At 51.2% G+C, this 113,086-nt stretch carries 119 protein-coding genes and 1 other annotated feature (2 of these 120 only partly in view); of the genes, 80 read left to right on the top strand and 39 right to left on the bottom strand.

The window, feature by feature from the left end; genetic code table 11:
• The 8 genes from HCN83_RS04010 to HCN83_RS04045 form a co-directional block, all read left to right on the top strand.
• Window positions 1–1,500, top strand: the 3' portion of a protein-coding gene (locus HCN83_RS04010; protein ID WP_168005034.1) for a valine--tRNA ligase. Its footprint begins 1,140 nt before the window's first position; 1,500 of the gene's 2,640 nt are visible here — the last part of the coding sequence; the start codon falls outside the window, past its left edge; the stop codon is at window positions 1,498–1,500.
• Window positions 1,501–1,513: 13 nt separating this feature from the next.
• Window positions 1,514–2,365, top strand: a complete 852-nt coding sequence (gene dat / locus HCN83_RS04015; protein ID WP_168005035.1) for a D-amino-acid transaminase — start codon at window positions 1,514–1,516, stop codon at window positions 2,363–2,365.
• A 954-nt stretch (window positions 2,366–3,319) separates the two neighbouring features.
• Window positions 3,320–3,877, top strand: coding sequence for a M15 family metallopeptidase (locus tag HCN83_RS04020; protein WP_281351677.1), 558 nt, complete (start codon window positions 3,320–3,322; stop codon window positions 3,875–3,877).
• Window positions 3,878–4,118: 241 nt separating this feature from the next.
• Window positions 4,119–4,412, top strand: a complete 294-nt coding sequence (locus HCN83_RS04025) for a flagellar basal body rod protein (protein ID WP_168005036.1) — start codon at window positions 4,119–4,121, stop codon at window positions 4,410–4,412.
• Window positions 4,405–4,995 (top strand): hypothetical protein, encoded by a 591-nt coding sequence (locus HCN83_RS04030; RefSeq protein WP_168005037.1) that lies wholly within the window; start codon window positions 4,405–4,407, stop codon window positions 4,993–4,995. The genes HCN83_RS04025 and HCN83_RS04030 overlap by 8 nt, the downstream gene beginning before the upstream one ends.
• Before the next feature lie 32 nt (window positions 4,996–5,027).
• A complete protein-coding gene (gene liaF, locus HCN83_RS04035) occupies window positions 5,028–5,750 on the top strand; it encodes a cell wall-active antibiotics response protein LiaF (protein ID WP_168005038.1) in 723 nt (240 codons plus the stop codon).
• The gene (locus HCN83_RS04040) at window positions 5,747–6,760 is read left to right on the top strand and encodes a sensor histidine kinase (RefSeq protein ID WP_168005039.1); all 1,014 of its coding nucleotides are present in this window, start codon (window positions 5,747–5,749) and stop codon (window positions 6,758–6,760) included. Before liaF ends, HCN83_RS04040 begins: the two co-directional genes overlap by 4 nt.
• Window positions 6,757–7,383 carry a response regulator transcription factor gene (locus HCN83_RS04045; protein WP_168005040.1) on the top strand — a complete coding sequence of 209 codons (627 nt, stop codon included), beginning with the start codon at window positions 6,757–6,759 and terminating at the stop codon, window positions 7,381–7,383. The genes HCN83_RS04040 and HCN83_RS04045 overlap by 4 nt, the downstream gene beginning before the upstream one ends.
• Here the strand turns inward: HCN83_RS04045 and HCN83_RS18710 are convergent.
• Both HCN83_RS18710 and HCN83_RS04055 read right to left on the bottom strand, forming a co-directional pair.
• Window positions 7,380–8,207 (bottom strand): hypothetical protein, encoded by an 828-nt coding sequence (locus HCN83_RS18710; protein ID WP_168005041.1) that lies wholly within the window; start codon window positions 8,205–8,207, stop codon window positions 7,380–7,382. The genes HCN83_RS04045 and HCN83_RS18710 overlap by 4 nt on opposite strands.
• Window positions 8,204–9,088 carry an ATP-grasp domain-containing protein gene (locus HCN83_RS04055; protein ID WP_168005042.1) on the bottom strand — a complete coding sequence of 295 codons (885 nt, stop codon included), beginning with the start codon at window positions 9,086–9,088 and terminating at the stop codon, window positions 8,204–8,206. The genes HCN83_RS18710 and HCN83_RS04055 overlap by 4 nt, the downstream gene beginning before the upstream one ends.
• A 107-nt stretch (window positions 9,089–9,195) precedes the next feature.
• Between HCN83_RS04055 and HCN83_RS04060 the strand changes: the two genes are divergently transcribed.
• From HCN83_RS04060 to HCN83_RS04150, 19 genes are all read left to right on the top strand, one after another.
• Window positions 9,196–10,365, top strand: a complete 1,170-nt coding sequence (locus tag HCN83_RS04060; RefSeq protein ID WP_168005043.1) for a bifunctional folylpolyglutamate synthase/dihydrofolate synthase — start codon at window positions 9,196–9,198, stop codon at window positions 10,363–10,365.
• A 102-nt stretch (window positions 10,366–10,467) separates the two neighbouring features.
• Window positions 10,468–12,150 (top strand): sensor domain-containing diguanylate cyclase, encoded by a 1,683-nt coding sequence (locus HCN83_RS04065; protein WP_168005044.1) that lies wholly within the window; start codon window positions 10,468–10,470, stop codon window positions 12,148–12,150.
• Between the two features lie 235 nt (window positions 12,151–12,385).
• Window positions 12,386–12,643: a hypothetical protein gene (locus HCN83_RS04070; RefSeq protein WP_168005045.1), complete on the top strand. Its 258-nt coding sequence runs from the start codon at window positions 12,386–12,388 to the stop codon at window positions 12,641–12,643.
• Entirely contained in the window at window positions 12,640–14,562 is a 1,923-nt protein-coding gene (locus tag HCN83_RS04075; protein WP_168005046.1) for a VanW family protein, read from the top strand. Before HCN83_RS04070 ends, HCN83_RS04075 begins: the two co-directional genes overlap by 4 nt.
• A gap of 33 nt (window positions 14,563–14,595) precedes the next feature.
• Window positions 14,596–15,312: a prepilin peptidase gene (locus tag HCN83_RS04080; RefSeq protein ID WP_168005047.1), complete on the top strand. Its 717-nt coding sequence runs from the start codon at window positions 14,596–14,598 to the stop codon at window positions 15,310–15,312.
• A gap of 64 nt (window positions 15,313–15,376) precedes the next feature.
• Window positions 15,377–15,994 (top strand): hypothetical protein, encoded by a 618-nt coding sequence (locus tag HCN83_RS04085; protein ID WP_168005048.1) that lies wholly within the window; start codon window positions 15,377–15,379, stop codon window positions 15,992–15,994.
• Window positions 15,991–16,848 (top strand): hypothetical protein, encoded by an 858-nt coding sequence (locus HCN83_RS04090; protein ID WP_168005049.1) that lies wholly within the window; start codon window positions 15,991–15,993, stop codon window positions 16,846–16,848. The genes HCN83_RS04085 and HCN83_RS04090 overlap by 4 nt, the downstream gene beginning before the upstream one ends.
• A gap of 153 nt (window positions 16,849–17,001) precedes the next feature.
• On the top strand, window positions 17,002–17,565 hold the full coding sequence (locus tag HCN83_RS04095; protein ID WP_168005050.1) for a Maf family protein: 564 nt from the start codon (window positions 17,002–17,004) through the stop codon (window positions 17,563–17,565).
• A 29-nt stretch (window positions 17,566–17,594) separates the two neighbouring features.
• The gene (gene radC / locus HCN83_RS04100; RefSeq protein ID WP_246238087.1) at window positions 17,595–18,281 is read left to right on the top strand and encodes a RadC family protein; all 687 of its coding nucleotides are present in this window, start codon (window positions 17,595–17,597) and stop codon (window positions 18,279–18,281) included.
• Window positions 18,282–19,849: 1,568 nt separating this feature from the next.
• Window positions 19,850–20,890 carry a rod shape-determining protein gene (locus tag HCN83_RS04105; RefSeq protein WP_168005051.1) on the top strand — a complete coding sequence of 347 codons (1,041 nt, stop codon included), beginning with the start codon at window positions 19,850–19,852 and terminating at the stop codon, window positions 20,888–20,890.
• 13 nt (window positions 20,891–20,903) lie between these two features.
• Complete coding sequence (gene mreC, locus HCN83_RS04110) at window positions 20,904–21,869, top strand: rod shape-determining protein MreC (protein WP_168005052.1); 966 nt, start codon at window positions 20,904–20,906, stop codon at window positions 21,867–21,869.
• On the top strand, window positions 21,866–22,381 hold the full coding sequence (gene mreD, locus HCN83_RS04115; RefSeq protein WP_168005053.1) for a rod shape-determining protein MreD: 516 nt from the start codon (window positions 21,866–21,868) through the stop codon (window positions 22,379–22,381). The genes mreC and mreD overlap by 4 nt, the downstream gene beginning before the upstream one ends.
• A 26-nt stretch (window positions 22,382–22,407) precedes the next feature.
• Window positions 22,408–23,082: a septum site-determining protein MinC gene (locus HCN83_RS18715; protein ID WP_168005054.1), complete on the top strand. Its 675-nt coding sequence runs from the start codon at window positions 22,408–22,410 to the stop codon at window positions 23,080–23,082.
• Window positions 23,083–23,146: 64 nt separating this feature from the next.
• The gene (gene minD / locus HCN83_RS04125; protein WP_168005055.1) at window positions 23,147–23,947 is read left to right on the top strand and encodes a septum site-determining protein MinD; all 801 of its coding nucleotides are present in this window, start codon (window positions 23,147–23,149) and stop codon (window positions 23,945–23,947) included.
• A 508-nt stretch (window positions 23,948–24,455) separates the two neighbouring features.
• Complete coding sequence (locus HCN83_RS04130) at window positions 24,456–25,877, top strand: ABC transporter substrate-binding protein (protein ID WP_168005056.1); 1,422 nt, start codon at window positions 24,456–24,458, stop codon at window positions 25,875–25,877.
• Window positions 25,878–25,962: 85 nt separating this feature from the next.
• Window positions 25,963–26,952 carry a LacI family DNA-binding transcriptional regulator gene (locus HCN83_RS04135; RefSeq protein WP_168005057.1) on the top strand — a complete coding sequence of 330 codons (990 nt, stop codon included), beginning with the start codon at window positions 25,963–25,965 and terminating at the stop codon, window positions 26,950–26,952.
• Window positions 26,953–27,035: 83 nt separating this feature from the next.
• On the top strand, window positions 27,036–28,361 hold the full coding sequence (locus HCN83_RS04140; protein ID WP_168005058.1) for a carbohydrate ABC transporter permease: 1,326 nt from the start codon (window positions 27,036–27,038) through the stop codon (window positions 28,359–28,361).
• 21 nt (window positions 28,362–28,382) lie between these two features.
• Entirely contained in the window at window positions 28,383–29,204 is an 822-nt protein-coding gene (locus tag HCN83_RS04145; protein ID WP_168005059.1) for a carbohydrate ABC transporter permease, read from the top strand.
• Between the two features lie 127 nt (window positions 29,205–29,331).
• Window positions 29,332–30,774: a ribonuclease E/G gene (locus tag HCN83_RS04150; protein ID WP_168005060.1), complete on the top strand. Its 1,443-nt coding sequence runs from the start codon at window positions 29,332–29,334 to the stop codon at window positions 30,772–30,774.
• Between the two features lie 89 nt (window positions 30,775–30,863).
• On the opposite strand, the gene HCN83_RS04155 is transcribed toward HCN83_RS04150, so the two are convergent.
• Window positions 30,864–31,250, bottom strand: a complete 387-nt coding sequence (locus HCN83_RS04155; protein WP_168005061.1) for a hypothetical protein — start codon at window positions 31,248–31,250, stop codon at window positions 30,864–30,866.
• A 160-nt stretch (window positions 31,251–31,410) separates the two neighbouring features.
• Window positions 31,411–31,482, top strand: a sequence feature (ribosomal protein L21 leader region).
• Between the two features lie 13 nt (window positions 31,483–31,495).
• On the opposite strand from HCN83_RS04155, the gene rplU reads away from it, so the two are divergent.
• From rplU to HCN83_RS04175, 4 genes are all read left to right on the top strand, one after another.
• Window positions 31,496–31,804, top strand: a complete 309-nt coding sequence (rplU, locus tag HCN83_RS04160; RefSeq protein ID WP_168005062.1) for a 50S ribosomal protein L21 — start codon at window positions 31,496–31,498, stop codon at window positions 31,802–31,804.
• A gap of 13 nt (window positions 31,805–31,817) precedes the next feature.
• Window positions 31,818–32,147: a ribosomal-processing cysteine protease Prp gene (locus tag HCN83_RS04165; RefSeq protein ID WP_168005063.1), complete on the top strand. Its 330-nt coding sequence runs from the start codon at window positions 31,818–31,820 to the stop codon at window positions 32,145–32,147.
• 19 nt (window positions 32,148–32,166) lie between these two features.
• Window positions 32,167–32,466 (top strand): 50S ribosomal protein L27, encoded by a 300-nt coding sequence (gene rpmA / locus HCN83_RS04170; protein ID WP_168005064.1) that lies wholly within the window; start codon window positions 32,167–32,169, stop codon window positions 32,464–32,466.
• A 608-nt stretch (window positions 32,467–33,074) separates the two neighbouring features.
• Window positions 33,075–33,812 carry an MBL fold metallo-hydrolase gene (locus tag HCN83_RS04175; RefSeq protein WP_168005065.1) on the top strand — a complete coding sequence of 246 codons (738 nt, stop codon included), beginning with the start codon at window positions 33,075–33,077 and terminating at the stop codon, window positions 33,810–33,812.
• Window positions 33,813–33,879: 67 nt separating this feature from the next.
• Here the strand turns inward: HCN83_RS04175 and HCN83_RS04180 are convergent, their stop codons facing one another.
• On the bottom strand, window positions 33,880–35,031 hold the full coding sequence (locus HCN83_RS04180) for a YecA family protein (protein WP_168005066.1): 1,152 nt from the start codon (window positions 35,029–35,031) through the stop codon (window positions 33,880–33,882).
• Between the two features lie 203 nt (window positions 35,032–35,234).
• Here HCN83_RS04180 and HCN83_RS04185 point away from each other — a divergent pair, with 203 nt between their 5' ends.
• The 8 genes from HCN83_RS04185 to HCN83_RS04220 all read left to right on the top strand — a co-directional run bounded on the left by HCN83_RS04185 (window position 35,235) and on the right by HCN83_RS04220 (window position 41,960).
• Window positions 35,235–36,278: a substrate-binding domain-containing protein gene (locus tag HCN83_RS04185; protein WP_168005067.1), complete on the top strand. Its 1,044-nt coding sequence runs from the start codon at window positions 35,235–35,237 to the stop codon at window positions 36,276–36,278.
• A 99-nt stretch (window positions 36,279–36,377) separates the two neighbouring features.
• Window positions 36,378–37,310, top strand: coding sequence for a phosphate ABC transporter permease subunit PstC (gene pstC, locus HCN83_RS04190; protein WP_168005068.1), 933 nt, complete (start codon window positions 36,378–36,380; stop codon window positions 37,308–37,310).
• A gap of 7 nt (window positions 37,311–37,317) precedes the next feature.
• Window positions 37,318–38,202: a phosphate ABC transporter permease PstA gene (pstA, locus tag HCN83_RS04195; protein ID WP_168005161.1), complete on the top strand. Its 885-nt coding sequence runs from the start codon at window positions 37,318–37,320 to the stop codon at window positions 38,200–38,202.
• A gap of 25 nt (window positions 38,203–38,227) precedes the next feature.
• Window positions 38,228–39,055: a phosphate ABC transporter ATP-binding protein PstB gene (pstB, locus tag HCN83_RS04200; protein WP_168005069.1), complete on the top strand. Its 828-nt coding sequence runs from the start codon at window positions 38,228–38,230 to the stop codon at window positions 39,053–39,055.
• A gap of 12 nt (window positions 39,056–39,067) precedes the next feature.
• Window positions 39,068–39,712 (top strand): phosphate signaling complex protein PhoU, encoded by a 645-nt coding sequence (phoU, locus tag HCN83_RS04205; RefSeq protein ID WP_168005070.1) that lies wholly within the window; start codon window positions 39,068–39,070, stop codon window positions 39,710–39,712.
• A gap of 11 nt (window positions 39,713–39,723) precedes the next feature.
• On the top strand, window positions 39,724–40,464 hold the full coding sequence (locus HCN83_RS04210) for a response regulator transcription factor (protein ID WP_168005071.1): 741 nt from the start codon (window positions 39,724–39,726) through the stop codon (window positions 40,462–40,464).
• A gap of 558 nt (window positions 40,465–41,022) precedes the next feature.
• Window positions 41,023–41,382: a DUF1516 family protein gene (locus HCN83_RS04215; protein ID WP_246238088.1), complete on the top strand. Its 360-nt coding sequence runs from the start codon at window positions 41,023–41,025 to the stop codon at window positions 41,380–41,382.
• 428 nt (window positions 41,383–41,810) lie between these two features.
• Window positions 41,811–41,960 (top strand): YrzI family small protein, encoded by a 150-nt coding sequence (locus HCN83_RS04220; RefSeq protein ID WP_168005072.1) that lies wholly within the window; start codon window positions 41,811–41,813, stop codon window positions 41,958–41,960.
• Between the two features lie 248 nt (window positions 41,961–42,208).
• On the opposite strand, the gene HCN83_RS04225 is transcribed toward HCN83_RS04220, so the two are convergent.
• Entirely contained in the window at window positions 42,209–43,309 is a 1,101-nt protein-coding gene (locus tag HCN83_RS04225) for a M14 family metallopeptidase (protein WP_168005073.1), read from the bottom strand.
• 74 nt (window positions 43,310–43,383) lie between these two features.
• The gene (locus HCN83_RS04230) at window positions 43,384–43,887 is read right to left on the bottom strand and encodes a GNAT family N-acetyltransferase (protein ID WP_168005074.1); all 504 of its coding nucleotides are present in this window, start codon (window positions 43,885–43,887) and stop codon (window positions 43,384–43,386) included.
• Between the two features lie 171 nt (window positions 43,888–44,058).
• On the opposite strand from HCN83_RS04230, the gene HCN83_RS04235 reads away from it, so the two are divergent.
• Window positions 44,059–44,775 carry a lytic transglycosylase domain-containing protein gene (locus HCN83_RS04235; RefSeq protein WP_246238089.1) on the top strand — a complete coding sequence of 239 codons (717 nt, stop codon included), beginning with the start codon at window positions 44,059–44,061 and terminating at the stop codon, window positions 44,773–44,775.
• A gap of 86 nt (window positions 44,776–44,861) precedes the next feature.
• Here the strand turns inward: HCN83_RS04235 and phnE are convergent, their stop codons facing one another.
• The 4 genes from phnE to HCN83_RS04255 form a co-directional block, all read right to left on the bottom strand.
• Complete coding sequence (gene phnE / locus HCN83_RS04240; RefSeq protein WP_168005075.1) at window positions 44,862–45,668, bottom strand: phosphonate ABC transporter, permease protein PhnE; 807 nt, start codon at window positions 45,666–45,668, stop codon at window positions 44,862–44,864.
• Entirely contained in the window at window positions 45,668–46,156 is a 489-nt protein-coding gene (locus HCN83_RS18720; protein ID WP_343033648.1) for a phosphate/phosphonate ABC transporter permease, read from the bottom strand. The genes phnE and HCN83_RS18720 overlap by 1 nt, the downstream gene beginning before the upstream one ends.
• Window positions 46,157–46,476: 320 nt before the next feature.
• Window positions 46,477–47,256: a phosphonate ABC transporter ATP-binding protein gene (phnC, locus tag HCN83_RS04250; RefSeq protein WP_168005076.1), complete on the bottom strand. Its 780-nt coding sequence runs from the start codon at window positions 47,254–47,256 to the stop codon at window positions 46,477–46,479.
• Between the two features lie 60 nt (window positions 47,257–47,316).
• Window positions 47,317–48,198, bottom strand: a complete 882-nt coding sequence (locus HCN83_RS04255; protein WP_343033649.1) for a phosphate/phosphite/phosphonate ABC transporter substrate-binding protein — start codon at window positions 48,196–48,198, stop codon at window positions 47,317–47,319.
• Window positions 48,199–48,582: 384 nt separating this feature from the next.
• Here HCN83_RS04255 and HCN83_RS04260 point away from each other — a divergent pair, with 384 nt between their 5' ends.
• Complete coding sequence (locus HCN83_RS04260; protein WP_168005077.1) at window positions 48,583–49,425, top strand: HAD family hydrolase; 843 nt, start codon at window positions 48,583–48,585, stop codon at window positions 49,423–49,425.
• Here HCN83_RS04260 and HCN83_RS04265 read toward each other — a convergent pair.
• The 3 genes from HCN83_RS04265 to HCN83_RS04275 form a co-directional block, all read right to left on the bottom strand.
• Window positions 49,406–49,900, bottom strand: a complete 495-nt coding sequence (locus tag HCN83_RS04265) for an AAA family ATPase (protein WP_168005078.1) — start codon at window positions 49,898–49,900, stop codon at window positions 49,406–49,408. The two genes, HCN83_RS04260 and HCN83_RS04265, sit on opposite strands and share 20 nt — an antisense overlap.
• Window positions 49,901–49,975: 75 nt before the next feature.
• Window positions 49,976–51,094: an alanine dehydrogenase gene (ald, locus tag HCN83_RS04270; protein WP_168005079.1), complete on the bottom strand. Its 1,119-nt coding sequence runs from the start codon at window positions 51,092–51,094 to the stop codon at window positions 49,976–49,978.
• A gap of 78 nt (window positions 51,095–51,172) precedes the next feature.
• Complete coding sequence (locus HCN83_RS04275) at window positions 51,173–51,388, bottom strand: KTSC domain-containing protein (RefSeq protein WP_168005080.1); 216 nt, start codon at window positions 51,386–51,388, stop codon at window positions 51,173–51,175.
• 174 nt (window positions 51,389–51,562) lie between these two features.
• Here HCN83_RS04275 and HCN83_RS04280 point away from each other — a divergent pair, with 174 nt between their 5' ends.
• Window positions 51,563–53,221, top strand: a complete 1,659-nt coding sequence (locus tag HCN83_RS04280) for a putative bifunctional diguanylate cyclase/phosphodiesterase (RefSeq protein WP_168005081.1) — start codon at window positions 51,563–51,565, stop codon at window positions 53,219–53,221.
• A 449-nt stretch (window positions 53,222–53,670) separates the two neighbouring features.
• On the opposite strand, the gene HCN83_RS04285 is transcribed toward HCN83_RS04280, so the two are convergent.
• A complete protein-coding gene (locus HCN83_RS04285) occupies window positions 53,671–53,811 on the bottom strand; it encodes a hypothetical protein (RefSeq protein WP_168005082.1) in 141 nt (46 codons plus the stop codon).
• 485 nt (window positions 53,812–54,296) lie between these two features.
• Between HCN83_RS04285 and HCN83_RS04290 the strand changes: the two genes are divergently transcribed.
• From HCN83_RS04290 to HCN83_RS04315, 6 genes are all read left to right on the top strand, one after another.
• Window positions 54,297–54,719: a disulfide oxidoreductase gene (locus HCN83_RS04290; RefSeq protein WP_168005083.1), complete on the top strand. Its 423-nt coding sequence runs from the start codon at window positions 54,297–54,299 to the stop codon at window positions 54,717–54,719.
• A gap of 4 nt (window positions 54,720–54,723) precedes the next feature.
• Window positions 54,724–55,191 (top strand): thioredoxin family protein, encoded by a 468-nt coding sequence (locus tag HCN83_RS04295; protein WP_168005084.1) that lies wholly within the window; start codon window positions 54,724–54,726, stop codon window positions 55,189–55,191.
• A 15-nt stretch (window positions 55,192–55,206) separates the two neighbouring features.
• The gene (locus HCN83_RS04300) at window positions 55,207–55,467 is read left to right on the top strand and encodes a hypothetical protein (protein ID WP_168005085.1); all 261 of its coding nucleotides are present in this window, start codon (window positions 55,207–55,209) and stop codon (window positions 55,465–55,467) included.
• 205 nt (window positions 55,468–55,672) lie between these two features.
• Window positions 55,673–56,125 (top strand): MarR family winged helix-turn-helix transcriptional regulator, encoded by a 453-nt coding sequence (locus HCN83_RS04305; protein WP_168005086.1) that lies wholly within the window; start codon window positions 55,673–55,675, stop codon window positions 56,123–56,125.
• Window positions 56,122–59,526, top strand: coding sequence for an efflux RND transporter permease subunit (locus tag HCN83_RS04310; RefSeq protein WP_168005087.1), 3,405 nt, complete (start codon window positions 56,122–56,124; stop codon window positions 59,524–59,526). Before HCN83_RS04305 ends, HCN83_RS04310 begins: the two co-directional genes overlap by 4 nt.
• Before the next feature lie 299 nt (window positions 59,527–59,825).
• A complete protein-coding gene (locus tag HCN83_RS04315) occupies window positions 59,826–60,461 on the top strand; it encodes a hypothetical protein (RefSeq protein ID WP_168005088.1) in 636 nt (211 codons plus the stop codon).
• Between the two features lie 81 nt (window positions 60,462–60,542).
• Here the strand turns inward: HCN83_RS04315 and HCN83_RS04320 are convergent, their stop codons facing one another.
• The 3 genes from HCN83_RS04320 to HCN83_RS04330 all read right to left on the bottom strand — a co-directional run bounded on the left by HCN83_RS04320 (window position 60,543) and on the right by HCN83_RS04330 (window position 61,239).
• Complete coding sequence (locus tag HCN83_RS04320; protein WP_168005089.1) at window positions 60,543–60,707, bottom strand: YvrJ family protein; 165 nt, start codon at window positions 60,705–60,707, stop codon at window positions 60,543–60,545.
• 67 nt (window positions 60,708–60,774) lie between these two features.
• On the bottom strand, window positions 60,775–60,999 hold the full coding sequence (locus HCN83_RS04325; RefSeq protein WP_168005090.1) for a DUF2922 domain-containing protein: 225 nt from the start codon (window positions 60,997–60,999) through the stop codon (window positions 60,775–60,777).
• A 33-nt stretch (window positions 61,000–61,032) separates the two neighbouring features.
• A complete protein-coding gene (locus HCN83_RS04330) occupies window positions 61,033–61,239 on the bottom strand; it encodes a DUF1659 domain-containing protein (RefSeq protein ID WP_168005091.1) in 207 nt (68 codons plus the stop codon).
• Window positions 61,240–61,357: 118 nt separating this feature from the next.
• Here HCN83_RS04330 and HCN83_RS04335 point away from each other — a divergent pair, with 118 nt between their 5' ends.
• The 3 genes from HCN83_RS04335 (at window position 61,358) to arsC (ending at window position 62,831) form a co-directional block, all read left to right on the top strand.
• A complete protein-coding gene (locus HCN83_RS04335; protein WP_168005092.1) occupies window positions 61,358–61,978 on the top strand; it encodes a pyroglutamyl-peptidase I in 621 nt (206 codons plus the stop codon).
• Window positions 61,975–62,325, top strand: coding sequence for an ArsR/SmtB family transcription factor (locus tag HCN83_RS04340; RefSeq protein ID WP_168005093.1), 351 nt, complete (start codon window positions 61,975–61,977; stop codon window positions 62,323–62,325). Before HCN83_RS04335 ends, HCN83_RS04340 begins: the two co-directional genes overlap by 4 nt.
• Window positions 62,326–62,411: 86 nt before the next feature.
• Window positions 62,412–62,831 (top strand): arsenate reductase (thioredoxin), encoded by a 420-nt coding sequence (arsC, locus tag HCN83_RS04345; protein ID WP_168005094.1) that lies wholly within the window; start codon window positions 62,412–62,414, stop codon window positions 62,829–62,831.
• Window positions 62,832–62,898: 67 nt separating this feature from the next.
• Here the strand turns inward: arsC and HCN83_RS04350 are convergent, their stop codons facing one another.
• A complete protein-coding gene (locus tag HCN83_RS04350; RefSeq protein WP_168005095.1) occupies window positions 62,899–63,444 on the bottom strand; it encodes a hypothetical protein in 546 nt (181 codons plus the stop codon).
• Window positions 63,445–63,516: 72 nt separating this feature from the next.
• Window positions 63,517–63,807, bottom strand: a complete 291-nt coding sequence (locus HCN83_RS04355; RefSeq protein WP_168005096.1) for a 4a-hydroxytetrahydrobiopterin dehydratase — start codon at window positions 63,805–63,807, stop codon at window positions 63,517–63,519.
• Window positions 63,808–63,946: 139 nt separating this feature from the next.
• Between HCN83_RS04355 and HCN83_RS04360 the strand changes: the two genes are divergently transcribed.
• From HCN83_RS04360 to HCN83_RS04375, 4 genes are all read left to right on the top strand, one after another.
• Window positions 63,947–64,417, top strand: coding sequence for a glycine/sarcosine/betaine reductase selenoprotein B family protein (locus HCN83_RS04360; RefSeq protein ID WP_168005097.1), 471 nt, complete (start codon window positions 63,947–63,949; stop codon window positions 64,415–64,417).
• Between the two features lie 69 nt (window positions 64,418–64,486).
• Window positions 64,487–64,684 (top strand): hypothetical protein, encoded by a 198-nt coding sequence (locus tag HCN83_RS04365; RefSeq protein ID WP_168005098.1) that lies wholly within the window; start codon window positions 64,487–64,489, stop codon window positions 64,682–64,684.
• Between the two features lie 70 nt (window positions 64,685–64,754).
• Window positions 64,755–65,816 (top strand): EAL domain-containing protein, encoded by a 1,062-nt coding sequence (locus tag HCN83_RS04370; RefSeq protein WP_246238090.1) that lies wholly within the window; start codon window positions 64,755–64,757, stop codon window positions 65,814–65,816.
• Between the two features lie 150 nt (window positions 65,817–65,966).
• Entirely contained in the window at window positions 65,967–66,560 is a 594-nt protein-coding gene (locus tag HCN83_RS04375) for an NAD(P)H-dependent oxidoreductase (RefSeq protein WP_168005099.1), read from the top strand.
• On the opposite strand, the gene HCN83_RS04380 is transcribed toward HCN83_RS04375, so the two are convergent.
• Window positions 66,553–67,272 (bottom strand): hypothetical protein, encoded by a 720-nt coding sequence (locus HCN83_RS04380; RefSeq protein WP_168005100.1) that lies wholly within the window; start codon window positions 67,270–67,272, stop codon window positions 66,553–66,555. The two genes, HCN83_RS04375 and HCN83_RS04380, sit on opposite strands and share 8 nt — an antisense overlap.
• A gap of 98 nt (window positions 67,273–67,370) precedes the next feature.
• On the opposite strand from HCN83_RS04380, the gene HCN83_RS04385 reads away from it, so the two are divergent.
• Entirely contained in the window at window positions 67,371–67,892 is a 522-nt protein-coding gene (locus HCN83_RS04385; RefSeq protein ID WP_168005101.1) for a GNAT family N-acetyltransferase, read from the top strand.
• A gap of 19 nt (window positions 67,893–67,911) precedes the next feature.
• On the opposite strand, the gene HCN83_RS04390 is transcribed toward HCN83_RS04385, so the two are convergent.
• A complete protein-coding gene (locus HCN83_RS04390; RefSeq protein WP_168005102.1) occupies window positions 67,912–69,081 on the bottom strand; it encodes a KamA family radical SAM protein in 1,170 nt (389 codons plus the stop codon).
• Window positions 69,082–69,278: 197 nt separating this feature from the next.
• On the opposite strand from HCN83_RS04390, the gene HCN83_RS04395 reads away from it, so the two are divergent.
• Entirely contained in the window at window positions 69,279–70,142 is an 864-nt protein-coding gene (locus tag HCN83_RS04395; protein WP_168005103.1) for a MurR/RpiR family transcriptional regulator, read from the top strand.
• A 162-nt stretch (window positions 70,143–70,304) separates the two neighbouring features.
• Here HCN83_RS04395 and HCN83_RS04400 read toward each other — a convergent pair whose 3' ends face one another.
• The 3 genes from HCN83_RS04400 to HCN83_RS04410 form a co-directional block, all read right to left on the bottom strand.
• A complete protein-coding gene (locus HCN83_RS04400; protein ID WP_168005104.1) occupies window positions 70,305–72,281 on the bottom strand; it encodes a TRAP transporter permease in 1,977 nt (658 codons plus the stop codon).
• Window positions 72,282–72,454: 173 nt separating this feature from the next.
• Window positions 72,455–73,558, bottom strand: a complete 1,104-nt coding sequence (locus HCN83_RS04405; RefSeq protein ID WP_168005105.1) for a TAXI family TRAP transporter solute-binding subunit — start codon at window positions 73,556–73,558, stop codon at window positions 72,455–72,457.
• 226 nt (window positions 73,559–73,784) lie between these two features.
• Window positions 73,785–75,152 carry an MATE family efflux transporter gene (locus HCN83_RS04410; protein WP_168005166.1) on the bottom strand — a complete coding sequence of 456 codons (1,368 nt, stop codon included), beginning with the start codon at window positions 75,150–75,152 and terminating at the stop codon, window positions 73,785–73,787.
• A gap of 252 nt (window positions 75,153–75,404) precedes the next feature.
• Here HCN83_RS04410 and HCN83_RS04415 point away from each other — a divergent pair, with 252 nt between their 5' ends.
• The 6 genes from HCN83_RS04415 to HCN83_RS04440 all read left to right on the top strand — a co-directional run bounded on the left by HCN83_RS04415 (window position 75,405) and on the right by HCN83_RS04440 (window position 83,217).
• Entirely contained in the window at window positions 75,405–76,214 is an 810-nt protein-coding gene (locus HCN83_RS04415) for a helix-turn-helix transcriptional regulator (RefSeq protein WP_168005106.1), read from the top strand.
• Between the two features lie 118 nt (window positions 76,215–76,332).
• Window positions 76,333–78,021 carry a methyl-accepting chemotaxis protein gene (locus HCN83_RS18725; RefSeq protein ID WP_168005107.1) on the top strand — a complete coding sequence of 563 codons (1,689 nt, stop codon included), beginning with the start codon at window positions 76,333–76,335 and terminating at the stop codon, window positions 78,019–78,021.
• Between the two features lie 332 nt (window positions 78,022–78,353).
• Complete coding sequence (locus HCN83_RS04425; protein ID WP_168005108.1) at window positions 78,354–79,733, top strand: sugar ABC transporter substrate-binding protein; 1,380 nt, start codon at window positions 78,354–78,356, stop codon at window positions 79,731–79,733.
• Window positions 79,734–79,799: 66 nt separating this feature from the next.
• Entirely contained in the window at window positions 79,800–81,110 is a 1,311-nt protein-coding gene (locus tag HCN83_RS04430) for a sugar ABC transporter permease (RefSeq protein WP_168005109.1), read from the top strand.
• Window positions 81,111–81,977, top strand: coding sequence for a sugar ABC transporter permease (locus HCN83_RS04435; RefSeq protein ID WP_168005110.1), 867 nt, complete (start codon window positions 81,111–81,113; stop codon window positions 81,975–81,977).
• 193 nt (window positions 81,978–82,170) lie between these two features.
• Window positions 82,171–83,217, top strand: a complete 1,047-nt coding sequence (locus HCN83_RS04440; protein WP_168005111.1) for a LacI family DNA-binding transcriptional regulator — start codon at window positions 82,171–82,173, stop codon at window positions 83,215–83,217.
• Between the two features lie 601 nt (window positions 83,218–83,818).
• On the opposite strand, the gene HCN83_RS04445 is transcribed toward HCN83_RS04440, so the two are convergent.
• From HCN83_RS04445 to HCN83_RS04485, 9 genes are all read right to left on the bottom strand, one after another.
• Complete coding sequence (locus tag HCN83_RS04445; RefSeq protein WP_168005112.1) at window positions 83,819–83,962, bottom strand: hypothetical protein; 144 nt, start codon at window positions 83,960–83,962, stop codon at window positions 83,819–83,821.
• Window positions 83,963–83,984: 22 nt separating this feature from the next.
• Window positions 83,985–84,503, bottom strand: a complete 519-nt coding sequence (locus tag HCN83_RS04450) for a hypothetical protein (protein WP_168005113.1) — start codon at window positions 84,501–84,503, stop codon at window positions 83,985–83,987.
• A gap of 14 nt (window positions 84,504–84,517) precedes the next feature.
• Entirely contained in the window at window positions 84,518–85,051 is a 534-nt protein-coding gene (locus tag HCN83_RS04455) for a hypothetical protein (protein WP_168005114.1), read from the bottom strand.
• Window positions 85,052–85,065: 14 nt separating this feature from the next.
• The gene (locus tag HCN83_RS04460) at window positions 85,066–85,596 is read right to left on the bottom strand and encodes a hypothetical protein (protein ID WP_168005115.1); all 531 of its coding nucleotides are present in this window, start codon (window positions 85,594–85,596) and stop codon (window positions 85,066–85,068) included.
• The gene (locus HCN83_RS04465) at window positions 85,596–85,802 is read right to left on the bottom strand and encodes a hypothetical protein (protein ID WP_168005116.1); all 207 of its coding nucleotides are present in this window, start codon (window positions 85,800–85,802) and stop codon (window positions 85,596–85,598) included. Before HCN83_RS04465 ends, HCN83_RS04460 begins: the two co-directional genes overlap by 1 nt.
• A 242-nt stretch (window positions 85,803–86,044) precedes the next feature.
• Window positions 86,045–86,536, bottom strand: coding sequence for a hypothetical protein (locus HCN83_RS04470; protein WP_168005117.1), 492 nt, complete (start codon window positions 86,534–86,536; stop codon window positions 86,045–86,047).
• A gap of 15 nt (window positions 86,537–86,551) precedes the next feature.
• Window positions 86,552–87,142: a hypothetical protein gene (locus tag HCN83_RS04475; protein ID WP_168005118.1), complete on the bottom strand. Its 591-nt coding sequence runs from the start codon at window positions 87,140–87,142 to the stop codon at window positions 86,552–86,554.
• Between the two features lie 112 nt (window positions 87,143–87,254).
• Window positions 87,255–87,800: a hypothetical protein gene (locus tag HCN83_RS04480; protein WP_168005119.1), complete on the bottom strand. Its 546-nt coding sequence runs from the start codon at window positions 87,798–87,800 to the stop codon at window positions 87,255–87,257.
• Window positions 87,801–87,860: 60 nt separating this feature from the next.
• A complete protein-coding gene (locus tag HCN83_RS04485) occupies window positions 87,861–88,373 on the bottom strand; it encodes a hypothetical protein (RefSeq protein WP_168005120.1) in 513 nt (170 codons plus the stop codon).
• 263 nt (window positions 88,374–88,636) lie between these two features.
• Here HCN83_RS04485 and HCN83_RS04490 point away from each other — a divergent pair, with 263 nt between their 5' ends.
• The 3 genes from HCN83_RS04490 to HCN83_RS04500 all read left to right on the top strand — a co-directional run bounded on the left by HCN83_RS04490 (window position 88,637) and on the right by HCN83_RS04500 (window position 92,226).
• Window positions 88,637–90,262 (top strand): glutathione ABC transporter substrate-binding protein, encoded by a 1,626-nt coding sequence (locus tag HCN83_RS04490; RefSeq protein ID WP_168005121.1) that lies wholly within the window; start codon window positions 88,637–88,639, stop codon window positions 90,260–90,262.
• Between the two features lie 998 nt (window positions 90,263–91,260).
• On the top strand, window positions 91,261–91,812 hold the full coding sequence (locus HCN83_RS04495) for a hypothetical protein (protein WP_168005122.1): 552 nt from the start codon (window positions 91,261–91,263) through the stop codon (window positions 91,810–91,812).
• 249 nt (window positions 91,813–92,061) lie between these two features.
• The gene (locus tag HCN83_RS04500) at window positions 92,062–92,226 is read left to right on the top strand and encodes a hypothetical protein (RefSeq protein WP_168005123.1); all 165 of its coding nucleotides are present in this window, start codon (window positions 92,062–92,064) and stop codon (window positions 92,224–92,226) included.
• Window positions 92,227–92,262: 36 nt separating this feature from the next.
• Here HCN83_RS04500 and HCN83_RS04505 read toward each other — a convergent pair whose 3' ends face one another.
• Window positions 92,263–92,790 carry a GNAT family N-acetyltransferase gene (locus tag HCN83_RS04505; protein WP_168005124.1) on the bottom strand — a complete coding sequence of 176 codons (528 nt, stop codon included), beginning with the start codon at window positions 92,788–92,790 and terminating at the stop codon, window positions 92,263–92,265.
• Window positions 92,791–92,929: 139 nt separating this feature from the next.
• Here HCN83_RS04505 and HCN83_RS04510 point away from each other — a divergent pair, with 139 nt between their 5' ends.
• From HCN83_RS04510 to HCN83_RS04520, 3 genes are all read left to right on the top strand, one after another.
• Window positions 92,930–94,546: a glutathione ABC transporter substrate-binding protein gene (locus HCN83_RS04510; protein ID WP_168005125.1), complete on the top strand. Its 1,617-nt coding sequence runs from the start codon at window positions 92,930–92,932 to the stop codon at window positions 94,544–94,546.
• A gap of 65 nt (window positions 94,547–94,611) precedes the next feature.
• Window positions 94,612–94,992 carry a rhodanese-like domain-containing protein gene (locus HCN83_RS04515; RefSeq protein WP_168005126.1) on the top strand — a complete coding sequence of 127 codons (381 nt, stop codon included), beginning with the start codon at window positions 94,612–94,614 and terminating at the stop codon, window positions 94,990–94,992.
• Window positions 94,993–95,178: 186 nt separating this feature from the next.
• Window positions 95,179–95,394 carry a hypothetical protein gene (locus tag HCN83_RS04520; RefSeq protein WP_168005127.1) on the top strand — a complete coding sequence of 72 codons (216 nt, stop codon included), beginning with the start codon at window positions 95,179–95,181 and terminating at the stop codon, window positions 95,392–95,394.
• A 677-nt stretch (window positions 95,395–96,071) separates the two neighbouring features.
• Here HCN83_RS04520 and araA read toward each other — a convergent pair.
• The 4 genes from araA to HCN83_RS04540 form a co-directional block, all read right to left on the bottom strand.
• Entirely contained in the window at window positions 96,072–97,529 is a 1,458-nt protein-coding gene (gene araA, locus HCN83_RS04525; protein WP_281351683.1) for an L-arabinose isomerase, read from the bottom strand.
• Complete coding sequence (locus tag HCN83_RS04530) at window positions 97,519–99,216, bottom strand: ribulokinase (protein WP_168005129.1); 1,698 nt, start codon at window positions 99,214–99,216, stop codon at window positions 97,519–97,521. Before HCN83_RS04530 ends, araA begins: the two co-directional genes overlap by 11 nt.
• On the bottom strand, window positions 99,213–99,926 hold the full coding sequence (locus HCN83_RS04535; RefSeq protein ID WP_168005130.1) for an L-ribulose-5-phosphate 4-epimerase: 714 nt from the start codon (window positions 99,924–99,926) through the stop codon (window positions 99,213–99,215). The genes HCN83_RS04530 and HCN83_RS04535 overlap by 4 nt, the downstream gene beginning before the upstream one ends.
• Before the next feature lie 78 nt (window positions 99,927–100,004).
• Complete coding sequence (locus tag HCN83_RS04540; RefSeq protein WP_168005131.1) at window positions 100,005–101,375, bottom strand: ABC transporter substrate-binding protein; 1,371 nt, start codon at window positions 101,373–101,375, stop codon at window positions 100,005–100,007.
• 499 nt (window positions 101,376–101,874) lie between these two features.
• Between HCN83_RS04540 and HCN83_RS04545 the strand changes: the two genes are divergently transcribed.
• The 6 genes from HCN83_RS04545 (at window position 101,875) to HCN83_RS04570 (ending at window position 108,788) form a co-directional block, all read left to right on the top strand.
• A complete protein-coding gene (locus HCN83_RS04545) occupies window positions 101,875–102,798 on the top strand; it encodes a carbohydrate ABC transporter permease (RefSeq protein WP_168005132.1) in 924 nt (307 codons plus the stop codon).
• The gene (locus HCN83_RS04550) at window positions 102,798–103,649 is read left to right on the top strand and encodes a carbohydrate ABC transporter permease (RefSeq protein WP_168005133.1); all 852 of its coding nucleotides are present in this window, start codon (window positions 102,798–102,800) and stop codon (window positions 103,647–103,649) included. The genes HCN83_RS04545 and HCN83_RS04550 overlap by 1 nt, the downstream gene beginning before the upstream one ends.
• Before the next feature lie 21 nt (window positions 103,650–103,670).
• Complete coding sequence (locus HCN83_RS04555) at window positions 103,671–104,303, top strand: YesL family protein (RefSeq protein WP_168005134.1); 633 nt, start codon at window positions 103,671–103,673, stop codon at window positions 104,301–104,303.
• Window positions 104,300–105,808 carry an alpha-N-arabinofuranosidase gene (locus HCN83_RS04560; RefSeq protein WP_168005135.1) on the top strand — a complete coding sequence of 503 codons (1,509 nt, stop codon included), beginning with the start codon at window positions 104,300–104,302 and terminating at the stop codon, window positions 105,806–105,808. Before HCN83_RS04555 ends, HCN83_RS04560 begins: the two co-directional genes overlap by 4 nt.
• A 22-nt stretch (window positions 105,809–105,830) precedes the next feature.
• Window positions 105,831–107,438: a glycoside hydrolase family 43 protein gene (locus HCN83_RS04565; RefSeq protein ID WP_168005136.1), complete on the top strand. Its 1,608-nt coding sequence runs from the start codon at window positions 105,831–105,833 to the stop codon at window positions 107,436–107,438.
• 228 nt (window positions 107,439–107,666) lie between these two features.
• On the top strand, window positions 107,667–108,788 hold the full coding sequence (locus HCN83_RS04570; RefSeq protein WP_168005137.1) for a GntR family transcriptional regulator: 1,122 nt from the start codon (window positions 107,667–107,669) through the stop codon (window positions 108,786–108,788).
• Between the two features lie 134 nt (window positions 108,789–108,922).
• On the opposite strand, the gene HCN83_RS04575 is transcribed toward HCN83_RS04570, so the two are convergent.
• Entirely contained in the window at window positions 108,923–109,564 is a 642-nt protein-coding gene (locus HCN83_RS04575) for a hypothetical protein (protein WP_168005138.1), read from the bottom strand.
• Between the two features lie 331 nt (window positions 109,565–109,895).
• Here HCN83_RS04575 and HCN83_RS04580 point away from each other — a divergent pair, with 331 nt between their 5' ends.
• From HCN83_RS04580 to HCN83_RS04600, 5 genes are all read left to right on the top strand, one after another.
• Window positions 109,896–110,468 (top strand): DeoR family transcriptional regulator, encoded by a 573-nt coding sequence (locus HCN83_RS04580; protein WP_168005139.1) that lies wholly within the window; start codon window positions 109,896–109,898, stop codon window positions 110,466–110,468.
• A gap of 17 nt (window positions 110,469–110,485) precedes the next feature.
• Window positions 110,486–111,358, top strand: coding sequence for a FixH family protein (locus tag HCN83_RS04585; RefSeq protein WP_168005140.1), 873 nt, complete (start codon window positions 110,486–110,488; stop codon window positions 111,356–111,358).
• Between the two features lie 152 nt (window positions 111,359–111,510).
• Entirely contained in the window at window positions 111,511–111,708 is a 198-nt protein-coding gene (locus tag HCN83_RS04590; RefSeq protein ID WP_168005141.1) for a hypothetical protein, read from the top strand.
• A 54-nt stretch (window positions 111,709–111,762) separates the two neighbouring features.
• On the top strand, window positions 111,763–112,332 hold the full coding sequence (locus HCN83_RS04595; protein WP_168005142.1) for a hypothetical protein: 570 nt from the start codon (window positions 111,763–111,765) through the stop codon (window positions 112,330–112,332).
• 280 nt (window positions 112,333–112,612) lie between these two features.
• Window positions 112,613–113,086, top strand: the beginning of a protein-coding gene (locus HCN83_RS04600; RefSeq protein ID WP_168005143.1) for a DUF2207 domain-containing protein. Its footprint extends 1,212 nt past the window's final position; 474 of the gene's 1,686 nt are visible here — the first part of the coding sequence; the start codon lies at window positions 112,613–112,615; the stop codon falls past the right edge of the window.

Below are 113,086 nucleotides of genomic sequence, written 5' to 3' on the forward strand. Positions count from 1 at the left end.
CAGGACGGCAAGGTTCACTTCGTACCGGACCGCTTCGAGAAGACGTATATGCACTGGATCGAAAATATCCGTGACTGGTGCATTTCCCGCCAGCTCTGGTGGGGTCACCGGATTCCGGCATGGCATCATAAGGAAACCGGAGAAATCTACGTCGGACGCACGGCGCCGGAGGATGCGGAGAACTGGGAACAGGACGAAGACGTACTGGACACGTGGTTCTCTTCTGCCCTCTGGCCGTTTTCGACGATGGGCTGGCCGGATGAGCAGTCGGACGACTTTAAGCGCTACTACCCTACCGATACGCTCGTAACCGGCTATGACATTATTTACTTCTGGGTGGCACGCATGATTTTCCAAGGGAAACACTTTACCGGCGAGCGGCCGTTTAACGATGTGCTCGTTCACGGGCTTGTGCGGGATGCGGAAGGCCGTAAAATGAGTAAATCACTTGGAAACGGTGTCGACCCGATGGATGTAATCGATAAATACGGTGCAGATGCGCTGCGCTTTTTCCTCAGCACGGGCAGCACGCCTGGACAGGACTTGCGTTTTTACTGGGAGAAGGTTGAAGCGAACTGGAACTTCGGCAATAAAATTTGGAACGCCTCCCGGTTTGCGCTCATGAACCTGGACGGACTCGCCTATGAGGACATGGATCTTTCCGGGCCGAAAACGATCGCAGATGAATGGATTTTGACACGTTTAAACGAGACGATTACGCACGTGACGAAGTATATCGATGCGTATGAATTCGGAGAAGTAGGCCGCTCCTTGTACAACTTTATCTGGGACGACTTCTGTGACTGGTACATCGAAATGGCGAAGCTGCCGTTAAACGGCGACGACGAACAGGCGAAGCACACGACTCGCTCCGTTCTAGCCTACGTGCTCGACCAGACGATGCGTCTCCTGCACCCGTTCATGCCGTTTATCACCGAAGAAGTATGGCAGCACCTGCCGCATGAAGGAGAGTCAATTACACGCGCAGCATGGCCGGAAGAAAACCCGTACGGGAACGATCAGGCGGTAAAGGATATGCAGCTGCTGCAGGAAATCATCCGCTCTGTCCGAAATACACGTGCGGAGCTGAATGTGCCGATGTCACGTGAAATTACGCTGCACGTAAAAGCAGCCGATGCACACGTACAAGAGCAGCTTGAGCGCGGCCAGGCGTATCTGGAGCGGTTCTGCAACCCGTCAGAGCTTCTGATCGGCACCGAACTGGAAGCACCGGAAAAATCGATGAGCTCCGTACTTTCAGGCGTTGAGCTGTACATGCCGCTTGCCGGCCTGCTCGATCTTGATGCGGAAGTAAAGCGTCTGGAAAAAGAAGTGAAGCGGCTCGACGGGGAAGTCACGCGAGTCGAGAAAAAGCTTTCGAATAAAGGCTTCACGGACAAAGCGCCGGAGCATGTGGTAGAAGAAGAAAAGCGGAAGCAGAAGGACTATGCGGAGCAGCGGGAAAAAGTGCAGGCGAGGCTCGAGGAACTGAAGCAGTAGGGAGGAACGAGCAATGAAAGAGATTGCCTATTATCACGACCGGTTCGTCGATGTCGATGAACGGGTGATTCCGATTCAGGAACGCGGGCATCAGTTCGGCGACGGTATTTATGAGGTTATCCGCGTCTATGATGGCGAACCGTTTACGATGAAGGAGCACATGGAGCGTCTGGAGAAGAGTGCTGAAGCGATCGGCATGGGGCTTCCATACAGCCGGGAAAAGATCGAAGCTCTTGCGCTGGAGGCGCTTGAGCGTTCCGGCATCCAGGAGGCAGAGATTTACATGCAGATTACCCGTGGGATCCACCTGCGGCAGCATCATTATCCGGATCCGTCAGAGCCGGTGCTCTCGATGGTCGTCAAAGAGGCACGCAAACTGACGCCGGAGAAGCGAGCTGCCGGTGTGCCGGTGATTACAACAGAAGAGATTCGCTGGAAAATGTGCTGGATCAAGTCGCTTAACCTGCTGCCTAACGTCATGGCTAAGCAGAAGGCGATGGAGGCAGGGGCCCATGAAGCGGTCTTTGTCGATCAGGGAACGGTCACGGAAGGATCCAGCTCCAACCTGTTTATCGTTAAAGACGGCACGCTGCTGACGCATCCAGCGACAAACGCCATTTTGCATGGGATAACGCGCCGCGTAATCCTCGACATTGCAGAAGAGCTCGGTATTCCCGTTGAGGAGCGAACGTTTACGCTGGATGAGCTTTTAGAGGCGGATGAAGCCTTTCTCAGCTCAACGACGATGGAAGCTGCGAGTATCTCTGCTGTCGACGGAAGGCCGCTGAAAGGCGGCAGAACATTGCTCGATCGGATTCACGCCCGCTTCGTCGAACGAACCAAAAAAGAAAAAGTGGATTCTTAATAGATGGAATGGCCCGCTGTATACGTGCAGCGGGCCTTCCAGAATGTTGATAAAGCAATATCAAGTGAATAACCTTGCATCTGCCTGCATCTGCGGACACTCGCTTTCCGGAGGGAACGGCCTCAGCTAACCGCTTCTTCCTTTCGTCAGAAGCGCTGGATCTTCGCCTCGTTCTGATCCTCGCGGAGTCGAGTTCCTCCGATTAGACAGTTGGCAGTCCGGTTGAAACGCCTGGTGATGGTTCATACGAGCTTGTTCCATATGGATGGAACCTTTCGTTAGGCAACGCTTCGATGTCGAATCGGGATGCCAGTTCGTCAACGTATCCACCAAAAAAAGCCGCAGCGTCAGCGATCGGGACGTTTTTTCTCCATCAAACAAATCTATTTTCCCTTCTTGTGCGGCGTGCCCGTGTAATCCGCGCAGCCTGAAGATTCCGTGCCGTTCAGATCTGCGAACGGCATCAACGCACGAGCGGAGCCGGACTGCGTCTTGAAGGCTTCTTGTAAGAAGCCTCTGTCCGAGTGAAGCCTCATAGCCGTTCGATCTTGAAAGGCATGAAAAGTGAGAGCGGAGCCGGACCGGGTCTTAAAGGCTTCTCGCAAGAAGCCTGTGTCCGAGTGAAGCCGCGTCATCCTACGTGCCTTTCTTCCCTTCATACAGGGGTTTACCCTGAGAAATAGCTGAAGATAAGCCCACGGAAGGCTCGGTAAACAGAGGGGATATACCATCAATCGAATAATCATGTAAGCTGATTGACTTTGTCAACAGCCTGAAAGGCTCGCTGTATACGTGCAGCGGGCCTTTTGGTAGTTTTCAGCAAAAAACGTGTGTATAAAAGCACACGGGTTCAATCATTCATCCCTTTTCTGGTTCAAACGCTTTTATTTTTGCTGCAAGCTTAATGTGATAAAATGAGCTGCATCGTGCTTGTTTAGAAGAAAGGGGAAATGTATGTATCAACTGCTCATGTTTGTTTTACTAGTAGCCTGCCTGGTTGCTTTTTCACATATAAACTGGAACGAGTCAGAAGTTCCGGGTGAAGCGGAAAGAGATCCGCTCGTTTCTGCAGAAGATGCCGTTGCCGAGGAAGGACTGCACCCCCTTGTCGAGGAAGCGAAAGAAGAGCTATTACAACGAGCCTCCGATCGTGATATAAATGTGGTCATCACAGAAGGATACCGTTCTCCGGAGCGGCAGGATGAACTTTACGCGAGAGGCCGGACGGCAGACGGGGATGTTGTCACGAATGCTTCTGCAGGAGAATCCTATCATAATTACGGACTGGCGATCGACTATGCGCTTGAAACAGAGGATGGACTTGTTTGGGATATCGAAACGGACTTTAACGGCAGCGGTGAGGCTGACTGGCTGGAAGTGGCTGAGATAGCAAAAGATATCGGCTTTGAATGGGGCGGCGACTGGTCAAGTTTCCGCGACTATCCGCACCTGCAAATGACGTTCGGCCTGTCGATTCAGGAGCTGCAGCAGGCAAAGCAGCAGCTGGATTAAAGATGCCGGGCAGGAGCTGCAGCAGCTCTTGTCCGTACAGGCCACACTTTCTTTTATAACTATAACTACTTGGAAAGCCCGCTGTTTACGTGCAGCGGGCTTTCTTGGGCCCGTTCGGGTGAGGCTGCAGCTTTGCGGCGGAGACGTACTACGCCTCCGGTCGTAGACGAAAATACTGCTGCAGCTCATTCCGCGGACGGCAGCTTCCGGAGTATGATACAGACAGAAGGAGGGATTGACGATGAAACTACTAGCGCTATTGCTTGGAATTGCTGCTTTTCTGCTTGCGATTGGCAACCTCGGATCCATTATTCTGTTTGCATTATCCGCCTGGCTGCTGTGGCTTGTCTGGAAACAGTTCGTAAAGGCTCCATCAACCGGAGGGAAAACGAGCTGGGGAATAGTCGGAGCGATTATCATTCTTGTCATGCTCGGCAATTTACAGGCAGTGATTGGTCTCGCCGCTGTTTACGTATTATACGTGTTGATCAGAAGCTGGAAGGAAAACGAACAAGGAGGAATGCATCATGCGTAACATCTGGGAACGAATGGCCGATACGATGAAGCAGGATTTGGCAAAGCTGAAAGGAACAACCGAAGACATCACGAAGCGAGCCGGGGAAAAGCGGCGAAAAGCAGATTCGCTGCAAAAACGAATCGCAGATCAGCGTGAAGAGGCAGACCGTCTGCGCAAGCGCCGCGATCAGGCGCTCGTTCAGGCTGCGGATAGACGCAGACAGCAGAAGCTTGCAGAGGAAGCGGATGAAATGGAACTTGCAGACTTCGCTAAACGAGATGCAGAAGCATATGATCAGGAAGCAGAGACGCTCGCCGCTATGACGAAGGATGCCGATGCTCGCATGCTTGAGCTGGAGCAAATGTTTCAGGAAGTCCGCCATGCACTGACGAGACAGGAGCTGGAGGAACAGGAGCTGAAGCGGAGAGAAGCAACGGCCCAGCTTAGAAGCGAGATGAGTGGATTAAAAGAAGCTGAACCGACTAATGTGGAACAGGAACCGTCTTCTGAAGACATCCGCAGCAGTATGGAGCGGCAGCTGATGCTGCTGGAGAAGCGGCACGGAGAGCGGAAAAACCCATCCGACTTTCTGGAAACATGATACAATAATGGCATCGAAGGGAGGAGAAGGCTATGATCAGGGAAATTCCGGTGAACCGATTGAATCTGCTTCTCCTCCTGTCCTTGTTTTTTCTTGTCACCGAGTTGCTCTCTCGCGGAGCCGGTATGCTAATTGGTGTTGGTATTCTGCTGTTTATGGTCTATCTTGGCTGGAAAGAGTATGAATCCACGTTTGGAAAAGTAATCTGCTGGATCGGTGTCATCGGGCTCATCATTCAAGTGCTGAGTCTCTTTGCCGTTGGCTTTTTTATCATCGGCTTTCTGATCCTGCTCGTGTTAGAGTATCGCAGGCAGCAGAAACATCCCCCTGTCATCCAGCCGCAGACACAGTCAGCGCCTCAGCAAGGAACTGGCGTCGTAGAAACAGGAACCCTTCTGCCGCAGAAGCTGATCGGAAGACAATCGACAGGCTCGGATCCGTATCAGTGGCGTGATATCCATTTGCAGACTGGTATCGGCAGCAAAACGATCGACTTGTCTAACACGGTCGTTCACGGCACAGCAGTCGTCTCGATCCGCCACGTCATCGGTCAGATTACCGTCCTCGTTCCCTACGACATGGAAGTGCAGGTCATACACAGCGCACTTTACGGGAGCGTTGAGATTTTAGGGGAGCGCCGACGCCTGCTGAATGAATCGATCTCACTGGAAACACCAGGATACGCGGAAGCGGATGTCAGGGTAAAAGTTGTGACATCCGTAATGAGCGGCGAGCTGGAGGTGCGGCGAGTATGAACATTCGGCCGTTGCTTTACGTTCAGCTTGCCGTCACGATCTTCGCCGCAGCTGTCGCAGCAGGAGGGGCACTGCTGATGATCCTGCCGGCAGACGCCTGGCCGTTCTTGATGACGCGTCTTTATGGCGTCCCGTTTCCTGTTCTCGCAGCCGGCGCTGCACTTCTGCTTCTGCTCTTTATCGGTGTATTCGTACAAGGCGCCTGGCGCCGGGCTTCGGCGGATGCGATCAGCTACGCGACTGATGCGGTGAAAGGGGAAGCAGGGCCGCCTTCCGGCCAGCAGGAGCTTTTGCACGCCATCTATGATCTGCAGGAGCAGGTAGCCCGTCAGACTCAGCACGCGCGGCAGATCGCAGCCGAAAAAGCGGATGTGCGTGAACAGAGCCTGCAGGAAGTCGTGATTCAGGAAAGAACGCGTCTTGCACGTGAGCTGCACGATTCCGTTAGTCAGCAGCTGTTTGCCGCCTCCATGCTGACAGCCGCAATCAATGAAACGGCCGAACTGGACGAAAAAACGGCAGACCAGTTTCGTTTAGTGGAGAACATGATCAACCAGTCTCAGCTGGAAATGAGGGCCCTGCTGCTGCACCTGCGCCCGGCTGCATTGAAAGGACGATCGCTGATTGACGGCATGGATGAACTGCTGGCTGAACTGCAGCAGAAAGTGCCCCTCGACATTGTCGTCTCATTGGAAGAAGTGGCGCTGGATAAAGGATCAGAAGACCATTTGTTCCGGATATTACAGGAAGCGGTCTCCAACTGCCTGCGGCATGCAGAAGCGACCAGGCTGAAAGTGTTTTTGTTAAATCGGGATGAGAAAGCTATATTGCAGGTAATCGATAACGGAAAAGGGTTTGAGGCCGGCAAGGATGCATTCGGCTCGTACGGGCTGTCGACGATGAAGGAGCGTGCCGAGGAGATCGGAGGCCGCTTCCGCATTATCAGTGTGCCAGGAGAAGGAACGAAAGTAGATGTGCAGCTTCCGCTGTGGAAGGAGGAGAAAGCATGATTCGGATTGTGTTTGCAGATGACCATGAGATGGTACGGATTGGCGTATCGGCCTATTTAACGTCTCAGACGGATATCGAGGTAGTGGCAGAAGCGTCAGACGGTACGGAGGCTGTTCAGCTCGTTCGTACCCATCAGCCGGACGTCGTTTTGATGGATCTTGTCATGGAACCGATGGACGGAATTGAGGCAACCCGGCTGATTACTGAAGAAAATCCGGATGCGAAGGTACTGATTATGACGAGCTTTGTCGATGATGAAAAAGTATATCCTGCGCTCGAAGCGGGAGCATTCAGCTACATGCTCAAAACGTCGAGAGCTGCTGATATTGCAGAGGCCGTACGCCGTACATACAGGGGGGAATCGGTGCTTGAGCCTGCAGTGGCCCGTAAAGTGATGTCAAGGATGCGTTCCCGTCCTGAAGCCCTGCATGATGCCCTGACGGCAAGGGAGCTTGAGGTGCTGAAGCTCATGGCAGACGGCATGTCCAATCAGGAGATTGCTAATAAGCTGTTTATAGCCGTCAAGACCGTCAAAGTCCACGTCAGCAGCATTTTAAGCAAACTCGAGGTGCAGGACCGGACCCAGGCTGTCATCTATGCGCTGAAGCACGACTTGTTTTAGCGGAGCTCCTCTGCGACGTGGCCGATAAAGACGTCGGCAATGTCAATGGCGCTCTGGTCATAAAGGCTGCGGCACCCAACCGCATCCTCCATCTCATTAAACAGCAGCGATCCGTCATCTGCGATGAGAAAGTCGATGCCGGCAAAATCGATCGGCATCGCGAGTGTTACTTTCTGAATAAGGGTTTTGTCCGCTTCAGAAAGCCGGTAGAGCGAGGCGCTTGCTCCGCCTGAAATGTTTGCTTTGAAATTTGTTTCCGATTCGCGGACGACTGCGGCGACGATGTCACCGCCTACGATATAAACGCGGACATCACGGCCGCGCTGTCCGCCTACAGGCTGCATCAGCAGCTCGTCATCCGTGCTCATCGCTCCAAGCTGCTGCGGGCGGGCGACCCAGTCAACTCCGGTGCCGCCGCGTCCAAGCGGATCCTTTAAAATTAGCGGGTACGATGGACTCAACGAGGAGAGCCTGCGCTGATGGACCGCCGTACTTGGCAGCATCGGCACGCTGAGCGATGACAAAAAAGCGTGGGACAGCCGTTTATCATTAGCTGTGCGGCTGAAGCGGGAGCTGTTGAATGCGCGGATGCCGTGCAGCTCAGCGGCTTCATTCAGCCACGGTGTACAAGTCCGGATGATCAGGAAGTCAGGGTTCTCTTCATGACCGAACAACGTTGTGCCTCCCGATACCGAATAGATCATTTCTTCGTACGTGACAACCTCAAGCTCGATCCCGCGTCTTTCACTCGCCTGCTGTAACAGTCTGATAAACGCGTCATTCCGAAGCCGGTCGGCTTCTTTATAAATCAGCCATCCTTTCACGATAAAACCCTCCCCTGCAGCATTTTTTCCACCATCATATGATGAACAGGCACACCGGTGCATTCGATAATGCTGCGAACGTGCGGATTGGAATTGATTTCGCAGACGAGCGGCTGCTCTGTTCCGGTGAACAAATCGACTCCCGCCATGTCAGCGCCGACTGCTCTCGCAGCAGCAATTGCTGCTTTTATTTCTTCATTTGTCGGGTCATAAGGTTCTGTCGTTCCACCGGCGGTCACATTTGCGCGGAAGCCTTCAGCTGTGCGCTTCATCGAGGCAACTGCCTGCGAACCGACGATGTTAATACGAACGTCCGATCCGAAGCTTTCCGTAACCGCCTGCTGATAGAGATGTGGCACACCCGCAAGACGTTCTGCCAGCTCTTCCAGCTCTGCCATTGTCTCCACCCAGTATACCTGCTCTCCGAAGGAACCAAATGCTTCCTTCACGACAAGAGGGAAGCCGAGAACATCGGCAGCCTGCCTGCAGAAGCTGGTATTCCGGTAACCGATTTTAGGATAGGCCATCGGAGCAAGGATCGTCAGCGGCTGCGGTACACCATACCCGGCGAACGCCTGATGCATCAGCCGTTTATCATCACACAGTTCGATCGTTCGTGCCCGGTTATAGAGCCGGTAGCCTTCCCGCTCCAAGGCGTTGGCAAGCAGCAGATCCTTATCCGCAAAATGAATAAAATCAGGCTCTTTTAAGTCTGTCTTCAGCCGGATAACGCCATCCGTCGAAACGAGAAGCTCATCGTTGGCAACAGCTGTGAGCTCTGCACCTCGAAGCCTTGCTGCCCGCTGCATGAGTGCGGCATAGTCGTTAAATTTAGGTGTGGATAAGCCGCCGTTATAGATGAGCCAGCCAGTTAGTTTCATGGAGAAAGCGCTCCTTTGCCATACAGCGTTGCTGCAGAAATGTATAATAGCCAGTAAGGTATATTTTTTCATTGTTCAGCGGATTATGCAACGACGGAGGGAAAACGATGGACATTCAGCAGCTTTTCCAGGAGCGGGAGCAGGCAGGTATTAACTATACGCTTGAGCGGATGAAGGCGCTCTACGAGGGACTCGGTACACCGGAAAAAGGAGTCGACGTCATTCATATTGCGGGTACTAACGGGAAGGGATCGACGGTATCATATTTGGAAGCTTTGTTTAAGGGAAGCGGAAAAAGCGTACTCTCCTTCGTATCGCCGTCGTTCAGCGGGAGAGAAGGGCATCTGCTCTGGAACGGGGAGGCGGTTTCTGCTGCAGCCTTTGCAGAGGCTTGTAAAACTGCAGCAGCACTGCTGCCGAAAATAGAAGCCGTGCATGGACTTGTAACGCCTTTTGAGCTGCTGACGGCAACGGCGTTTGCTGCCTGCAAGCGCTGGAAGCCGGATGTTTTTCTCGTAGAGTGCGGCTTAGGAGGAAGGCTTGACGCGACCAACGTGCTGCTGCAGAAAGCGGTAACGATCCTCACGTCTATCGGCACAGATCATCAAGCATTTCTCGGGTCTGACAGAGAGCAGATCGCCCGGGAAAAAGCGGGGATCATGCGGCGTGGTGTTCCAGTCGTATCAGGGTGCGGCGATGCTGATGTATGGCTGAAACAGGAAGCAGAAAAAGCAGGTGCACCGTGGATAGAGCTGAAGCGGTCATGGTCGTTTACCTCGCCGGACGCATTGGAAACAGCAGAAGGTACAGTCAACCTCCCTGCTCCGGGACCGCATCAGGAACGAAACGCGGCATGTGCCTGGACGGCAGCCGGACTATTGACTGACCAGGTGCTGGAAGTCTGGCTGCAGGAAGCCCGAATGCCGGCACGATTTGAAGCTCTTCATTCCGGTGTGATTGTTGACTCAGCTCACAACATAGAGGCCGTAGAAGCGCTGTTGGAAAGCATTCCGGAAAGATGGAGCGTGACGTTTTTATTCGGGGCAATGCGGGATAAGCCCGTCAATGACATGGTGAGCAGGCTGTCAAAGCGCGGCAGGGTAGTGCCGGCACTCTTTGAAGACGCTCGGGCAGTGACCGAGGAAGAATGGCACGAGCTGCTGCCGGACGAGCGGGTATGCACAGATCCGAAGCAGTTCGTCGAATCGTTTACGGCAGCAGGTGCAACACTGATCGTTACCGGATCGCATGCATTCACGGGCACTGTTCGTAATTAAGTCTATAGAACTAGTTATAAAGATTCAATTTACCGAGCATATATGGTATGATATAGCAGATAGTTCAGAATAGTTCATACAAAAGACAGGGGAGGATGACGGATGGACCGGAAATACCGACGTGTCGTCTGGGTGCTTTGGGTGCTCTTATTTCCTGCAGCTGCAGCCGTCCTGGTGCCGGTGTATGCTGGCTGGCAGGTGTCAGACTGGCTTTCGTTTCTTCCATTTGTTTTGCTGATCGCCCTTGCGGCGATGTTTCCTATCCACATTCGTGAAACGTCGATTGTTCCGCTTCAGGGAGTTGCGCTTGCGGTTTTCCTGCTGCAAGGTTTCTCCGGAGAGCTGCTGATCACCCAGATCGGCATTGTCATCGGAATTGCACGGATGAAACTCGATCCGGAAGACTGGTACCGGCTGCCGCTTAATTCACTGATTTTCCTGATAACGTCATCCGGAGCTGCTGCAGTGTATTACGCAGCCGGCGGTCAGACAGGAAGCGCGCTCCTCGGTGAACTTTCGTTAGGCCTTATTGTACTTTATGTGGTGACCTACTTTTTTATTAACAATGGGCTCATTTATGCAGTACAGCGGCTCACTGTTAAACATGATGGCGTGCGTTTTTTTGACGAAGCGCTGAAATGGGAAGTCTTATCCCTCCTCTTCGTGCTGCCTGTCGGTTTAACGCTTGCACTTTTATACGAGCTTGCCGGCCCGGTCGTACTCATTCTCGCAGCTCTCCCGGTGACCTCGATCGCCATCATCCTCTCCTTTTACGGAGCGAGCAGGGAGACGGCAAATCAGCTGAAAAAGGTGAGTCAGTTCGGGGCCAACATCAACGAACGGCTCGAGACAGCGGAAGTGCTGGAGCTGTTTATGGATACGTGCTGGGATCTGTTTGACCCGCGTGATGTCTGTTTATATGAAGAAGACGGTGACGGCGGTCTGCAGCCGGTTTTCCGTCATACGAAAGCGCCAGGTGCCCAGCTGACTCCTGAAAGCGGTGACGGAGTGAGCCGTCTTGTTTACAAAAGCGGCAGGTCCCGTGTTTACATGCACGACAGCGACATACCGAGGCTTGCTCGTGCCGGCCTGCCTGCCCATACAAAATCAGTGATGAGTGCGCCTGCTGTTCGGGCTCAGAAAATTGTCGGTGTCGTCACACTGCTCTCGCAGGAGAAGCGGGCGTTTGGCAAAGACGAGCTGATGCTGCTGGAGATCATGGCCGGGTATTTGACCGTTGCCATGCAAAATGCTCGGAATTTGTCCCGTGCGAAAAAGCTGGGAGAACGATGCGCGCTTACAGGACTTTATAATTTCCGTTTTTTTGAGGAGAAGCTGGTGGAGTGCCGGGAACCTTTTGCAGTCGTCCTGCTCGATCTCGATCATTTTAAGCAGGTGAATGATACATTCGGCCATGACGGCGGCAACGACGTTCTCAAGGAAGCAGCGGAGATGATCGAAACGTGTGCGCCGGATGATGCCTTGGCTGCGCGCTACGGCGGTGAAGAATTCGTGCTGCTGCTTCCCTCTTATACCGCAGAGGAAGCTGCCGCAACTGCTGAGCATCTGCGGGAACAGCTGGCGGAGCGGGAATTTACGCTGCCTGATCTGCGCGGAGAAAAACGGAAAGCAGAAGTAACGGCGAGCATCGGCGTGGCAGGTTCCGTTCCCGGAGAAGACCCTTTGGACGTGCTGCGCAATGCCGACAGGGCTATGTACACCGGGGCCAAGCAAAAGGGGCGCAACCGTGTGGCACTGCACGGATTTCCCGGAGTTGCCGGATAACCGGATGCTGTATATAATCAGACCAGAACGCCTTCAGCCCCGGCCGAAGGCGTTTTAATATGTCAGTAAAGCAGAACAGCAGTGTAACTTGCTCCCGCAGGTCAAATAAAGAACGCACAAACATATTCGTGAGTAAATGAACTCATGAGAGAAGATGCGCCTTTCATTCAGGGCCCTTGTAAGATAAGATAGGAATAGCAACCTATAATCTGCCAGAAAGGGGCCGGGGCCCTTGATGTACCTGTTTATTTTCATTTGCTACGCTGTCCTGCTAGGTATTATGCTGCTTATTCCTTCCGTGTTTTCCAGGGCGGTGACGGCACTGCTCGTTACGGCTGCGCTGCTCGTATCGCTTGGAGGATACTGGATTTTAAATTTGTTTGGCTGGCTGCCGGGTGTGATGCTTATGCTCGCAGCTGTAACGCTCGTTTCCCTGCTCGTATCATGGTTTCTGGCAGGACGGGAACGGAATGAAGAGGGGGAAAGCGCATGACGTCTAAACAATGGTTCGGTGCTTCTTTTTTAGTGATTGCAGGAAGCGTTGTTTTTATGATGCTGTTCGCCTTCACCGGTAAGTTAATGTACGAATTCAGTTTTCAAGATGAAGAATTGGCAGAAGAAACTTCTGTCGCGGGTGTTGATGTCGGCGGGATGCGCCCTGAAGAAGCGGAAGAAGTGCTTCTGGAGCGGATTGAAACGTTTGAAGAAAATGTTCGTTATGAACTGACTTGGTTCGATGAACAAATTCCGCTTCCGCGTGAGGCAGTTTCGATTCATACAGGTGCGTCTGTCGGTCGTGCGGCAGAAGATGGTTCACAGGAAACGGCTGCAGTATCCGTCGATGAAGAAGCGCTGCGTGAAGCGGTATCGAGCTTCTCGTTCAACAGCAGCATGGAAGACGCTGTCCGTATGGATGAACTTGCCGCCCGGATTGAAGAAGATGCTGGCTCGCTGCAGCAGACGGATTATTCCTGGATGCTTCATCCGTATTTGCACGCGCATGCACAGCCAACGGAAACGGTCCTTACAGGAGCAGACAGAAGTTCTGTTTCCGACGAGATGGCTCAGTTGCTTCAACAGCACGAAACGATTGAAATCCCGGGCGGCAGTGACGTTTCGGTGATGGAAGCACTCGGTCTGCACGATTATCCGGATATGGATGAAGAATCCCTTGCAGCACTGGGGTCCGCCGTGTTCGAAGCAGTCGCACCGACAAACTTTTCCATTGAAGAACGTCATATCCGCCATACGCTATTAGATAGCGTTCCACCCGGGTTTGATGCACATCTTTCTCCCGGAAGAAAAGATTTTGCATTCGGCAATCCGAACGATTATGACTATGAACTGCAGCTGAACGTAACCGGTGGTTCGCTTCAAGTAGAGCTTTACGGCTATGCATACCCCCACGCGATCAACGTGGACGTCATGGAAAACGGAAATATTGCGGCTGAGACAAGAATCCGCTACACGGCGCCTGATGATGAAGCAGGGTTCAATGCCAGCCAGAATAACAGCAGCGATGACTGGGGAATGCAGGACGACGATAACAGTGATTCCGATTCTGCTTTCGACGGTACGGGCTTTGACGATGACGGCATGACCAATGAAAGCAGCCCGTCAGGCGGCTCGGATGGGATGCTGGTTGAAACGGTCCGCACCATTTTTCGCGGTGATTCGTCTGAAGACGAAGAAACGATGGTACTTGCAGAAGATTATTATGCTCCGGTGCACGCCCTGGAAAGCCGGTCCATTTCGGTAAGGGAACCTGAGGAAGAAGAGGAAGAAACGTTCCCAGACCCTGATGAGGAATGGGATTTCCCCTGGGAACATACACCCGAAAATGGATTCGACGCCGGAGATGACTCCTTTAATGGCGGCAACGGGTTTGATGGAGGAGACGACTTCTTCGACGATGGCGGAGGAGATGGTTCCTTCGACGGGAACGATGGATTTGACGAAGGAAATGGTTTCTTTGAAGGAGACGGCGGTTTTGACGATGGAGATGGTTCCTTCGACGAAAACGACGGATTTGATGAAGGAGACGATTCTTTCGACGGAGGCAGCGGTTTTGGAGATGATGGATTCTCAGGAGAAAGCGGGAACGGCTTTGGCGGTGACGGCAGTGGATTAACTCCCGAACAGCGAAGGGCTGAACAGCAGTTCCGAAGCGGAAGCGGCTTTGACAGCTGGCTCGATCAAGGCGGCGGAGACGCATTTGATGCATGGGCAGAAAGCGGTACACCCGGAGATTATAATAACTGGCTCCGGGAGCATGGGGGAGACCCGCAGATGGGGATCGATTACAGTGACAATGAGATAGAGTTCGGCCGTCCCGGAACATTTCCGGAAAGCGGAGACGGCAGCACATTTCCCGGCTTTGAGCGTCCACCTGTAAAAGGGGAGGAACGCTGACCAGTTAGATAACTGGGAAGGGACGATGTAAACATGGAAATGGTGCTGTTCGTACTGATCGGACTGATTATTGGATCGTTTTTAACTGCTGCCGGGCTGAGGATACCGGACGGGCAATCGATTGTGTATCCGCCATCCCGGTGCCCCGCCTGCAGCAGAAGACTGAGACCGTGGAACCTGGTTCCGGTTTTGTCCTACCTGCTGCAGCGCGGCCGGTGCAGCGGCTGTGGGGAACGTATTTCCATCTTATATCCCTCCGGTGAGCTTGCCTTTGCGATACTGGCAGCAGCAAGCTTTTACATATTCGGCTGGTCATGGGAGCTGGCCGCAGCGTTATTATTTTCCGCGATGCTTGTCATGATTTCGGTCAGTGATCTTCGTTTTATGCTGATTCCGGATCGGATTCTGCTTGCTTTCGGCATTCCGCTTGCTTTACTGAGGCTCACCGCAGCGCCGCTGGATCCATGGTGGGATGCGGCTGCAGGCAGCGCCGGAGGCTTTGCGCTGCTGTTCGCGGCAGCTGCGGCCTCCCGTGGAGGACTTGGTGGCGGAGACGTAAAGCTTTATGCAATTGTCGGTCTTATGCTTGGCTTTTCAGGGATGCTGATGTCTCTCGCAGCATCGTCTATACTCGGGCTGAGCGCAGGCTTGGCCGGAGTGCTGATTCGCAAATGGGGAAGAGAAACAGAAATACCATTCGGACCGTTTATTGCAGCAGGAGCACTGCTTGTCTACTTTGCAGGTGCCTGAATGCTAATTTGAAATCTGCCCGGGCGCAAGCTGCCATGCGGGCACGCAGAAAAGGAGAGCAATGATGTCTGGTTCCCAAAACATGTCTACTAAAGAAAGGCGAAACCGCTCGGCGCTGCCGATCGTAGCTGCCCTTCTCGTTGTTCTGGCTCTGATTATTTTTCTCGCGCTTTACTCGATTGGACTGACAATGGATGAGCAGCGAAGCGGAGCAGAAGCAGAGCTGGAAGAGTCCCGACAGCAGACGGAGGAGATGGAAGCGCAGCTGGCTGAAATAGAGAACAGCGATCCGGAGCGTCTGCTCGGAGCAATGGATCAGCTGGAGGACGAAATCGTGCCGGCTTCTGTTATTTTACAGGAAACGATGTCGCTGCTGCCGGAAGACGCTGCGATTACGATGGTTGATTATACATATCCTGATAAACTGGAACTCGAAGCACTCATGACAGCCGCTCCGGAAATTGCGGCGTTTCAGTTTCATGCGGAAGAATCAGCGCTGATTCAAAAGGCAGAAATTGACATCGTGCAGGGAGAAGCGGTTCTCGAAGAGGCGGCAGAAAATCCGCTTTGGTTTGACGAGTTCCTGCCTTCCTATTTTGCAACGATCCATCTCGTTCTTCATCCGGACGCCATCCAGGCCTATGAGCCGGAAGAAGAGGAAGAGGAGGTGGAGCTCCCATGACGAATCGAATGTGGACGATCGCAGGCATTAGCGTGCTGACAGTCGGTCTGGCCCTTTATTTTTTTCTCGCAGTATTTCCTGACATACAGGACAGGGATCAGGCGGAAGAAGAGCTGGCAGAAGAAGAGCGGTATCAGCAGCAGCTTGAGACAGCCATCCGGGAAGAAGCGGAGGCTCGTGCTTCCGAGCCTGAAGATACGACTGAACTTCAGCGGAGGCTTCCAGTCGTTCGGCAGACAGACAGGTTTTTAATGGACTTAAATCAGGCGGAAGAAGTAGCTGGTGCTCGTATCCTGTCGATCAGCATGCGCTACGACCTTCCTGTTCATGGCTTTGAGACGGTAGAACCGCCGCATACAGAAGACGTCGAGGAACGGACATCAACTCCAGCAGACGTCCGGCGAAATGAAGTGGAAGATTTGGAGGAAGAGCCGGAACAGGATCCGGAAGAAGCAGTGGAAGAAGAGGATGTGCCTCCTGAAGAAGCAGAGCCGGATATCACCGACAGGCAGGAGCAAGCAGAGGATACAGCCGGAAACGGAGCTGTTCTGACAGATGAACTCGACGGTTTGCTTAAACAGACTGCCACGGTGGAGGTTCGGGTCAGCAATTATGATTCGCTTGCGGGCTTCATCAATGAGCTTGATCAGCTTGTGCGGTTCGTGAACATCGAATCGATTGTGTTTCTCGGTGCTTCCGAAGACCGCATCTTCGACGGCGCATCAGATATTTTCCTGGAGGTGCAGGTGTCATCGTTCTATTACGAAGAGCTTGAACATCTGGAGCACGAAGCGCCTGTGCTTGACTACCCTGATCCCGGGGAAGAGGCAGATCCATTTCTCGAATCCAACTGAACACACCAAGCAAAAACGCGAAGGTACGTTCGTGTTTTTGCTTTTCTTTTGTAAACAGATGTGGTATGTTAAATCATACCAATTCCTTTCTCAGGCGATGCAGAACAGGATACATAGTGCAAAGACGATACGGAGGCGAAAGGAGCTGGCAGCATGAAACACCTTATACTGGCGTCAAAGTCACCGCGCCGCAAAGAACTGCTTACACAGCTCGGAGTCGCCCATAAGGCAGTGCCGGCAGAAAAAGAAGAACGAATCGAAGCGGGTATGTCCCCTGAAGAGGCGGTTCGTACACTTGCACAGCAAAAAGCAGAAGAAGTGGCTGCGCGATTCCCGGATGCACTCGTACTCGGTGCTGATACGGTCGTTGCGATCAACGGCACGATCCTCGGCAAACCACGCGACCGGGCGGAAGCGGCTTCCATGCTTCGAACTCTTTCCGGACATACACATACTGTTTACACGGGCGTAGCGATTGCAGAAAACGGACAGATGGACGTCTTTGTTTCCGGGGCAGCCGTTACGTTTTACCAGCTTGACGAGGCAGACATCAGCTGGTACACGGCAACCGGGGAGCCGGATGATAAGGCAGGGGCTTACGGCATTCAGGGGCTCGGGGCAGTGCTCGTGGAAAAGATTGAAGGGGATTACAGTGCGGTAGTGGGACTTCCGGCGGCTAAGGTGTTCCGTGCGCTTAAAAAGCGCGGATATGTCTGAGAGGCATCATCCGGGAGAGGACACAGGTGATGGAAAAAGCGATGATGATCCGCGACGTGCCGAAAAGTGAGCGGCCGAGGGAACGGCTCATGCAGCATGGAGCAGAGGCACTGAGCAACCAGGAGCTTCTGGCGCTGCTGCTTGGCAGCGGAACGCGAAGGGAATCAGTGATGGACCTGGCCGGAAGGCTGATTCAGACGTTCGACGGACTGAAGCTGCTGAAAGATGCGACAGTTTCTGAGCTGATGGATGTGAAGGGGATCGGAGAAGCAAAAGCCGTGCAAATGCGTGCGGCGCTTGAGATCGGCAGGAGGATCAAACAGTTTCCGGTCGAGGAGACGCACGTCGTTCGTTCTCCGCAGGACGCAGCCGACTATATGATGGAAGAAATGAGACACTTGAAGCAGGAGCACTTTGTAGCACTCTATCTGAATACGAAAAACGCCGTTCTTCACAAAAAAACGATCTTTATTGGCAGTCTCAATGCCAGTCTGGTGCACCCCCGGGAAGTTTTTAAAGAAGCGCTGCGTTATTCCAGCGCCTCGCTTATCTGCCTGCACAATCACCCGTCCGGCATACCGGAACCGAGTCAGGAGGATATCGATGTGACGAAACGTCTGCAGGAGACAGGGCGGATGCTCGGGGTGGAGCTTCTGGACCATGTTATCATCGGCGACAGGCGGTTTTGTTCGCTTAAGGAAAAAGGCTATTTATAGGACGCTCAGAAAGCCGGCGGGGACATTTTTCCCCGCCGGCTTTCCAGGCGTGTGCCCGGCATGTCTGACAGCTTGGTGGTGAAAGTCCACTACGGGCTTGGCAATGGGAACCGTTAGCGAATGGCAAGGGTGTCCGGGGCGACCCGGAATCTGAAGGCAGCCGGACGCAAACACACGCGGTAACGAACAGAAACAGGATACAAGGCTGAATAGGGAGGGATGAGTCTGCCAGCCAAGACGAAATCCCACATTGCCCGAATCCCGTTCAGTAAATTCTGTGCCGACGAGTGGAAAGCGGTCAGACTTACCCGGGGAGATCTGTATGGAATGCTCTAACGAGTAACGATTGCCGTGAGGCAATCCTGAACATACAGAAGTCAGTTCAAGTCATAGTACCGGGAACGATCCCTGAAAAGGGAAACGAGGGAAGGACTTGACGGTTGGTATCTCCATGTCCGCAGACGTGTGAAGTTGTGATGATCACAGACAACGGAATTGAATTTCCGGCTGCTCCCGGAAGGATAGAGTGGAACTCGAACGTACTGGGAGAGCGTGTAGCAACCTTTGCGGGGAAGCGACAAGGAAGGAAGATGCCATCGAACCGCCGTGTACGAGATCCGTACGCACGGTGGTGTGAGAGGACGGGGGTTAGCCACCCCCTTCTACTCGATTTGATAAAGTCTTTCAATTTACATGTTTATTCGTTTAGTTGTATTTCACCTCTGCTTACCGAGCCTGCCGTGGGCTTGCCTTCAGCTATTTCTCAGCGTGACTCCTGTATGAAGAGAAGAAAGGCACGTAGGATGGCGCGGCTTCACTCGGACACAGGCTTCTCGCGATAAGCCTTCAAGACCCGGTCCAGCGCCGCTCGTGCGTTCATTCCGTTCAAGATCGAACGGAATTGAATCTTCAGACTGCGCGGCTTCCACGGGCACGCCGGACACATTAGAGAAACGACTCTGCTTGTTGCAGAACAACGTCACAACAGGCAGACGCGACTGTTTTTTCCGTTTATCATGAATACGATGAAGGACTGGCAGCCCTATTTAACATCGAAACGTCTCATCGGGAAGGTTCTATTCGTATGGAAGTCGATCGTGCCTTCATAACCAGCACATGAAACGCACTGCCAGCTGCCGGCATCGAAGGATCTCGACTCCGGGAGGATCAGAACGAGGCGAAGATCCAGCGATTCCGACAGCAGGAGGAATCGGTTAGCTGAGCCCGTTCCCTCCGGAAAGCGAGTGTCCGCAGATACAGGCAGATGCCATCTTATTCACCTAAAATGACTTTATCAACACTCTGGAAAGCCGGCCGGGACATTTTTCCCTGCCGGCTTTCATCCGTTCTGCCTGTGAAAGGTAGGGGCGCTGATCCGGTTGTGCAGCCGCGAGGCGTTCTATGCTTCAGCAAAGACGTATGTTAGGATAAATTGAGGAATTTTCGGCTCATACGGAAAAACGCTACTCTTTCCTGTAAAAGTTGCGTATAATGAAACGTATCGGCCAAATTTAACGACATGTATGATGGAAGCCTATGAATAGAGAAGTTGAAGGGAGATTACATAGATGTTTTCTGGATTTTCAAAAGATTTAGGGATTGACTTGGGTACAGCTAATACGCTCGTATATGTAAAAGGAAAAGGTGTTATTCTTCGGGAGCCGTCTGTTGTGGCGATCCGCTCTGACTCTGGATCCATCGAAGCTGTCGGTAACGACGCGAAAAACATGATCGGACGCACGCCCGGCAATATTATCGCGATTCGCCCAATGAAAGATGGTGTTATTGCAGATTTTGATACGACATCCACGATGATGAAGCACTTCATTCAGCAGGCGCTGCGAAAGCGGTCATCGCTCACAAAGAAGCCAAACGTGATGGTGTGTGTTCCGTCCGGCATCACAGCAGTTGAGAAACGCGCGGTGGAGGATGCGACCAAGCAGGCAGGTGCCCGGGAAGCCTACACGATTGAGGAGCCGTTTGCAGCTGCGATCGGTGCCAATCTTCCTGTATGGGAACCGACCGGAAGCATGATTGTCGACATCGGCGGCGGAACGACAGAAGTAGCGATCATTTCCCTCGGCGGCATTGTCACGAGCCAGTCTGTCCGCGTAGCTGGTGATGAGATGGACGATTCGATCGTTCAGTATGTGAAAAAGACATACAGCCTCATGATCGGGGAACGTACGGCTGAAGCGATTAAATTTGAAGTCGGTGCAGCTGGGGATGTCAGCAGCGACGAGTCAATGGAAATTCGCGGGCGCGACCTCGTTACCGGTCTTCCGAAAACGATCACGATCACAGGCAAAGAAATTTCCGGTGCACTCGTTGAGACCGTTTCATCGATTGTTGAAGCCGTGAAAAATACGCTGGAGCAATCTCCGCCGGAACTCGCTGCAGATATTATGGACCGCGGCATCGTGCTGACGGGCGGCGGTGCACTGCTGCGAAACCTTGATAAAGTATTGAGCGATGAGACAAACATGCCGGTGCTCGTTGCAGACGAACCGCTTGACAGCGTCGCTGTCGGAACAGGGAAAGCACTTGAAAACCTTCACCTTTTCCGTTCTAAAGCTGGGATTACAGCCCGTTCCAACCGGAAAGCTTAAGCGGGTGCTGTAAATGTCCCCATTTTTCTCGAACCGGCGCCTGATCGTTCTGCTCGTCTGCTTAATATTCCTGGTCGGGCTGATAGGATATTCGTTAAGCGACCAGCGGGGACTTTCGTGGCCGGAACAGTTCATACAGGATTCTGTCGGCACAGTGCAGTCGGTGTTTTCCAGACCCGCTTATATGATTTCGAATGCGGTCGATTCTGTTAATGAGCTGCGTAACGTATATGAAGAAAATCAGATGCTGAGATCGCACCTGGATGAATATGCTGCTCTCCAGTCTGAGCTGACACAGCTCCAGCGCCGCAATGATGAACTGGAAGAAGCGATGGATGTGCAGGATAACCTGCTTGACTATTCCGTCCGGAATGCAACGGTCATTCACCGCTCGCCGGATCGCTGGAATGAGCTGATCGGCATTAATCTGGGCGCCCAGCACGGCATCGAGCAGGATATGGCCGTCATCACGTCGCAAGGTCTGATCGGAAAGATACGCGATGTGTCGCAGTTTTCTTCATCTGTGCAGCTGCTGAGCGACCAGGATGCCAATAACCGCATTTCCGCGATGGCAGAAAGCGATGATGAGACGATTTACGGCTTCATGGAAGGCATTGACGATGAGACCGGCCATCTCCGCTTTACTAAGATCGACGTTGATATTGAGGTTGAGGAAGGAATGATCGTATCCACATCCGGTCTTGGCGGTGTATTCCCGGACGGCCTGACGATCGGTGAAATTGTCGACGTTACGACCGATGAATACGGCTTAAGCCAGACAGCGCTCGTGGAACCTGCAGCAGACTATTACCACCTTGACTATGTGATGGTGATTGAACGCGGTGCTTCGCAAACCAGCCTGTTTGATGAGCTGGACGAAGAAGAGGAAGACATGGTTCCGCAAATTGATCCGGAGGCAGACCCGGATGAAGATCCGGCTGCCGATCCGGAAGCTGTTCCGGAGGAGGGCGTGGAATGACCCGTTTTATTCTTCCGGCGGTGCTGTTTTTTCTCCTCGTGTTCGAAGGGACGGTTTTCCAGGTGTTTGCTCCGGACAACCGGGGTGCTGACCTTGAGCTCGTCCCGCGCTTTATGTTTATTCTGATCATGCTTACCGGAATTATCCGAGGCAGAAGCTACAGCCTGTTTTACGGTATTATCTTCGGGATCCTGTATGACATCGTGTACTCACCAGTGCTAGGTATTTATACCTTTGGATTCGGTTTTTTCGCGTATTTGTTTTCTGTTTCCAATTCATACGTGAAGCGTCGTCCATCGGTAACAGCACTGCTCGTAACAGCGGCGGTCATTGGGTTGGAATACTATTTATACGGCATGATGCTGCTTCTCGGCATTACGGCGCTGCCGCATGAAGCGATTTTCACGTCAAGGCTGCTTCCTTCGTTTATCATGAACGGACTGCTGGCAGCCCTGCTTGCTGTTCCGGTCCGTGCCTGGTTTATCCGCATGGACGGAGCTGATATGGATTAGCGACTAAGGGGATGGAGGTGACGCAGGTGGCACAGGTTCGCTCTTATGTCACGCTGAAAGGAACGAAACAGGGACTCCAGCTGCTGCTGGACGATGAAAGTCCGTTCCGGACATTGCTCGAACAGATGGAAAAACAATTGAACGACCAGAAAGGTAAGCTGATCTCTGCAAAGGATGAACGGCTTCAGGTAATGGTCGATGCAGGCAGACGCTATCTGAACGAACATGACAGAAAAGAACTGAAGGAGCTGCTGGAAACAACCTTTCCGCTGGACGTCACCGAAATCCGGTCTGACGTCGTCTCCCGTAAAGAAGCCGATGCGCTCGTCCGCAAAAAGCAGATGGTCCGCATGGCTCGCGTGATCCGCTCGGGACAAGTGCTGGAGCTCGAAGGTGATGTGATCCTGATTGGCGACATCAATCCCGGAGCTGTCCTGAAAACAACCGGCAGCATTTACGTGCTAGGCAGTCTGAAAGGAGTCGCTCACGCCGGAACCGACGGCGACGTAAGAGCTGTTATCTCCGCTTCATTTATGGATCCCTCTCAGCTGCGTATTGCGCATGTCGTCCGGCAGCCTCCGGAGAATGAAGAATGGCGCGGCATGTTTGAATGCGCATACGTAAATGATGAAGGCTCCTTAGAGCTTGAGCGGGCGCAGAAACTCGGAGTGCTTCGTCCGGAATTAGCCGGCGAAGAGTAGACGGCCGTAGATTGTATGATAGAATGAGAACAGAAGTCAGCAACGTGCGAAAGGGGAGAGTGCAGTGGGAGAAGCCATCGTCGTGACGTCAGGAAAAGGCGGCGTCGGAAAAACAACGACAACTGCAAATATTGGAACGGCCCTGGCATTGAACGGTTTCAGCGTCTGCCTGGTTGATACAGATATCGGCCTGCGCAACCTGGATGTCGTCATGGGGCTGGAAAACCGGATTATTTACGATCTGGTCGATGTCGCAGAAGGCAACTGCCGTCTGCAGCAGGCCCTGATTAAAGACAAACGTTTTGAATCTCTCTACCTGCTGCCGGCTGCGCAGACAAAAGACAAAGACGCAGTGGCGCCGGAACAAATTAAGGAGCTTGTCGCAGAGCTGAAAGAGCAGTTTGACTACATATTAATCGACTGTCCTGCAGGAATTGAGCAAGGATACAAAAACGCCGTGGCAGGTGCAGATAAAGCGATTGTCGTTACAACGCCTGAAATTTCATCCGTGCGCGACGCAGACCGTATTATCGGACTGCTTGAAAAAGAAACGCACGTCGAGACACCGCGTCTCGTCGTCAACCGGATCCGAAGCCACATGATGAAATCCGGTGAATCGATGGATGTGGATGAGATTGTATCCATTCTGGCTGTTGACCTTCTCGGTATCGTTGCCGACGATGATCACGTCATCAAGTCATCCAATTCAGGGGAGCCCGCTGCTCTGTCACCTAAGAGCCGGGCATCGATTGCCTACCGCAACATTGCCCGCCGTCTGAATGGTGAATCTGTTCCGCTCATGTCGCTGGAAGAAGATACGAGCATGCTCACGCGTGTAAAAAAGTTTCTCGGGATGCGGGGCTGAGTCTCGATTCATACAAGATGAAACCGTCCATTTGGGCGGTTTTTTATGCTTTATAAAGTACAGCGGCGAACAGCACTCTGTCAGTTATGGTAGCGGATGATGTACTGACGCCTCACGATGCCACACCTGTTCCACCTCAGCTTCTTACTCCATATCACTCTCCTCCTTTCCGATCAGATAAAGGAGCACAAACATCGTGGTAAATGCCATATTTTCCAATTTAAACGCCCTCGTCCTCAGGGCATGGACAGATTTTTTTACAGAGCAAACACTTGTGGCCCAAGGGTTTGTCATTGTTTTGTAATAGTAATGTGAAAATTTCTAAAAATAATGCTTGAAATCGTTATCATATCAAAATATACTAAGCTTATGAAAGCGATTCCAGTCACCCCGACAGGCAGTGGATGTTGTTCGTTTGGCGAAATAATCCGGCGGAAATGCATCCATTTTTATGATCGGACTCTGAAATCGTTATCACATATCTTAATTCTTTTAAGGGGGAAACAGCATGCGCATTAGAAACAGAGTGCTGACAAGTGTCATGGCATTGTCGATGGTAGGAGTTCTCGCAGCCTGTGGAGGTAACGACGGCGGAGACAATATGGAGAATAACGGCGGGGCTGACAACGCAAATGCAGACACGAATGATGCTGCAGACAACGATGCGGATGATATGAATGACGACATGGATAACGAGGAAGAGCCGGCTGATGAAGACGCTGAAGAGAACGACGGAGAGGAAGCCGCTGACGGCGATCAGGTCACGATCACTTACGCCCGTGGACAGGACGCAACAGGTGCAACGGACGTTCTGGTAGAAGCATTTGAAGAGGAGAATCCGAACATCAACGTTGAGTTCCGTGAAATGCCGGCGGATACCGGTCAGTCTCATGACCAGTACGTAACTGAATTCTCCGGCGGGGATGCATCCATTGACGTGTTTGATGCAGATGTTATCTGGCCTGCAGAATTTGCCCAGGCAAACTACGTGCTTGAGCTGGACCGCTTTATCGAGCGTGACGGCATTGATCTCGATGACTACTTTGAAGGTACAGTTGATTCCGGTACATTTGATGGCCGGATGTGGGCGATGCCGAAGTTTACAGATGCGGGGCTGCTCTACTACCGCTCAGACATCGTTGACGGCCCTCCGGAAACATGGGATGAGCTGATTGACATGGCCGGCGAGTATGCAGGAGAAGAAGGCACGGATTTCGGATACCTGATGCAGGCGAACCAGTACGAAGGCCTTGTTGTAAACGCGATTGAATTCTTTGGAGCATATGGTGCCGAGGTTATTGATGAGGATCAAAACGTTACGATCAATTCACCTGAAGCGGTCGCTGCTCTTGAAAAAATGATGGAAATTGTTCAGTCCGACTTCGTACCGGGCGATATCCTCAACTTTGATGAGCCGGCTACGCATACCGCCTTCCTCGAAGGACAGTCTGTATTTGCCCGCAACTGGCCTTACATGCAGGCGATGACAGAAGATGAGGACGTTTCCCAGGTTCAGGGCAATGTCGAGTTTGCACTTCTTCCTGCTGGCGATGAAGGCAGCGCCGCAGGTCTCGGCGGCTGGATGACGATGATCAACCGTAACTCAGAAAATCCGGAAGAAGCGTGGGAGTTCGTGAAGTTCATGACCGGTCCGGAAGGGCAGAAGATTACGGCAATTGAGGGCGGATCCGCTCCGACGCTGCGTGATCTTTACGACGATGAAGAAGTGCAGGACGCTGCGCCGCTGTTTGCAGACGAAGAGTTCGTTGCCACGCTTGAAAATGCTGTTCCGCGTCCGGTAACACCGATCTACCCGCAGATTTCCGATATCATGCAGATTGAACTGTCCCGTGCGCTTTCCGGCGATATTTCCGCTGAAGAAGCGATCGAGAACATGGAACAGGAAATCCAGTCCGCACTGGATGAATAAGCACACACAGGGGCGTCTCGGACCAGAGGGATTCACCTCTGGCCGGGACGGTTTTTCTTAGAAAGACCGGGAGGGAGGGCATGGTATGGCAACGATTAAAGAGGTAGCTGCAAAAACAGGACTTTCTCCAACCACTGTCTCGCGAGTGATCAACAACCATCCCTACGTCGACCCGAAAAAGCGCAAGCTCGTGATGACTGCAATGGAAGAACTCGGCTACGTGCCCAATTCCTCAGCAAGACGGCTGAGAGGCCAGCGGACGAATACGATCGCTGTCATTATTTCCCGGATTGTCAATCCGTTTTTCGGACACCTCGTGGACGCTATGGAGAAAATAGCAGCAGAACGCGGCTATCAGCTTATCCTCTGTGATTCCAGACTGGAAAAAGATCGGGAAATGCAGCATTTGGAGCTGTTAAAAACAAAGCAGGTCGACGGAATTATTCTCGCTTCACTGCAAAACCGTTGGAAGGACATTGAGCCTTATACCCGCTACGGTCCGATTATCAGCTGCAACGAATATGACTCAGCAGCAGATATGCCGATGATTGTCTGCGACCAGGAATACGGCGGTTACATTGGTACGAAGCATCTGATTGACCGGGGACATGAAAAAATCGCGTACGCAGGCGGAACCGACCGGATTGAACTGACACGTGACCGTTTTTCAGGCTTTAAACGTGCGATGGCAGAAGCAGGACTCACGGTGAACGAGGATTATCTGTTTCCAAGCTTTTATGGTATCGAAGACGGAAAAAATATCTTTCACCGCATGTATGCGATGGAGAACCGGCCGACTGCTATTTTTGCAGGAGGAGATGAAGTTGCTGCCGGGGTGATCCAGGAAGCGAAACGGTTCCATTGCCGTGTGCCCGATGATCTGGCTGTCGTAGGCTTTGATAATCAGCCGCTCGCGGATTTAATCGATCCGGGAATTACGACGATTGATCAGCCGATGAAGCTCATGGGGACGAGGGCAATGGAAATGATGGTCGACATGATCCGGCACAACCGTGACGTTACGTATAAGAAGGAACTGCTCCCGCTTCAGTTGATCGTCAGAGAGTCAACGTAGTAAAAGGGAGATCGTCTACGAAAGATGCTGAAATCGATTTCAATATCAGGTCTTAATGTGCTGCGGAGAAGGAGGGAGATGACATGGGAGATAAAAAGAAAAAGTTTCAGCTCAGTGAGTCTCAGCTCGGCTACCTGATGGTGCTTCCGGCGCTGATCCTCATTTTTGCCGTCACGCTCTGGCCGGTGGCTCAATCGTTTTATAACAGTATGTTTGACTACCGGCTCAATGATCCGACGAGAAACCAGACAACGCTGAGCTATCAGATTGACCTGGAGCGCTATGCGGATAACTATTTCTTTTATGAGCGTGATATGGAGCAGCTCATTTCAGAGACAGAAGGAACCGAGATGGAGGATACGGTCGTCTCGATTCAAAATGAGATTTCTGACTACCACCAGATGATTGTGGAATCAGACAACATCGGAGACCAGTTCGCGATTGTCGATGAAATGGTCATTAATTTTGAACCGGTCAATGATAACGATCTGAAGTACGGTCAGATTGACAACAGCTTTTCGGAAGACTATATCGATGTGCTGGAGTCAGCAGATGAACAGCTGGGCACCTTCTTTGAACAGGAGGATGATGAAGACCTGGCACAGACGATCGCAGATGCCAACGCACAAATCGGCCAGCTGGACCGGAGCATGATCCGGCCGAACTTTATCGGACTGCAAAACTACGGCAAGTATTTAACCGAAGCAAGAACATGGTCGGCTATGTGGAACACGGTCTTCTTCACCGTTATCTCTGTCTTTTTTGAACTGATTATCGGTCTTGCAGTCGCACTCGTCATCAACCGGGCCTTCATCGGCCGAGGGGCAGTCCGTGCTGCGGTTCTGATTCCGTGGGCGATTCCGACAGCCGTCAGTGCGATGATGTGGAGCTACCTGTATGACGGCCAGTCCGGGATTGTCGCCCACTACTTTGAGCAGTTGGGACTTATTTCCGACTCCTCGGTGTTGTTAAGTACAGGCTCGGGCGCGATGTTCTCAATTATCCTTGCCGACGTCTGGAAAACGATGCCGTATATGGCGCTTCTGCTTCTGGCAGGACTGCAGACTATTTCCGAATCGCTCTACGAAGCGGCGGAAGTAGATGGTGCAGGCAAGGTTCAGCGTTTCTTCTACATTACCCTGCCAATGCTGAAATCGGCTATTCTCGTTGCGCTGTTGTTCCGGACACTCGATGCCTTCCGGGTATTTGACTTAATCTACGTCCTGACAGGCGGCGGCCCGGCAAACTCGACCGAATCGATTTCGGTTTATGCCTACCAGGTGCTTTTCGCCCAGCAGAACTTTGGGGAAGGTTCCGTTCTTTCCGTCATCATGTTCGTTTCCGTGGCCTTGATCAGCATTCTCTTCATTAAACTGATTGGTTCGGATCTGTTTGAGGACAAAAAATAACGCAGAAGGAGGCGATGGACGATGAGGAAAAAAGCAGGGCTGCCGTTTTACATATTTTTAAGTATCTTTATTTTCGTTACGATGTTCCCGTTTATCTGGGTCTTCCTGACGTCGTTAAAGCCGCCGAGTGAAATTTTCTCCAGCTTCGCCTGGTTTACGACAGAACCGTCTCTGAATTCGTATATCAATGCGATTCAGACGCGGCCGCTGTTTCTCTACATGTGGAACAGTATTGCAGTCTCAGGCCTGACGACCATTTTAGCCATTTCTGTAGCATCGCTTGCGGCGTACGCCGTTACGAGGCTGCCGATTAAATTTAAAGGAACGATTCTCGGGATCGTACTCGCTGCAGCGATGTTCCCGCAGATCGCGATCATTTCACCAATCTTTAACCTGATCCAGGGACTCGGACTGCGCAACAGCTACATGGGTCTCGTGATTCCTTACATTACGATCAGCCTGCCGCTGGCCATCTGGATTCTGGCTACCTTCTTTAAAAAGATTCCGTATGAGCTGGAGGAATCGGCAAAGCTGGATGGAGCAACACCGTTTCAGACGTTCCGTAAAATCATCTTTCCGCTGGCCGCTCCAGGGGTTTTCACGACCGCGATTCTCGTATTTATCGCAGCGTGGAACGAGTTCCTGTTTGCGCTCACGATTAACTCGGACGACAGCTGGCGCACGATTCCGGTAGGGCTGTCTCTCTATCAGTCCCAGTTTACGATTCCATGGGGAGATATTACAGCTGCGACGGTTATCGTGACGATTCCGATCGTCATCATCGTCCTGATTTTCCAGCGTCGTATCGTTGCAGGACTCACATCAGGTTCGGTTAAAGAATAGCACAGACGGAGCACGCCCGGGGCAAAGCCCTGCGGCGTGTTTTTCTTTCCGGCATCCGGTTAAACGGGACGGATAGTCTATCATCCACGAGATATGCTACACTTAACGTTCAGAGGGGGCGGATCATATGGATCGCACGGTGATAGTGGAGAAGCTTGATATTGGACATCGCGGGGCGGTACTGGAAGACGGTTCGGTACGGGAATGGCTCATTGATGATGTCCATGGGCCTCTGCAGGAAGGGATGATTGTTGCAGGCCGGGTGGAAAACGTGCTGAACGGCATGGATGCTGCATTTATTGATATCGGGGACACAAAGCACGGGTACTTACATATGAAGGAACACCCCGAGTATCAGGCGTGGAAACTGCGAGAGGACGGGAAACCGGCTCCAAAAGCGGCAGCGCTTCTGCAAAAAGGTGACAGGGTCATCGTTCAGGTGAAAAAAGAGGCTGCAGGTTCAAAGGGCTGCTCGCTGACGATGCTGCTGTCGATTTCGGGCACGTATACGATTTACATGCCGTACGGCGGCTATGCAGCCGTATCGAAGAAAATAAAGGATGAGAGCCGTGCTGCTATCCGCCGAGAGGTTCGCAGCTGGCTGGCCGAGCAGGAAGGTATTATCGTCCGGACAAACGCGGAAGAAACAGAGTCTGAGCTCTTAAAAGAGGAATTTAAGCTGCTCCGGTCGCGGATTGATGGGATGCTCAAGGAAAAACCGAAGGCTCCCGGCACGCTCTACTACGATGAATCACGGACCGATCTGCGAGTTGAAAAGGACTACGTCGGAGCTGCAAACACAGCCGTTATCACAAACGATGCCGACCTTGCGGCACAGTGGAAACGAACCTCTCCGCACGTAACGTGGCGCGCCGGAAGTCTGTTTCCCGCATATAACCTCGACAAAGAGCTCGAAAAAAGCCTGCGTTCATTCGTCTGGCTGAAAAACGGCGGATCGCTCATGATCCAGGAAACAGAGGCGATGACTGTTATTGACGTGAATTCCGGCAAGTATACCGGATCCTCCGGGATGCGCGATACGGCCTATGATGTCAACATGGCCGCAGCTGAGGAAATTTCCAGGCAGCTTCGTCTGCGGAACATCGGCGGCATGGTAATCATCGACTTCATTGAGATGAATCGAAGCGACGCTGCGAAACAGGTCGAGGAAACGCTGCAGGCAGCACTGAGGCGTGACGGTTCGACGACGAATGTCGCCGGCTTTACAAGGCTCGGCAATATGGAAATGACGCGAAAGCAGACGAGACGAAAGCTGAGTCAGCTGCTGACGGAGTCCTGCCCCTGCTGCTCCGGGGCAGGCAGATTGAAAACCCTGTGGCAGCTGACCGAAGAGCTGAAGCAGCAAGCACAGGCCGAGGAGGCGGAAGCCTGTCTGTTTGATGTACCGGAGCGGCTTGCTGCTTATTTAAGGAAAGAATCGTTTGCCCGCGGGCTGCCGGAGCTGTATATCCGCATCCGCCGCGGAAATGACAGGGCAGAGCTTGTCCGGACTGGCACAGTTGAAGAGATAAAGGGAAGCGGCGAACGTCTCGGCGGCGTACTCTCTTGATGGAAAAGCTTTGTTAAAGCCTGGTGTTGAGATGAAATAAGTAAGCCTGGGGCTCATTTTTCTTCGCTTGCCCCAGAGAAATCCTTCAGCTATCCCTTCCTTTCGTCCGGGATGATCGTCACGCTTTCTTTTTCTGCAGGCGTCTTGAAAAATCGCCTTGTCTTCCATTTTTCGGATAGGAATGTTGGAGAAAGAAACCACCGATGTCTTTTGTTTTGCAAAGCAAGAACGAAGCGGAAACCGGCGGACGCCTGTGAGCCGGGAAGATTCCGCAGCGCAGCGGGGAAGCGGAGGCGCTCGTCAGTTGCAGTGACGTGCCCTTCTAACAACAATGAATAGTAACAGAGCCACTCATGCCATGACAAACTGCACCATGAAAGATGAACATCACGAACGCTGTGGAACGAAGGCGAGGACACCCAAAGGATCAGCGCAGTGCGAGAATCCATGTTGGCGACATGCTCTTTCGCCAACATTAGTCGAGAACAAGCCCTTGGGTAAGCCTTCGCCGAGAGTGGAACAGCTTGATGTACGTTGGTTGAACGAGCTATTTTCAAGGTAGCCAATGGAAAAAGCAATTGACGCTGCCTCTGCCGCTGTGGTATGATTTCCTTTGTTAGTTATTTGGCTGCGCCCAAATGACTGTAACCGCACGGAGCAGGTTTTTAAGCGTCTGACGCACCTGCAAAGGCGAGTCTGAGTCCAAGAGGAGGTGCGCAAGATGTACGCAATCATTGAAACTGGTGGTAAGCAGGTAAAAGTGGAAGAAGGCCAGGAGATTTTCGTTGAAAAGCTTGACGTGGAAGCAGGTGACACTGTCACGTTTGACCGTGTTCTGCTCGTAGGCGGAGACGAAACGAAGGTCGGAGCTCCACTTCTCGACGGAGCCACTGTTACAGCGAAGGTTGAGAAAAACGGCCGGGGCAAGAAGATCACTGTCTTTAAGTACAAGGCTAAGAAGAACTACCGCCGCAAGCAAGGTCACCGTCAGCCATACACAAAGCTGACTGTCGACACAATCAGCCTGTAACAGGGTCCTAGTTATGATACAAGTTCACTTCGAACGCGATGAAAATGGGGCGGTGACGTCCTTTACGATGAGCGGGCACGCCGAATCCGGTCCCTATGGATACGATCTCGTCTGTGCCGGAGCTTCTGCGGTTTCATTCGGAGCCGTTAATGCGGTGTACGAACTGACCGGCACGAAGCTCGACGTCGGCATGGAGAGCGGAGGCGGATACTTGTCTGCAGCAGTGCCGGAAGGGCTGCCGGAGCGAGTATTCAGCCAGGTTCAGCTCCTGCTTGAAGGACTTCTCGTTTCTCTCAAAACGATCGAAGACCAGTACGGCGAATTTATTCGTGTCCATTCTTAAATCACGGGAGGTGAAGACCATGCTATTCAATCTGGATCTTCAGTTTTTCGCACAGAAAAAAGGTGTAGGTAGTACTAAGAACGGCCGTGACTCTGAGTCCAAACGTCTTGGTGCTAAGCGTGCAGACGGGCAGGCTGTAACAGGCGGCTCTATTCTCGTACGTCAGCGCGGAACGCGCATCTACCCAGGTGTGAACGTTGGAAAAGGCGGCGACGACACGCTATTTGCGAAAGTCGACGGCGTTGTTAAATTTGAACGTGTTGGACGCGACCGCAAGCGCGTCAGCGTTTACCCAGTACCGGCAGCTGTTGAAGCATAAGCCGGCAGGCTCCTTCCTTTACGGAAGGGGCTTTTTTGTATACTGGAATAAGAGTGGGAGCACGTTCTGCCAGCAGCGAGCCCGGGGAAGCTATTTCTGAAAGTGCTGATTAAAAAAATGGGGCGTAGGGTTGTCTCAGACAAGCTCTTCCGCTTCTTCAGGATCTTCCCCAGCTCGTTCTTATACTTCCGTTTCGTCTCCCCTTTCAGATCAGGAAAAGTGGAGACAAAGCAAGTGCCCGAGGAAAAAAGCGTGACAGTTATCCCGGTCGCAAGGAAGGGACGGCTGAAAGATTTCTCCTGGGCAAGCGAAGAAAGATGAGCCGCAGGCATACTTCTTTCATCTCAACACCAGGCTTTAACAGAGACACTCATGCCATGACAACCTGCACCATGAAAGGGGAAAATCACGAACGCTGTTAAACAAAGGCGAGGACACCTAAAGGATGAGAGCAGTGCGAGAATCCATGTTGGCGACATGCTCTTTCGCCAATAGTAGTTGAGAACAAGCCCTTGGGTAAGCCTTCGCCAAGAGTGGCACAGCTTGATGTACGTTGGTTGAACATGCTATTTTTCAAGGTAGCTTATAAACAAGGAGAGTGACAGCAAATGAAAATAACAGTTGTCGGCAGGTGGGGGGCATTTCCGGAACAGGGGGAAGCGACAGCCTGCTACATCGTCGAGCATGACGGGTATTGCTTTTTACTGGACTGCGGCAGCGGTGCCCTCAGCAGTCTCCAGACATACATAGACCGCAGACAGATCGCGGCGGTTATATCCACGCATCATCATTTCGACCACGTGGCCGATCTTGGCGCACTCGTTTACAGCCGTGTTGTTGACCAGGCACTCAATGATACAGACAAGACGCTTGCGATCCACTGCCCGCATGAAAGCAGGCTGCACTACGAGCAGTATGAAAAAACGCCCGCAGCAGAAGTCATTTCCTATCAGGAAACGGGTGTGATTAAGCTAGGCGGCGTTACTGTTACGTTTCAGCGAACCGGACATCCTGTACCCTGCTTCGCTGTGCGCTTAGAAGCGGAAGGAAAGACGATCGTTTTTACGGCCGATGCTGTCTATGACGAGAAGCTGGGCGTCTTTGCGTACGGGGCTGATCTGCTCATCGCTGAAAGCAGCTTTTATGCCGGTCAGGATGCAAAGGGGTTCGGGCACATGACGAGTGAGGAATGCGGAAAGCTCGCCCGTAACGCAAAAGCAGGGGAGCTGTGGCTGACCCATCTGCCGCATTTCGGGGAGGTGGCAGAACTGAAAAAGCAAGCAGAAAAGGAGTTTAGCGGAGCGGTAAAGCTTGCCGAAGCGGGTCTTACGATGCAGGCAGAGTAAATATGAACAAACAGAGGGGCTGATCGTTATAATGCGATCAGCCTTTCTGTTTTGGTAAGGTGGTTTTTTATGCGCCGCAGCATTTTTTATACTTCTTCCCGCTGCCGCAAGGGCAGGGGGCGTTACGCGGTATTTTGGAAACAGAAGCCTGCTTCGCCTGCTGTGGCAAGGGCACGTTAAGCGGCGCATAGCCTTTGAGAATCCACTGCTTCGTATCATTGTAAAGCGTCTGCAGCGCCGCCATCAGCTGATCAATCTGCTGCTCCTCTTCCAATCCTAATCGCTCAATTACAAAAACAGCTTCTTCATTAAAGGAACGGCCGATTCGAAATGCATGCTCCGTAATCAAAGCAGTAGTCCATGCTTTCTGCTGCTCCACGTTCAGCTTGTTCTCCAGAAGTGAGGCAAATTTTTGCACGGGGCCGTCATCGGCAGGGCCGGCGCTGTCTTTGTATGAAGCCAGCCGTTCTGGATCGACTTCGGCGTATCCGATCGGACGCGAAAATTGTGCTTCAAGCAGCTCTTGCGGACCGAACGTCGAGTACGTCAGCTCGATTTGCACGAGCAGGCCCTCTTCCAATATAACGTCGTACGGATTCCAGCGGGTGTATTCCTCAAAAATCTGGATAATCGTATCTGTATCGGTCTCCGGAAGCAGCCGCTGAACAAGCGCTGCATATGTCGGCAATGTCAAAACCCCGTAATGCACCCCGCAGCCAAGCGCGGTTCCGCAAATGATATCATTTCGCTCCCAGAGAGCCTGGAATTCCGGATTCTCGTTCAAAATTTGCTGCAGCCGCTCCTGAACGTCCGGACTGACTGCCAGGTAAAATCGCTCTCCCTCTCGCACAGCACGAATAAAATAGAGCTGTTGGAAATATTCGATGTGAACGAAGTGAAGATCATCAACGCCGGCTATCTCACAGATGCCGTCTGTCGCAAGCTTCCGGAAGATATCAGCGCGGTGATTGTCCGCCTTCATGAGTATTTCCGGTATTCGCAGCAGCGCGTGCTCACCGAGTGCTTCGGCGAGCTCTGCTTTATTCAGCTTGCTGAGTCCTTTCACAGCTGCCAGCTTTCTCAGCTGATCGAGCTCTCTTCTCGTGTAGCGTTTCAGCGTCTCCGTCAGGGATGCAGGCGCCGACGAATCGGTAAAGACGGCTTCCCAGTCCATCCGCTCCGCCTGCTGAGCGACTTCTGCATTAAGCTTTACCTCCATCTTATATCCTCCTCCACATCTCTCTTTTTTGTATTATCTCAAACATCTCTCACCCTCACCACCTTCCTAAGTCACGATCGTATGTAAAGGCAATCTTAACAATTGCTTTACAAACCTTTACATGTAATTCATGTGAGGTTAATAAACGGAGCATATACTCATTCTTGTGAGGCAAAACAAAACGGTTTCTAACCAAGGAGGAAATGTACGTGAAAAAGTTTGGACTAAGCGTCATTGCAATCAGCTCGATGGCAGTTATGGCTGCATGTGGTGGAAATGAAGAAGCATCCGGTGACAACGCGGCAAATAATGCTGGCGGAAACAATGCAGAGGAAACGAACGAAGCTGCAAATAATAATGAAGCTGCAAACAACAGCGCTGATGAAGACATCTCCGGTTCTGTATCAATCGATGGTTCTGGTACTGTTTATCCGCTTATGTCCAGAATTGCAGAACAGTACATGGTGGAAGAAAATCCAAACGTAAGTGTTGAAGTAAGCCGTGCGGGAACGAGTGCCGGCATGCAGCGCTATGTTGAAGGCGAAACGGATTTTGCGAACGCGTCCCGAAACGTGCGCGATGAGGAAATAGAGGAAATGGAAGCAAACGGAATCGAAAATATGGAGTTTCCGGTTGCGCTTGACGGCATGACGATCGTGCTGCACCCGGATAACGACTGGGCAACGGAAATGACGGTGGAAGAAGTAGAATCGATCTTTATTTCCGGCGCGGTCAGCGATGATGACACGGTAATGTGGTCTGATATCAACTCCGACTGGCCGGAAGAAGAGATTAACACATACGGCCCGAACGAAAACCACGGCACGTACGAGTTCTTTATCGATGAGCTGATTGACGGCCAGGATCTGAAGGACGGTACGAACCTTCAGCAGGAATACCCGACGCTCGTTGAACTGGTAAACGACGACGAAAATGCAATTGGATTCTTCGGCTTTGGCTATTATGAAAACAACCAGGATGCGCTCGGAGTTGTTTCAATCGATTTCGGTGAAGGCAATATCACTCCGTCACTCGATACAATCGATCTTGAAGGTGACTACGCAGAATACACACGTCAAGTATTTACAAACTTAAATGTGGATGCTGCCCGTGAGAACCCGGCTGTTATGGACTACGCACGCTACGTATTTGAAGTAGCAGATGAACTTGCACCAGAAACAGGTTTTGCGCCGCTGCCGGAAGAGCAGCTTCAGGAGCAGATTGAAGAATTAGAAGAGATCAATTAATGGGAAGCGGCAGGTGCAGCACGTGCTGCCCTGCTTTCCTTCTGTTAAACACCCAGGGGGCCTTCAAAACAGGCAGGGGAAAAGAGAGGAGAATCGGGGATGGCACAGTCCACGAGTGTAAGTGCATTAATTAAAGAAAAACGGCAGAAGAGCAAAAGGCAGAAGCTGGAGAATCTTGTACCCGCCTTCCTGTTTGCGGCCGCTTCTGTATCCGTTCTGACGACCGTCGGTATTCTGCTGACGCTGATCGTAGAGACGGCGATGTTCTTTTCAGAAGTTTCCTTCCGGGAGTTCTTTACTTCTACCGAGATGCAGCCGCTGAACCGGAACAATCCAACATTCAGTATTTTACCGCTGCTATCGGCTACACTGTTATCGACTGTGATTGCCATGTTTGTGGCGATTCCGATCGGTTTAACGACGGCTGTTTATTTAAGTGAGTATGCGACAGAATCAGCGCGACGCGTCCTGAAGCCGATCGTTGAAGTTTTAGCAGGAATTCCAACAATTGTTTACGGCTTTTTCGCCTTTACGTTTGTAACGCCGGTGCTGAGAGAAATCATTCCGATTCTGGACCGCACGAACATACTCAGTCCGGGAATCGTCATGGGAATCATGATCATTCCGATGGTAGCCTCCTTATCAGAGGATGCGCTGAGCTCGGTTCCGAACTCCATGAGAGAAGGCGCAATGGCCTTCGGAGCAACCAAATTTGAAGCAACCGTCCGTGTTGTCATTCCTGCTGCAATTTCCGGTATTATCGCTTCATTCGTTCTCGGTATTTCCCGGGCAATAGGGGAAACGATGATCGTTACGATTGCAAGTGGAAGCAACAAAAACCTCACCTTCGATATCACCCAGTCGATGCAGACGATGACGGCCTACATCGTCGAGGTGACAAGCGGGGATGCCGGTGCCGGCACAACCGCCTACTACAGTCTGTATGCAGTTGCCATCACGCTCTTCTTCTTTACACTGGCGATGAACATGCTGGCGAAATATATATCGAAGCGTTTCAGGGAGGCATACTGATATGGCAATGAATTATATCGATCAGGAAGCAGTATCCAGACAGCTGCCAAAGCGGATAGCTATTAACAAAATCATCCGCGGCCTGTTTTTCGGATCGACGCTGTTCGGCCTTGTCGTGCTGGCTGTCCTGCTGTATGACGTGATTACCGACAGCTGGGGCTGGATCAACTGGAATTTTTTGACGAGTGTCACTTCGTTTGATGCTGCAAATGCAGGTATCATCGGAGCGATTACCGGAACCCTCTGGCTCATGATTATCGTTGGTCCGCTCACGATGATTCTTGGAGTGGCGACAGCGATTTATTTGGAGGAATATGTAAAAGAAGGTCGGGTCCGCACCTTTTTTGAAACAAACATCTCCAACCTGGCAGGTGTGCCGTCGATCGTTTTCGGTCTGCTAGGCCTGACTGTATTTGTTCGTATGCTCGGTATGGGATCCGTTGTACTGGCAGGTGCGCTGACGATGTCCCTGCTCGTGCTGCCGATCGTCATCGTAGCCTCACAGGAAGCGCTTCGTGCCGTTCCGTCCTACTTGCGGGAAGCATCGTTCGGTATGGGAGCAACGCGCTGGCAGACGATCAAAAACGTCGTTCTACCGGCTGCGCTTCCGAGTATCTTAACCGGCATGATTTTAGCGATGTCACGTGCGATAGGGGAGACAGCACCGCTGATTGCGATTGGAATCCCGGCGCTTCTCATTCCGCTGCCGTCCGGACTGTTTGACAGCTTCACCGTTTTACCGGTGCAAATCTACTACTGGACGATCGATGCTGCATTGAATGCTGAACTCGCTTCGCTGGCGGCTGCAACAATCGTTGTCCTGCTCGTCGTTATGTTCATTCTGAATGCAACAGCGATTTTAATCCGCAACAAGTTCCAGAAACGATTCTAAAGATGACGAAAGGGGATGTCTGATCATGAGTCAGGTATCAGTAAAGCAAAACGCAAAGGTGGAGCTGCAGCCGCAAGGGGAAAAGGCTGAAGCGAAAAAGGAAATCGTGTATAGCACGGAAAAAGTAAACTTATGGTACGGGAAGACGCACGCACTGCATGACATTGAGCTGGATCAGCGCGAGCAGGAAGTAACCGCGATTATCGGGCCGTCGGGCTGCGGTAAGTCAACGTATATCAAAACATTGAACCGCATGGTGGAAATGAATCCGGATGTTAAAGTAACGGGCAAGATTTACTACCGCGGTCAGAACATTTACGACCGCCGTTTTCCGGTCGAAGAGCTCCGCACACGTGTCGGCATGGTGTTTCAGAAGCCGAATCCGTTTCCGAAGTCTGTGTTTGACAACGTCGCATACGGTCCGAAGATTCACGGCATCCGCGATAAGAAGCTGCTTGAACAAATCGTTGAAGAAAGCTTAAAGGGAGCCGCTATCTGGGACGAAGTAAAGGACCGCCTTCAGGAGAATGCATTCGGCCTTTCCGGGGGGCAGCAGCAGCGTCTTTGTATCGCCCGCTGTCTCGCAGTAGAGCCGGACGTTATTCTCATGGACGAGCCGACATCTGCGCTTGACCCGAAATCAACCCTAAAAGTTGAAGAGCTCGTACAGGAGCTAAAAGCAAAATACTCGATTATGATCGTCACACACAACATGCAGCAGGCGGCTCGGATTTCTGACCGGACGGCATTTTTCCTAAACGGTGAAGTGGTGGAATTTGATAAAACCGATACGATTTTCTCGAATCCAAACGACAGCCGAACAGAAGACTATATCACCGGACGATTCGGTTAAGGAGAGAGAATGATGATTCGAAATACATTTATGACCGAACTTGAGCAGCTGAAGCAGGACATTACAGCACTTGGGAAGGATATTCAGCAGGCGTTTCACAGCGTCTATGATGCAATGGCTGAAAACTGCGTGCCGGCGTTAAAGGATTTAATTGATGCTGATGACGCGATCAATGCGAAAGAGCTGGAAATCAACGAACAGGCGACGCTAGTGATCGCCAAGCAGCAGCCTGTCGCGAGCGACCTGCGCCACATTATCGTCTGCCTGAAGATCAGCAGTGATTTAGAACGAATGGGCGACTTGAGCGTGGACATGGCGAAAGCATACATGCACATGTCCTCCCGCGAAGCGTTTCTCGCATATAAAGAGGATCTCGATAAGATTCAGGCTTCTGTAACCGTCATGATCGATCGTGTGCTGGAAGCCTACGCCTCGCTTGACGTCCTGAAGGCGCAGCAGATTGCCGGAATGGATGACGAGATTGACCGCGCATACGGTGAGCTCGTGAAAGCCCTTTTTAAATCGGACTACAGCGCTGATCAGACGGCGCAGCTGGCGTTTATCGCCCGCTACATGGAGCGCATTGGCGATTACTGCACGAATATCGCAGAGTGGATCATTTACGAAGTGAACGGCAAGAGGTTTGATCTCAACTAGGTGGTGGTTGGATGAAGGAACGATCGGTTCTGATTCTGGAAACGGATCTGGACCTTTTGGAGAAACTTAAGCAAAGCTTCTCCGGCGGCGGTTTTATCGTCTGGGCGGAGACGACAGTACGCGAAGCAGAAAAAACGCTGCTGCACCGGCGGCCGGACGGTATCGTCGTTTCTGCTGTGCTGGATGAAGAAAGCGGGCTGGATTTCTGCCGGCATATCCGGTCAGATCAGAATTGGACGCCGCTGATTATGCTGACAGAAAGCGATGACGAGCTGGACTGTGTGTTGAGCCTCGAGCTCGGGGCGGATGACTATGTGATGAAGCCGGTTCGCTATAAAGAAGCGGTCGCGCGCATGAAGTCCGTGCTTCGCCGGGGTGAGCTTTGCTGCACCTTTACCCAAGTGGAAACAGACGATGGCATGATTATCCGCAACGGCAGGCTGCTGATTGATCTGAATCAGCACAGCGTCTTCGTTGAAGAGGAGTGGGTCGAGATGACGAAACGGGAATTTGAACTGCTGCTGTACCTCATGCAGCATCCGGACCGTTCCTTTTCGCGGGGCGACCTGCTTGAAGCCGTATCTGACGTGGAGCGGGATCTGGATGAACGGATCATCGATGTGTTTATCAGCAGGCTTCGCCAGAAAATCGAACCGAACAAACGAAATCCAACATACATCAAAACCGTTCGCGGCGTCGGATACATGATGCGGAGCCAGGAGCAGGGAAGATCCCGCGCCACGAACTCATAGGTCATATAAGAGTAAGGGAAAAACGGGCAGCCGCCCGTTTTTTCTTTTTGAAATCTGTATGGATGGGCAAGCCGGCATTTATGACAGGTGACTGTATATTATCCAGCTGCATCGTATATTCCGGGCGTCAGTCATCCTCTAAGAGGGAATTGTCGAAAGTACGAATGTGCGCTTAGTCGACTAGGTAAAATGAACTAAAAGTAACTTAACACGGCCCAAAAGCGATACAACCTCGTTTGAACGTAACTTAAGACGGGTGGAAAGAAACACAAGAGAAGGGGAAAGTGATTCAGGCAACTTAACAGACCGTTATAACGAATAAAACGACTCAAAGACCTGTAAATGCTACTTAAGCTGGCCCAAAACGAACAACCGCTGAGGATCGGTGCATCCGGCACCTGATCGACCAGCTTATTCATACTGCGTGTCGGCCTTCACGGAAAGCCAGCATCGATCGAAGCAGAAGGATTCGCTGATTTGTCACCGAACCGTTTTGCACGGCTGATTTTTTTCCGATATAATGAAATGTGCGAAAGAAGAGGGAAGGAGGGGACTGGTTTGAGTTATGATGTATTTCTTCATTCACACTCGCTGTTCTGGCTGGTGGGAGTGATTTTGTTTGCCCTGATTACGATCTTTTATAACAAAGGCAAAGCAAAGCCTGCAAAGATCATGCACATGGTGCTGCGCCTGATGTATATTCTGCTTCTCATCACGGGTGTAACGATGGTGATTATGAATTTCTACTGGGCGACAGCCGTAAAAGGTATTCTTGCCTTCTGGCTGATTTATACGATGGAAATGATCGCAACGCGCACTGGTAAAGGAACGCTGACAGGCGGTTTCAAAACCAATATGTGGATTCAATTTGCCATAGCGCTCGTCGTCGTGCTCGTATTCGGCTTCGTCGTAACATAAGCCTATCAGAAACTGTCCTGCTTTTAAGGGCAGTTTTTTTTGTATAAAATTGTCAACCATAGACCTAATTTTCAAAAAACGCTTTACAGAGCCTGATCGGTTCTGTATGTTTAACGTATAACAAATTCTTACAGAAAGGAGCGGTGTTCCCATGACAGTTACACGTACACAATCCATCCACACATCTACATACAGTCGGAACACCGCTTCGTAAGAGGACTGCCGTCTTAGACAGACCGTCCTCTGATATACCGGAACCGGAGTTCCTTTTCCTGTACATGTCTCTTCGATGAACCGTCAGCTGCCCGGCTGACCGGAGAAGAAACGGCTGTACAGGAAGGGCTCCGGTTTTTTATTTTCTGAAAGGAGGAGAACAAAGGGAGATGCCTTCCGCGCGGCAGATACACCGGGCGCAGGAGGGATGAACGATGCAGCTGAACTTAATCTTTTTCACTGTGCTGATTAAGCGGAGGCACTTCAGTGAACAGGAGCGCAGGCGGGAGGCGGCCGTGGCAAAACGGCGGGAAGCGTTTCGCAGCCAACAGGAGAGACCGATGCAGAACAGACGTCTTTATTAAAGTTTACAACAAATTAAAGGAGTGATGCTGATATGATCAGAGTAACCAACGGAACCCGGATGAAAGGCACAATTTGGACGGGATTTATATAGCCGCTTCCGGCCGGAATAACCGCATAACAATGTAAACGAAACGCCCGGCCAGCTATAGGCCGGGCGTTCTGACTTTTGTGGATGAAAATGGACGGACACGGCGGGAGCTTGTGTTATCAAGCCTGTCATAGTTGATGAGAGTCACCGACCCGAACTTCAGAGCAGGCCTTCCGAGCTGAAAAGCGCCAAATATGCTTTGTACAGCTGCCGCAGGTATTCCCGCCGCCAGGCAGTGTCCTTCGGGTCAAACAGAGCCCGGAAATGTTCGCGTATGTCCTGTGTCGACGTAGAAACATAGTCAGGAGAGATCGACAGCGCATGCTCCTCAATCATCGCCCTGCTGCAAAATAAGAAGCCGTCCGACGTTTCCGGCACCGTGCCAGCTTCCATCAGTGCGGACACGACGCGCTTGCCCGGATACGTTCTCATCAAGTACTGCTGCAGGACCGCCGTCGCATCTCCAAGTTCGACGGAACCGTCTCCTTTTTGAATCCAGGGATGCGCGATTTCCTGCTCCAGCTCCTGAGCGGAACGGACTTCATTTTCATTGAAGATCATCTGCAGTTCACCTTGGGGACCGCCGCCGGTGTGGAGGTCGAGGTGAATGATCTGTTTGTAGCCGGCGGCCCAGTCGGAAAAGCTGAGAGCGAGCTTCTGGGATGCTTCTTCCATTTGAGCACCGCCGAAATAAAGGCCGAACCGCTCGGCATGCTGAGGAGGCGGCGTATTCTTCATTTCCGCAAGCTCAATGTCGGAGTAGGTAGCGGACAGCTCATAGCGGACATCCGGGGGCAGAGGTGATTCAGGCGTAAACAGATCACGCCGCCGCTGGTACAGAAGCGGCATTTGCTTTCGTCTCGCTGCCCAGTCTTTATGAAAATTCCGGTTTAAATCAACGTTTCTCGCTGTGACGCGGCGCCGATGTCTCATTCCCCAAGGGTTTACGCCGTGAACGAGCCGGATGCCGGTTACCTTCGGATCGACATATGGAAACAGCTCATCGATAAAAAGGTGCAGCCCGGCTGCTCCGGCATAGCCTTCAACGCCGTGCAGCCCGCTCGTAATGATAAGCAGCGTTTCGGGTGATTCCGAAGCATCCGCTAATAGTACATCCGCTGTGTTATCATCCTGCGGCACCCCGATAAACCACTTATAAAGAGCGACTCGGTCCCATTTTTCACGCAGGTCGTCAATACGTGTCCGGAAGAGGGCTCTGGATTGTTCATAGGTTTCCTGAAAGTAGCTGTTTTCGTTCATGATCCCGGACCCCCTTTCCTGTCTGTAAAACCGTTCCACGTTTCAAAAGAGGTGAAACATCATCCAGGATGTTTTTAATGCCGTTGAAGAAGACTGTGCCATCCGAAGATCTGTTCATGCATCTGCACGCCGTCGATTAAAAACGTGTCTTCCCCGAGAAGCTTTCCTCCTGTTTTTTCATAAAAGCGCCTGGCCTGGTAGTTTTCCGTTAGCACGCAGCATACTGCTGCATTAAATCCGAGGAGGCCGAGCTCGTGCAAAGCAGCTTTAAACAGCTTCGAGCCGACTCCCTGCCGATGGTGCTGCTCTCGTATGTAAAGGGCATATATCTCTCCATCAAAACCTTTCCAGCTGCCGGAGTGTTCCGGCCCATGATGGACAAAACCGACGATTTTTCCTTTGATTTCTGCGACTATGACGGAGCTCGTTTTTTCTTTCCAGCGTTGTTCCCGCTCTGCTTTTGACATCCTGTCTAAATACGAATCAGGAACGACGCCGCGGTAAGTCTCCCGCCAGCTGTCAACGTGAACAGCGGCGATGCCTCCGGCGTCTTCCGGCTGTGCCTGACGGATGATCATCTCGCATTCCTCCCTTTCCCATTATTATACAAAAAAGCAGGTTTGCGTGCACAGATGTTTAAGAATAGCTTAAGCGGGAAGTACAGGAAACAGGGCAATACACGATACGTATGCTTTAGTCACGTCAGGTATCTTTTTCATTACAGGATGCCGGAAAGCAGAGGAGAATATATGCGTAGAAATACCATTTTAGGAAATGTGCTGCTGCAGACCATGCATATCGGACTTGCCGTTGTGCTGCTCCTTCAGTACGGGGCGCAGAGCGCTGTTTCAGAGCCTGCTGCTTCTAAAGATGCAGTGGCGCTGGACCGCAGTGCAGGCTTTGACAGCGCGCTGCTGGAGCTGTCTGTTGCTTCATCAGAGCTGCCGGATGATTATACGATTCGGGGTGCGGTCAACTGGAAAGACATCAAAGGATTAACGGAGTTTCTTTATATAGACAGCGACGGTCATTTTAAACGGGACTGGGCCGTGCTGCTCGGTCTGGAAGCGGACAAGCATGGAATTGATCCGCTGATTGTCTATGAGCTTTTAAAGATTGAATCTGGAGAAACCTTTGATCCTGATGCAGTCGGACCCAAAACTCGCTATGGTCAGGCATATGGTCTGGCCCAGTTTATGGAGAACACCGGCCCGTGGATTGCGGAAAAAGCCGGCATGGACTATGAGAAGGAAAAGCTGTTTGATCCGCACTATGCGATTCAGCTTTCCGTCACTTATTTGTCGTATCTGTATGAGAAGTATGAGGACTGGGATCATGCATTAACCGCCTATCACCGCGGCATGACCGGTCTGGAGAAGTATATCGATGAGAACGGAGATGCAGCAAGCTGGTACGCTGTTGAAATTCAGGAAAATGCGGAACTGACAGCTTCCGGAAGGCAGTGATTTCAAGCTGAACCGCAAATGGTGCAGGAGGATCCGCTGAGATCCCCCGGCACCATTTTGCCATGTATAAGCGATAAAACAGCTTCCTACACAATGCGTTTACTGATAAATGAGCTGAGATAATCGATCGCCGTGACGACGAGAATGATGACGATCAGCGCCATGCCGACTTCGTCCCAGTTCCGGTTCATCGTTGCGAGCTGAATCATCAGACCGATGCCGCCTGCACCGACGAGACCGAGAATCGTCGAGGAGCGAACGTCGATTTCATAGCGGTAAATCGCATAGGACAGAAACTCCGGCGTGATTTGCGGCACGATGCCGTACCAGAGGATTTGTGCCCGGTTCGCACCGTTTGCTTCCAGCGACTCGACAATCTTCATGTCTGCCGATTCAATTACTTCTGCATACAGCTTTCCAAGCATGCCGATGGAGCCGATCGCGATCGCAAGCACGCCGGCGAAGGGCGATGGACCGACAGCGGAGACGAAAATCAACGCCAGCATGATCTCGGGGAATGCGCGAATGGCATCCAGCGTCCACTTCGACGACAGGTTCAGCGCTTTCGAAGTTATCATATTTTTAGACGCTAAAAAGCCGAAGGGGACCGCGAGTATCGCAGCGATGAGCGTGCCTGCAAAAGCCATTGCGAGCGTCTGCAGCATCAGCACAGCTGCCTCTCCGGCCACGGCTGTATTCGGCTGGAACAGCTGCGGGATCACGCGGGTGAAATTTTGCAGCGTCTGCTCGCTGAACACTCTGGCAAAGTCGATGCCGATACCGGCAAACGTCCATGCATAGATCAGGATGAGCGCAGTGGAGATCCCGGCGATTTTCCACTTACGCTTCGGACTGACGATTTTTTTGGGCGGAAGGTTAAGTGCCTGTTCCATCAGAGAATCGCCTCCCGGATTTTTCCGCTGATATACTCAATCAGGACGACAGCGAGAAAAATAATAAAGATAATCATCATCGTACGATCGTAGTCCATGAAGCTGATCGACCGCTGCAGCAGCTGACCGATTCCGCCTGCGCCGACAAATCCGAGCACGAGTGACGCCCGGACGTTAATCTCAAATACGTACAGGCTGAAAGACGTATACTGCGGCAATATTTGGGGGATCACCCCGTAGCCAATCACCTGAAGCGTATTGCCGCCGCTTGCTCGAATGGCGTCGAGCGGTTCATTATCGATGGCTTCAATTGTTTCCGCCAGCAGCTTGGCAAGGATTCCGAGCGAAAAGATAATCAGCGCGAGATTCCCTGAGAAAACACCGATCCCGAACAGACCGACGAAAATAACGGCAAGGAGCAGATCGGGAATCGTACGTAATATGTTCATCATCTGCTTGGTCGTATGATGGAGAAAGCGGTTTTCCATGATGTTTGAACGATGCCATCAGGCTGACCGGGATACAGATGACGGCTGCCACAGTGGACGCAATGATCGCCATCTGAATTGTCTGGGCCAGCCAGAACCACGCTTCGACCGCATAGCCCCAGTTCGGAGGAAACAGCTGGCCGAACATAGCCAGAATCGTTGGAATTCCGGCGATCAAATCGGCGAGGGATGCGTTCGTGTACAGCAGGGAAAGCGCATAAAGGACAGCAACAGCAGTAAAGATGAAGGTAAGCCGCCATTTCGTTTTTTTCGCTCGAAGGCCAAGAGCTTCCGCAGCGGCAGGCTGCATAACGGCAGTGCTAGGAGGCATGGTCTTCGCCTCCGACTTTGTCCTCTTCACGAATCGTACGGCCATAAATTTCCTCGAACGTTTTTTCTGTGACGTCGGACGCCGGGCCGTCATAAACGACTTCACCGCCGCGCATGCCGATAATGCGGTCGGCGTATTCCATCGCCATATCGATAAAGTGCAGGTTTACGATCGTGGTAATTTGATCCTCCTGATTGACGCGTTTTAAATAGGACATCACCTGATGCGACGTCGGGGGATCCAGGCTTGCGACGGGCTCATCAGCGAGCAGAATGTCCGGTTCCTGCGTCAGCACACGTGCAATCGACACACGCTGCTGCTGGCCTCCGGAGAGCTCGTCCGCGCGGGCATGAACTTTTTCGGCAATGTTCACCCGCTGCAGCGATGTGTAGGCGAGCGAGAGATCCTCTTTGCTGTAAAGCTGCAGGAGCGTGCGGAGGGTTCCGGTATGGCCGAGGCGACCGGCAATCACATTTTTCATTACGCTCGAGCGCTTGACAAGATTATAATGCTGAAAAATCATGCCGACATTCGTGCGCAGGTCGCGCAGCTTCTTTCCTTTATAAGGCAGGATATTGTCGCCGTTCACGCGCAGCTCACCGTCTGTCGTGGTTACCATGCGGTTAATGCTGCGGATAAAGGTCGATTTACCAGCGCCGGAAAGACCGACAATAACGACAAATTCGCCTTTATTGATCGTGACGTTAATATCTTTCAATCCCTTCGTCCCATTTGGATAGGTGAGGGAGACGTTGTTAAATTCAATCATTCTGATTCCTCCTGGTCATTAAAACACCCGCCGGATGCTGCTCCGACGGGCGGACATTCATTAGTCGAGCGGGTCTACTTCGTCAGAGAACTCATTGTACGCATCGCGCACGATGTCATAATCGCTGTCATCTGCTTCTGTAATACCAGTCCACTCGTAAACCTCATCCATAATCTGAATCATATCTTCGTCATCGTTAAACGAAAGGAACGCTTCCTGAATCTCATCGATAAAGTCCTGCGGCATGTCGCCGAGTACGGAAATCGTATCGTTCGGAATCGGCTCTGTATAACCGAGTACGCGCAGACCGTTTTCTTCATCCATTACTTCCGGATAGTCATCTTCAATAATGCCGCGGGCATCTTCAAACGTTGTTGCAACGTCTGCGTTGCCTTCAAGCACGGTGATCAGAGCGTTGTCGTGAGAGCCTGCTTCGACCATACCGCCGAAAAAGTCTTCTTCATTCATGCCAAAGTCGTTGCGGATTTCAGTCGCCGGGAACAGGTAGCCGGACGTGGACGCAACGTCAACAAATGCCCAGTCAGCCCCTTCCAGATCGTCGATGCTTTCAAAATCAGAGTCAGCACGAACAGAATATTGAGCGCGGTAGCTGTCTTCGCCGTCACGGACCGATTTCAAAATTGCATCAATGTCGTAACGCTCGCTAGCGAGCACATAGGCGAATGCAGGGATGAAACCAATTTGAACCTGGCCGCTTCCCATTGCCTCAACGAGTGCGGAGTAGTTCGTCATAACCGTTCCTTCAACCTCTACGCCAAGAATGTCAGACAGTTCGTCTGCGAGCGGCTCAACGGTGCTTGCAATCTGATCCGAATCAGATGATGGTACAAATCCCATGACGATTTCATCCGGCCGGTCTGCATCGTCTTCAGCTGCTTCTGCTTCGTCACCGCCGTTGTTTGTATCATTGTCGACGTTCACTTCTGCGTCGGCATTGTTTTCCGGTGTATTCGTTTCGTTTCCGCCGTTATTGTTTGCGTCCCCCGCAGGCTGCTAGCATTATCGCTGCAGCGGCTGCTGTCAAAAGAGCTGTTGCCTTTTTCATGTTCTCAAAACCCCTTATCATCGATTTGGTTTGTTCGTCCCTGATTATGCAGGAAGGAAATCGATGTGCCTAGCGAATTTACGGTTTCCTAACAAAGGATTTACAGAAACCGGGTTCTATTCATCTGCTGTTCATAATCTTTATAAAAAATGAGCGTGAATGGGGAGGGAACAAGGAACAGCGCGTAGCTTACAATCATAAGCAGATTTACAAAGCTGTAATCGAAAACCGCTTGCTTCAATTGGAACAGGGAGGGTAAAATGCAGCAGGACAGAAAGGAGCGAGCAATGTATATCTTTGATTTAGACGGCACACTTTATGAAGGGACCGCCCATTTTGATTACTATGCAGCTTTAATGAAGCAGGAGCTGCCGGCAGAATGGCAAAAGGCGTTTGAACGTGATTACGAGCAAATGAAGCGTGGTGAGCATGCGGTAAAAATTGGGACGGCTTACGACACAGAACAGGATACCATTCTGGAGGTGGACCCCTTTACCTCACGTATCACGGCTGTGAAATCGTGGAGCGGGGAAAAGCTCGATGCGTCTATGTATACGGACGGTCCGCAGGAGTTTGATTTTGAACAGATCGTTGCGATTGGTGACGGCTGGTGGCTGCCGTTTGCCTGCGCGCGCCATTACGGAATCCGTGACTGTCAGCCGTTTTATCATGAAACGAAGCGCTTTATGGGGACAGAGTCGTTTCAACTGAAAAAAATCGAGGGGCTGCCGGCTTTTTTAAAGCAGCTGAGTGATGTTTTTCCAACGGTGCTTGTGACAAACAGCGATGCTGAAGATACGAACCGGCTCTTAGGAGAGCTTAATATGCGAAGTATCTTTCATAAAGTCGTTCCCTCTGCCGGGAAACCGGCGGCGACAGCGACCTTATTTGAGGAATTAATCAACGAGTTTGGACATATGCCGCAGACGGTTACGTCCGTAGGGGACAACCTCATGAATGATGTAGCACCGGCTCTGAGGCTCGGCATGCGCGGTGTGTTTATCGGCACCTCAGTCAAGTCGGGAGACAGGCTGGAGCAGGCTGAAACGATGAGTGAATGGATGGAACGAGAAAAGCATAGAATCAGCCGTTACGTGCGATAAACCGCTCCAGCTCACGATTGGATGATAGTCGGATTAATTTTTCTTCCGGCACGATGGAAAGGAGTTTCGGCAGTTTCTGGCGGCGAAAACGGATTGTATAGAGCAGAAACTCCAGGTTCAGCCGTTCCGGACATCCGGGAGCCATGTCGGGCCTCGTTGTTTTGCGGTAGCGAAAACGCCGTTTTACAATGCGGTACAGGGATAGGAGCAGCGGGCGTTCGAAGAGCAGGACACAGTCAGCGCGTTCGATCCGATCCTGCAAGGATGCGCGGTAATTGCCATCGATAACCCAGCGGTTTGTTGCGGCAATCGTATGGACGATGCTGCGTTGGTCCTCTGCGTTCAGCAGCTCCCAGCCAGCTGTCCACATATATCTATCGAGATGATGCACAGGAAGTTGAAGCGACGCACCAAGCTTTCGGGCGGCAGTTGATTTTCCGGTTCCCGGTGAGCCAATGATGACGATCCGGTTCATCGATTCAGCCCCCTTTCAGAGATGTCATACGAGCAGGCCCGTTCCGGAATCCGGAGCGGGCCTGCTCGTGAATAATCAGCCGCCGAGTGCGGCAAGCGGATCCTTGCTTGTATAACCGAGGTCACGCGCAACAGCTTCATACGTGACGAAGCCGCCTGCCGTATTAACTCCTTTTAGCAGGCCGGGCTGCCGGCGAACAGCTTCGTGAATGCCGTGAGCTGCAATCAGAGATGCATAGGGCACGGTGACGTTCGTCAGACCGATCGTTGACGTGCGGGGAACGGCTCCCGGCATGTTGGCTACGGCATAGTGGACGACGCCATGTTTTGTATACGTCGGATCATCATGCGTCGTAATATGGTCGATCGTTTCGACTATGCCGCCCTGATCGATAGCGACGTCGACAATCACCGATCCGGGATGCATCGTGCGCACCATCTCTTCGGTTACGAGCTTTGGCGCCTTTGCTCCGGGAATGAGCACAGCTCCGATGAGCAGGTCCGATTCCTTCACGGCCTGCGCAATCGTAAGCGGATTGCTCATAAGCGTGTTGATCTCTGTTCCGAACAAATCATCCAGCTCGCGCAGCCGTTCGGGACTTAAATCGATAATTGTCACATCAGCGCCAAGCCCCATCGCAATTTTTGCTGCATTTGTGCCGACAACGCCTCCGCCGATCACCGTCACGCGGCCCCGTTTCACCCCGGGGATGCCAGAGAGCAGCACACCGCTGCCGCCTTTAGGACGCTCGAGAAACTGGGCTCCGATTTGTGCCGCCATGCGTCCGGCTACTTCACTCATCGGAGTAAGAAGCGGAAGCGTACCGTCTTTTTCAACCGTTTCATAGGCGACAGCCGTCACTTTATGCGTCGTGAGCGCCTCTGCAAGATCCGGCTCAGCTGCGAGATGGAGATACGTAAACAGCAGCAGGCCTTCACGAAAATAGCCGTATTCCTCCGGGAGCGGCTCTTTCACTTTCATCACCATATCGCTGCGCTGCCAGATGACTCCTGCTTCGTTAACAAGCTCCGCGCCCGCCTGTTCGTAATCGGTATCCGGAAAGCCGCTGCCGGTTCCGGCATCCTGTTCGATTAAAATGGTATGCCCCTGCTGGCTGAGTGTCATGACGCCGGCGGGGGTGAGGGCAACGCGGTTTTCATGATTTTTTATTTCTTTTGGAACTCCGATGATCATCCAGATCCGCTCCCTTCTGAAAATAGGACCGCACAGCAAACCGGCTGCCCGCTGAACGGACAGCCGTGAACGCGGCCGTTACTGAGATACCTCTGTGTAAGGAAACCGGTTAACGATATTATTTTCGTAAAACTCGCGCATGTTTCTGCTGGAATACATGCCGACGTAATCGGATTCACGCACCTCGTAGTAAATAATGTATTTCCCGTCTTCTGTCCGTACATGAAGCTGCTTCAGCTCTTCATCATAACCGACCCGTTTGAAGCCGTTACTGTTCAGATCTGCCCATTCCATGGTAACTGCCCCCTTTATACCAGTTTATAGTATTCAATTCCCTGCCGATATAAGAGATAAACGTCCCTTCGTAAGTCGGAAGGCTTATTTGAGTGGGACGTTATCAACATATTACCGCATCTTCCATGCTAATAGAGACGATACAGATGATGACGACAGAGACGGGGGACATGTATGAAATTCGATCAATCAGGTCTTCTGGCTTCGCTTGAGCTGGAAGGAGAACACCTGCACAAACTACTGGAATTTATGGAGCAGCATGCGTATCCTGTGCTGCTGGATGAAACGAACCGAATCATCAAAATGAGCGAGACGCTGGCGGCACTGCTTCATTTGGAGCAGGAAGACGCTATGGGACGCACGTATGAACAGTGGAGCGGCCTGAATTCCGGTGAATGGCGTAACGCCGTACAGTCAGGCGAGTCGATTTCTATAACAGGAAAAGACGATACGAGCTGTACGTTTCAGCTGCTGCCGTATGAACTTCCGCATTTAGGACGAACGATTTTATTTCACCGGAACTTAACACTGCTGGAAGCAGCGAAAGCAGCGATTGACGAATTGAGCGCGACTGATTCTCTGACCGGGCTTCCCAACAGAAAAGAGCTGGAAGCAGCGATCGCGAAAACAAAGCTCGATAAAACGCCGGCTACGCTGATCATCGTCGATATTAACCGCTTTAAATTTTATAATGACACGCTTGGTCCGTTTACCGGCGATGAGCTGATTGTGCAGATGGGTGAAAAGCTGCGTCGGTTTCGGACGCAGTCGTTTCAGCTTTTCCGGACCGGAGGAGACAAGTTTGCGTTTCTGCTTGAGGGAGTCTATCACAAAGATACAGCCGCAGCTTTTGCGGAGCGCATGCTCCCAACCATACGGGAACCGTTCTTTATTAAAGGGAAAGAGCTGTCCATCTCTGTCAGTATCGGGGCAGCAGTGCGTCCGGGACCGGACAGTGAAGGACGAAGCCTGATTCAGCAGGCAACAACTGCCGTGCAGTCGGCGAAAGAAGACGGCACAAAGGCTGTCGTGTTTTACGATCCGGAGCTCCGCTGCCGCTATGATAAACGGCTGCAGCTGGAGCACCGGCTGCGGCGGGCGCTGCGCAAGAAGAATTTTTCGCTTCATTTTCAGCCGCAGTACGATTTCGCAACGAAAAACATGACCGGTGTGGAGGCACTGCTGCGTTGGACAGACGAAGAGCTCGGCATGGTCCCGCCTGCCAGGTTTATTCCGGCTGCAGAAGAATCCGGTTTGATTGTCCCGCTCGGGCGCTGGGTGCTGATGGAAGCTTGCCGTGAAGGGAAGCGCCTGACAGATGCAGGGCATCAGCTGTCTGTCGGTGTTAACATTTCACCGCTGCAGTTTCAAAGCAGGGATTTCGTAGCTACCGTCCGCAGCGTGCTTCAGTCAACAGGATTTGATGCAAAGCTGCTCGATCTGGAGATCACGGAAAACGATCTGCTTTATCACCGTGAAGAATGCCTGGAAACGCTGCAGCAGCTGAAGGAGCTCGGCGTGCGGATCTCAATCGATGATTTTGGAACGGGCTACAGCTCGCTCAGCTATTTACGGCAGTTTCCAGTTGATACGCTGAAGATCGACAAATCGTTTATCCGTGAAGTACTCGATAACCGGAACGACCAGGCGATCGTTGCTTCTATTATTCAGCTTGCTCATAATATGAACATGCGCGTCATTGCCGAAGGCGTTGAAAAACAGGAAACGATCCCGTTTTTAAAAGACAGGGCCTGCGATGCGATGCAGGGTTTCCTTTACAGCAGACCGATGCCGGCAGAAAGCCTGCATGAGCGGCTCGGTATGGCAACGTAGCCGTTCTCTGTTTAATAGTATGCAAGCGGGACGTGCCTTTATCTCATACAGAGGTATCCACCTGATAACAAGCTGTAAACATGCTTGCACCGATATGCGGCAGTGAACGATTGGACTTCTTAAATCACTTCATAAAAATCTGAAAAAAACGGGCTAATGCCCGTTTTTTTCAGGCTGTTGACAAAGTCATGTTAGGTGAATAAGATTGCATCTGCCTGTATCTGCGGACACTCTCTTTCCGGAGGGAACGGGCTCAGCTAACCGCTTCCTTCTCCGTCGGAAGCGCTGGATCTTCGCCTTGTTCTGATCCTCCCGGAGGCCCTTCGATGTCGGCAGCTGCAGTGCGTGTCACGTACCTGGTTAGGACTGCACGATCGGCTTCCATACAGATAGAACTTTCCCGATGAGACGTTTCAATGTTGAATAGGGGTGTCCGTACTTCCTAGAAATCATGATAAACGTAAAAAAGCAGTCGCGTCTGTCTGTTGTGACGTTGTTCTCCACGAATCAGAGCCGTTTTCCCGATGTGTCCGGCGGAGGCGCAACAAGCAGTCTGAAGATTCCGTGCCGTTCAGATCTGCGAACGGCATCAACGCACGAGCGGAGCCGGACTAGGTCTTGAAGGCTTCTTGTAAGAAGCCTGTGTCCGAGTGAAGCCTCATAGCCGTTCGATCTTGAACGGCATGAAAAGCGCGAGTGGAGCCGGACCGGGTCTTAAAGGCTTCTCGCGAGAAGCCTGTGTCCGAGTGAAGCCGCGCCATCCTACGTGCCTTTCTTCTCTTCATACAGGTGTCACCCTGAGAAATAGCTGAAGGCCAGCCCACGGCAGGCTAGGTAAGCAGAGGGGAAATACAACCAAACGAATAAACATGTAAGTTGAAAGGCTTTTTCTGCTGATAATATTCTGATTACATGAGCCTTCGTGAGGCCGGCAGTGTGTTTGAGCAAGCTCAAGAACCGTGTTTAGTTAAAGCCTTCGCGACAGATATGAAGGACTATTTTCAAACCTGTTTCAACTTTTCTTTACAAAGAAAATCCGGTCGGCTATCATTTAGATAGAACAGGAGAGAGGCCGATGAAAAACAAAGTGGAATCACTGCTTGCCGGAGCGTGGATTACAGCATTCACTGCAACGCTCGGCTCGCTTTTCTTTTCGGAAGTGATGAATTACGTACCGTGCGATCTCTGCTGGGTACAGCGTATTTTTATGTATCCGCTCGCAGTGATTCTCGCTGTTGCCGCAGTGAAAAAAGACGCTGGTGCGGTGAAGTACACGCTGCCGCTGTCGCTGATCGGGGCTGGCATAGCGCTGTACCATTATTTGATTCAAAAAGTGCCGGCTATACAGGAACAGGGCAGCGCGTGCGGGATTGTGCCGTGCAACGCCCAGTACATTAACTGGTTCGGCTTTATCACCATTCCGTTTTTAGCGTTAACTGCTTTTACGATTATCAGTGTGCTGCTCATCATGGTGATGCGCACAGTGAAAAGGGGATAGCATCATGAAGAAGATTTTACTGTTCGGCGGCATTGCCGTTGCACTGTTTGTTACGCTTATCGTCGTCGTTCAGCTGCAAAACCAGCAGCAGGCGGACGGCAATCCATTTGGCAAAAGCACGCTGGCTCAGGAAACAATCGATCAGCTCGATGATCCAAACTACCAGAACGTGATTCTGCCGGAAGAGCTGGATGAACGGCTCGCTGACAATGAAGACGCACTGATTTATTTTTACAGCGGACGATGTGACTATTGCAATCAGGCGACTCCGGTTCTCGTGCCGATGGCTGAGGATGCAGGAGCCGACCTGGAGCTTTATAACGTATTAGAATTCGAGGAAGGCTGGAACGACTTCGATATTGAAGGGACGCCTACGGTTATTCTGTTCGAAGATGGGGAAGAAGTGGACCGGATAACGGGTCTTGGTCCCGAAGAAGAATATGAGCAGCTGTTTGAGCGGGCTGCTGAATAAAGAAGGAGCGATTTCATGAAACGACTGGCGATGATGATCGGCATCACAATTTTTGTCGGCTGGACGATTGCGATGCTCGTAAACTATAGTATTTATGCAGCCTCAGATGATCCGTCCTTTTTCAGCCCTCTCGTAGACGGCATTTTGTTCATGGCCGTCATGTTCGGGCTTTACCTGCTGCTGTATAACGTCTATCAATCCAATCGAAAAATGGCGACCATTCAGCTGGTCGCAGGAGGATCGCTTGCGCTGATCGGAGCGGTCGTCCTCTTATAAGCGTATCGTGACAGATTCGTGAGCCGGTGCTTTTCCTGTTAATCAGGGAAGTGCCGGCTCTTCGTTTTTCTGAGGCAGTCTGTCAGGCTTTGTTCAAAAAATAGACACACAATCGGAGGACGCATTCTTTGACAGGATAAAGAGTGCCTGCATATAGTTAAGTAAGTTAATAATTAATATACTTAACTGTTTAGGCGGTGTTCGAATGGGTAAAGAAGGCTTAATCACCGATATTGAAGAATACATGCTCGACATCACCTTGCTTATGCAGCATAAATATGGAAGTCAGTTCGATAATGAACTGACGCCGAACCAGCAGCTCGTGCTGTTTCTCGTCGCTAAGCGCGGTGTAACGCGCGTTAAAGAGCTGGCAGGATTTATGAACGTGTCAGCCAGTGCGATCAGCCAGATGATTGCCAAGCTTGAGCACGGGGGCTACGTCACGAGAAGCATTGATCCGGAAAACCGCCGTCAGACGGTGTTGAAATTGGAGGATGCCGGAGCAGAGCTGATCGGCCAGCTTGAACAAAAACGGCGGCTGATTATGGAGGAGCTTTTGCTCAAGCTTCCTGAACAAGACCTGCAGGCGATGCGGGCAGCGTTTGGAAGCATGCATCATCTGCTGTTGAAGTCTGTTAACGAAGGAGACCAGTCATGAAAATAACCAATTTTTCCATCGCCAGACCAGTCTTTACGATTGTTACGATGCTATTGTTTCTGCTGCTAGGTTTCGTCTCGCTGACGAATATCCCGCTGAAGCTGATTCCGGACATCGATGCGCCGATTGCAGCGGTTGTGACGACATATGATGATGCCGGACCAGAGGAAGTATCCCAACGTGTGTCCCAGCCGATGGAGCAGGGACTTGCGACTGTATCCGGGTTGAACAATATCAGTACGATTTCAATGGAAGGACAGTCACTGACGATCCTGGAATTCTCATGGACGCAGACGATTGACGAAGTTGAAAACGATATTATCACGCAAATGAATCAGGTCCAGCTGCCGGACGGTGCGAGCAACCCATCGTTCATTAAGTTTGACCCATCGCAGTTTCCGATCATCCAGCTCTCGCTGTCATCTGACAATGGCGACGCGATCGACGGACTCGTGCAGGATATTGAAAACGACCTGCTCCGCGTTGACGGTGTCGGCACGATTAATCTCGACGGCGACAACGTGGAGGAAATTGCGGTCACACTTGACCAGGACGAGCTGGAAGAGAACAGCTTGACGCAAAACGATGTCGTTCAGGTGCTGCAATCGCACAACGTCACTGCACCGGGAGGAGTCGTTGAAAATGAGGGGAACGAGATTACGACCCGGGTCCTCTTTGAACTTGCGGACGTAGAGGATATTGAAAACATTGTCGTATCCGAAACGCTGACAGAAGATGAGGATACGGAAACGGTGACAGTTGCTGACGTAGCAGACGTCACCCGCGGACCGGAGCCGTCTGATGTCATCACCCGAACTAACCAGGACGACGCCATTCTGATGAGCGTACAGCAGCAGGCTGACGCCAATACGGCTAACGTCGCAGCAGATTTCATGGAAGAGCTCGAAGCACTGCTGGATGAAGAGCAGTATGAAGAGCTGCAGGCAGACGTGCTCTTCAATCAGGGGGAGTATATTGAAGACGCGATTCAGAACGTGGCGCTTGCGCTCGTTGCAGGTGGAGCAATCGCGATGATCGTACTGTTCTTTTTCCTCCGCAGCTTTAAAACGCCGCTCCTGATCGGGATCGCTATACCGTTTTCCGTGATCGTGACGTTCGTGCTGTTGTTCTTCACCAACTTCTCGCTGAACATCATGACGCTTGGCGGACTTGCACTCGGAATCGGGATGCTGGTGGATAACTCGATTGTTGTCATTGAGAACATTTACCGGCACCTGTCGATGAAGAAAACGCCGCGCCAGGCTGCACAGGATGGAACGAAAGAAGTTGCTACCGCTATTACGGCGTCAACGCTTACGACGATATCGGTGTTCCTGCCGGTCGTCTTTATCAGCGGGATTGTCGGAAACCTGTTCCGTGAATTTGCATTAACGGTAGCGTTCAGTCTGCTTGCTTCTCTCGCAGTGGCACTGACCGTCGTTCCGATGATCGCAAGCCGCTGGCTGAAGGCGCCGACGGAAAAAGTCGAAGAAAAGCGGCGCAACTCAAGCTTTATTCGCTTTTTTGACAAAACAGCCCGCTGGTCGCTGAAAAACAGGCTGATGGTCTTTTTAGTTACACTCGGTCTGCTCGGAGGCGGAGCAGTCGGTATCACGACCGTTGGCACAGAGTTTCTGCCGGCAACGGACGAGAGTTTTATGCAGATTGAAGTAGAAAACGAACCAGGTACTCCGCTGGAAACAACCTTTGAAAATATTCAGGAAATAGAAGATATTTTAGATGATTATACTGAAATAGAAGCATACACAACCGTCACCGGTACGAGCGGAGACCAGGGTCCGATGGGAGAGGCAACGCAGGGCAACCAGGCTGCGGTCTATGTGACGCTGGTGCCGGTTGCAGAGCGTGATATCTCCACCATTGATTTTTCTGAGGACATCCGCCGTGACGTGGAAAACGCTGCCCCGGACGCAGACGTCACGATTTCCGTTGATGCGTCATTCGGGGGCGACCCGAATACGTTCAGCTTTGACTTGACCGACCAGAATCCGCAGCGTCTGGAAGAGGCAGCGGATGATCTGCTGGCAGAGTTTGACGATCAATCTGAGTTTACGGAAGTAACAAATACGTTTGAAGAAACATTGCCGGAGCTGCAAATTCAAATTGACGAAGATGCAGCAAGGGAAGAGGGACTGACACCGGCGGAAATTGCCGACACAGTCGACAGTCTGACCCGCGGCGCGTTTGCAACACAGATCGTAACAGACGAAGAAGACGTGCTGGAGGTCAACGTGCGCATGGCCGATGAAGTCACAGAGAATACAGAGGCACTGGAAGAGCTGCTGCTTCGCAACCAGGACGGTGACTTCATTGCGCTAGCAGATGTCGCTGAATTCGAAGTAGGCGACTCACCGGAAACAATTAACCGGATTAATCAGGAGCCGTCCGTACAGTTTACACTGACGTATACGTCGGATAATACGCTGAACGAAATCAATGAACTCGTAAACGATATTATCGACGACTATGATCTCCCGGCTGAGACGAACGTATCCTTTACCGGTGACCAGCAGCTGCTGGAGGATGCGATATCCGATCTGACGCTGGCGCTCATTCTGGCGATCGTCTTCGTATACTTCGTGCTCGCAGCACAGTTTGAATCGCTGAAGTATCCGTTCGTCGTGATGTTCACCGTGCCGCTCGTTATCATCGGGGTGACGCTCGCGCTTACGCTCACAAGGACACCGATCAGCGTCACCGGGTTTATCGGGCTCATTGTGCTCGTCGGCATCGTCGTCAACAACGCGATTGTGCTCGTCGACTATATGAACAGATTGAAGAGCTACGGCTTTAAGAGCTACGATGCGATTGTCGAAGGCGTGAAAAACCGGGCAAGGCCGATTTTAATGACTGCTACGACAACGATTCTGGCGCTGATTCCGTTAGCACTTGGTTTAGGAGAAGGCTCGGAAATCCAGCAGCCGCTGGCGATTACGGTTATCGGCGGTATGGTCAGTGCCACCTTCCTGACGCTCGTGCTCATTCCGGTTGTCTACAGCTTTTTCGACCGGGAAACGCGTCATTTAAATAAAAAATACGTGACGCCGGACGGTCAGCTTGTTCCAGCTTATCTGCTCGATGACCGTACAAATGGCAAAGAATCAGATAGAAAACAGCTGCAGGAACCTGAAAAGGTAAAAGAGCTTGATGAAGATATGATGGTTACGTCTTATGAGGAGTACTACCGCGACGTAGAAGACAGCTGGGATCCGGATTTGCAGGAATACGCACCGGAGGAAGTAGAAGAGCTGCGCTACGACGACCCGGCCTACAGCAGCCAGGTAAGACAGGAACCAAGGCGTCAGAAAGAAGATATGTCGAAAGAAGAGCTGCTCGACGTGCTCGAAGAACTGATCCGCCGCAACAAAGAAGACAAATAGTACAAAAAGAACCGTCCTTCGGGGCGGTTCTTTTATGCAGCGGCCTTCGTGTTAATCGGACACGCTGCTGTTTCTTAATAAGCTATACCGGTCTGTTAAGCGGGAATTGCCTGACGGAGGCACGTTCAATGGAGTTTTATTAGCCGGGATCTGTTGTTACTTAGGCGTTTGGCCGTCATGCTCAGCAAAAGTGCAATTGCCAAAAACTGCCGGAAACGCTAGTCAAACAAGGAGTTATTCTGTATGATAGGGAAAGATAAGCTGTCCGGAATGAGGTACGATGAAAAGAGGGAACACGTATGAGACCAAAACTGGCACTGCTCGCCTGTCCTTTGCTGTTTGCTGCAGCCTGCTCTGACCAGGAGCCGGCAGCCGGCGACGAAAACAACACGGATTCGTTAATTAAGACGAATGAGAGCCTGACCGATCAGCTGGAAAAGGAACGAAACCGGACGCTGGAACTGGAAGAAGAGCTCGCGGAGCTGCATGAAGAAAATGCGGAGCTAAAGGATGACTTGCTGACCAGCAAGCAGGAAACTGTGGATGCAGAGGCCGCTCACCGATCGACTGCAGATGAGGCGGATCAGATCGAAAGCCGTATACGCGAGGCGCTTACGGCCATGCACGAGCAAAATGCCGAAGTGCTGGAAGGCGTGACGTCAGAGGCAACTGTCATCAATGAAGAAGAAGCGATGCTCACGTTTCAGCTCGAGGAAGATGAAACCCGCTCGCTGCACTGGGTGAACCTCGAACGAATGAATCTTGTGCAAGTGCGTGAAATTGATGTGAACGATGACGCGGCAGCCGTCGTCATTGAATTTGTTCATGCAGCAGAAGAAGAAATCCAGTCTACGGGTATGCTGGAGGCCGAGCTGATCCGGGAGGAAGATGAATGGAAGCTTCAGCTCATGTCGTATACGCAGCCGCAAAAATAACTGCCGGATAAACGAAAAGCGGTGCAGGAGATCAACACTATGATCTCCTGCACCGCTTTTTTTGCGCCCGGCCGATTCACTTCAGCCTGATTTACGGCTGCGGTCGAGCGGCGGAGACGCCGGCCGGTTCAGCGCGAGGATGGAGCTGTTGATGACATCAAGCTTTTTCTCCATCCGGTAAAGAAGATAAAACGTAATGGTCATCGGAAACCCGTATTCCCCAAGCGCCTGCATCCAGAGCTCCATAAGGCAGTCCTCCTTTCATCGTGATTCATAAAAAACCGGCCGGGCATGATGCCCCAGCCGGCCGGACTTACTCAACGCCAATGTCGATCGTTTCCACGTGCCGCTCCACTACGCGAGCACCAATTTTTGATACGTAGTAGCCGCTTGGTCCGTAAAAGACTTCCGCCGCGAGAATACTGTCCATTGCCTCACGGATATCTGCAGCCGCGACAGGCTCTTTCGGGTCATCGATCCCGAGAGTGGACGTTGTACCGGCCTCTGTGCGAAAAAGCAGTTCCAGTCGTTTTGCCATGATTGCCACCTCCTTTCTAATTAAAAATCAAGCTTACAGTTCGTACGTGTTAAAGCGCTGAACGTTTGACAGGCCGTGCTGCTGCAAAGATGCAATTGCTTCGCCTGCCGCTTTAAGATTCTCGTCGGCTGCATCGGTGCGCACGTTCTGGAACGAACGCGTTGCAAGCATGACCATGCCGTCTTCGTCATATCCTTGATTCAAGGTAAGAACGAGTCTGGAGCGGGATGTAATAACCATGCTGACCACCTCCTTTCATACATGAGGTACAGCTGAACCAGAAAAAAGGAGGGGGGCGCTTGAAAAAAAACAAAGAACAAGGGAAAATAAAGAGAGGGAACGCAGAGGAGGGACCATCGTGAACGTATTAATAACCGGATTTGAGCCATTTGGCGGTATGAGTCAAAACCCGTCATCGGCGTTAGTATCATGGGCTGAGCAGGAGGTATTCCCTGGCGCGGATGTTAAAGCAATGACGCTGCCGGTAACATACAGCAAGTGTGCAGAGCCAGTTGTAGAGACTTTACACAGATGGAAGCCGGATGTTGTTCTGCTGTTTGGTGTGGCAGCAGGCCGGCAGGCTGTCACGCTGGAGCGGATTGCGGTGAATATAGAAGACGCACCAGGTCTGACAGATAACGACGGAGAGGCGCCTGTGGACCGGCCGGTTGTAAAGGACGGTCCGGATGCATATTTTTCCACATTGCCGCTAAGAAGCATCATGGAGAATTTGCATGAAGAAGGTATACCGGCTGCCTTTTCCTATTCTGCGGGGACGTATATTTGCAATACGACGATGTACCGGGTGCTGCACGAGGCTGCTGAACATGGTCTTCCGCTGCAGGCTGGATTTATTCATCTGCCGGCTTCGCCGGACATGTTTCCGGATGGATCCAAGCCAACAATGGCTCCGGAAACCGTTCAGAAGGCACTTCGGACGATTATGAATACGATCATAAAAAAGGAGGCGGCAGTATGACAACTGCAGCAGAGCGTATGACGGTGGAGCCAGCGGCGGATTTGTTCAAGCTATTAGGGGATAAAACGAGGCTGCATATGGTCTCGATGCTGGCAGTAGATGAAATTTGCGTATGCGAATTTGTAGAGCTGTTTCAAATGAGCCAGCCGTCAATCAGCCAGCATTTGAAGAAACTCAAGCAAAAAGAAATCGTCCGTGAACGTAAGCACAACCAGTGGGTGTTTTATTCGCTTAACCCTGAATCGCCATTTTACCCGATGATCATGTCGATCGTTAAAGAGCTGCCGGATCCGAAGCCGAGACTTTTGCAAATAGAAAAGGATGGACTGCGTGTAAACTGCTGCTGATCTTTACAAACTCTTCATACACGAAAGATACCGGACATGTTATTATATAAACGAACGTTTATATATGACGCTGGAGGTATGCAGACATGGCAAAACCAATTCTTTATTTTCTATGCACAGGTAATTCCTGCCGGAGCCAGATGGCAGAAGGATGGGGAAAGCACTATTTAAGCGGGGAGTGGGACGTTTACTCCGCCGGAATTGAAGCGCACGGTGTTAACCCGAATGCTGTTAAAGCGATGCAGGAGGCAGGCATTGATATCAGCAGCCAGACATCTGATACGATCGATCAGGAGCTGCTGCAGAAAGCGGACCTCGTCGTAACGCTTTGCGGTCACGCAAACGACGTATGTCCGGCGACACCCCCGAACAAAGAGCGCGAGCACTGGGGCTTTGACGACCCGGCTAAAGCAGAAGGCTCAGAAGAAGAAAAGTGGGCGTTCTTTCAGCGGGTCCGCGACGAAATCGGCGAGCGCATCAAAACGTTTCAGCAGACAGGACGATAATAAAGCCGTCAAAAGGAGGTCCCCGGTCAAGATGTCCGGGGTTCTCTTCATTATTTCATCCAGCTGTCTAGCGGCCAGTTGATTTGCCTGCCTGCGCGCGTTCCTTGTCTGTTTCGAAATGGCAGTAAATGGCCAGCGTTTCCTCAACGTCTTCTTTTGCTTCATTCGCGATCGTCGTTTTAATTTTCTGTCCTTTGGCAAGCTCCATGATGAGCTGGCGGCGGCTTGATTTCTGACGTCCCCAGCAAATCTTTTGTACGGTCGACCAGCGTGCATGATAGCCGGCAAAAATCAGAGCATCTCCCTGAATCTCGAAAACACGGTCGAGCGTCAGCAAAATAAAGAGACCGAGAGCAAAAATAAAGACGAATAAAATCGTCGCGTTTTGAAAGCTGTTAAACACTTCGACGAACAAAACGATCGATAAGATCAGAACGAGATAACAGGAATAAACAGAAATTTTATAGATGGTGGAATGGGTGCTGATTTTTTTCGTATCATCCGGAGTGAAGGTCGTTTCGGCACCGCGAAGGCGGCGGAGACGATCGGTGAACAGGTGATAGATGGCGATGACGCTTGCCACGACACCTGTGAATAAGTAGAGCCACTGCATGAGCGTTCCTCCCGATTATTTCGGCTCCCTCTATTTTAGCATGGAGGAACAGGAGCGAAAAGAGGGAAAGCGTCAGCTGTAACGCTGAAACAGTCTGTCATAAGCATGCGCCGATTCGAAATCTTTCTGCGTCAGTCCGCCCTCATCAATCGTCGACAGCTTTAGCGTGACGTTTTTGTGATCAATAATCGTATACGGATGATGCTGGCGGTCTTCCGCAATCTCGGCAATGGCGTTCACAAACTGAATTGCCTTCGGATAGGAAGAGAGCGTAAATGATTTCACAATCCAGTCGTCACCTTCAAGCTTCCAGCCGTCTGCTTCATTGATATTTGCCTTTACCTCTTCATGCGTTAATACCATCTGTTCATCCTCCTTATATTATCTGAATATTCTGCTTTGTACAAGCATCATAGCAGATATTTCCTTCTGTGTATAGACACATCAAACCGGTTAGAAGTTCCTTGCTCCGGGGTATAGGAATGGCAGAGGTGAAATACAGATGATAAACAAGATAAAAGAATGGGTATTTCGCAAAATTGTAGCGAGATCGATTAATAAATATGGAGGAGAGCGAGTGGAGCCGGCTGCTGTTCAGACGACTCCCGATCAGTGGCGCGTTGCGTTCCTGACGACAGCGGGGGTGCATCTGCGCTCGGACAAGCCATTTGACGTGGATGCAGGGGACTGGAGCGTTCGTCTCATTCCATCTGACTCGAAGACAAGCGATCTGACTGTCACGCATACGCATTACGATACGAAGGCAGCAGAGGAGGATATTAATACCGTTTTTCCCATTGATGCGTTACGATCGCTTGCTTTAGAAGGCGTGATCAAGGAAGTATCGCCAACGAACTTCGGAATGATGGGCTATATTCCGCGCACCGACAAGCTGTTAAAAGAAAGCGTCCCGGAAATTTTGAAGACGCTGAAAAAAGAACAGCCTGATGTCGTGCTGCTCTCGCCGGGCTGATATATTTGCCATCAGTCCGTGGGGCTGATTCAGAAAGAAATTGAAAAAGAAGGCATACCGACTGTGTCGATGACCCATTTTCCGGAGCTGACGGAAAAGGTTCATGCTCCTCGTGCTCTGCACATCCGCTTTCCGCTTGGTCGTACGTTCGGCCAGCCTGGACGGGAGGATCTGCAAAAGCGGATTTTAACGGACATGCTGGGAACAGCGCGGCTGACGGAGCCAGAAATCCTGAGACGATTAGACTATAAATGGAGGCGTGATTAACCGATAAAGGAACTAAGCTTCTTTTTGTAGGTTTTTAGAACTAAAAGTCGGGGAAAGGAAGAGAAAACGAATGGACAGAAAGTTGGTGGCTCAGCATATGGAAACATGTCAAATTTGTCAGGGAAAAATTCCGCTGGATGAAAGCGGGAGACTGATCCTCTCCAGTATGGAACCAGGCGTTACGGAAACACTGCATCGATCATTTAAAAAATACGGAGCTGAAATGTCCAAACAGGGTCGTCTTTTTATCCCTTACGAGTCCTGGGATGTTCTCGAAAAGCACCTGTTCCGGACAGAGAATATTCTTCCGGAAAATGAGCTCGGCAGGCTGCGGGGAAGTTTGATGACGGAAAAGGGAAGCAAGCATTTTCCGGGAAATGATTTCTCTTATTATGAGCTGTTCGAACAGGTAAAAAACCCGATGTTTGTGAAAATTATTCAGGAACGGCTGTTTCAGTCATTTATGCAGCCGGTCATTGATTCAGCTACCGGCGAACCGGTCGGATACGAATTTCTGCTGCGGCCGAACAGCAAGCTTTTTCCGTTCTCACCTGGTGATTTGTTTTCATTTTCCCAGCGATCCGGCCTGCAGTCCATGCTCGACAGCCAGGCACGCATCAACGCCATCCGCACAGGAGCGCACATGCTGGAAAACGGGATAAAACGTTTTATTAACTTTCTGCCATCGTCTATTTATGATCCCCGTCACTGCCTGCAAAGTACGTTTAAAGCGGTTAAGGAGTATGGCGTTCGGGCCGATGACCTCGTTTTTGAAGTAGTCGAAACAGAAAAGATCGAAGACATCAACCACCTGCAGTTTATTTTTGATGAGTACAAAAAGGCCGGCGTGCACGTCGCCCTTGATGATGTCGGCAGCGGACATGCAACGCTGGAAGTGCTGCAGAAGCTGAAGCCTGACTATGCAAAAATCGACCGTTCGCTCGTTGATCACTGCGACCAGCACCCTGAAAAGCTTGCTTATATTAAAAAGCTGAAGGAAGCTGCGGCTGCCCAGGGAACGCTTCTGCTTGCCGAAGGAATTGAGCGGCCGGAGGAATATGAAGCACTGAAGCCAATTGTCGACCTTGTTCAAGGCTATTATTTCGGACGTCCGTTGATGAAGCCTGCCTGATATGTCACAAAGAGGTTTATGATTGTGTTCAAATTGGAAATGGATTTATACGACCCTGTCAGCACTAGGCAGGGTTTCGTTTTTGTAAAGCAGGGGAAGCACATAAATCTGTTTCCCGGGAAAACACCCGACTGAGAGGATGAGTCAACAATGTCTGTAATGGTTATTTATATGCACCCGACAGAAGACAGCTTAAACGGTGCCCTGCTCGCTCAGGTGCTTGAAGAGATACCGGAAGCTGTGCTGTATCGACCTGGCGTAGACGGATTTGATCCGCATCTGACACATAAGGAGTATAAGCGCAGCATGGATGGAGACTATGAGGCGGACGTAGCAGAGGCTGCAAAGGATCTGCAGGCGGCAGACCACGTGATCTTTATGTTTCCACTCTGGTGGGGCGGATTTCCTGCTGCCGGAAAAGGATTTATTGACCGGGTGTTTGCATATGGTGCTGCTTATGAGCTGGAAGGGGAGGAGCCGGTGCCGAAGCTTACCGGTAAAGCGTCGCTCGTGTTTACAACAGGGACGCCGGAGGATGTGTTTCATGAAGAAGGGCTGTATGACAACGTCGTGGAAGGACTGGATAAACATTTACTCTCGTTTTGCGGGCTGGAGCTGATGGACGTGGTTCACTTCGGGGATGTGATCCAGGCTTCGAATGAGAAGCGGGCCGACATGCTTAATCACCTGCGTGAAAAAGCAGCCGCCTGGCAGCGGCTGCACGGAAACGAAAGCACTATGTAAGCGGTACTGTTAACGAGAAGCGCCACACCGGAAGTGATGCAGGAAAACGTTCCAGTTCAAGCAGTACAGGAAGCTCCTGGGCTGCCGCAAATGTCAGCTCTGTTTGACCGCTGTAAGGCTCAACGCTCGAAAAGACAGGGTACACGTACTCGTTTTCGTCAAAAAGACGAAATTGATACTGAACGCTTTCCTGGCGCGCCTGTAAATGGCTGTCTTCCAGAACAAAATGCAGCGACGTTTCCTCGTGTTCGAGCCCGCTCAGCTGAATATCTCCTTGCCTCACCGGGGCGTCTTCGACCTCAATTTGAAACGTGTAGCCGTCTTCATACACGACCGGTGTCAAATAAAACGGAAGGTGCACGTATGTATCTGCCTCCGGCGGAGCGGGGGAAAGCTGCAGCGTAAGTGTAAGCTCATGATCGTCCAGATCGTCGTGGCTCAACTCCGTATCGATCAGGCTGTATGGAACATCCGCATCGTCCCAGACCAGCTCCGGGAAGTCAAATTCGTAATCATCCGGCTCTAACGGCCGCTCATCTGTATTTTCGAGCAAAAATTGCACGTTCACGCTATCGTCAGTTGAAACTGACTCAACGTGTGATATGATAAGCGGATCAACCGAAATCGATGTCTGTTCCGTGACGGCCTGCTCATCGGTCTGTTCTCCGGAGCTGCATGCAGCAACGAGAAGCAGCAAGGCCCAATTGCGCATAACATCGCCTCCCGTATTGCTTACTTCTGCCTATTGTATCAAACTATTGCCCGAATAAAGTCATGTTTTGCATGATCGACACGAAAGTAGGAAAACCTATGACTCGTCAGCTTAAACTGCTTCACGCGGATGCAGAAACAGCATTGTATGAATTCGAAAGGAAAAACCGCGATTACTTTGAAGCGTTTATTCCATCTCGAGGCGACGACTTTTACCAGCCGGACGTGTTTACGAAACGGCTCGGTCAGCTGCTTGCGGAACAAGAGCAGGGAGAAGACCGCTACTATCTGTATTATGACGATCAAACGCTGATCGGACGGATGAATCTGACCAACATCACCGCTGAAGGTCAGGCGGAAGCCGGCTACCGGATTGGCGCAGAAGCTGCTGGAAACGGAGCAGCGACGGCCGGGCTTGCACTGCTGCTGCTGGAAGCAGAGCAGGCAGGTCTGACGACTATAACTGCTAGAGCAACGGCTACCAATCCAGCTTCCGTAAAAGTACTGGAGCGCAACGGTTTTATTCAGTATGATACGGAGTCGCTCGTCTGGAACGGCATGAAAGATAAGCTGCACCACTACAAGCGCCACCTGAACATGAAAAGACCGTCCCGGAGCTGACGCTCGGAACGGTCTTTTTTTAAAGCTGCTCGGCTGTTTCTTTCTGCTTGATTTTTTCGTTGGCACCTGTAAACTCGTCCCACTTTTTCTTAGGCGGCTCCCAGTGTGCTTCGTTCCCTGGAAGGTCATCAAACCAGGCGGCGTCATCGGGACAGTCGAGGACCATAAATTTACCGTACTGGTTGTCACGGGACTGGTGGTACTTCAAGTATGCTTTCCCGTCTTCAATGGCCAGGATTTCAATTTTTCCGGACGTATGGCTCATGGAGAGACGCACGCGCTTGCCGAGACCGGACGTTTTCGCTTTTGCCTGCTCAACCGCGTCATAGGCTTCCTTAAGAGAGAGCACGAAGTCGTTGTTGCCGGCTACCGGGCGGTTGATAAAGAAGTAGTAAGGCGTTACGCCGGCCCAGGAGAGCTTATCAAGCAGCTCAGCAAGAACTTCCGGGTCATCGTTGATACCGCGCAATACCGGCGTCTGATTGACGACGATCGCTCCGGCGTTGTGAAGAGCCTCGAAGCCTTTTTTCGCTTCAGGCGTAATTTCACGCGGATGGTTGATGTGCGCCATCACGTAAATGCGCTGCTCCGGCGTGGAATATTCGCGAATCAGCTCGTGCAGGTCTTCATCTTCGTAAATGCGCATCGGATTAAATACCGGCATTTTTGACCCTAGACGAATGATTTTCACGTGTGGAATTTCCCGCAGCTGCTCAATGATTTTACGCAGTTTCCGTGTCGCGAGAATGAGCGAATCGCCGCCCGTCAGGAGCACGTTCGTGATTTCCGGATGGTTGCGGATGTACTCAATCCCCGGGGAAACGTCGGACATCGCTTCTTTGATGTCATTTCGGAACAGACGCTTGCGGAAGCAGTAGCGGCAGTATGCGCCGCAAACTTCAGAAACGATCAGAAGCGCCGTCTGGTCGTATTTATGCTGGCAGCCTGGTACGACATAGTTCGTGTCTTCGTCTGATGCATCCCAGCGGCCGTATTCCTCCAGCTCCCCTTCGTTCGGGATCACGAGCTTGCGGATCGGGTCCTTCGGGTCGCCCCAGTCGATGAGACCAAGGTAATATTCATTCACGCGGAAGACGAACTTTTCCGTAATCTGCTTGAGCTTCGCCTTTTCCTCATCGGACAGGTGCGGCACCTTTTCAATATTCATAATGTACTTCGGCTGCGCCATCGTGCATCTCTCCTTTTTTCCATGATGTATCTTCATTTAAACATAAAGGTAAAAATTGGTCAAAAATGGATGATATCCTTTTCATTTTGATAATTATGAAGGGAATCATTCATTCTGAAAGCGATTTCTTATCGCGGACCGGCTGGCAGACTGGGGCAGTTTGATTTACACTGAGAAGAGGAAGGACGGTGCCGCTTATGACTGAAATTGATGTATATGCACGCATCAGCCGTGCGCAGGAAGAGCTGAGCAAATCCCACAAGAAAATTGCCCGCTACCTCGTTGAGCATCGGGAATCCGCGCCGTTTCTCACTGCGAGCCGTCTGGCACAGAATGCGGAAGTCGGAGAAGCGACCGTGATCCGGTTTGCGACCGTTTTAGGTTATAAGGGATATACCGATTTGCAGCGCCATCTCCAGGAAGCGCTCACGAAAAAATATACGTCTGCAGAAGTGTTGAAGCGGACGACATCCGGGAGAGAAGCCTCTCAGGAGACGATTTCGGAAATTCTCCATGATGACATGCAGAACCTGCAGACGACGACGGAGCAGGTGGATCCGGAGGAATTTGAAGCGATCGTGAAAGAGCTGATCGAAGCAGACCGTATTTATATCGTGGCGTACCGAAGCGCCGCAAGCATCGGCTCGTATCTGGCATTTTACCTTGATCTCGTGCTGCAAAATACGGAGCTGATCGAGGAAGCAGACGGGGTATCGGAGCACTTGCTCGATATCACTGAAAACGATGTCGTCATTGGTCTGGGGTTTGCGCGCTACACAAAACGGACGGTGGAAGTGATGAAGTATGTGAAGCAGCGGGGGGCGAATACGATCGTCATGACGGATCATCTGCTCAGCCCGCTTTATCCGTACGGCAATAAGCATTTGATTACCGCTACCGAAATCAATTCCTTTATTGATTCCTTCGCTGCGCCAATGAGCGTGGCGAGCGCTCTGATCACTGCGCTGACGCGGGCAGAGCACGACAAAGTCGCCCGGCGCCTGGAAGAGCTTGAATCTCTCTGGGAAACGTTCGATGTATTTCACGACGGTGGAAAGTGAGCAAGTGCGGCTCCTGCCCGAACGGCATAAGCGCACGTCAGGTGCTTCTGTAACCAGGATTCAAATATAAGAAGCAGCTTAAAGCTCATCCACTGCAGATGGAAGAAAGGACATAATAAAGGCCGTTCCCATTATAATAGGAACGGCCTTTTGATAATGCAATTATGCTTTTTTAGCTGCACGCTTCTTCCGGATCGTCTGCAGAACAGCGATCAGAATGAACAACACGAGTCCGCCGCCCTCTATCAGGATGTTACCTGGATAGATGAGCATGATACCGGCCGCAAATAAGAGCAGCCGTTCATACAGCAGGAACGTATTAAAGAAGTAGCCCATAATGGATGCACTCACAGCCGCCATACCGAGCATGGATGTAATAATCAATAGCACGACGGTTCCGAATTCGGCATCTACAAGCAGCAGCTGCGGATTGTAGACGAACACGTACGGAATAATGAAGGCTGCGATTGCGAGCTTGAAGGCGTTCACCCCGGCCTTCATCGGGTTCGCTTTGGCTATTCCGGCCCCCGCGTAAGCAGCGAGACAGACAGGTGGCGTAATGTCGGCCACGATACCGAAATAAAAGACGAAAAAGTGTGCTGCAATTTCCGGTACACCGAAGTTGATCAGCGCCGGAGCGGCCATGGATGCTGTTACGACGTAGTTCGCCGTCGTCGGCAGACCCATACCGAGCAGGATGCAGGCAATCATTGTAAAGAAGAGAAGCAGGAACAGGTTCTCGCCTGCCATCTGAATCAGTCCGCCGGCGATCCGGCCGCCGAGGCCGGTGAAGACGACGGTACCGACGATGATCCCTGCGGTCGCACAAGCTGCGATTACCGGAAGGGCAATGCGGGCACCTTGTTCAAAGGCGTCCAGAATGTCTTTTGGCATCAGGCGCGTGTCCTTGCGCACATAGCTCACGAGGAACGCCGTACCGATACCGGTAAGCGCTGCATACGTTGGCGTGAAGCCGTTAACGAGCATCGTTACGATGACAATCAGCGGTAGCAGCAGGTAGGAGCCTTTCAGCAGCCCTTTGCGGGACGGAAGCTCTTCCTTCGGCAAACCGTGAATGCCGTACCGCTTTGCTTCAAAGTGCGTGCCGAGGAAGACCCCGGAGAAGTATAGCAGCGCCGGGATAATCCCGATGATAATGATATCACTGTAGCTTACGTCCGACACGTATTCGGCCATGATGAAGGCGGCAGCCCCCATGATCGGCGGCATGATCTGTCCGCCGGTTGAGGCAGATGCTTCTGTTGCAGCGGCAAATTCAGGTCGGAATTTGGCCCGCTTCATCATTGGAATTGTAAACGAGCCGGAAGCAACTGTATTGGCAACCGAGCTTCCCGTTACCGTTCCCTGCATGGCAGAGGCGGCAACCGCTGCTTTCGCCGTACCGCCGGTGAAGCGGCCGGTTAAGCCGAATGCTAAATCATTGAAATACTGGCCGACGCCTGTTTTCGTCAGCATGACTCCAAAGAACAGGAATAAGTATATATACGTCGAGGAGATTTGAATCGGCGTTCCGAAAATCGCGTCTGTCGAGAAGAACAGGCGCCGGGAAAGACCGGTCCAGTCAAAGCCTCCGTGACCAAAGTACGGAATATTGGTTCCGAACATGCCGTATACAATTGCAAGCGTACCGATCACGACGATTGGAAGACCTACTGCGCGTCTTGTTGCTTCCAAAAGCAGCACAATCGCAATGGTCGCTACGGCAATATCATATGTGGTAAAGCCGACAATTCTTGCTGCGCCGGTGATCCACTCGTAGCGGAAGAGAACGTAGTAACACGAGCCCATCGCAAGAAAGGCGAAGATGACATCATACCAGGGGACGCCGTGTTTCTTTAAACCGCTTCGTTTAAATGGATAAAGAAGGAAAATAAGACCCATTGCTGTACCGAGGTGCACGGCTCCCTGCATGAGAGAGACGAGCGGGCCGCCTGTTTGCGGGAAGGCCCGGTAAAGATGGAAAATCGTTAAGGAAACGGCGATGAAGGTGATGACCCACGCCCATTTACCTGTTCGCTGACGGACAGAAGATTCTTTGTCGTATTTCGCGAGCATCTCTTCTTTTTCTTTTTCAGTCATCAGTTCCTGATCATTGTGATCATTCTGCTGATCCGCCATAAAACCTCACCTCACTTATCTGAATCGATGCTGCATATCATCCGACGAAAGGCCAGGAAATCGTTCCTGCTCTTTCGTCGCTGTTCTGCCTGAATTTGCAGAGCACAGGATATGCAGGGCGGCAACAAGGAGACCGGACGAAACTGTCCGGTCTCCGTACCGCTTTGCAGTTATTAGTCGAGCCAGCCTTGTTCTTCAAAGTAGCGCTCGGAACCTGGGTGCATCGGCAGGTCGTCAGAACCGTTCAGAGCATTTTCCTCTGTAATGTTATCCGCCTGTGGATGCGCGATTTCGTCCGCATACTCGAACATAGCCTTTGTGATTTCATAGCCGAGATCTTCGTCAATTGTATCTGTGTTTCCTACGAGTACCGCAAAGGCAGTGATCGCCTGAACGTCTTCGTCAATGAAGTCATAGGAATCAGCAGGAATGTCGAAGCCTTCATAACCGCTGTTTTCTTCTACATAATCAACACCCTCGTCGCTGAGCGGAAGGAGGTCGATGTCAGAAGAAGCAGCAAGCTCTTCGATACCGCCGGCTGGAAGACCGAGGAGGCCGAAGGAAGCAGAAAGCTGTCCATCCTGAATACGGCCCTGAGCATCGCCGAAGTCTTCTTCGAATGCTTCGTAGTCGCCGTCTTCAAGACCGTATGCTTCTAAAATGAGGCGTGCAGCTGCTTGTGTACCGCTTCCTGGTGGTCCAATCGCAATCTGTTCGCCTTCAAGATCAGCGACAGATTCGAAGTCGGAATCAGCAGGAATAACGATCTGCATCACTTCCGGGTAAATGTGGCCCATGAAACCGAAGTTGTCGATTTCAACGCCTTCAAAGTCGCCGTCGCCGGTCAGAGCGTCAACTGCTGGAAGGTGAACCGTCATACCAAGATCAAAGTTGCCTTGGAAAATTTCCGAGAGGTTGTCCACGGAAGCACCGGAAGAAACGGCACTGAGGTCAAAATCATCGAAGTTCTCAATGTTGTTGTTCACTACAGTCGCGATCTCCTGACCGAGCGGGTAATATGTACCCCCGGTGGAGCCAGTTCCCATCTGCAGGTTGCCGATGTCGCCGGACGCTTCGCCGCCGTCATTGTCTGCATTGTTGTCTGCTTCTTCGCCGTCATCGTCATTGAGGTCGGTTTCTGTGTTCTCATTCACGTTGCCGGACGCGTTGTCAGTGTTCTCATCCACGGTATTGCCGCCGCCGTCGTTGTCACCGCATGCAGCGAGGACGAGAGCACCGGAAAGCATGAGAGCTGACAGGGATGTAACCTTTTTCATGAACGTATTCCCCCTTTAGAAAATAGTGTCCGAATATGATGCACATATTCTTCTTCATTTAATCAGAATCATGGGGGATTGTCAAAACTTTCCCCGCAATGGACGCAGAAGAGCGGCGCCTGTGCCACTGCGCCGCTATCTGCACCATTATGAGGGATTGGCAGGTTTTTTGCCGGTGTGTATCATTCATCGACCCCGTTAAAAACTGGTACAGATGATACAGTGGTCAGTGTCCGGCCGTCTGCGGAACCGGTTCGTCCGTTTCTGCCGCGGGATTATCCGCAAACGACATCTTCTGCCATTTTTTCGTGCGCCAGCGCCAGAGCATCAAGAGACCGCGCAGCCATTCATCCAGCGCCATCGCAATCCAGATGCCGGCAAGGCCGAAGCCGAGCCAGATGCCAGCTCCATACGAGACGGTTACGGCCACGCCCCACATCGAGAGGATCCCGATGTAGACGGGGAAGCGGACATCGCCCCCGGCGCGCAGCGCATTGATGACGATCAAATTAAAGGCGCGCCCGGGCTCAAGCAGAATCGTCAGCAGCAATAGCGTCATGCCGAGCTCGACGATCTGCTGATTGGACGTAAAGATAGAGAATATCTGCTCACCGAAGATGTAGACGGTAATCGCTGCAAACGTGGAAACACCGATTCCGATCGACAGGCTTCGCAAGCAGCGGCGATACGCATCATCGAAGCGCTTTTCCCCGACCATATGACCGATGAGAATTTGTGTGCCCTGTCCGATGGCGATAGAAAAAAGCAGCGTAAACATGATGATATTCAGCGTATAGACGCGTGTTGTCAGCGCGACGGTTCCCATGGAAGCGATAAACATCGTAATGACGACCTGGGAGCCGTTGTAGGCAAGGTGTTCGCCGGCCGTTGGTACGCCGATTTTAAGCAGATCCCGCACGTCTCGTTTCGGAAAGCGCGCGGTTAAATAATGCCACGGAAGCTCCCCGCGCACGCGCCGTGCAAGCAGTCCGAACAAAACAATCGTCCCGATCGTCCGCGCTGCTGCTGTACTGATCGCAACGCCCATTGCCCCAAGCTCCGGTGCCCCGAACATCCCGAATATCAGGATGAAATTTCCGACTACGTTCAGCACGTTCATGCCTAGCGTTACATACATCACGTCCTTCGTGAATCCGTGGCTCTTCAGCACAGCACCGACGGTCATAATTACGGCCTGCACGAAGGCAAAGCCGCCGACAATCTGCAAATAAATCAGCGCCATATCCATCAGCTCAGGCGGAAGATTCATTGCACCGAGAATCGGTCTGCCGAAAAAGAGAAGAGCGGCGCTCAGCATGAGGCCGGCGATGATGTTCAGCACGATGGAGACGACTGCTGTCTGTCCGGCGCGCTCCCGGTCTCCGGCCCCGAGATACTGCGCAACGAGAATCGTCGTTCCCGTTGCGACAAAACCGAACATGACGATAATGACACTCATGAGCTGATTGGAGACCCCGACCGCCGCAACAGCGTTGTCATCGTACTGGCTCAGCATGAGCGTATCGGCGTTTCCCATCAGCATATGCAGTAAAATTTCAATAAAAATAGGCCATGTCAGGGCAAACAGCGTCATCTGCCCGGCTTGTTTTTTCGACACGCTGCTTTCCTCCCCACCTTTGTCATAATGATCCGCTATTTTTAAAAAAGGCGAATAAATTGTACAAAACCGTTTACATACGTGGTACAGTTTAGCTGATTCATACAGGTTGGCATAGAGACAAATCCGGTTAAACTTGAACGTTTCCGACCAGAGAGGGTGAACGTAATGGCGATGATTCATACATTAGTACCGCCGCTTCCTACATATGTAAAAGGAGGCGCAGGTATGTTTGCAAAAGGGACAAAGCACTTTGCACGCACCTTTCACCTGTTTGATTTTCTATTCGTAACGAAAGGAACGTTATATATGAAAGAAGCCGAGCAGATATTCAAACTGAATCCAGGTGATTACCTCATATTGGTGCCAGGAAGGCATCATGCCGGCTATCGCCTCTGCGAGGAAGATACAAGCTTTTACTGGGCCCACTTTCAGCTGAACGCGCCATATACGGTTAAGCAGGGAGAAAAGCCGGACTGGTCACAGGTATACCGCAAACAGGCGACGCATCAGACGCCGGATGAATTTCAGCTGCGCATCGGGCAATCTGGCACCTTTCTGCATCCAGAGCGGGCAAAAGCTGTCTTTGAAAGCCTGCTGGCCGCCGAGCACTCTGACGATCCGGAAATGAGAATGCACAGGCAGAGCCGTTTTTTTGACTGCCTGATCTATTTGCAGAAGGAAGCGATGGAGCTTCCTTCAGGAGCGCAGGAGGTTGCACGGCGAACGATGGCCTATATTCAGGATCATTATAAAATCGGCGTAAGAATCGATGAGCTGGCCCAGCAGCTGCTGTACCATCCTGATTATGTGACGAGGTCGATGAAAAAAGTGACAGGTCTGACGCCGAAACAGTATTTGCATCACGTCCGGCTTGAAAAAGCGAAAGAACTGCTTCAAAACGGCTCCTACCATGTAGCAGCCGTTTCAGAGGAAAGCGGCTTTAAAGATGTCAGCTATTTTTCCAGGTTGTTCAAAGAAAGAGAGGGGATGACTCCCGGACAGTACCGAAGACTTATAGGAAGAAGTGGTTTATAGGCATAAAAGCATAGAAATGAAAGCGGATGCATGCTATACTACCTGGTAAAGAGTGTTCATGCAAGCGATTGCACCAATTCGCGAGCACGCTTTTAAGTCGAGGAAAGCAGGGGATAGCGTGAAACAAAAACGATTGGTGAAAAAGCTTTATGCGCTCACGGTCTTGCTCGTGCTCATTTGTGCCGGTACCGGAGCCGTGCTGTTTGCCTACATATCGGAAGCGGGAGCCCAGAATGCACAGCTGGAAGAGCTTGATGCATTTCAGCAGCACTATTACGACTTGTCGGGGCATTTGCAGGAGCTGAGCCTGATCCAGCTCCAGCTCTCACAGACCGGATGGCGCGAGCAGGGAGCCCTGCGAATGGAGGAGCTGCTGAGTGAATCCGATATGCTTCTCGGCACGCTGCAGGCAGAAGCAGGAGATGGGGACCTGGCACACTACTTGTCGTTTATGGAAGAGCCGGTCGCGCTCTATCAAAGTCATTACGATACGTATTTCTCATCTATTTTCACGGGAGATGAAGCAGGTCAGACAGCTGCCCGTGTACTCCCCGGCGTCACGAGAACCGAGGAACAGCGTGCTTCCTACGATGAACGGATTCAGGCCGTTTTGCAGGCAGACCGGGAAACAGCACAGGAAGCAGCTGACGGTGCATTGGAAGGAGCGCGGACAGCTGCACTGAGCGGGCTACTTGTATTGATCCTCGTTCCGGTTGTCCTGCTCGGATTGTTTGCGAAATCCATTTCACGCGGACTTCAGCACGTGATGAAACGGATAGCCGCCTATGAGCAAGGGCAGTTAACGTTTGAACAGCAGGCGAGAAAAGATGAATTCGGTTCTATCGATGATGCGCTGAACCGGCTTGGTACAGGGCTGCTTGCATATCAAACCCGTTCGAGACAAGCAGGCAGAGACGTCCGTCACATAGCGGCAGCTGCAGCAGAACGGTCGCATGGCCAAAGCGCGGCAGCAGGTGATATGGAGCTGCACACACGAACGCTCAATGAGAAGATGAAGGCGCAGTCCGTCCAGACGGCTGCCATTTCTGCTGCAGCAGGACAGATGTCATCGTCTGTCGATGCTGTAAATGGCTCCATGGAGCGGCTGCATGCGTTTATGCAGGCACTTCAGCAGGAATCAGCGGATGGTCTTCTTTCCATGGAAGAAGTCGAGCGCATGGTGGCAAAGGTTAGCGAGGAGAGCGCTGAAGCAGCATCCGGAGCTCTTAAAATGAGTCAGGACCTGGAGCAGCTGGATGCGTTTTTGAACGGGATTCGCGACATCAACCGGCAAACGGAGCTTTTGGCGATTAATGCCTCGATCGAAGCAGCGAAAGCAGGTGAAGCCGGCAAAAGCTTTGCGGTGGTTGCGAAGGAAATTCGCCGGTTGTCAGAACAGACGGCTGCATTCGCTGAGGAAACCGGCAGCGGGCTGGTAGCAGTGCGGACAGATGCTGGTGCACTCAGCGACATGTTTTCTGTACTGAACGGGCGGATGGCCGAAGCGGCATCGAGTACGAAAGATGCAGGTGCTTCTTTCAGGAAAATAGAGGAAGGAAACCGGCGTGCAACAATTGAGCAACAAGATGTAAAAGTGGCAGCAGAAGAAATGAAGTGCGCACTTATAGAATCAGCGTCCCATACAGAAAAACTCGCATCACATGCAACGGAATTGCTTTCCAGAACAGGCGAAATGGAGGAAATTATCCGGATGCAATACGTACAGCAGCAGGAACTTTCCGACGAAGTAGCGAGGCTGGATAAAATGGCGGAAAACCTTGATACGACTGAAGAAGAGACAGCCTGAACGGCCGTCTCTTTTTTTATGGCAAACAAAGAAGTGAAAAAACTTCACATAAAAAGCTTGTATTTAAACGGGTGAACGTGTATATTGAAATCAGAAAGTGATGCAAACGATTTCACTAACGTTTTCGCAGTCAGAAATCGCGCTTTCACTTCTTATGCAATCGGTTGTCTTGATTACGGCATGCCGGCGGAAGCAGTGCATACTGAACCTGTCCCTTCTTCCTTTCTTAGAAGGGAACGTGCAAACGGTTACGGAAAGCGCTGTCGAACAGGCGTACAAATCGGGACAGCACCTTTCATTATTCCAACATTCATTTAAGGGGGAAACTGGTAATGAAAAGAAGTAAATCACTATTGGTCACGCTTGCAGTTGTACCGGCACTGATGCTTGCTGCCTGCGGCGGCGACGACGCAGAGAACAACGGCGGTGCTGAAAACAACGGCGGTGCTGAAAACAACGGCGGCGCAGACAACAACGCAGAGATGGATAACGATGCAGACGAAGCGGATAACGCGGACGATGCAGATGATGCAAACAACGACGGTGGCAACGCTGCAGCTGATGAAGATGCACCGGAAGCACCGGAAGAGCTTACAATGTGGGTCAACGATGAAGAAGCACAGCTTGACGCATACGAAGAAATCGCACAGGGATTTGAAGAGGAGCACGGCATCGAAGTAAACATCACGCCTTACTCCATGCTTGAGCAGACAGAAGGGATGTCACTTGACGGCCCGGCCGGACAAGGACCTGACCTTTTCTTCCAGCCGCATGACCGTCTTGGTGACATTCACCTGCAGGGTCTTGCAGCGGAGCTTGAACTCACAGAAGATCAGCAGGATCGTCTGAGCGAGTATAACGAAGAAGCAGTAACGTCGTTCAGCTATGACGGTATCCAGTACGGTATTCCGGCAGTAGTTGAGACATATGCACTTTTCCATAACACAGATCTCGTTGAAGAAGCTCCGGAAACGATGGACGAGCTGATGGATGTTGCACGTGACCTGACAGACGGCGATCAGTACGGATTCCTGATGGAAGCAACGAACTTCTACTTCACCTACCCATTCCTCACTGCTGAAGGCGGATACGTATTCGCACAGGATGACGACGGTGTCTATGATCCGGAAGATATCGGCCTGAACACAGACGGAGCCGTAGCCGGCGCTGAAACGATTCAGTCCTGGTTTGAAGAAGATCTGATGCCGACTGGTATCGACGGCGACATCATGAACGGTCTCTTCACTGACGGAGATGTCGGCATGGTCGTAACAGGTCCATGGGCGATTCCTGAGTACGAAGAAGCACTCGGCGACAGCCTCGCTGTATCCACGCTTCCGGAGCAGGACGGAGAGCCGCTAAGCTCATTTGCAGGTAACAAAGGCTGGCTCGTGAATTACTACACGGAAAACGAGTACTGGGCAACAGAGCTTGCGCTTTACCTGACAAACGCAGAGAACTCAGAAACTTATTTTGAAGTAGCCGGCGAGCTGCCTGCGCACACAACAGTTGAAATCGACGATGAGTTCATGGGACCAATCTTCGATCAGACTGAATTCGCAGAGCCAATGCCGAACATTCCTGAAATGTCCCAGGTGTGGGATCCAATCGGGGAAGCAATGGAGTTCATTTCCCAGGGAGATGACCCGCAGGAAGTACTCGACGAAGCTGTCGAGCAGATCCGCGAGCAGATCGCGATCAGTCAACAATAGTTTGGAGCAGGAGGGCTGGGCGGCTCAGTCCGGTCCTCTGTTCTTTCAGATTTGGAGGTAGCACCTATGGCTGCAAAAAAAGAACGTGACCCAAATACGATTGTGGTCAATCCGAAACATAATCCGACCGTCGCCGCTCTTTTGTCCATCATTCCCGGACTCGGTCAGGCGTACAATAAGCGCTTCATTAAAGGCGCGGCCTTATTCATTCTCTTTGCAGCTTTTGTGATTGCTGCAGTTGATTTTATGTCAAACGGCCTGCAGGGTCTGATCACACTCGGGGAAGTCCCGCGTGAAGATGACTCGAGAGTGTTCCTTAGTAACGGAATCATCTCGCTCATCCTGCTGACCTTTTTTATTGCCTTTTATGTGCTGAACATTCAGGATGCGCTGAAAGACGCAAAGAGAATTCAATTAGGCTGGCAAGTACCGAACATCCGCGAAGGATTTAAAAACGCATGGGACACAGGCTTTCCATACCTGCTCGTCGGACCGGGACTGCTGCTGCTCGTATTCGTTGTTATCTTTCCGCTCATGTTCATGGTCTTTCTTGCATTTACGAACTACAATCTGTACAACGCACCGCCGCGAAACCTGCTCGAATGGGTCGGTTTCCAGAACTTCATCAACCTGTTTACGATCAGCGAGTGGCGCAACACGTTCATCAACGTTCTCTCCTGGACGCTTATCTGGACGTTTGTTGCAACGACGCTGCAGATCGCCCTTGCCTTGTTCCTGGCAACGATCGTGAACGATCCGCGTATCAAGTTTAAAAAGCTGATCCGCACCGTGTTCATTCTGCCTTGGGCGGTACCGGCATTTACAACGATTATCATTTTCTCCGCGTTGTTTAACGACAACTTCGGGGCGATCAACACCGGGATCATCCAGCCTATTTTCGGCACCGGCATTCCGTGGCTGACCGACGCTACCTGGACGAGAATCGCGATCATTATGATTCAAGTCTGGCTCGGTTTCCCATTCGTGTACGCTCTCTTTACCGGCGTGCTGCAAAGTATTTCCGCCGACTGGTACGAAGCGGCAGACATCGACGGCGCAAGCCGGATTCAGAAGTTCCGCCACATTACGTTTCCGCACGTGATGTTCGCAACGGCACCGCTTCTGATCATGCAGTACTCGTTTAACTTCAACAACTTTAACATCATTTATCTGTTTAACCAGGGGGGACCTGCCGTCAGAGGGCAGACCGCCGGGGGATCAGACATACTCATATCGTGGATTTACGGGCTTACGTTCGAAAACCAGCAGTTCAATATGGCTGCGGCAATTTCGATTATTCTCGGTCTGCTGGTCGCATCGTTCGCGTTCTTCCAGTTCCGCCGGTCCCGTTCCTTTAAAGAGGAGGGAACATTCTAAATGGCTGCTAAAACAAAGAAACCACTCGATAGAAAGCTGGTCAATCGCCTGGAGCTGATCGGAAGCTATTCGGTCATCGCGATCATGTTCGTCATTATTTTGTACCCGCTCGCCTGGGCACTCGGTATTTCCTTAAACACAGGTACCGGCGTGTACGGAGCATCGATTATTCCGGATAACATCACGTTTGAGCACTATGCGTGGCTGTTTACCGACCCGCGCAGTAACTACCTGCTCTGGTACCGCAATACGTTGATTGTTGCCTTTTCCGTAACCATTATCGCGACCTTTATGATTGCCCTGACGGCGTACGCGTTTTCCCGCTACCGCTTTAAGGGACGTAAAAACGGCCTGTATGCATTTCTGCTGCTGCAGATGTTCCCGGTTCTCATGGCGATGGTGGCTATCTACATCCTCCTGAATACAGTGAACCTGCTCGACAGTCTGCTCGGTCTGATTATCATTTATGTCGGCGGGGCGATTCCGATGAACGCCTTCCTCGTAAAAGGATATTTCGATACGATCCCGCGTGAGCTGGATGAGTCGGCGAAGATCGACGGAGCCGGACATTTCCGGATTTTCTTCCAGATCATGCTGCCGCTTGCAAAACCGATTCTCGCCGTTGTTGCGCTGTTTAACTTCATGGCGCCGTTCATGGACTTTATTCTGCCGCGAATCGTGCTGCGAAGTCCGGAAAACTTTACGCTCGCACTTGGTCTGTTCAACTTTGTAAACGACCAGTTTGCCAACAACTTTACCCGGTTCGCTGCCGGTGCCATTCTGATCGCGGTTCCGATCGCGCTCGTCTACCTCTTCCTGCAGCGCTACCTGATCTCCGGCCTGACTTCCGGAGCAACAAAAGGATAACCGGTCAACCAGTGGGGAAGGAGGCAGCCGCCTGCTTCCCCCTTTTTCACCGCCGGGTTTCCAGCATTCAGGGGACGGGTAGAGTAGAAGACATGCGAGATAAGAAAAGGGTATTCAAAAAGTATGTGAAACCCTTTACAATAGAACGAAACGAGACCTGTTTTTTACAGACAGAGAAAAGGGGTTGAAGACCATGACTGTAACGATAAAAGACGTCGCCAAAGCTGCCAGCGTTGCCCCTTCCACCGTATCTCGGGTTATTTCGGACAGTCCCCGCATCAGCGACAGGACGAAAGATAAAGTGCGTGAAGCCATGAAGCAGCTAGGCTACCACCCGAACTTTAACGCCCGCAGCCTGGCTAATCAGACGACGAAAACGATCGGTGTCATCATGCCGAACTCCGCAAACAAAACGTTTCAAAATCCGTTCTTCCCGGAGGTTATCCGCGGCATCAGTACGAAGGCGCACCAGCTCGAGTACGGTCTCTATCTCTCTACGGGACAGTCGGATGAGGAGATATTCGAAGAAGTGCAGCACATGGTGCAAGGAAAGCGCGTCGACGGCATCATCCTGCTCTATTCGAAGGTGAACGATAAGGTGATGAAGTATTTGCACGAGCAAAACTTTCCATTCACGCTGATCGGCCGTCCGTATGACGAGACAGTTCGCGGTGTTTCCTACGTAAACAACGACAACTTCAAAGCGGCGAAAACGGTGACGGAGTACTTGCTGCTGCTCGGTCACAAGCGGATCGCCTTTGTCGGCGGAAATCTCGACTACGTCGTGACGATCGACCATATGGAAGGCTACCGCCGTGCGTTAAATAACGCAGGTATAGAGGTGTGCGACGACTACATCGTCTTTCACGAGGAGCTGCAGGAAGGCGGTCAGGAAGCGGTCATCGATCTGATGAGCCTGAGCGAACGTCCGACGGCGCTGATCGTCGCCGACGACATTATGACGTTCGGCGTCATGCGCATGCTGAGCGAAATGGAAGTGAACGTGCCGGACGATATTTCCATCATCAGCTTCAATAACGTCATGATCTCGGAGCTCTCGGCACCGCCGATGACGACGGTGGACATTAACATTTACAGCCTCGGCTATGAAGCGGCGAACCTGCTCATCGATAAAATTCTTCACCCGAACATCGAAGCGCGAAAAATTCTTATCCCCCATAAAATGATCAAGCGTCAGACGTGCCGCCGACTCGTCGAAAGCGCTAAAAAAACCGTGTAGAGCGATGCTCTGCACGGTTTTTTTGTTTTTGGAAGGGAGGATTATAGCGGGCATACCGTTGTACGAAAAAGTGGTCACCCGGAGTTGCCGGCGAAAGTTTTCAAACTGCGCGGCTAACTTATCATTTGGGAGCGGAAACTTTTTATTCTCGATGCTCAACTTATCATATCGAGGTGCAATCTTATTACAGGTATCAAAAGTCGTTCGCAATAGCGAAAAACGTTTCATTCAGCCTCTGAAAGTTATCATTCGCCTACCTAAAGTTATCATTTGCATAGCGGTAAGCTGTACAACAAAAAACAGCTTCCGGATCGCAGCTGCAAAGCCGAGCAGGATGATACTGATGTTGTACGAAATAAAAAAGGCTGCCGAAGAAAAAGGCGACCGGCAGCCAGAGCTTGAACGCTTCCTGAGTCGTCTATGCAGGCATCGTGACAGCGATGATGAGAAATACAGAAAGACGTGTTAGCTCCAGCGTCCTAATAGGTAAACCGTGAAAAGGATCATCAAGGTAATCGGCAATGGAGGGAGTGCGAGCCCGAAGCTGCCAACATCGATAAGCAGGGGGAGAACCTCCCTGCGAATGAAAGTATGGGCAGAATTAAAAAAAGCTTAGCGAGTACACAAACAAAACTACTGGGATGAAAACGAGCATCGCCCCGCCGAACATAGTCGTTACCATCATAATCAGCATGCGGATCACATCGTACACGGCACCTGCCAAATCCTCTAAAAATGAGAGCATAGGAGAACCTCCTTTTTCATGATCACAGCCAGGTCATCAGCGCCAGTGCAGCAGCGGCGAGCCAGGCGATGGCTGCAAGCGCCGTGGTCTTCGCAAGGCGCTTCGTTAGGTCAGCACGAATTTCTTCTTCCGTGCGGCCTGTGTACCGATAGGCCTCGGCAAATATAGATGCATTTACGATCAGCGCGCCCATTGCCCCGGCAACGATGACGGTCTGAACGCTGTACGGCCCGTCCGGCAGTCCGCCTGGCCACGTGATGACGATCAGTGCTGCGACACCGGCATAAAGGAGGCCGGCTCTGCGGCGGTTCAGCCGGTATGCAGGACCGGCAAGCTCTTCCCGTTCTTCATGCAGCCGGCGAAACGGAAGATCAGTCATGTGCACGATCGCAGCACCGCCAGCGAGAGCTGTTACAAAGAATCCGGCGAGCGCTGTATGGAGTGTGCCAACGAGTGCGACAAGCACAGCTGCTGCAAGCAGCAGTAGCAGCGCAGCGTTTAACGCCGCCGCATAGGTCAACTGAAGTCGGTTTTCTGTCATTCCTTTGACCTCCATTAGTATAGCTGGATGAGGTATGCACCCATCAAAACAGCCCCGGTAATGCCGACACTTCCCAGTATGTAAAAGACTATCATCAGCCCGGGCACTTCACCACCGGCGCCTTCATCGTATTGTTTCACTTGCAGGAATGTCGCTAAATTCAAAATAGGGGCAATCAGTAAAAATCCGCCTGCGACCCACCAGCTGAAGCTCGTTTGCTCGAGCTGCGTAAATGCTTGAAATAGTAAAAGGAGCGGAAGTACAACACTGAAAATTTTTTGGCTGTAGCGGTTCCTCGCTGATCGGACCGGGCTTGCTTCCTGTTCGTGACGGTCGAGCTCTTCTAAAAAAGGAATCGGCACGGCGCTTTTTCCACGGAAAAGCCGGAAAGCCTGGAAAATAAACAAGGCGGCTGCCGCAAACAGAAGGATCGAGATCCCGGGCAGTCCAGCTGCAGAGAGGGCGATATACGTCACGATAATGGCGACTAAGAGGGCGTTCATGAACAGGAGCTGTTTTTTTCGTAGCGTTTTAATACGGTCAGACATGTCGTTTCTCCTTTTTATCCGGCATATACCAAGCCGGCAAGAATAGCGGAACTAATCGTTGCACCGGCTGCATAGGGAAGCATCGTCTTAAAAGACAGTTCGGCGCCGCTCCCTTCATCATAACGCTTCATGCGAAGATGTAAAAGCACGTACGTCAGCGGAGCAGCAAGAACTAAAAAACCGATAAACTGCGAGCTGGTCTCCGTTTCGGACGTGAACTGCTGCACGCCATTCGAGAGCAGAAGCACTGCGGAGAGTGGATAACCGAGCTTCAGCGCCAGCGTGTCCCGCTGCCAGCGGCGGGGCCAGGCTTCTCGTTCATGCTGCTCAAGTTCAACTAAAAAAGAGAGCGGAAACAGTCGAATCGCCGCCATAGCGGACAGAAACTGCAGCATGAGAACACCTGCAGAGGTGAAGAAGAGCAGGACGGAGGCAGGCAGTCCGACCAAGGTGAAAACAGCGTAGAGACTAACGGTTAACAGAAAGAGAAACGTCGTCAGCTGAATTTGCTTTAAGCGGAGCGACTGCAGCCGTTCCTGGGACATTATCCTGCTGCCTCAGCCTTACGATCGAAGCGGCGCATGCGCACATAAAGTGCGAGGTTTCCAGCAACAGCACCTGAAATAATTGGAACGAACGGCTGAACAGTATTCGTATAGAAGATAATGGCCATACAAAGCAAGGCCAGGATCGGAAAAAAGTATTTGGATCTGCTACGTTCTTTTTGAACACGATCTGCATCGACTGCCATTTCATGCGCTTCGAGTTTTTTTCGTGCGGGAGGATGGCTAAACTTTGTCCACGCCATAAGCGAATGGTGTAACCAATTAAAATGATGGCACCAGCTGCAAAAAGAATCGTCAAAGCGGTCTCCTGTAAGAGAGCGATAAAAAGAAACGCTGTGGCAAATATAGAATTATAAAAAGCAAATTGTTTTGTTCGAAGCGAGCGAATGGACATAATCAGCCTCCAGTAGTGAGTACGAATTTATTGTTAGATGACGGTGAAAAGGACAGTGCCCCAAATGAAAACAGCTCCAGGTGTGCTCCAGAATAACGCGCGTTTAAACTGCTTTGGCTCTGCTTCCTCAAAGCGATCCCATTCAAGCTGGTGACCGAGCACTGATCCCGCAAGCAGGATGATCGCAAAGATGGAAAAGAATCCTGGATGTACCAAAAAGAAGACGTGGTAGGCGGAAAAGCCAATCAGTAAAAATAGCGTCCCCAGGCCAATCAGGCCGAGACCTTGCATGAGAGACGTCAGCATCCAGTACACGCCGCCGCGTTCGTGTTTTCGTTGCTCGAGCGGATCCAGATGCGGAAAGCGGATCATGATCAAGGAAAGGACACCGGCAGCAATGATCAGCAGGGAAAAGGTGAGCCCGGCCGTCGCCGGATCTGTCCAGAGGATGGCCGCGAGCTGAATGACTGCACCAGCAGTCCAGGGAAGAGACCGTACGATGAACGATTGTGTTTTCGGCGTCATGCATAAGTCTCCCTTCTACAGTCCGGGCACTCCGGCGTTAATAAAAAAGTAATGAATCGCAAACAACGACATGACCTTCCATTTCGTAAACTTCGGCTTCAGCATCTGATATTCCCAACCGGCGGTTGCCAGATCAATCGGTTTTTTCTCAAAGTGGTAGTAGACGACGAAGGTGAGCAGAACGAGAAGCGTGAAGCCGGTAAATTCAGCCATGGTTAACGAGTAATACGTCCCCGGCTCGGTCAGCCAGCCGCCTGTCAGCAGCAAAACAACACCGAAGGCGCTCAGCCAGGCGTAGCGCTTTTGGCGGGGATCTCTCTGTTTTACTGCTTTTGGCCAATCCGGGCCGAGCTTTTGTTTTTCGTACGCCTCAAGCCTTCTGGAAGCGGCGAGCCATGGTTCACGGGGGCCGCGCTGTATGCGGTAGATGGTGTACGATGTCAGCGCAGCGGCAGATGCAAACAGAAGCAGCTGCAGCGGAATGACGTACGCAAGCAGAGCACTGCCAGCACTGTACGCTACGATCATCCCGGCGTACGCCAGCTTCTCCAGGCGGCGCAGCCGGTAAAGCTCATATTTTGACAAGGAATCAGGGTGGGCAGACATACTATGTCCTCCTTCGCGAGATTTCGAATCAGATTCACGTTCGTTCATTACGTCTCAAGTTGCTCAACAAATAGATTCAGTGCATCTGTAGAGAAAGCGGAGTGATCTAATCCTAAAAGATCACGATATCGAATTGTTCAACAACTCCAAAGACTGCCAGGACGAAAAAGAAGTATACGATTAGGTTTGCAACATCTGCAGACTGCTGATGATCCTTAAATTCTTCAATCGATTCAGCTTTGTCGACAGCGGCGTAGTGAAAGGCGTTCGTGAGCACCATCAATGCTGTCACCATCAGTACAGTCACGAGGCCGCTGGCAAAGCCGAAGCGAATCGGTTCATCTGCTGGCAGCTGCGTGATGCCGGCCCACGTAATCGCCAAGGAAACGGCTATATAGAGCCTGGTAGACAGGCGGCGATTTTTCTGGACGCTTTTATACGCCGGCCATTCTGTTCCTAGTTTTGCCCATTCGTACTGCTGCGCCCGACGGAAAAGAGACAGCCGGGAACTCGGAACCTCTTTTCGGGACAAACGAAAAGTCGTTAGGACAATCCCGATGAGCAGGATCGAGGCCGCAGCGTAACGAATGGTCAGCTCGGCCTGTTCAATGACAACTAACGTAACGGAGAGCAGGAGCGCCGTGCTGCAGGCGATCACGCTTAGCTGCTTTGATGCGAAGTTTGCGAATGGAAGACACGTCTGACACCTCCGGAACCATTAGAGCGCTGATACAATGAATGAAAGAATCGTAAATAGAGCAAAGAGATTCAGGCCTGCAGCGAATCGAATCAGGACCCGGCGCTGCTGAAAATGAGCCGGACTATTGGCCCCGTCTACTGCTGCGATATGCGTAAGCTTATGCAGGTTCATCGTCAGGAAAAGCACGCCTGCTGCTGTGATCAACACGCCCGTTGAAACCGAAACAGCATTATCGGATGCAAAAGCTGCGGCTGCCGCAGCAGTCAGTACCGCGAAAGCAAGCGCACTGCGTCTTCGCTCCTGGGTGATGTGGACGGCTTCTTTTTCGTGCTCGTTAATCTTTTTGGTTAACGGAAAAGGAATTCCATCGCGCATCAGCAGGAGGGCACCCGCAGCGGCGGCGAGCGTAAACAGAAGCTGCAGCGACAGCCCTAGTCGTTCAATAAGGAGAACCGCTCCGGTAAGTGCTGGTAGCAGCACCAGATTAAAAACGAGCATCTGCTTCGTTCGCAGTTTAACGAGTGCTGACATGAACATCCCTCACTAACGGTTCTGTAATGATATCGTAACATAAGATAATCGGTATTTTTTTCCTCTTATAGGAAGTCAGAACGGAAGTCACACGACAGATGAACCAGTTGTACATGTGTATGTAAGACGAAAGAAGCTGATCTCATTTCCATTTCAGGATATCATAGCTAATATTGACATTATTCAGACAGTTTCATATACTAGAAAAATGTTACATAGTTTGGTAGAAAAAATAAAATAATCTTTCAGGGGAGGAAGACAGCATGAAGAAGTACGCAGGGCTATTAGTCGGGACGTTGATTCTTGCCGGCTGTGCCGGGGAACCGGAAAACACGAATGATCCGGCAGAAAACACCGACGCTGAAAACAATGTGGAAGCGTCAGAAGGAAACGAAGAAGGCGATGGCGAGCGGGTTGAGGAAGATTACCTGCAAATCGGGGTTCAGACTGACCCGGTAGCGCTTGATCCGCACGGAGCAAACGAGAACGTCGCAAACGCGATTAACTCATCGGTGTACGACAGACTCGTTTACGTAGACGAAGACCTGGAAATTGTACCGGGACTCGCGGAAGAGTTTGAGCAGCTGGATGAAACGACGTGGGAGTTTAAAATCCGTGAAGGCATCACGTTCCATGACGGGGAAGAGCTGGACGCCGAGGTCGTGCAAATGAACTTTGAGCGGATTCTAGATGAAGATATCGGATCCCCGGTCGCCTTCATTTTTGACATGATTGAAGAGGTCGAAGTCATCGATGATTATACGGTACAGATGACGACGGACGTTCCGTTTGCACCGCTTCCGTCCCACCTGGCGCATCCGGGCGGCGGAATTGTGAGCCCGGCTTTAATCGAGGCTTCCTATGAAGAAATGGAGGAAGGCGGCTCGCCGTTTAACGCGGCGAATACGCAGGCAGCAGGCACCGGATACTTTCAGCTGGAAGACTATAACTCCGGGGAATACGTCACCTTCAGCCGAAATGAAGACTACTGGAACGGCGAGGCAAATGTCGAAGGTGTCACGTTCCGAATTATTCCGGAGCCTCTGACGCGTATTGGCGAACTGGAAACTGGCGGTATTGATATTTCCGTACCAGTCGTTCCTTCTGACATCGGCCGGGTGGAGCAGGCTGATGGCGTCAACCTGAACGAGCAGCCGAGCTCTATGCTCGCCTATCTCGGCTTTAACACAGACGTTGAGCCGTTTGATGATCCGGAAGTACGACGAGCCATTCACATGGCACTAAACAAGGACGATATCATTGAAGGCGTGCTGAACGGCACCGGTATTAAAGCAGACGGACCGATTGCACCGGAAGTGTTCGGAGCGTCGGAAAACCTGGACGCGCTGGAATACGACCCAGAAGAAGCGGAGCAGATGCTGCGGGATGCCGGCGTGGAGGAAGGCTTTGAAGTAAGTCTTCTCACAAGTGAATCCCAGGATTCTATCGATGCCGCAGAATTGATTCAGGCGCAGCTGAGCGTACTTGGTATCGACGTTTCGATCGAATCGTATGAAATCGGAACATATCTCGAAATGGCTGGCGACGGGGATACCGAAATGTTCTACGGCACGTGGGGCACGGTGACAATGGATGCAGACTACGGCCTCTATGGACCGTTCCATTCCAGTAACGCCGGACCACCGGGTAACCGTTCTTTCATTGAAAATGACGAGCTCGACTCTCTGCTCGAAGCTGGTCGTGAAGCACAGACAGAGGAAGAGCGTCTGGAAATTTATGAAGAAGCGCAGAACCTGCTCATTGAAGAATCTCCTTACGCATTTCTTTACTACCCTAGCTCGATCTCGGCTGTGACAGACGATGTCGAAGGATTCTGGCAGTATCCATCCGGTTATTACTACCTGAAGGATGTTGAGCTGAACCGCTAAAAACGAACCGCTCCTCCATGTGGGGAGCGGTTTCTTAATGAAGGGCTACCTTGAAAATAGCTCGTTCAAACAATGTACATCAAGCTGTTCCACTCTCGGCGAAGGCTTACCCAAGGGCTTGTTCTCGACTAATGTTGGCGAAAGAGCCTGTCGCCAACATGGATTCTCGCACTGCGCTGATCCTTTGGGTGTCCTCGCCTTCGTTCCACAGCGTTCGTGATGTTCCTCTTTCATGGTGCAGATTGTCATTGCATGAGTGTCTCAGTTAAAATTCAGTGTTGAAATTCGATAAATAGGAACTTTTGTTCTATAATAGAGGTACTGACTTTTATGAGGAAAGGACCATGGATAAGAATTAATAGTGAAGGCCTTAAAAAACCTTTTGGAAGAAGCAAAGTTGCGAATACGGAATCACAATATGAGCATCTTATCGTTGAACTCTTCCATGGAGCCTTATCTAGAGGAGATTCGAGAGCGAAAACACCATAGAGGGTAGACATACCCAAACTGTCATTCCACAAGCATTGTAAGGTTCGGGGCATATGTATCTAAAGTTGATGATAAAACTCACAAAAAAACAGTGATATTAAGTGTAAAGGCTGACGTAAAACCTTTACCGATTTAACTAACAGCCCTCTATATCGAACGTTTCGACTATCGGCATGGGTAAAATTCATTGAATGTATGATTGAGGGCCATTCTCTAAGAAAATCTGCTTCTATGACTCCAAATGTACATTATGTGACTCTATTTTACTGGCTGCACAAAGTTTTGCGTACACTCCAGCAAGTAGCACATCCTTACTTAGAAAGCATCGTAGAAATGGACAAACTTACTTTCTTTACTCTCAAAATAATCCTGTACAGTAAAAGAGTTTTTAGTGAATGGAAGTGCTCTTACTTGCCATGAAACTAATATGACATTAAGACTTTCGGCGTTTCATCACATCTAACTAGTGGAATAATTTAGTAACTAGCGCTATAAAAGGTGGTTGTAACATGAGGTATTTCTATTTGGGGATTATGAGTATGGTTGTTTTAAGTGCTTGTGGAACAAATACTGTGGATGTTGATTCAGCAGATATTGAATTAAATGAAAATAACGATACTACAGAAAATAGTTCTGAAGTTAGTTATCAAGAACCGCCTGCTAATATTGTGCAAGAGAATAAATATGAGATTGCGATATTTGTAGATGAAGAAGAAGGTTTTGAGGGAATTAATGCTAAGTTCACTTATCTAGGTGACAAAGAAGAACTCACTGTTTATCATCCAACCGATACGATTTTTTTATTCAAGCTTATTGATGATGAAAATGTTTTTACTAATATAACCACAGGTGAAGATAATATTGGAAACACTACATTAGTGCCAAAAGAACCTAAGAAAACAACGTTAATTCCAAATCAATTCCCCGATAATATTGAGGAAGGAACTTACGACATTGTAGCTACTGCTCATTTTACCTTAGAAGAAAACTATGAAGATGGAGAAAGTGTTTATACTAATGAAATGAATGTCTCCACCACCATCCATATTGTAAACGATTAAATTTACGTTTTATTTATCAGCCTTAGCTATTCATCGATTGAACAGCTAAGGTTTTTATTAAATGAATTTTTATATTATATCAACACTAAACATTAACATAGCCTAATGAAAAGTGAAGAGGGCCCTGTGATCAGTAAAAGAAGCGCTGCGTGCCTTCTCCGATATGCTCTTTTTGGCGGAGAAGGGCTGCTGTACATGAACTGGAAACCCTGCTAAGCTGAGGGAAACGGAGATAAAGGAGCAATGCCGATGGGAGATCTATTCGGAAACCTGCAGAGCCTGCTGATTCCCGTTCTTCTGATCGCGATGTTTCTCGTTTATGCGAGCACCGCGTCGAAACGGAACGATCACATGCGTGACGTGGAACGACGGGCAAAGGAAGCTGAAGAAAAAGAAAAGCATCGTCACGAATAAACCAGAGCCCCAGCATAAGTGGGAGCTCTGGTTTTTTTACAGTTGAAACGCAGCGGAATACCGTATGATGCCTGGCTGAAGCGCCCCTCGTTCAAGCTCCAGCGCCATGAATGCTTCATCCGGCACGTCAAAAGGGACACGGACACCGAATCCCGAAGCCGGCTGAAAGCCGAACCGCGGATAATAATCAGGATGTCCAAGCACGATTACAGAAGGGTGCCCGGCAGAAGCAGCGCGCTGAAGCACCTCACGAATCAATGCCGTGCCGATGCCGCGGCCCTGCAGCGTCGGTAAAACGGAAACGGGCGCTAGCGCCAGTGACGGGATCCGCGTTTGATCCGGTTGCTCAATTTCGATTCGAGAAAGCATGATGTGACCGGCAAGGGTTCCGTTTAGAAAAGCCGAAAGGGCAAGCTCCGGTATATAAGCCTCGGACTGGCGAATGCGTTTCACCAGTTCATGCTCAGTCTGATCACTCATTTCTTCCTTTTGAAAGGCCTTTACAATCACGTTTTCGATTGTTTCCATATCTTCATCAGCTTCTTGTCTGAACTGTATATCCATCCGCACGTCCTCCTTTTTTATGTAGCATATCATAGATGAATTCAACTCAGTTGACACGCCAGGTAAGCTTTTCTATACTAGTAAAAGTCCATAAAGCCGATATAGTTTGTCGGTTTAGAGTGAGAAGGGGGAAATGAACATGAAAAAGTATGCAGCACTGATGATTGGCGCCGGTCTGCTGGCCGCTTGCGCCGGTGAGCCGGAGGAAGGGTTAAACAACGGGAATAACGGTGAAGAGCCGGCGAATAATAATGAGGCACCTGAAGCAGAGGGGGAGCGGATAGAAGAGGACTACCTGCAGGTCGGCGTGGCATCTGACCCGGTAGCACTGGATCCGCACGGTGCGAACGAGAACGTGTCCAATTCGATTAACGCGACGATTTACGATCGCCTTGTCTTTATGAATGATGACCTGGAGCTGGAACCGTGGCTCGCGGAAAGCTATGAACAGGTTGAAGATACGGTGTGGGAATTTGAGATCCGTGAAGGCGTGACGTTTCATGACGGCGAAGAGCTGGACGCTGAAATCGTAAAAATAAATTTTGACCGGATCTTAGATGAGGATATCGCATCACCGGTCTCGTTTATTTTCAGCATGATTGAAGAAGTGGAAGTAGTCGATGAGTATACGGTACGCATGCATACGGATGCGCCGTTCGCGGCGCTCCCGTCTCATTTGGCGCATCCTGGCGGCGGCATTGTCAGCCCCAACATGATCGAAGCTTCCTACGAAGAACTGGAGGCAGGCGGCAACCCATTTGACGTGGCTGATGAGGAAGCCGCAGGCACTGGCTATTTCCAGCTGGAAGACTACGTGTCCGGTGATTATGTGACGCTTGCAAGAAACGACGACTATTGGGAAGAGCCTGCGAATGTCGAAGGCGTTTCCTTCCAGGTAGTACCGGAAAGCCTGACGCGGATCGGCGAGCTGGAAACGGGCGGTCTTGACGTCATTTATCCAGTGAATCCGCAGGATATGGAACGACTTGAAGAAGCAGAAGGCGTTGGCACCTATGAGCAAAACAGTGTTCGCATGGCTTATCTCGGCTTCAATACAGAAGCGGAGCCATTTGACGATGCGGACGTCCGCCGTGCGATTTATATGGCACTGAATAAAGAAGACATTGTAGAAGGTGTGCTTGACGGGGCCGGCATCACCGCAGAAGGTCCGCTTGCACCGGACGTGTTCGGGTACTCTGACAGTATTGAAGCTCCGGCTTACGACCCGGAACAAGCGCAGCAGCTGCTTGAAGAAGCGGGCTACGGCGATGGTCTGGAAGTTACGCTCGTCACGAACGATGACCGCGAAAACGAAGATGCCGCTGCTTTGATTCAGGCACAGCTTTCGCAGATCGGCGTGGATGTATCGATTGAATCATACGAGCAGGGGACTTACCTGGAACTTGCCGGACAGGGAGACACAGAACTGTTTCTCGGCAGCTGGGGAACGGTGACGCTTGACGCAGATTACGGCATGTACGCGCTCTATCACTCGAGCAATGCCGGGACTTCCGGAAACCGTGCCTTTTATGAGGACGATGAGATCGATGCGCTGTTAACAGAAGCGCGTCAGGAAAGCGACGAGGATGCCCGCTTTGCACTTTATGAAGAAGCACAGGAGATTCTTGCAGATGAACTTCCTTACGGCTATTTATACTACCCGGATCTTGTAACGGGACTTTCCGACGATGTAGAAGGGTATTTCCAGTATCCGGCAAGCTTCTACTACTTGCGTGATGTGGAATTAAACCGCTGATCGTTTACAGACGAGGGCAATCAGCGTTAAACTAAAAAGAGAATGAGCGAGAAGGAGTGAAGCCGATGAGCTACGAACAGGACGGCATCAAGCAGGTTGATAAAGAGGAACTGAAGCAGATCCTGGAGCAGAAAAGCCCGAATCAGATCGTCATCGATGTACGGGAGCCGGAAGAGTATACGAAGCGCCATATTCCCGGCGTACCGCTGCTCCCGATGATGTCCATTCCGGAGCTTGCAGACGGGATCGATAAAGAAAAAGAGTACGTGTTCGTCTGCCGCAGCGGCAACCGCTCACAGAAGGTTTCCTTGTTTCTAAAAGGACAGGGCTACGAGAACGTCGCGAACTATGAAGGCGGCATGCTGGAGTGGGACGGCGATGAAGCAGACGGTGACGAAGTACACTTGCAGTCCGTGGACGAACTGAAAAGCTGGAAAAACAGCTGAATCGGGTTTGATGAGCAGCCTTTCGCATGAGCGGGAGGCTGCTATTTTAAATCAATAAGAACATATGTCCTCCTCTATAAAAGTTAAATAGGGGTGTACAAATGTTTTACATTAAATCATGAATAATGGTATACTAAAAATACTTTTTGAGGGTAGCGAAATAAAAAACAGCAGGGGGGCGGTTTAGTGGATATTAGGAAGATCGAATCGATGTATCAGAGCGGTGAATACGATCTTAAAATGGATATTGACCAGTCCGCCACTGGATCACCTCTTTTTTACGTGCATTTAATCCCGCTTGAAGAAGGACGTGCAAAAGAACTGTATATCACAGAAAAAGAAGCCGTCTACAAGGCGGTTCAGCATATCGTCAGACGATCCAAACGGGGATTAACTGACTAATAAAGAAAACCAGAGAGGCAGTAGCCTTTCTGGTTTTTTGTTTGAATGCTTTTTAGTGACAGGCTGAAAGTTATCAAACGGCGGCGGAAAGTTTTCATATGGAGTCCGGAAGTTTTCATTCAGGCCTCCAAACATTTCATTTTCAGCGGATAACTTATTATGGTTATCAAACGGCGTGCGTTATAGAGAAAAACTTATTATTTGTCAGGGTGAAGTTTTCATTTCAAGTCGAACGTTATCATTTGAGGAGAGACATGACGGCTTGAGGTTATTGAAACGGTTTTAATAAAGGCAGGCGCAGCCTGCGGAGGTCGATGATGGGTTGTTGTTTTGAAAGTGTTCAACTTCTGCGGTAAAATGAAGCTAGTATAAAAAGCATTAACTTCGCCTGCCATCTATTCAACTTTTCCTTCAAAAGCTTCAAGAACGTCTGTCATATGTTTACGAGCTTCAACTTAAAACTGCTATAACGAATAAACGTTCAACTGTCGGGCGAAAACATTCAACTTCCACAAAAAACGTTCAACCTTGTCGAAAAGCGCCTTCAGTCGGATTGCTTCCGGGAGCCGGAAGCTTCCTTTCAGGTATTGATCGTGCGGTTTTAATGAGAGGTGTCCATCTTTCCGGTTTAAACCGAGCACCAAAAAACAGCCGGCAGGGGGAGCCGGCTGTTTTACCTAACGCTGTTTAAGCATCTGTCGAAACGTAAAGAGATCGGTAGTGGCATCAATGCTGATGAATTCGATGCCGAGTGCGTCGGCGAGATCAGCCGCCTGATGCCTCGTGGCGCTGAACGAGAGAACGGTATGATGCGCACCGCCTGCATAAATCCAGGCCTCAGCAGAAGTACGGAAGTCCGGTTTCGGCTCCCACAGTACTTTCGCTACCGGGAGCTTGGGCGTGCTCTCAGGAACGCGTACGGCCGTCACGTCGTTTGCAATCATACGGAAGCGGCCGCCCATATCGACGATGCTGACGTTAACCGCCTCGCCTTCAATGCCGTCAAAGATGAGTCTGGCCGGATCGTTTTTACCGCCGATTCCGAGCGGATGTACGGCGATTTCAGGCTGGTTCGCGGCGATCGTCGGGCATACTTCGAGCATATGTGATCCGAGCACCTGCGTCCCTTCCGGCGTAAAGTGATACGTATAGTCCTCCATAAAGCTTGTACGGTCGTTACCGGTCATCGTTTTCATCATACGCAGGAGAGCGGCTGTTTTCCAATCGCCTTCACCGGCAAAGCCGTAGCCTTTTTCCATCAGGCGCTGCACGGCAAGCCCGGGAAGCTGCGGTACGCCGTGCAAGTCTTCAAACGTTGTCGTAAAGGCGTGATAACCGTACTCCTGCAGCATATACTCGATGCCGAGCTCCAGTTTGGCCTGTTCTAAGACGGACTGGCGAAAAGCAGCGTCATCGGCCTTTGCGGAAGGGATTTCGTAGCGATGACGATAGTCGTCAAACCGCGCCTGCACATCCTGCTCTGAAAAACGGTCCGCGGCATCCGCAATATCACCGATGCCGTAGCCGTCTACGGTCCAGCCGAAGTCTTTCTGCGCCTGGACTTTGTCGCCTTCGGTTACGGCGACGCCGCGCATGTTATCGCCGATGCGCAGCACCTTCAGCTTACGGCTTTCCTGCACGGCCGTCATTGTCCGCATCCAGGACGCGATGTCCTCCTGAATCGCCTCGTGCTTCCAGTGACCGGCAATAACGCGGCGGTTCAGGCCGAGGCGCGTGCAGATAAAACCGAATTCCCGGTCGCCGTGTGCGGACTGGTTGAGATTCATAAAGTCCATATCAATCGACTGCCATGGTATCTGTTCATGGTGCTGGGTATGGAAATGAAGCATCGGCTTTCCGAGCTCCATCAGACCCTGAATCCAGCGCTTGGCTGGAGAGAATGTGTGCATCCATACAATCACGCCTGCACAGCTTTCGTGCTCGTTCGCCTCGCGAATCGCCCGCGTTATTTCCTGCTCAGTCGTGACGAGCGCGTGCGCCTTAACGGGGAAGGGGAGTGCTTCTGTCAGATGGCCGGCGACTTCGTTCGCCTGGCTGCTCACCTGATCGAGTGTTTCGGGGCCGTATAAGTGCTGGCTTCCTGTTATCATCCAAAATTCACTGTTAACGTTCAATGCTGCCACCGCCTGCTGGTTCTGTCGTTTGTGTTTTCGTTCGTCCGCGCAGCAGGTTCTTCATAAGGCCGCTGCTGCGTCCGAAATAATCGTGCAGTTCTTTATAAGCGCTGTACAAATCACGGTACGCATCGCGCTTCTCGAGTGACGGCTGGTACACGTCATCCTTCACACGTGCCATACGCGCTGCCGCATCGGTGATGGTTGCAAACCCGCCATTTTCTTCTCCGGCGGCGACTGCTGCAAACATAGCGGAGCCGAGTGCCGGCGTCTGTACGGAATCGGCAGTATAAATCGGCCGTTCTGTTACATCCGCGTATATTTGCATAAGCAGCGGATTTTTACGTGGAAGTCCGCCGCAGGCGTACAAGTCGTTTACCGGCACACCGGACTGATGCAACGTTTCCACAATCTGTTTCGTTCCGAAGGCGGTTGCTTCCAGTAACGCACGGTAAAGCTCTTCCGGCTTTGTTTGTAAGGTCATGCCCACAAACAAACCGGACAGCTGCGTATCGACGAGCGTGGAGCGGTTGCCGTTCCACCAGTCGAGCGCGACAACACCGCTTTCACCGGGATCAAGCTTCGCTGCTTTTTCCGTCAGAAGCTCATGAATCGACAGGCCTTTTTCTTCAGCTTCCTCGGTGAGGGAGGCTGGTACACACGTATCGACAAACCAGGCGAAAATATCTCCGACCGCCGACTGACCGGCTTCGTAGCCGTAATAGCCTGGTAAAATACCGTCTTCGACGACGCCGCAAATGCCTTCTGCATACGTTTCCTCTTTTCCGAGCAGCATGTGGCAAATTGACGTACCCATTGCCATCACCATACTGCCTTCCTTTACGACGCCGACAGCGGGCACCGACACGTGCGCATCGACGTTTGCGACGGCGACAGGCAAGCCTTCCGGAAGCCCGGTTTTTTCAGCTGCCGCAGCAGTGATCGACCCGGCTTTCGCACCTGGAGGAAGAATCGGCCCTTTCAATTTGTCTGAGACGAGGTTTTCAAGCTTCGGATGGACAGAGGCGAAAAAGGAAGCAGGCGGGAAACCGTCCTCTTTGTGCCAGGCAGCTTTGTAGCCCGCTGTACAGCTGTTTCGTGTGAACGTTCCGGTAAGCTGGGAAATGACCCAGTCGGCAGCTTCGACAAATTTATCCGCTTCGTCGTAGATGTGCGGTGCTTCATCCGCAATCTGATAAGATTTGGCGAGCATCCACTCCGACGAGAGCTTGCCGCCGAACCGGTGAATAAAATCTTCACCCATTGCTTCGGCGCGCTCATTGAGATGATCTGCGTGCGGCTGGGCGGCATGGTGCTTCCACAGCTTTACCCAGCTGTGCGGATCGTGTTTGTGTTTGTTGTGAAAACAAAGCGGCCGATCGTTTTCGTCTACCGGGAGCATGGTGCACGCGGTAAAATCAATGCCGATGCCGGCAATATCGGCAGGATCGGCATCAGCGGCTTTGATAACAGCAGGAACGGATGTGAAAAGCACGTCCAGATAATCCTGCGGATGCTGCAGCGCCCACTCGTGCCCAAGCTTCGTGCCGTCCGGAAGCGCGGTGTCCATCACGCCGTGGGCATAAGGCGTCACGTGCTCCGCAAGCTCCCGGCCATCCTCCAGGGAAACGAGGACGGCTCTTCCGGACTCAGTTCCAAAATCGACGCCAATTGCATACTGTTTCATCGGCTTTCCTCCTTTCCAGCCTGCCCGTAATAAGCATGACTGCCATGTTTTCGTGAAAAATGCTTGTCGAGCAGCGCAGACGAAATACCGGATGCACTCGGCTGAAGGGCTCTTGTTCGAGACCCCATTTTGGCTGTTTCTTCGAGCACGACGGCATGATAAACGGCATCAGCCGGACTCGCTCCCCACGTAAACGGGGCGTGACCGTGCACAAATACTGCCGGAACTTCCAGTGGGGAAAGCTGTTTTGTCTCAAATGTTTCCGCAATCACGTTTCCTGTTTCAAGCTCATAGTCGCCGCTGATTTCCGCTGTTGTCATCGGTCTCGTACATGGAACGGCTCCATTAAAGTAATCGGCGTGGGTCGTACCGAACACCGGCAGTTCCAAGCCTGCCTGTGACCAGCTTGTTGCCCACGGCGAGTGGGTATGTACAATGCCGGCAATGCCTGTGAAGCGGCGGTACAGCTCCAGATGGGTCGGGGTATCAGACGACGGACGAAGTTCACCTTCAATGGTATGGCCGTTGAGGTCTACTACGACCATTTTTTCCGCCGTCAGCTCGTCATAGCTCACTCCACTCGGTTTAATCACCATCAGCTTCGATTCCTCATCAAAACCGCTTGCATTTCCCCAAGTAAATGTCACAAGATCATAGCGGGGGAGGGCGAGGTTTGCTTCGAGCACTTCCTGTTTCAGCTGTTCAAGCATGACGCTTCCTCCTTTCGTTTGCTAAAAGATTCAGCCGGCTGCAGTTGCTTTCGCACGGCCGGCTGAACGGGGAATTGATTATTGATCCATACGCGGACGAATGCTTTCTTCGGCCTGCTCAAGTGCCTCTTCCGGAGTCTGAGACTGCTCTCGGATCACGTTAAACATAATGTTTGTATTGATCTCATCCAGCACGTCCGGCGTATGCTGCGTGATGTTCACGCCTTCTACTTCATCGCGGATATCCAGCAGGAGGTCGAAAATGTCATCGTTGAAGTACTCATAAAACTCACTGTCTGCCTGAATTTCTTCCGTATCCCAAACGTCCCAGCGCGGCGGATCAAAGCCTAGCTGCGTCCAGAGGTTGATGTTGCCTTCCTCAGACATTTTGGCAAAATAGAGGAATTCCTTGGCGAGATCAACGTTTTCAGACTGGCTTGTCACTGCTGTACCGGTTCCGCCCATTCCGACGGTACGGGCATCGTCTTCATCAAATACCGGCAGCGGACGGATTTCCATTTTACCTTCAAGATCCGGCATCTCTGCGAGGAAGTTGGACATAAAGAAGAGTGGCATCACCGTGGAAGCAGCTCCGCCGCTGTTCATAAAGCCGTAATATTCTTCTGAATGGTTCTCGTCACCCGGTGTGATTTGGGCAATTTCATATTCATTGACGAGATCAGACATAAACTGAAGCGTCTCCACATTCGTGTCGTTTGCCAGCGTCAGTTCATGGTCATCATTGAAGAAGTCAGAACCTTGCTGAGCAACGAAAGGCCACAGGCCGTACCAGTTGGCAGACACTGTCGTCATCGGAACGCCGGTTGCCTCGACAACCTGTTCACCTGCTTCTACATAGTCATCCCACGTATGAATGTCATCGATGTCGACTCCTGCTTCATCCATGATCTCCATATTATAGTAGACAACGGTCGCGCCGAGGTGAGTTGGGGCACCGTAGTAGTTGCCGTCCTGCGCGTAAATGTCCAGACGTTCGGTGATAAACTGATCGAGCTCATCTTCAATTAAATCGTTGAGCGGCTCGAGTTGAATGTCGCCAACAAGAAAGTTCGGGAACCGGGCAATTTCAATATCGACAAGATCCGGTGCATCAGATCCGGACTGAAGCGCCAGGAGCAGGTTGTTATGCATTTGATCAAACGGATATACTTCCGCCGTCAGCTGAATCGGGTTATCTTCATTTTCTTCGTTCCATCGTTCAGCCGCATCCTCGAAAAATTCGGAATGCGTTTCAGCAAACGTCCAGAAGCTGAGCTCGGTCGCGCCTTCAATGTCATCCCCGACGACGGCCGTTTCTTCTGCCTCTCCGCCGCTTGCATCGGCATTGTCGCCGTCACCTGCGTTACCATCCTCGTTGCCGCCGCCTCCGCAGGCAGCCAAAAACAGAGCAGAACCAATCATAGAAGACAGCCAAAGACTCTTTTTCATTCCACTTCCTCCTCTAATGTCATGTCAGCGCTTTCAGAAAAGCGTCAAACATGCTGATGTGTTGGGTGCAGGAGAGATATAAACGAATTGCTTATGGACCATCCTGCGCATTCAACGAAGATAATTCATTGAATAAATTATTGATTAATTTGTATTTTATTTTAGTTATCCGTACAAGTCAACCAGAAAATAATCTGACAAATAAAACAGAAAAAAGATAAGGGTTAACGGAAATACTGGCATAGAAGGCTTGACTAAGTTTAATAAAGTTGTAAATAAAGAAATAAAAAATTCTGAACTTGCCAATAAAGCAATAATAAAATATAATTCTCACATATACATACGTACAGGTTGTACGCATATGTAACCGTTTTAGTTATAGGAGTGAGGTGGAGTTTTACGAGTTATCTATCAGAATAGTTTGAACTTTAGAGTGTCATACAGCTACTTAGTTCACTGAATAACTAAAGTGGTGTAGATTGAAAAAGGAGGGTCTTCAATGGAACGAACTGCCGAACGAACGGTGGAGAAGAAAAAGCGCTCCAGCATTCTGTATTCGAAAACAGCAGCCCCGTATATTTTTGTTTCTCCATTTATTCTGTCATTTCTGGTGCTGTCGCTTTATCCATTTATCAGTGCGATTAACATGAGCTTTCAGCGTGTTGTACCGGGACAGACGGAATACATTGGTTTTTCAAATTTTGAAAGGGTATTCAATCCGGTCTTCTTTACGGCCTTGCAGAACACGACCATCTACGTGATCTGGACCGTTGTGATTCTGACGCTCATTCCGATGCTGTTTGCGATTTTTCTGAACCACAGACTGATTATGTTCACAAACGTATTCCGGGCAGCTATCTTTATTCCGGCGCTGACATCCGTCATCGTAGCCGGTACGATTTTCCGGATGATTTTCGGGGAATCCGATATGGCATTTGCAAACCAGGTGCTGTCTTTATTCGGACTGGAAACACAGGAGTGGCGCTATGGTGCCGCTACAGCGATGTTCCTGATGGTCGGTCTCGCCTCGTGGCGCTGGATGGGGGTCAACGTTCTTTACTACCTGGCGGCCCTGCAGAACGTCAGCAAGGATCTTTATGAAGCTGCTGATATTGACGGAGCAAACGCGTGGCAGAAATTTCGCAATGTGACATTTCCAGCGATCAAGCCGATCTTTATTTTCCTTTCCACGATCACGACGATCAACGGCTTCCGTATGTTTGAGGAAAGTTTCGTTTTCTTTGAAACGACGTCTCCCGGCAACATCGGTCTCACGATCGTCGGCTACATTTACCAGGAAGGGATTCAGCGCAACGATATGGGCTTCGGGGCAGCAATTGGCATCGTCCTGTTAGGCATCATCTTCGTTGTCAGTATCATTCAGCTCTATGTCACCGGAGCGTTTAAGAAGGAGGATTCATGATGGATAAGAAGCTGACTCCGAAAGAAAAAGGCATTCGCCTGCTGCTCGTACTGACGTTCAGCTTTATCTCGCTCGTCGCGCTGTTTCCGGTCATCTCGCTCGTGGTTGCGTCATTCAGTCCATCGACGGACCTGATGCGCTTCGGACTGACTGCGGAGCTGTTTTTCAGTGGATTTACTGCAGAAAACTTTGAGGTTATTTTTGGGGGAGAAGCTGGAGCGTACTGGCGCTGGTACGTGAACAGCCTGATTGTATCGGGCGTGCTGATTGTACTGTCCTTGTTCTTCTCTTCAATGGTCGGCTATGCGCTGGCGCTATATGAATTTAAAGGGAAGCGATTCATCTTCATTCTCGTTCTGTTGATCCTCATGATTCCATTTGAGATCATGATGCTTCCGCTTTACACCATGATGGTGAACCTGCGGCTTGTTGACACGTATTTTGGTGTGATGCTGCCGCTGATTGTCGCACCAATTGCGGTTTTCTTCTTCCGGCAGTACTGCCTCGGCCTGCCGAAGGAGCTGATGGAGTCAGGACGCGTGGACGGCTGTACCGAGTTCGGTATCTTTGCGCGTATCATGGCACCGCTTATGCTGCCATCGTTTGCCGCAATGGCCATTCTTCAAGGTCTCTCCAGCTGGAACAACTTCCTCTGGCCGCTGATCGTGCTTCGTTCCAACGACATGTTCACGCTGCCGGTTGGGCTTGCGACACTGCTGACACCATACGGCAATAACTATGAAATTCTTTTCTCCGGCTCGGTGATGGCGATCATTCCGATTATCGTCCTTTTCCTTTTCTTCCAGCGCTTCTTCATTGCTGGTCTGACATCCGGAGGCGTCAAAGGCTAATAGCGAAAGGAGCACGAGTGCATGACGGCGAAAGTAGAAGAAGCGCTCCGGTTTATCAGCCGGTTCGCGTGGCTGAATATAACCTGGATCGGATTTACTCTGCTCGGCGGAGTCATATTGGGCCTGTTTCCGGCTACCTATGCTTTGTTTACGATGGTACAGCGCTGGGTGCGTGATGGTGAGCAGGACGGTGTATGGAAGGCATTTAAGCACGTATATAAACAGAAATTCTGGCAGGCAAATGGTGCTGGGTGGCTGCTTGCAGTCATTGGTGCCGTGCTGTTTATCAATTATCAGGTGATCGTGAACGCCGGGGGAAGCCTGCCGCTGCTCGTCGTTCTCGCGTTCTTATTCGTCGTCAGCTTCTATGCGCTGATGCTCATCATGATTTTTCCGGTCTGGGTGTTTTACCAGGGCGGAATCATGCAGGCACTGAGCTATACGGCGCGATTTATTCTCGGCAGGCTTCACGTCGCACTTGGCTTTGCCGTGATCGTCTGGGGCGGCGTTTATCTGTCGCTCGCGTTTCCGGCGCTGATTCTGTTCTTCTCGGGGAGCGTGCTGGCGTATATGCTGGCATGGTTTTTAAACCGCTCGATTGAACGGCTGACAATGAAAACACAATTAAAGCAGGAAGGGTGGCAGCAATCATGATCAAACAAGCGAACGTCATGCTCGATAAGCGTGCCGTTATTGCAGATATAGACGAACGAATTTACGGATCATTTATCGAGCATATGGGAAGAGCGGTGTACGGAGGTATTTACGAGCCGGATCATCCGGAAGCAGACGAGCAGGGCTTTCGAAAGGATGTGCTGGAGCTCGTGAAGGATCTGCAGGTGCCGATCATCCGCTATCCGGGCGGCAACATGGTGTCTGCCTACAACTGGGAGGATGGTGTTGGACCGAAGGAGGACAGGCCGCGACGGCTCGAGCTCGCCTGGCAGGTGATTGAAACGAACCAGTTCGGCACGAATGAATTCGCTGACTTTGCCAAAAAAACGAATTCAGACGTGATGATGGCGATCAATCTCGGCACGCGCGGCATTGATGCAGCCAGAAACCTGGTCGAATACTGCAATCATCCGTCCGGTTCTTACTGGAGCGACATGCGCCGCTCCCACGGCTACGAAGCACCGCACAAGTTTAAAACGTGGTGCCTCGGGAACGAAATGGACGGTGACTGGCAGATTGGCCAGAAGACAGCGGTCGAATACGGACGGCTCGCCGCAGAGAGCGGCAAGGCAATGCGCCAGGTCGATCCTGATATTGAGCTGGTCACGTGCGGCAGCTCGGGCTCCGGCATGCCGACGTTTCCGGAATGGGAAGCTGTGACGCTTGAGCATACGTATGACGTCGCCGACTACATTTCGCTCCATCAGTATTTCGGAAACCGCGATAATGATTCGCAAAATTACCTCGCCAGCACGATGGAGCTGGAGCATTTTATCAACACGGTCCGTTCGGTTTGTGATTACTTAAAGGCAAAAAAACGAAGCAAAAAAACAATGATGCTGAGCTTTGATGAGTGGAACGTCTGGTACCACTCAAACGAGGCTGATGAAAAACTGGAACGCTGGCAGCAGGCGCCGCCGCAGCTGGAGGACCGGTATAACATGGAGGATGCGCTGCTCGTCGGCGGGATTCTCATCACGTTTTTAAAGCACGCTGACCGGATCAAAATGGCCTGTCTTGCGCAGCTCGTAAACGTGATTGCCCCGATCGTGACGGAAAACGGAGGAGGCTCCTGGAAGCAGACGATTTATTATCCGTACATGCACGCTTCCGTTTTTGGTCGAGGAAAGTCGCTTCACACCGTATCGGCTTCACCGAAGTTTGATACGAAGGACTTCACCGATGTGCCGCACACGGATTCTGCTGTCGTATACCGGGAAGAGGAAGAAGAAGTGACGATTTTTGCGCTGAACCGGCATACGGAAGAGGATATTCGCGTTCACTACGCACTGCATGATTTTGAGGGCTATGAGGTAGAGGAGCATATCACGCTCCACCATGAAGACCTGAAGGCAGGCAATTCGCTCGCTCAGGAGAACGTTAAACCGGCTCTCAGCAAGGCATACACATGGGAAGGACAGGAGCTGCAGGTGGAGCTGAAGCATGCATCCTGGAACGTCATTCGTCTGAAGCGCCGCACGTAAATCATTGAAGGAGGAAGCTGCTATGACCCAGATACAAAACCCGATTTTAACAGGATTTCACGCCGACCCGTCGATTTTGCGGGTAGGCGAAGACTACTATATTGCAACATCGACATTTGAGTGGTTTCCGGGAGTGCGGATTCATCATTCCCGCGACTTAAAGCACTGGGAGTTCGTGTCGAGCCCGCTCACGAGAACGAGTCAGCTCGATATGCGCGGTAACATGAATTCCGGCGGCGTTTGGGCGCCTGCTTTAAGCTGGCACGACGGCACATTTTACCTGATTTATACCGACGTCAAGCAGTGGCACGGGGCGTATAAGGATGCGCATAATTATCTCGTGACAGCTGATTCCATCGAAGGCCCGTGGTCAGAGCCGGTTTATCTGAACAGCAGCGGATTTGATCCGTCGTTATTTCATGACGATGACGGCCGTAAGTGGCTTGTGAACATGATCTGGGACTACCGCGAAGGAAAGCATCCGTTTGCCGGTATCGTGCTGCAGGAATTTGACGAGGCGGCGGGCGAACTGACTGGACCGGTTCGTACGATTTATGAGGGAACCGATCTGAAGCTGACAGAAGGGCCGCACCTGTACAAAAAAGACGGCTGGTACTACTTGATTGTAGCGGAAGGCGGTACGCGCTATGAGCATGCAGAATCCGTCGCGCGGTCACGCAGCCTGGAAGGTCCGTACGAAACGGATCCGGATTATCCGCTGATCACCTCGCGCGGCGATGACACCCTCGTGCTGCAAAAAGCAGGACACGGCAGCCTCGTGGAAACGCAGAACGGCGAGTGGTACTTCGTTCACCTTTGCGGACGTCCGTTAAACGGAACGTACTGTACGCTCGGACGAGAGACGGCGATTCAGAAGATTACCTGGACCGAGGACGGGTGGCCGAGACTCGCACACGGCGGTAATCGTCCGGCAGAATTCGTGGAGGCGCCGGATCTGCCGGAAAGCACGATCAACGAGCTTCCGGTGCGCGATGCATTTGACGGAACAGAACTGCATGGAAACTGGAATTCGCTGCGTGTTCCGATGGAGGAGTCGTGGTGTACGTTGAAAGAGGCTCCTGGGCATCTGCGTCTTTACGGGCGGGAGTCACTCAGCTCGGTGCATAAACAGTCGCTCGTTGCAAGAAGGCAGACAGCGTTTGTGTGCACAGCAGCAACGAAGCTTTCGTTCGACCCGGATACGTACCAGCAGAAGGCGGGGCTTGTCGTTTATTATGACACCGAGGACCATGTGTACCTGCACGTCACGTATCATGAAAGCAAAGGCCGCGTGCTGCAGCTGATCCGCACGAAAAACGGACAGTACGAAGAGCTGCTTCACCCTGCAAAGCGAATCATACAGGAGGGGCCGGTCGAGCTGAAGGTATCGATTTCCTACGACAGGATGCAGTTCTCATACCGGACAGGAGATGAGAGCTGGCAGCTGATCGGGCCGGAGCTCGATACGACGCATATGTCAGATGACTCAGCAGCAGATGTCCGCTTTACCGGCACGTTTATCGGCATGGCCTGTCAGGATTACAGCGGTAAAAAGCGGCCCGCTGATTTTGATCACTTTGATTATAAGGCGGAAGGGGTTCCGAACACAGAGCAGGCTGTTACAAAGTAAGCGTATAAAGGGGGCAGAGGGCGTTGTTGGACGCCTCTGCCTTTTTCTGTTCATTATAACGTCGATAACTTGTATGGTTTTAATTCAAATCTCTATAGTTATCCATGAATATAGTGTGTTTCACAGCGTTTCATGCTATACTAAATTTGTACGTATGAGTTTTAAATACGAAAGAGTGATGAGGTAAAATAGACGGCGTATTGGTCAGCCGGCAGAGGTGAGATGAGCATGAAAACAAAATACAGCTACGTAAAAGCAGAAATAAAATCAAAAATCATGCAGGGGTATTTTCAGCCGCACGAAAAAGTCGGTTCTGAAAATGAGCTGCTCCAGGAGTACGGTGTCAGCCGTCATACGATCCGAAAAGCAGTCGAAGAACTCGTGCATGAGGGATGGATTTATAAAAAACAGGGAGCCGGCACGTTTTGTGCGGATCGCTCGAAGGATACAGAAGTTCGGTCGGGCAGAAAAAATATAGCCGTAATCACGACTTATTTTTCGGACTATATCTTCCCTTCCATCATTCGCGGCGCAGAGAAATTGTTTCGGGAAAACGGGTATCAGGTAACCGTATTCAGCACGAACAATGATCATGAGGAGGAAAAGCGCTGTCTGGAAGCGGTCCTCTCCCAGCAGTTTGACGGTCTGATGATTGAGCCGACGAAGAGTGCACTGCCGAACCCGAATATCAACTATTATTTAAATATCGAAAAGCTGGGCATCCCGTATGTCATGATTAATGCCTATTACGAAGAGCTGGAGCCGCTCCACGTCGTCATGGATGATGTAGAAGGCGGCCGCCTGCAGGCGGAGCATTTGCTTAAGGGCGGTCATACAAACATCGTCGGCTTTTTCAAAAACGACGACATTCAAGGAGCGAAGCGGATGAAAGGCTTTATTAAAGCCCATCGGGAGCACGGTACACCGCTCAGTCCGGAGCATATTGTGACCTATCAGACTGAAAATCGCGACTCGCTTCCCGCAAAGGAATTAAAGCGCAAGCTGAAGGAGGCCGCGTCGACCCGTCCAACTGCAGTCGTCTGCTACAACGATCAGCTCGCGCTGCTGCTGCTCGACGTGCTGCGCGAAACAAAGCTAAATGTGCCGGAGGATATCTCGATCATCGGCTTTGACGATTCGTTTTTATCAACAGCATCTGAGGTGAAGCTGACAACGGTACCGCATCCGAAAGAGGAGCTTGGATCGGCAGCAGCGCAGACGGTATTAAATATGATCGCGGATGCCAGCGAAAGCGGCGGCAGGCGAACGGCGGTGCCGATCATGTTTCCGTCAAGACTGTTGGAGCGTCAGTCAATAAAGGCACGTAACCCGCAGCCAGTCAATCCGTAACTTGAAACCGTCCTTCTATCAAAGGGCGGTTTTTCATTTGCCATTGTTCACGTTTTGTTGTTGACACTCGCCTTTACATGTACGGTTGGAATGGAAGCAAAGCAGCTATCGTTGATCAATCGCTTTACGTTTGATTACACTAAAAACAGGAAGACGACTGACATATATCCTACGCTCACAGCCACCAAGGAAGCAACGTACATCAGCAAAAACCTCCGTTTACGCGCATGCCTGAAATAGAATCTCACCATAACTATACTGCCTGCCAAAAACGTGACGCCGCAGAGAACGTATAAAAACAGGGAAGTGGCCTGGAGAAAATCACTGTTGAAATGGGTGCCTGCCAACAAACTGACGGACCCTAAGTAAAACCAGATGAAGCTTTGCACCAACACGTTTGTGTGATCACTTAATACTTTTTGAACACTGCTGGGAGCGGGGCTGAATGTTCGATTAAGAAGATAGATAACAGAGACGTTTAACAGTACAAGTGGCAGACAATAAGCGATAACGTATAACAGGAAGATGAATAAAAAAAATTCAGCGAGGTAGATCAAATCTTCAGCTCTCCCGTTTCCTCCAAATAATTGTTCAAATATAGCGGGCGCTCTCATTAAGATCCCGCAGATGATAGTGAACGGTAAGATGATAAACAAAATGAAAAGGTTCCAAACCCACGATACATAGGTGTTTTGTTGAATATTCGCAGCAGGCTTTAAGAAAATCTGCCTTAAATAGATAAACAAACCGATCCTCACTTCTTCTCCTGCGGTCATAAGATCAACCTTTCTTATTCAGATTCATCGATATCTCTCTGGTGACGATAGAGTATAAAAGAGGCAACATGCCAATCGTAAAGAGTTCGACCAGTTTAAAGAACAGAATCATGTATGACACACACGCTGTTAATCATTCCAAATGTTGTCTTTTTTTAGGGTGGGCTTTGATTGTACCCTTTTATCAACCACATACTCAAAACCTGTATGTAAAGCTCCTGTGGATAGGTAATGATGTGAACGGTCAACATTTTGTAACAATTTATCACAGATTTACCTGTTAAACGTTTTCTTGTTCACGTAAACTTATAGATGGAAAGGAGCGGTCCGGATGAAACCATTAGAACGTCAGAAAATCATAGTGGATATGGTTCATCATCACGATGTGGTGCAGGTGTCCGATATCAGCCGCGTCTGTCAGGTGTCAGAGATGACGATTTATCGGGATGTGCAAAAGCTCGAACAAGAGGGACGCGTACAAAAAACGTCCCGCGGAATCACCGCGCTCGTTCCGGAGCAGACTGGAAGCGACACGTGCGCATACTGTCAAAAGCCGGCTGGAGACAGACTTTCGGTACAGCTTGTGTACAATAATCGCTCGCAGGAAAAAACGTGCTGCGGTCACTGTGCGCTGCTGCGGTTTGACGAAAAAAGTGATGAGGTAGTGCAGATGATCGGCCGGGATTTTTTACTCGATACGACCATTAATGTCCGCCAGGCTGTATTCGTTATGAACAGCTCACTGCCGTTGTTTTGCTGCAGCCCGCAGACGCTCGTCTTTCAGCGGCAGGAGGAAGCGCGGAAATTTGCGGCTGGCTTTGGCGGAAGCCTGATGAACTTTGAAGAAGCGGTGCCGTTCGTGCGTCAGGATATGGGCTGCGCCTGCCGATCTTCGCATACATAATGTAGGGGGATATGAACATGAGAAAAGCATGGATACTGACAGCGGCGGTTGGATTACTGGCTGCCTGCGGGACGGCAGAAGAAAACAATGAGCAGAGCGGTGTCGTCGGTGTTGACGAAATCAATCTGGAACCGCTTGAAGCGGAAATTGATGCTCCGGAGGCACTTGATCCGGGTGAGGACGCGGAGCTTCGCGTGCTTGTCACGCAAGGCGACGAGCTCGTTGATGACGCCAGTGAAGTAAAGTGGGAAATCTGGCAGGCCGGTTCTAAGGAAGGCAGCGAAATGGTCGAGTCTGACCTTCCGGGTGAAGAAGGCTGGTATGAAGTCAGCTATACGTTTGAAGATGAGGCGGTCTACCATATTCAGCCGCACACGACCGCGCGCGGCTCCCACGTCATGCCAGTTCATGATATTGTGGTGGGCGAACCGGATGAAGAAGAGCTTGAGGAAGCGGAAGACACCGAGCACGCTGACAGCATGGATGACCATGAGCACAACGATAACGAAGATCATGACCACAGTCACGACAATGAAAATCACGAGCACAGCCATGATCACGAGGACCACAGTCACGACCACGGTCCGATGCATGAAAGCATGGCGCTCGACTGGAATACCCCTGCTCAGGTGAGCGGACTTGATGAGGTGACGATTTCCTTTGATGTCAGCTGGGAGGACGACGCCTGGGAGAACGGAGAGGTCCGTCTCGAAATCTGGCAGCACGGTGATGACATGCGCACGTGGCTTGATGCAGAAGAAACAGAGGCCGGCACGTATGAAAAAGCGTTTGAACCAGAATCCTACGGCAGCTATCATATCATGGTGCACCTTGAGGATGAAGAGGTACACGAGCATATCCAGTACGAACTTGACGTAGAAGAAGAATAACGAATGAACCGGCGGAGCTCCCGTCGGTTTTTTGCATCGCATTAGGCATTTTTTATCGAAATAGATTTTTTCAGGAAATAGGTTTCCATCAAACAGGGAAGAATGATACACTCGTGGTGGGAAAAAAGCAATGATAAATAGGGGTGTTTTTGGTGAATGCAGTACCGCTTAAATTTATGCTCGTGGTGGGGCTTCTCTTTATTGGCACGATCGTTGCTGCAGCGTTCAGCTACAGCGGCTATTCGGAAGCGGTCTCCACATGCGTGGAAGCAAACAAGCAGATTACAGAAAACGATCTCGGATTTATGGCCTTTAACTGGTCCGTTTCCTGTGGAAGCGGAGCAGAGTAAGGCAGCAGAACAGTCATGCTCAGCATGGCTGTTTTTTTACAAGGAGGAAAAGCTATGAACAAACAAACGCTGTTCGCTTTTGCAGCAATCACGGCGATTACGGCCGCGGTGCTGATTCTTTTCAGCGAAACGCCTGTGATAGATCCGATTGGAGAGGAAGTGTCCATTTCCTACAGCTATCCGTCTTTTGAAGACATGGAGATCGTGCTGGCCGCTGTAGCAGAGGACCAAAGGGAGATTTTGCTGCAGTACGCGGAGCAAGCAGGAGAAGCAGATGCCGATGAAGAAGCAGTGCCTGACCATATGACGGCAGTCGAAGGTCCTTATGAGCATGAAGAGCCGATGCTCACAATCAGACAGGGACCGGAACCGGTCTGGCTGCGCGGGACCCCGTCGGAATACAATGAAGACCACCACGGAGAGCTGTTCGAACTAGATGGACAAGAACTATATGTAAGCATGGAAGAGACGCTGGAAACGCTGCAGGTGATTACTGATTACCGCGATACGTCTTTTCTCATTCAACTGGAAGAGATCGACGTTGAGATGCCGCGTGCAGAGCTTGAGGAGCTGATCCAGAATATCTTCTCGGAAATCCGGGCCTCCTATAATGAGCAGGAATGACGTGCCTCCCATTGGCAGTAACGGCTTAATTCTTCCAAAAAAGCATCATCCGCTTTGGGGGTAAGCGTATCCCAGCTTTCATAGCGCCCTGCACGTGCGAACGCGTGGTTGACTTTAGAAATGGAAAAACGGTACGATTCGTAGTTCAATGTAATGGAGAGGCCGCCGGAGCCAGGTGCAAGAATAACGAGCCTCCTTTTTCGTCAGTCCAGCGTTTTTGTCAGAAAAAAGAAACCTTTTCCAGCTTGCTTCGTAAAAGATAAACAAGAGGTGAGCGAACATGAAAAAAAGGATATTCTTTTTGGCAGCGCTGATTCTGCTTCTCGTCGGGCCGGTACATGCGTATGCGTTTGAGCTGGAGATTACGAATGCTGAAATCGATGCCTACTTGCAGGAGGATGGTTCTGCTCATGTGGAGGAATCTTTTACGTATGCGTTTGACGGTGAGTTTAATGGCGTGATCCGCTCGCTGATAGAACCGGAAGAGATGGCGATTCACAGCGTGGAAGCATTTGAAGACGGTGAACCGCTCGCAATTGAGGTGGAAGGCGGCAGCGAACATCGGATTCAGCGGCCCGGTGAGGATGAGACGTTTACCGTAGAGCTGACGTACGTGATCGAAGACGCGGTCGTACGCTATACGGATTTTGGTGATTTCGACTATGCGTTTTTTGATCGCTCGAATGAAACAGCCTACGAGAACATGGAAATCCGTATCCATGCACCAGGACCGTCGGAAGAAGTTTTAGGCACC

Origin of the sequence: Alkalicoccus luteus (assembly GCF_012034335.1) — a bacterium.
Classification (GTDB): Bacteria; Bacillota; Bacilli; order Bacillales; family Salisediminibacteriaceae; genus Alkalicoccus; species Alkalicoccus luteus_A.

Excerpts from the sequence above, each read along its gene's own strand:
- HCN83_RS04360 (WP_168005097.1), top strand. The coding sequence starts at position 63,947 with ATGATAAACAAGATAAAAGAATGGGTATTTCGCAAAATTGTAGCGAGA.
- HCN83_RS04045 (WP_168005040.1), top strand. The coding sequence starts at position 6,757 with ATGATTCGGATTGTGTTTGCAGATGACCATGAGATGGTACGGATTGGC.
- HCN83_RS04365 (WP_168005098.1), top strand. The coding sequence starts at position 64,487 with ATGACCCATTTTCCGGAGCTGACGGAAAAGGTTCATGCTCCTCGTGCT.
- HCN83_RS04320 (WP_168005089.1), bottom strand. The coding sequence starts at position 60,707 with ATGGAGCTCTGGATGCAGGCGCTTGGGGAATACGGGTTTCCGATGACC.
- HCN83_RS04565 (WP_168005136.1), top strand. The coding sequence starts at position 105,831 with ATGACCCAGATACAAAACCCGATTTTAACAGGATTTCACGCCGACCCG.
- HCN83_RS04550 (WP_168005133.1), top strand. The coding sequence starts at position 102,798 with ATGGATAAGAAGCTGACTCCGAAAGAAAAAGGCATTCGCCTGCTGCTC.
- HCN83_RS04275 (WP_168005080.1), bottom strand. The coding sequence starts at position 51,388 with ATGGAATGGGCAGATCTGAACAGTAACGGCTTCAAACGGGTCGGTTAT.
- HCN83_RS04425 (WP_168005108.1), top strand. The coding sequence starts at position 78,354 with ATGAAAAGAAGTAAATCACTATTGGTCACGCTTGCAGTTGTACCGGCA.
- HCN83_RS04585 (WP_168005140.1), top strand. The coding sequence starts at position 110,486 with ATGAGAAAAGCATGGATACTGACAGCGGCGGTTGGATTACTGGCTGCC.
- HCN83_RS04180 (WP_168005066.1), bottom strand. The coding sequence starts at position 35,031 with ATGGAGGTAAAGCTTAATGCAGAAGTCGCTCAGCAGGCGGAGCGGATG.
- liaF (WP_168005038.1), top strand. The coding sequence starts at position 5,028 with ATGATCAGGGAAATTCCGGTGAACCGATTGAATCTGCTTCTCCTCCTG.
- rplU (WP_168005062.1), top strand. The coding sequence starts at position 31,496 with ATGTACGCAATCATTGAAACTGGTGGTAAGCAGGTAAAAGTGGAAGAA.
- dat (WP_168005035.1), top strand. The coding sequence starts at position 1,514 with ATGAAAGAGATTGCCTATTATCACGACCGGTTCGTCGATGTCGATGAA.
- HCN83_RS04060 (WP_168005043.1), top strand. The coding sequence starts at position 9,196 with ATGGACATTCAGCAGCTTTTCCAGGAGCGGGAGCAGGCAGGTATTAAC.
- HCN83_RS04095 (WP_168005050.1), top strand. The coding sequence starts at position 17,002 with ATGAAACACCTTATACTGGCGTCAAAGTCACCGCGCCGCAAAGAACTG.
- radC (WP_246238087.1), top strand. The coding sequence starts at position 17,595 with ATGGAAAAAGCGATGATGATCCGCGACGTGCCGAAAAGTGAGCGGCCG.
- HCN83_RS04545 (WP_168005132.1), top strand. The coding sequence starts at position 101,875 with ATGGAACGAACTGCCGAACGAACGGTGGAGAAGAAAAAGCGCTCCAGC.
- HCN83_RS04040 (WP_168005039.1), top strand. The coding sequence starts at position 5,747 with ATGAACATTCGGCCGTTGCTTTACGTTCAGCTTGCCGTCACGATCTTC.
- HCN83_RS04265 (WP_168005078.1), bottom strand. The coding sequence starts at position 49,900 with ATGAACCGGATCGTCATCATTGGCTCACCGGGAACCGGAAAATCAACT.
- HCN83_RS04370 (WP_246238090.1), top strand. The coding sequence starts at position 64,755 with ATGGACAGAAAGTTGGTGGCTCAGCATATGGAAACATGTCAAATTTGT.
- HCN83_RS04220 (WP_168005072.1), top strand. The coding sequence starts at position 41,811 with ATGCAGCTGAACTTAATCTTTTTCACTGTGCTGATTAAGCGGAGGCAC.
- HCN83_RS04450 (WP_168005113.1), bottom strand. The coding sequence starts at position 84,503 with ATGACAGAAAACCGACTTCAGTTGACCTATGCGGCGGCGTTAAACGCT.
- HCN83_RS04490 (WP_168005121.1), top strand. The coding sequence starts at position 88,637 with ATGAAGAAGTACGCAGGGCTATTAGTCGGGACGTTGATTCTTGCCGGC.
- HCN83_RS04405 (WP_168005105.1), bottom strand. The coding sequence starts at position 73,558 with ATGAAAAAGGTTACATCCCTGTCAGCTCTCATGCTTTCCGGTGCTCTC.
- HCN83_RS04070 (WP_168005045.1), top strand. The coding sequence starts at position 12,386 with ATGTACCTGTTTATTTTCATTTGCTACGCTGTCCTGCTAGGTATTATG.
- HCN83_RS04355 (WP_168005096.1), bottom strand. The coding sequence starts at position 63,807 with ATGGTATTAACGCATGAAGAGGTAAAGGCAAATATCAATGAAGCAGAC.
- HCN83_RS04380 (WP_168005100.1), bottom strand. The coding sequence starts at position 67,272 with ATGCGCAATTGGGCCTTGCTGCTTCTCGTTGCTGCATGCAGCTCCGGA.
- HCN83_RS04455 (WP_168005114.1), bottom strand. The coding sequence starts at position 85,051 with ATGTCTGACCGTATTAAAACGCTACGAAAAAAACAGCTCCTGTTCATG.
- HCN83_RS04165 (WP_168005063.1), top strand. The coding sequence starts at position 31,818 with ATGATACAAGTTCACTTCGAACGCGATGAAAATGGGGCGGTGACGTCC.
- HCN83_RS04580 (WP_168005139.1), top strand. The coding sequence starts at position 109,896 with ATGAAACCATTAGAACGTCAGAAAATCATAGTGGATATGGTTCATCAT.
- HCN83_RS04350 (WP_168005095.1), bottom strand. The coding sequence starts at position 63,444 with ATGCAGTGGCTCTACTTATTCACAGGTGTCGTGGCAAGCGTCATCGCC.
- HCN83_RS04410 (WP_168005166.1), bottom strand. The coding sequence starts at position 75,152 with ATGACGCTGTTTGCCCTGACATGGCCTATTTTTATTGAAATTTTACTG.
- HCN83_RS04135 (WP_168005057.1), top strand. The coding sequence starts at position 25,963 with ATGGCAACGATTAAAGAGGTAGCTGCAAAAACAGGACTTTCTCCAACC.
- HCN83_RS04315 (WP_168005088.1), top strand. The coding sequence starts at position 59,826 with ATGAGACCAAAACTGGCACTGCTCGCCTGTCCTTTGCTGTTTGCTGCA.
- HCN83_RS04485 (WP_168005120.1), bottom strand. The coding sequence starts at position 88,373 with ATGTCAGCACTCGTTAAACTGCGAACGAAGCAGATGCTCGTTTTTAAT.
- HCN83_RS04460 (WP_168005115.1), bottom strand. The coding sequence starts at position 85,596 with ATGTCCCAGGAACGGCTGCAGTCGCTCCGCTTAAAGCAAATTCAGCTG.
- HCN83_RS04495 (WP_168005122.1), top strand. The coding sequence starts at position 91,261 with ATGAGGTATTTCTATTTGGGGATTATGAGTATGGTTGTTTTAAGTGCT.
- HCN83_RS04515 (WP_168005126.1), top strand. The coding sequence starts at position 94,612 with ATGAGCTACGAACAGGACGGCATCAAGCAGGTTGATAAAGAGGAACTG.
- mreC (WP_168005052.1), top strand. The coding sequence starts at position 20,904 with ATGTCCCCATTTTTCTCGAACCGGCGCCTGATCGTTCTGCTCGTCTGC.
- HCN83_RS04530 (WP_168005129.1), bottom strand. The coding sequence starts at position 99,216 with ATGAAACAGTATGCAATTGGCGTCGATTTTGGAACTGAGTCCGGAAGA.
- HCN83_RS04300 (WP_168005085.1), top strand. The coding sequence starts at position 55,207 with ATGAAACGACTGGCGATGATGATCGGCATCACAATTTTTGTCGGCTGG.
- HCN83_RS04375 (WP_168005099.1), top strand. The coding sequence starts at position 65,967 with ATGTCTGTAATGGTTATTTATATGCACCCGACAGAAGACAGCTTAAAC.
- HCN83_RS04025 (WP_168005036.1), top strand. The coding sequence starts at position 4,119 with ATGAAACTACTAGCGCTATTGCTTGGAATTGCTGCTTTTCTGCTTGCG.
- pstC (WP_168005068.1), top strand. The coding sequence starts at position 36,378 with ATGGCACAGTCCACGAGTGTAAGTGCATTAATTAAAGAAAAACGGCAG.
- HCN83_RS04090 (WP_168005049.1), top strand. The coding sequence starts at position 15,991 with ATGACGAATCGAATGTGGACGATCGCAGGCATTAGCGTGCTGACAGTC.
- HCN83_RS04385 (WP_168005101.1), top strand. The coding sequence starts at position 67,371 with ATGACTCGTCAGCTTAAACTGCTTCACGCGGATGCAGAAACAGCATTG.
- HCN83_RS04080 (WP_168005047.1), top strand. The coding sequence starts at position 14,596 with ATGGAAATGGTGCTGTTCGTACTGATCGGACTGATTATTGGATCGTTT.
- HCN83_RS04445 (WP_168005112.1), bottom strand. The coding sequence starts at position 83,962 with ATGCTCTCATTTTTAGAGGATTTGGCAGGTGCCGTGTACGATGTGATC.
- HCN83_RS04075 (WP_168005046.1), top strand. The coding sequence starts at position 12,640 with ATGACGTCTAAACAATGGTTCGGTGCTTCTTTTTTAGTGATTGCAGGA.
- HCN83_RS04230 (WP_168005074.1), bottom strand. The coding sequence starts at position 43,887 with ATGATCATCCGTCAGGCACAGCCGGAAGACGCCGGAGGCATCGCCGCT.
- HCN83_RS04185 (WP_168005067.1), top strand. The coding sequence starts at position 35,235 with ATGTACGTGAAAAAGTTTGGACTAAGCGTCATTGCAATCAGCTCGATG.
- HCN83_RS04285 (WP_168005082.1), bottom strand. The coding sequence starts at position 53,811 with ATGCCGTTCGCAGATCTGAACGGCACGGAATCTTCAGACTGCTTGTTG.
- HCN83_RS04575 (WP_168005138.1), bottom strand. The coding sequence starts at position 109,564 with ATGACCGCAGGAGAAGAAGTGAGGATCGGTTTGTTTATCTATTTAAGG.
- HCN83_RS04500 (WP_168005123.1), top strand. The coding sequence starts at position 92,062 with ATGGGAGATCTATTCGGAAACCTGCAGAGCCTGCTGATTCCCGTTCTT.
- HCN83_RS04330 (WP_168005091.1), bottom strand. The coding sequence starts at position 61,239 with ATGGTTATTACATCCCGCTCCAGACTCGTTCTTACCTTGAATCAAGGA.
- HCN83_RS04130 (WP_168005056.1), top strand. The coding sequence starts at position 24,456 with ATGCGCATTAGAAACAGAGTGCTGACAAGTGTCATGGCATTGTCGATG.
- HCN83_RS04470 (WP_168005117.1), bottom strand. The coding sequence starts at position 86,536 with ATGACGCCGAAAACACAATCGTTCATCGTACGGTCTCTTCCCTGGACT.
- HCN83_RS04290 (WP_168005083.1), top strand. The coding sequence starts at position 54,297 with ATGAAAAACAAAGTGGAATCACTGCTTGCCGGAGCGTGGATTACAGCA.
- HCN83_RS04140 (WP_168005058.1), top strand. The coding sequence starts at position 27,036 with ATGGGAGATAAAAAGAAAAAGTTTCAGCTCAGTGAGTCTCAGCTCGGC.
- HCN83_RS04280 (WP_168005081.1), top strand. The coding sequence starts at position 51,563 with ATGAAATTCGATCAATCAGGTCTTCTGGCTTCGCTTGAGCTGGAAGGA.
- HCN83_RS04175 (WP_168005065.1), top strand. The coding sequence starts at position 33,075 with ATGAAAATAACAGTTGTCGGCAGGTGGGGGGCATTTCCGGAACAGGGG.
- HCN83_RS04505 (WP_168005124.1), bottom strand. The coding sequence starts at position 92,790 with ATGGATATACAGTTCAGACAAGAAGCTGATGAAGATATGGAAACAATC.
- HCN83_RS04260 (WP_168005077.1), top strand. The coding sequence starts at position 48,583 with ATGCAGCAGGACAGAAAGGAGCGAGCAATGTATATCTTTGATTTAGAC.
- ald (WP_168005079.1), bottom strand. The coding sequence starts at position 51,094 with ATGATCATCGGAGTTCCAAAAGAAATAAAAAATCATGAAAACCGCGTT.
- HCN83_RS04555 (WP_168005134.1), top strand. The coding sequence starts at position 103,671 with ATGACGGCGAAAGTAGAAGAAGCGCTCCGGTTTATCAGCCGGTTCGCG.
- HCN83_RS04400 (WP_168005104.1), bottom strand. The coding sequence starts at position 72,281 with ATGGCGGATCAGCAGAATGATCACAATGATCAGGAACTGATGACTGAA.
- phoU (WP_168005070.1), top strand. The coding sequence starts at position 39,068 with ATGATTCGAAATACATTTATGACCGAACTTGAGCAGCTGAAGCAGGAC.
- HCN83_RS18720 (WP_343033648.1), bottom strand. The coding sequence starts at position 46,156 with ATGGAAAACCGCTTTCTCCATCATACGACCAAGCAGATGATGAACATA.
- phnE (WP_168005075.1), bottom strand. The coding sequence starts at position 45,668 with ATGGAACAGGCACTTAACCTTCCGCCCAAAAAAATCGTCAGTCCGAAG.
- HCN83_RS04595 (WP_168005142.1), top strand. The coding sequence starts at position 111,763 with ATGAACAAACAAACGCTGTTCGCTTTTGCAGCAATCACGGCGATTACG.
- HCN83_RS04030 (WP_168005037.1), top strand. The coding sequence starts at position 4,405 with ATGCGTAACATCTGGGAACGAATGGCCGATACGATGAAGCAGGATTTG.
- HCN83_RS04145 (WP_168005059.1), top strand. The coding sequence starts at position 28,383 with ATGAGGAAAAAAGCAGGGCTGCCGTTTTACATATTTTTAAGTATCTTT.
- pstB (WP_168005069.1), top strand. The coding sequence starts at position 38,228 with ATGAGTCAGGTATCAGTAAAGCAAAACGCAAAGGTGGAGCTGCAGCCG.
- HCN83_RS04415 (WP_168005106.1), top strand. The coding sequence starts at position 75,405 with ATGTTTGCAAAAGGGACAAAGCACTTTGCACGCACCTTTCACCTGTTT.
- arsC (WP_168005094.1), top strand. The coding sequence starts at position 62,412 with ATGGCAAAACCAATTCTTTATTTTCTATGCACAGGTAATTCCTGCCGG.
- HCN83_RS04310 (WP_168005087.1), top strand. The coding sequence starts at position 56,122 with ATGAAAATAACCAATTTTTCCATCGCCAGACCAGTCTTTACGATTGTT.
- HCN83_RS04085 (WP_168005048.1), top strand. The coding sequence starts at position 15,377 with ATGTCTGGTTCCCAAAACATGTCTACTAAAGAAAGGCGAAACCGCTCG.
- HCN83_RS04435 (WP_168005110.1), top strand. The coding sequence starts at position 81,111 with ATGGCTGCTAAAACAAAGAAACCACTCGATAGAAAGCTGGTCAATCGC.
- mreD (WP_168005053.1), top strand. The coding sequence starts at position 21,866 with ATGACCCGTTTTATTCTTCCGGCGGTGCTGTTTTTTCTCCTCGTGTTC.
- HCN83_RS04390 (WP_168005102.1), bottom strand. The coding sequence starts at position 69,081 with ATGGCGCAGCCGAAGTACATTATGAATATTGAAAAGGTGCCGCACCTG.
- HCN83_RS04295 (WP_168005084.1), top strand. The coding sequence starts at position 54,724 with ATGAAGAAGATTTTACTGTTCGGCGGCATTGCCGTTGCACTGTTTGTT.
- pstA (WP_168005161.1), top strand. The coding sequence starts at position 37,318 with ATGAATTATATCGATCAGGAAGCAGTATCCAGACAGCTGCCAAAGCGG.
- HCN83_RS04395 (WP_168005103.1), top strand. The coding sequence starts at position 69,279 with ATGACTGAAATTGATGTATATGCACGCATCAGCCGTGCGCAGGAAGAG.
- HCN83_RS04235 (WP_246238089.1), top strand. The coding sequence starts at position 44,059 with ATGCGTAGAAATACCATTTTAGGAAATGTGCTGCTGCAGACCATGCAT.
- HCN83_RS04535 (WP_168005130.1), bottom strand. The coding sequence starts at position 99,926 with ATGCTTGAACAGCTGAAACAGGAAGTGCTCGAAGCAAACCTCGCCCTC.
- HCN83_RS04440 (WP_168005111.1), top strand. The coding sequence starts at position 82,171 with ATGACTGTAACGATAAAAGACGTCGCCAAAGCTGCCAGCGTTGCCCCT.
- HCN83_RS04540 (WP_168005131.1), bottom strand. The coding sequence starts at position 101,375 with ATGAAAAAGAGTCTTTGGCTGTCTTCTATGATTGGTTCTGCTCTGTTT.
- HCN83_RS04065 (WP_168005044.1), top strand. The coding sequence starts at position 10,468 with ATGGACCGGAAATACCGACGTGTCGTCTGGGTGCTTTGGGTGCTCTTA.
- HCN83_RS04305 (WP_168005086.1), top strand. The coding sequence starts at position 55,673 with ATGGGTAAAGAAGGCTTAATCACCGATATTGAAGAATACATGCTCGAC.
- HCN83_RS04055 (WP_168005042.1), bottom strand. The coding sequence starts at position 9,088 with ATGAAACTAACTGGCTGGCTCATCTATAACGGCGGCTTATCCACACCT.
- HCN83_RS04430 (WP_168005109.1), top strand. The coding sequence starts at position 79,800 with ATGGCTGCAAAAAAAGAACGTGACCCAAATACGATTGTGGTCAATCCG.
- HCN83_RS04475 (WP_168005118.1), bottom strand. The coding sequence starts at position 87,142 with ATGTCTGCCCACCCTGATTCCTTGTCAAAATATGAGCTTTACCGGCTG.
- HCN83_RS04570 (WP_168005137.1), top strand. The coding sequence starts at position 107,667 with ATGAAAACAAAATACAGCTACGTAAAAGCAGAAATAAAATCAAAAATC.
- phnC (WP_168005076.1), bottom strand. The coding sequence starts at position 47,256 with ATGATTGAATTTAACAACGTCTCCCTCACCTATCCAAATGGGACGAAG.
- HCN83_RS04150 (WP_168005060.1), top strand. The coding sequence starts at position 29,332 with ATGGATCGCACGGTGATAGTGGAGAAGCTTGATATTGGACATCGCGGG.
- HCN83_RS04225 (WP_168005073.1), bottom strand. The coding sequence starts at position 43,309 with ATGAACGAAAACAGCTACTTTCAGGAAACCTATGAACAATCCAGAGCC.
- HCN83_RS04105 (WP_168005051.1), top strand. The coding sequence starts at position 19,850 with ATGTTTTCTGGATTTTCAAAAGATTTAGGGATTGACTTGGGTACAGCT.
- HCN83_RS04560 (WP_168005135.1), top strand. The coding sequence starts at position 104,300 with ATGATCAAACAAGCGAACGTCATGCTCGATAAGCGTGCCGTTATTGCA.
- HCN83_RS04510 (WP_168005125.1), top strand. The coding sequence starts at position 92,930 with ATGAAAAAGTATGCAGCACTGATGATTGGCGCCGGTCTGCTGGCCGCT.
- HCN83_RS04340 (WP_168005093.1), top strand. The coding sequence starts at position 61,975 with ATGACAACTGCAGCAGAGCGTATGACGGTGGAGCCAGCGGCGGATTTG.
- HCN83_RS04020 (WP_281351677.1), top strand. The coding sequence starts at position 3,320 with ATGTATCAACTGCTCATGTTTGTTTTACTAGTAGCCTGCCTGGTTGCT.
- HCN83_RS04210 (WP_168005071.1), top strand. The coding sequence starts at position 39,724 with ATGAAGGAACGATCGGTTCTGATTCTGGAAACGGATCTGGACCTTTTG.
- HCN83_RS04465 (WP_168005116.1), bottom strand. The coding sequence starts at position 85,802 with ATGGCAGTCGATGCAGATCGTGTTCAAAAAGAACGTAGCAGATCCAAA.
- HCN83_RS04155 (WP_168005061.1), bottom strand. The coding sequence starts at position 31,250 with ATGTTGGCGAAAGAGCATGTCGCCAACATGGATTCTCGCACTGCGCTG.
- HCN83_RS04325 (WP_168005090.1), bottom strand. The coding sequence starts at position 60,999 with ATGGCAAAACGACTGGAACTGCTTTTTCGCACAGAGGCCGGTACAACG.
- rpmA (WP_168005064.1), top strand. The coding sequence starts at position 32,167 with ATGCTATTCAATCTGGATCTTCAGTTTTTCGCACAGAAAAAAGGTGTA.